Consider the following 114556-nt stretch of genomic DNA (forward strand, 5'->3'; position numbering starts at 1 on the left):
CGGAGACGGAGAGCTGCCCGGATTGCGGTCATGCCCTGCGCTTTTTGCGTGATGAAGTCAGTGAGCGACTGGAATATCGCCCCGCGACGTTTGTTGTCCGGCGTTATGTCTGTCCGCAGTACAGCTGTGCGGCCTGCCAGCGAATTCATGCCAAAGCCCAACCCGCCCGGCTGATTGAAAAGGGCCTTCCGGAGCCGGGGTTGCTGGCTCAGGTGGTGGTGGCCAAATATCGTGACCACCTGCCGCTCTACCGTCAGCAGCAAATCTATGCCCGCAGCGGCGTGACCCTGGCCCGCAGCACCCTGTCGGACTGGGTGGGGCAGGTGGCTCTGGCGTTGCAACCGTTGGCCGATGCCCTGAAGCAGACACTGCTGACGTCCCCGGTGCTGCATGCCGATGAGACGCCGTTGCCGATACTGGCCCCGGGAAAAGGCCAGACCCAGCGCGCCTATCTGTGGACGTATGTCACCGGCTCCGAGACCTCGCCGGCGGTAGTGTACTATGAGCTGCATCCCGGCCGCAGTGGCCGTTATGCACAGGGGTTCCTGGAGGAATGGGCCGGTGGCTACCTTGTCACGGATGACTACGCCGGCTACAACGCGCTGCATGCCCGGGCGGATATCACCGAAGCGGGTTGCTGGGCCCACGCCCGCCGTAAATTCTTTGACCAATATAAAGCGAGCCAAAGTTCGGTAGCGAAACAGGCGCTGGATGGCATTCGCGACCTGTACAAGCTGGAGCGAAAAATCAAACAGCGGCCGCCGGATAAACGGCGTCAGTGGCGGCAGCGTTATGCCCGGCCGTGGCTGAATGAGTTCCGGACCTGGTTGCAGACGACTCAGGCCCAAACGGCGCCCAACTCCGGGTTATGCAAAGCGATAGATTATACGCTGAAGCGCTGGCCGGCGCTGGTGTGTTATCTGGATGATGGCCGGGTGGCGATAGACAACAACCGGGCGGAGAATGCGGTCCGGGGTGTGGCGGTCGGCCGAAAGAACTGGCTTTTTGCGGGTTCACTGGCCGCGGGGCAACGGGCGGCCATGATAATGAGCCTGTTGGAAACCGCCAGAGTCAACGGACATGAGCCCTGGGTCTGGTTACGTGATGTCCTCAGCCGGCTGCCTTCCTGGCCAAACAATCGATTGAATGAGCTGCTGCCCTGGCCTGAGAATCCCTTCAGTTAACATCCTATTTTGTTGTTCTCTGACAATGCAAGGTGAGTTCACCGGAGCCTTACCCTGTTGCCGCTGGTACTGCTGATGCTGTTGTTGCGTAGCTTCACTGTCAGGAATGAGCACCAGACAGCCGTCCATCACCTTCACCGTAATCTGGCCGCCGGTATTAAATCCCGCCTGTCTCAGCCACGTGTGGGACGGCGACGTGCCGGCGGAAATCCGCGAGTATCAGCACGGCCGGCTGAAAATGATCCGCCATCTGGTGTTTGACGGCTGGGAGCTGATAGCGCAGCAGACGCAACAGTTCACGCTTAATCTGGACAACCGGGTGGAGCTGATGGCCGGGGAGGTGCAGACTCAATATGCGGTCAGCGCCCCGACAGGCAAGCGGGTGTGGCGGCGGCCGAAGCAGTCCCTGTACGGGCTGCGGCTGGGCGGACACGGCGAGAATCCGCAGCTCGATCCGGGCCTCCGATTTGCCGGGCAACTTTTTGATGAGGAAAGTGGTTTATTTTATAATCGGTTCCGCTATTATTTGCCGGAAGCGGCGTGCTACCTCAGCCCTGATCCGCTAGGGCTAAATGGGGGCCTGAATCCTTATTCGTACGTCCATAATCCGGCGAACTGGATTGATCCGCTCGGATTGACGGGATGTCCTAATAGTATTAAATATGGCGAATTAGATCATTTAGGGCGCCCTACAGGAGTTCATGCCACTTTAGATAAAGGTCATATTAATATGGGTACGCACGCTAATCCCGATATACAGCCGCCAGGATTTATTACAGGAAAAGGTTCTAACAGAGCTAGGGGCCATTTGCTCGGACGACAATTAGGTGGTTCTGGTGATGATGTTAGGAACCTGGTTACTCTTCAACAAAGACCTGCTAATACTCCTGTCATGAGTGGAGTCGAAGGTAGAATAAGAAAAGCCTTAGAACAAGGAGAAGTTGTTGAAATGAGTTCTATTCCTATTTATAAGGGACCATCCAGAATACCAGCAGGTATTACAATGAAAGCCGAAGGTTCAGGGGGCTTCTTTGAATATGTCACCGTTCTTAACCCTCTAGGAATATAAATAATGAGTATAGAGAGCTTAAAGAATCTATTGCCCTTACCTGTTCATCCTAATGAAAATGGTGAAGGTAAAACGTGGCCGTTAATAGATGAACAGTATTCTTTTCCTAAAGACTATATTGATTTTATAACCCAATATGGAACAGGTAGAATTGCTGATTTTATCACTATATTTAACCCATTTAGCGAAGATGATGATTTAAATTTTTTTAGGCAAAAAGAATGGATTATTGAAGATTTTCAGTCCCTTGTTGAATCTGATCCAGATTATTATCCGTTTATTCTTTATCCCGATATTAATGGATTGCTTCCTATGGGAGTTACAGATAACGGCGATTATATATTTTGGGTTGTATCGTCAGATAATAGTGACTTATGGAATGTTGCTATTATTGCGGCAAGGGCACCAGAAGTTGAATATAGGCAAGAAAATTTCATTGATTTTTTAGAAGGTGTTTTATCAAGAAACGTCAAATGCATGTCATTCCCTGATGGTTTTCCTTCTAAAAATATAGAATTTATTAGCATTTAAAAATAAGCCGGAAAGATCCCCGTGATCTTTCCGGCTTTATTGTTTTTACACTTAAAATAAATATTTTACAGGGTTGACCTTATATATTAAATATATAAATTAAAATCACGAAAATATAAAATAAATAAGAAGATAAAAAAAGGAATAATACAGAAAAATATAAGATTCATAGTAAATATATACATAGGCTATATTTTGGCTATTTTATTCTGTTTTTTCTCTGAAACAGCAGAAAGCCGGAATCACTTCCGGCTGACTTCTTTCTTACCGTGGCGAATACCCGTGATACGCCAGTGCTGACTGGAGCCGCCCTATCGCGGCCTTGATAACCCAGGCTTCCGTGTCATCAACCGCACAGGCCCGTATCTCTGCCCAGCTCAACCGCTTAACCAGTTGCGCCAGTGCCATTGCTTCGTCATGGCTCAGGTGCACTTCCTTTAGCTGCTCAATCCCTGCTCTGTAAATGTCCGGTCATCTCATCTTGTTCTTCCCCTCTGGCCCCTGCACGCTACCGCTTCCTTATCTTCACCTGGAGACTGACACCATGAGCCGTAGCCGATATACCCCGGAGCAAAAACAACACCATGTGACCCAATGGCGCCACAGTGGCCTGACCCGAAAACAGTATTGCGAACAGCATCAGCTGAGTTTTTCCTCTTTCCGCGACTGGATTGCCGACAGTAACAACATCCCCCAACCTCTCAGCCAGACACTGCCCGCCCTCTTGCCGGTTTCACTCCAGCCTGACGACACGCGCACCGTCACCCTGCATACCCCAGACGGCTATACCATCGCCTGTCCATTGACGCTGTTGCCTGACGTGACGCGGGTACTGGCCCGATGCTGAAACCGCAACAGCTCTTTCTGGTGCGAGAGCCCGTCGACATGCGTCGGGGCATTGATGCCCTGACTCAACACCTCGAGGGACTGAATTTGCGCTGGCAGGACGAAGCCGCTTTTGTTTTCTGCAACAAGGCCCGCTCCCGTCTCAAGGTGTTGCGCTGGGACCGACACGGCGTCTGGTTGTGTATCCGCCGTTTGCATGCCGATACCGATATCGCGGTGCTGGAGACCCAGATCTCACGCCTGCATCTCCCGGAAGCTCCCCGGCGGCCCGCCCCAAACGACAGCCTTTACCGACGACTTTATCCCGAGAAGATATCCGGCTGGAGACGGAGCCTTACTTTTATTACCAGAGAACCGTTGATATTTTTTCTATCTCCGCCCCGGAGACAGTTATGCTTATTTACTCTAGACGTGATACCTGACGGCTTCCACAAAAGCCATAAAAGCCGGTGAAGCTTGTCGCCGGTTGGGATAATAAAGATGAAATCCCTGAAAATATGGGCACCAGTCTGCTAAGACTTCTTTTAGCGTCCCGTCGGCAATGTAGGGTTTAGCTAAATATTCAGGAACATAAGCCAGCCCTATACCATCCAGTGCGCTATTCAGAAGATGAATAGTACTATTTGAGGTAAATTGCCCATTGACCCGAATATTCAGCTTTCTGCCATCTTTCTCAAATTCCCACACGTAAACACCGCCAACAACTGAATAACGGGCATTAATACAACAATGGTTTGTCAGATCATGAGGAGATTGCGGAATTGGATGCCGCTCAAAATAGGCGGGTGTCCCAACTACGGAGAGGCGCCAATCTGGACCAAGACGTACTGCTATCATGTCCTTGCTGATAGCTTCGCCAAGCCGGATTCCTGCATCAAACCGCTCATTGACAATATTCGTGAAACCGTAATCGATATTGACCTCCACGTTGATGTCAGGATATCTGGCAAGAAACTTGGCAAGCATGGGCCTCAGGATCATCTGTGCCGCATCGTCTGAGCAAGTGATCCGAATTGTACCCGCAGGTTTATCCCGAAGTTCACCCAATCTTTCAATTTCAGCGTTAATCTGCTCAAAAAGAGGACTAATAGAATGTAATAATCTTTCCCCTGCTTCTGTCGGTGCGACATTACGTGTTGTGCGGGTTAATAAACGTACCCCGAGTCTTTCCTCCAGAGCTTTAATGGTGTGGCTGAGTGCTGATGGCGTGACGCCCATTCTTGCCGCTGCCTTTGTAAAACTTTGCTCCTCTGCCACTAACAAAAATGCTTGCAGATCATCCATCCTGAAACCTCAATTGTTGAATTTTTCTCACAAGAGCATGCTAATTATAGCGTCTAATCAAAGAAACACTATGCAATTAAGATCTACATGAGTTTGATTATCGTCATAGTTGTTTGGGATGCATAAAGCACGTCATTCCGTTCTGCTATCAAATGAATGCCGGAGAAAAATGAAAACTGTTGATATTGATGTAAGACCATACACGCATTCAACACAGCCTCCTGCATGGGGAGCGGTCTTTTCGATGGCTCTCTGTGTTGTTGTATTGATTGCGTCAGAATTTATGCCCGTCAGCTTGCTAAGTCCAATCGCACAGGACTTGCAGATGAGCCAGGGGCAGGTGGGTCAGGCTATTTCAGTTTCAGGCTTTTTTGCCGTGCTGACCAGTCTGCTGAATACTCCCCTGACAGGTAAGTTCGACCGGAAAAAAGTGCTGCTGAGTTTCACGCTGCTTCTGACAATATCCGGGGTGATTGTGACACTGGCCGTTAGTAACGTGGAGTTCATGGTCGGACGGGCTTTATTGGGCATCGCCATTGGTGGTTTTTGGTCAATGGCGACGGCGACCGTGATGAGGCTGCTTCCACCTGATTCTGTTGCGAAAGGGCTGGCTCTGATAAACGGTGGCAATGCGCTGGCAGCGACCATTGCAGCTCCGTTAGGCAGCTTTTTGGGACAGTATATTGGCTGGCGAGGCGCCTTTTTTATGGTAATCCCACTTGCCATACTGGCGTTTGCCTGGCAATGGCGGGGGATTCCTGCGATGGAAGCCAGTAAAAAAAATGAAGTAGTCAATCCATTCAGGTTGTTGAAGAGAGCGCAGGTTGCTCTGGGTATGGCTGGCATCATGTTGTTATTCATGGGGCAGTTCGCTGTTTTTACCTATCTGCGGCCGTTTCTGGAAACGATTACTGGCATCAGTGTGACTGAATTATCCCTCACGTTCCTTCTGTTGGGTGCTAGCGGTCTGGTTGGAACATATTTCATCGGATTGTTATTAAAAAAACGGTTGTTTGCCTACCTGATTGCTATCCCTCTCGCGATGGCAGTGGTTGCGGTAGTCCTTACCATTTTCGGAAATTCTGGCATAGCGGTTGCGGCGTTACTGGCAACTTGGGGATTAGTCGCCACGCCGGCGCCGGTTGCCTGGGGACTCTGGTTGAGCCGCGCACTGCCGGATGATGCGGAAGTTGGTGGTGGCCTGATGGTCGCGACTATTCAGCTAGCTATTACGTTAGGAGCCAGTTCCGGCGGAGCAATGTTTGATGTCATGGGTTGGAAAAGCCCCTTCGTCTTTGGCGCGGTATTACTGTCGTTATCTGCCATTTTTACCTGGGCTGCGCAGCGTTCAGCCCATCCAGACGTTATTGCTCATGGGTAAACATGGGCAATAGCAGAGAAAAATGTACTGACTTTTATATTTCATTAAAGGCAAATATATGAACATGAAAAAGATAGTTTCAGCAATAGTTTTGAGTACGATGTTATCAACATCGGCAGTAGCATCTGCCGCGGATACGCTGGCTTGGGATAAAACATTTGCGCAAAGTGACAAGGTAATCCACCAGAAGGTGTCGTTCTATAACCGTCTGGGAATTAATCTGGTTGCCGATATGTATATTCCAAGAAACTTGGATATGTCGAAAAAGCACCCGGCCATTATTGTTGGTCATCCTTTTGGAGGCGTCAAAGAGCAGAGTTCGGGTTTATACGCCCAGACAATGGCAGAGCGTGGTTTTGTCACTCTGGCTTGGGATGCATCTTATAACGGCGAGAGCGGCGGTGAACCTCGTTCGATTGCCTCCCCAGAAGCTTTTGTGGAAGATTTCAGTGCTGCTGTTGACTTTATTGGCACCCGCTCATTTGTTGACAGAAATCGCATTGGTGTCATTGGTATCTGCGGGAGCGGAGGGTTTGCACTCAGTGCTGCGGCTGTCGATCCTCGGATGAAGGCCATAGTGACTATCAGTATGTATGATATGGGCCGGGATCGCCGTCAGGGATTGGGGGACACAATGACCAAAGAGGATAGGATCAAAGCACTTGAAGACATTGCCCAGCAACGCTACGTCGAATTTGAAGGTGGGCAAAAACGCTATGTTATCGGGACTCCGGAAGAAATTACCGCCGAGTCACCCGCTGTAGCTCGCGAGTTCTATGATTACTACCGGACGCCGAGGGGACGCCATCCTCGTTCAACAACAGCAATGTCTCTGACCAGCAACCCGGCATTAATGAATTTCTTTCCATTCTCTCAAATAGAGGCAATCTCGCCCCGTCCGATTCTGTTCATTGCGGGAGAGAAAGCTAATTCTCGTTACTTCAGCGAGGATGCTTACAAATTGGCGGCTGAGCCTAAGGAACTTTACATTGTTTCCGACGCATTGCATGTGGACTTATATGATCGGACGAAATTCATTCCATTTGACAAGATTACATCATTTTTCACTCACAACTTGAAATAAGATAATAACAAACTAAAGGCGCCTTTAGTTCCAGACCGCTGATAAATCGCGTTTAAAATAGCGAGGTTCGTCAGCGGCCTGAATACCCTTTTTATAACAGGCATCAACTATGTGGAGTATATCAGCCGTATTGCGCCTAGAGGAGGCTACTGTCTGCTTTGCCCGGTTTTAATATGGCTCAGAGCTGAATGATGATGCTCCGCTAAAATCTAAGTTATAAAGAGATCAACGTGCGGTATATCCACCGTCAACGAGGTGGTAACTACCGGTAATAAAAGAGGCATCCTGAGATAGCAGGAAGCAAACTAGTGCAGCGACTTCATCTGGCGTTCCGAGGCGGCCGACAGGATGGCGTTTGGTAGCTTTTTGGACTACATCGGCGCCGAGCCTGGACATCAATGGTGTGTCGATGTAACCAGGCCCGACAGCGTTGATCCGGATTCCTTGCGTCGCGTATTCTAGCGCGGCGGTCTTTGTCATGCCTAGCAATGCATGCTTGGCTGCTACGTATGCAATTGAGTTGGCGAGACCAACACTACTTGCGGCCGAGGCCATGTTAACAATCGCACCACCGCCGGAAGCCAACATCGCGGGAATCTCGTACTTCATCGAGTACAGGACACTATGCATGTTGATATTGATGACCTGATGCCAGTCATCCAATGGATAGTCTACAGTCCGGTGGAACGAGCCGGCGATCCCTGCGTTGTTGACTGCCAGGTGTAGCGCCCCAAAGGTCTCTATCGTTTGAGCCACTAAACGCTCTACCTCGGACGCTTGGGAGACGTCAAGTTGAATGGCGATAGCATTATCGAGGTCATTGGCAAGAGCCTGAGCTGCGTCGCCGTCGATATCGGCAACGACAACGTTTGCGCCGTTTGCAGCCAGTCTGCGACAGATTGCAGCTCCAATACCCATAGCGCCACCGGTAACAATTGCCACTCTATTGTTAAAATCTAAAGCCATATATTCTACTCCTATAAATGATGCGGAATAAGTTCATACTATCCTTGACAGTCTGTGACATATCCTAATCGATTCAGGTAATCCAGCATTTTTAATAAGTGATCACATTAGTTTTAGCTTGTATTGGTATTTTTTTCTATTTACGTTAACGATATTATTTTACTTTTGCAAAGTAATGCCTAATAAATTATTTTTCAACTTGATTTTATATTTTGTATGATTTGGAGTATTTAAATGATTTTGTAAATATTGAATAAGTCGCATTTTGAGTTAATGTTATATCTATTGTTTAGAATAGATGGCTAATTTTACTAGTGTTTGACAAAATAAAATTTTTCATAATTAAATATAAGGTTTTTATTTTGTATTTCAAAATATTTAATTATTTAAATAATGTCAGTTGGATATTAGTATGAAGAAAATAAAATATAACGTAATTTAACACTCACATATAATAAATGTAGATAACGATTCTGCTTTTAATAATGCAGTTATGTGTTTGCCAATAAAAATTGCAGGGAATTAAATGAGGTTTCTTATTTAGAGTGATAAATTGATGGTAAAGATTATATCTGTTGTTTCAATCGTAAAGCAGTACCGTATATCAATTCTTTATCAAGTTGGTAAAGTAATTAGTTTAAGTTTCTGAATAGGGAATTGGTAATCGGTTGTGATAGAGATGTTTTGTAATATTAATATATTAAGAAATAATTAATTGTTTAACGATGACGTGATCATTCGGTATGAATTGGTTATCGAGTTTTTCCTATGTAAAAGCAAGATTGAGGAAAGTGATAATCGCTATTGAATAGTTTTCACTTGAAAAGACTTTACCTGTTTCTCTAATCTAAGTAAATCATTGAGGTAAGGTACAATAAAGTCAATTTGTGAAAAATAATCTCAATGGGCAGGAGTATTGTTGTTGTCTGAAATTTAAGAGCATTTAGATATAGTCAATTTTCTTAACTGGATAGTTAATTCTACATTAAATTATTGTCAGATTGTTCACTTCTTTTGTTGTTTTGGGTTATCGGTTTACTCTGGTTTTTAAAAGTTAAATTACGTCAAATTTTATTTTGCATTTAAGTAAATAAATTTCTAGCGTTATTAATGAATAATTATTTATTTATTCGTTTCATCTATATGTAGTAGATTTAATTTATGCACTTTTTATTCGCTTTTTATTCATAAATTGTGCATAAAAATACTTTTTGGAATTTTGAACGAGATCAAAAAGTGTTTTTTTTGTATCTAACTTGTGTTGACTTTGTTAAGGGCGGGCAACAGTATCTGTCTAGTGGCTGTGCAACTATTTTTGGGAATAGTCATGGAGTTAATAAGAATAATATTAAAAATATCCTGTAATTCTATTATTTTTAAGGATTTTTAGGTTTCAGTTTGGTAAACCTTTTCCTCGGCATACATTAATAAGTTGTGTAAGTGTGAGACGAAAAATGATGCGGGGTATATTACTTTCTTTCGTCCGTGTACTCTCTATTTTAAGGGGAAATGATCTATGTTGGAAAACATTCAGAGAAGTTGGTTTGATCACTATATGGTTCCTTGTTTCTCTCCTGCCAAGTTTATACCTGTTCGGGCCAAAGGTTCGAAAGTATGGGATCAGGATGGTAAGGAATATATCGATTTTGCAGGTGGAATTGCCGTTAATTCATTGGGGCATGCACATCCTGAGTTAAAGGATGAGTTAATTTCTCAGATTGAGAAAATGTGGCATATAGGTAATGGTTACACCAATGAACCTGTCCTAAAATTAGCAAAAAAACTCGTGGAAGGTACTTTTGCTGATAAAGCATTTTTCTGTAATTCAGGAGCGGAAGCTAACGAGGCAGCATTAAAGTTAGCCAGAAAATATGCCTCTGATAAATATGGAAAAAATAAAAGTGAAATTATTTCGTTTAAAGATTCTTTTCATGGGAGAACATTATTTACCGTTACAGTAGGCGGGCAGCCAAAATATTCACAAGATTATGCTCCCCTGCCGCAAGGAATTACCCATCTTCCTTATAATGATTTATCGGCAATTAAAGAACACATTTCTGAAAATACCTGTGCGGTTATTGTCGAGCCTATTATCGGTGAGGCCGGTGTTATTCCCGCAGATCCTGCGTTCTTGCAGGAATTACGTACTTTGTGTGATCGTTTTCAGGCGTTGCTTATTTTTGATGAAGTTCAAACTGGGGTAGGTCGTACAGGGTATCTTTATGCTTATCAGGAATATGGTGTTGAGCCTGATATTCTTACCAGTGCTAAAGGTCTCGGCGGCGGCTTTCCTATCGGCGCCATGTTAACAAAACAACATATTGCAGCGGCTTTTCAACCAGGAACGCATGGTACCACATTTGGCGGTAATCCTTTGGCGGCGGCGGTTGCCAATAAGGTGCTTTCCATTGTTAATCAGCCGGAACTGCTCACCGGCGTTTTGCAACGTCATGATTACTTCATGGATAAATTGTCGAAACTGAATCAGCGTCACCAAATATTCAGTTGTTTGCGCGGTAAAGGGCTGCTTTTAGGCGCTGAATTGGATAAGGCTTGGCAGGGTAAGGCGAAGCAATTGACTAATTTGGCCGCAGAGGAGGGGTTAATTGCCTTGATCGCGGGTCCAGATGTATTGCGCTTTGCGCCGGCATTAAATATCGATTTTGCTGATATCGATGAAGGTTTGGTTCGTCTTGAAAGCGCCATCATGCGGTTTGTCGGTTAATAGTAAGGTTTATAGGTTAATAGTAAGTTGAAGGTGACGTTATGATGCTTTTCCGAGCTGTCCGGCATAGTGACTTAAATGGGGTTCAGTCTTTATCTCAACGCGCTGGTATAGGTTTGACATCTTTTCCCAATAATCTGGAGCAATTACGCTCACGTATTGCGCGTAGCGTTGATACTTTTGATGGAAAACTGTCCAGGGCTCAACAGGGATTCCTTTTTGTGCTGGAAGATACCAGTGTGAATCGGGTGGCGGGCGTCAGCGCCATCGAAGTGGCGGTTGGGCTGGAAGAGCCGTTTTATAACTTTCGGGTACAAAAAACCGTTCGCTCATCACGTGAATTGGGGATTTATAAATCTATTGAAGCGTTAACTTTGGAGCAAGATCAGACCGGTAACAGTGAGTTGTGTACCTTGTTTCTCGATCCAGAATATCAGAAGGGGAAAAATGGAACATTTCTCTCCAAAGCTCGTTTTCTTTTTATCGCTGCATTTAGGGATATTTTTTCTAAAATTATATTCGCTGAAATGCGAGGGGTTGCAGATGAGCAAGGAAATTCCCCTTTCTGGAATTCATTGGGACAACATTTTTTTGGTATTCCTTTTTCTCAGGCAGATTACTTAACCGGTATTGGATCGAAAACCTTTATTGCGGAGCTAATGCCCCTTCACCCTATTTATATCTCCTTATTATCGGCTGAGGCTCAGAAGGTGATTGGGCAGGTCCATGAAAAAACTGTACCTGCGCGGGCCATTCTTGAAAAAGAAGGTCTTGCCTATCAAGGCCATATCGATATTTTTGATGGCGGCGCTTTATTACAGGCTGAGATTGACCGGATACGCGCGGTAAAAGAGAGCCGCCTCGTTCCTGTTAGTAAAGCCGCGTCAGTGACCAGAGATGATGGTGTTTCTTGCATCGTTGCCAATCAGCAGTTTAGTGAATTCCGAGCGCTTTTATTAAATGTGGCGTGTGACAGTAATGAACTGTTTTTAACAACCGCTGAGATGGATGCGCTTCAAGTAAGCGATGGGGAGCAGGTTCGACTGGTTAGTCTCTTTCCAAAGGAAAATTAAACATGAATTATAAAGCACATTACATTGGGGGAAGATGGATTGAGGGGCAGGGTGAGTTAATAACTAAATTTTCTCCAATAGATCAACAGATTCTGTGGCAAGCTAACAGCGCTGATGTTTCTCAGGTCAGAGCCGCTTGTCATGCTGCCCGCGAGGCGTTTTATGTCTGGTCGCATTTGCCCGCCAGTGAGCGGATTAAAGTCGTTCAGACGTTTGCGGCTTTACTGAATGAGGAGAAAGAGACGCTCGCTCGTGTTATCAGTCAGGAAACCAGTAAACCGTTATGGGAAACGCGGACTGAAATACAATCTATGATAGGTAAAGCGGCTATTTCTATCGAAGCGTGGGAACAGCGTACCGGTGAGTCAGAAACGATTATGCCCGACGGCCGTGCTTTACTGCGTCATCGTCCTCACGGTGTGATGGCGATTTTTGGTCCGTATAACTTTCCCGGACATTTGCCTAATGGTCATATTATTCCTGCGCTTATTGCGGGTAATACGCTGGTGTTTAAACCGAGTGAATTGACGCCGATAACCGCGGAAGAGACGGTGAAACTGTGGGAAAAAGCGGGTTTGCCCGCCGGTGTGCTCAATCTGGTTCAGGGAGCGCGCAGTACCGGGACAGCATTGCTGGAGGATAAGCAGATTGATGGCGTGCTGTTCACGGGGAGCGCCAACACCGGCTTTCACTTTCACCGCGTGCTTGGCGGTCAGCCAGAGAAGATGTTGGCGCTTGAAATGGGGGGAAATAATGCATTGATCGTCGATGGTTGCGACGATATTGATGCCGCGGTTTACACCATTGTGCAATCAGCATTTATCTCAGCCGGTCAACGTTGCACTTGCGCTCGCAGATTGTTGGTGAAAAATGGCGTGCACGGAGACGCGGTGATTAAGCGTCTGGTGGAGGTGACAGAGCGGATCGTGCCATCTCATTGGGATGCCCAACCTCAGCCGTTTATCGGTGGAGTCATTTCTCTACAGGCTGTGCAAAATCTATTGGAAGCTCAAGATCGGTTGCAAAAACTAGGGGGGATCTCTTTGGTCTCGCTGGAGCAATGTCAGCCGCAATCAACGTTTCTGACCCCCGGAATTATTGATGTTAGCCAAATCGCTGAGGTTCCTGATGAAGAGTATTTCGGGCCGCTGCTCATGCTTATGCGTTATGACACATTTGATGAAGCGTTGGCAATCGCCAACAACACCCGATTTGGGCTGGCGGTCGGTTTAATTTCGCCGGATGCTGCTTTGTTCCAGCGCCTGTCAGAAGATGCCAGAGCGGGCATTGTGAACTGGAATAAGCCGTTAACCGGGGCTTCCAGTAAAGCGCCTTTCGGCGGCATTGGCGCGTCAGGAAACTACCGACCTAGTGCTTATTATGCTGCCGATTATTGTGCCTGGCCGATGGCATCTTTAGTTGCCGACGAACTTACTTTACCTGAAACGCTTGCGCCGGGGATCTGCTTCCCTGATTAACCGTTTAACGGAATAGGTTTTAATTTATACAATTTTTTCAGAGGGATTTATGGCTGGTTTTGAAGCGAATTTTGATGGGTTGGTCGGCCTGACCCATCATTATGCGGGGCTTTCTGTGGGTAATAAGGCTTCGATTAATAATAAGGATAGCGTATCTAACCCGCGTAAAGCCGCGCTGCAAGGTGTGATGAAAATGAAAGCGCTGGCTGATGCGGGGTTTATTCAGGGAGTGCTTCCTCCGCAACAACGCCCTAATATCCCTGCCTTACGTAATTTAGGTTTTGTCGGCAGTGATGAGCAGATACTTCATAAAGCGGCCAAATATTCTCCGGTGTTATTATCAAAACTGAGTTCTGCTTCATCAATGTGGACGGCAAATGCGGCAACCGTGTCGCCTTCGGCGGATAGCGCTGATCGGCGAGTTCATTTCACGGTAGCAAATTTAAATAACAAATTGCACCGTTCGCTGGAAGTGGAAACGACAGCCGCCGCGTTAAAAGCCACGTTTGCTGATCAAAACTATTTTGTCCATCACCAGGCTCTTCCACAACATGAAGATTTTGGTGATGAAGGGGCGGCAAACCATAATCGCTTTGGCGGCGATTATGATACGCCCGGCGTACAGGTGTTTGTTTATGGCCGTAGCGCATTTCGCGGCGGCCCGGCGCCCAAACATTATCCGGCGCGGCAAACATTGGAAGCCAGTGAAGCGATTGCCCGACTGCATCAACTTAATCCGGCGCAAACCGTTTTTGTCCAGCAAAACCCGGTCGCCATTGACAGTGGTGTTTTCCACAACGATGTGATTGCGGTCAGCAACCGAAATGTCCTTTTTCATCATCAACATGCTTATCTTCATCAATCTCAGGCGTTGGCTGAAATTAAACAGAAACTGGCGGTGTTGGGACAGGATTTTGTCTCAATTGAGGTGCCGTCTGAGCAAGTAAGCATTAAAGAGGCCGTTAATTCCTATCTTTTTAATAGTCAATTGTTGAGTAAAACTGACGGAAAGATGGTGATCGTTGTTCCTGAAGAGTGCCGTCAAAACGCTGTTGTTTGGAGCTATTTACAGTCGCTGATTGCGCAATCCTCTTCACCGATTAATGAAGTTTGTGTTTTTGATCTGCGGGAAAGCATGCGCAATGGCGGCGGACCGGCTTGTTTGCGTCTGAGGGTGGTACTCAACGAGGCTGAATTTCGTGCTGTCAATCCCGCAACATTGTTGAATACGCCGCTCTACGATCGCCTGACCGAATGGATAACGCGCCATTATCGTGACGAATTATGCGCCGGTGATTTGGTTGATCCTCAGTTACTTCGTGAAGTTTATACCGCTCTGGATGAGCTAACGCAGATCCTGAATTTAGGGTCGATCTATGAATTTCAGCGCTAAATTGGAGCAGATATGGATCTGTTAACGTTATTGCTTGAAAAAAAACTTGCCGACCACCTGACATTTCCAGAAACAATGAGCGCACATTGGTTGGCAGAAGGGGTACTACAATTGATTCCCCATGAGGGAGAAAATCGGTCTCTGGTGATTTCTGCCGGTATTCACGGTAATGAAACCGCGCCCATTGAAATATTGATTCAGTTACTCGCGCAGTTGGCGGATGGTACGTTAACACTAAAAAATAACTTGTTGATCATCTTCGGTAATTTGCCTGCGATACGGGCGAATCGACGTTATTTACAGCATGATTTGAATCGCATGTTTAGTGGCCGTTATCTGGATTTCCCGCAGGGAGATGAGCGATCGCGCGCGGCTGAACTTGAAGATGTCGTGAGTCGTTTTTTTGCTGAACCTTCGGTGTCGTCGACAAATATTCGCTGGCATATTGATCTGCATACCGCTATCCGCGCTTCTCACCATGAACAATTTGCCTTGTTGCCTGCTAAGAGCCGTCCCTTTTCCGCTGAATTTATGCAATGGTTGCATGACAGCGATATTGATGCACTGGTTTACCATCGTGAGAAAGCCGGGACTTTCAGCCATTTTCTGAGTGAAAAGTTTGGGGCGGATAGCTGTACGATGGAAATGGGTAAAGCAATGTCTTTTGGGGAAAATGATTTAACCAGATTTCAAAAAATTACCGATGCCCTTTATAATTTAATTTCTTTATTACCAATAACAGCACGTATTAAATCTGAGTTGAAACATTATCAGGTGATTGACTCTATTATTAAGAGTGATAATAGTTTTCAGCTTCATATACCCACGGATACTTTGAATTTTACTGAATTGCCAGAAGGATTTGAAATCGCCAGCCAACATGATCGTCATTGGAAAATTAAATTTCCGGCGAAGTTTATTTTATTTCCTAATTCTGAGGTAGCTAATGGATTAAGGGCGGGATTGTTACTTGCTTTAAATGAAAAAATAATTAAATAAGATATTACTCTAATTTCTTCCTGAAGCCGTGGTAACTTCTTATTTGGGAAGATTTGGCAGTCAACTGCTTCTTTAATGACGGACGGGTATTATCATGATAAAAAACAATAAAACTCAACAAAACCTTTCGGCAGAGAAATTTGCTGATACACAAACGCTTCATAGAGGGCTGAGTGCGCGTCATATTCAATTGATTTCCATTGGTGGTGCTATTGGCACAGGTTTATTTATGGGATCAGGAAAAACCATTGCCGTATCGGGTACATCGATTATTATTACCTATGCGATTGTTGGTTTTTTTGTCTATATGGTAATGCGGGCAATGGGGGAATTGCTCCTGACTAAATTGAATTATCGTTCTTTTGCTGATTTCGTCTCCGATTATTTAGGCGCCAAAGCCAGTTTTTTTCTCGGCTGGACTTATTGGATGAGTTGGATTGTCTCTTGTATTGCTGATGTTGTTGTATGCGGCGGCTACATTCAATATTGGTTTCCCGGTGTCTCTCTTTGGGTGCCCGCATTTATAACGTTAGGTTTGCTGGGTACTTGTAATCTTCTTTCTGTCCGCTTATTTGGCGAAGCTGAATTCTGGTTCGCTATGATTAAAGTCATTGCGATTTTAGCGCTGATTATTATTGGTGTTGGTATGGTGATGGTAGGTTGGCAATCACCGGATGGTATGATCGCTTCTGTGAATAATTTAACTGATCCATCGGTATTTCTGCCAAATGGTATTTTTGGTTTTTTTGCTGGTTTCCAAATAGCGATTTTTTCTTTTACCGGTGTTGAGTTAGTTGGCACGATGACGGCAGAAACCAAAGATCCGGAAAAGATATTGCCGAAAGCCATTAATAATATCCCGATAAGAATTATTATTTTCTATATTTTCTCCATGTTAAGCATCATTGCTGTCACTTCCTGGGGGAGAATTTCAGCGGAAATCAGCCCTTTTGTGACGCTATTTGCCTTGGCTGGTCTGCCTGCCGCCGCCGCAGTGGTTAATTTTGTTGTGTTAACATCGGCAATGTCCTCTGCTAATAGTGGATTATATGCTTGTACACGTATGCTTTATGGCTTATCAACAGAAAAGAATGCCCACCGGAAATTTAAAATTCTCTCCCGCAGTACCGCAATTCCTGTACATAGCCTGATGTTTTCTTGTTTCTGTATGGTGATTGGTACGTCGCTTTTATTTATTATACCGAATGTCATGCAGTTGTTTACTATTGTATCCACCGTTGCTTCGATTATGGTGATTTATAGCTGGTGTGTGATTTTGATTGCCTATTTGGTTTATCGTAAGAATTGCCCTGATGTGCATAAACGTTCAATATTTAAGATGCCTTTGGGGATGTTAATGACTTGGATAACCCTGACCTTTTTCATCTTTACCATAGTGGTAATGGTTTTTGACCCGGATACATTGGTCGCACTTTGTGTCACGCCTTTATGGTTTATTTTGTTAAGTATTTTATGGCGCGTAAAAAAGAGAAATGAGGCACAGGAAGAACAACGTTATCAGATATCAAAAGAGAGTTTTCGTTCATAGACAGAAATGAAGAAATAATGAATTGAAGCAGATAGAAAAATGGCTTCAATGGTGATCTCATATTAGCCGAAACGGCTCATTTGATTGTACGATATTCAACGGATATCAAACAATTACCTCAGGTGATAATCAAATCGTTTGCGAGCAGTGGCTTGCCTTTGCAGATATTTTAGGCAAAGTTGCGTTATTTCTTTTGACCTATTTCCAATTGAGAATTTGTTAAGTCCATTAGTTTTCATCTGCTAAGTGTTTAGTCCCTTCAATGCCAAATAGGCTTCCATGCTACGTGCATTATTAGTCGAATCTAGCATTGGATATTCATGATCTCGGTGCTTTTATTAAATTTTAAATTAAATTTATTGATGCTTTATTTTGTTTTTCGTCAAATTTTTTAATTTATTTTGAATCGTTGACCGTTTTAGTTAATGCCTTTGGTCTCTACGAGGCAAGGATATACAACATTAATCCTGGCTGTGAGTGTATATTAAATAGTACAGGGCGTGGATTTAATAATTAATATTATTAATTGTTGTATGGTAGATTATATGTAAATATATTATCAATTATCAGTCGATAATTGATAATTGTTGTGTGGGAGGATGTTCATAGTGAGTGAAATTCAGCAATCCACCAGGAAAATTAAAATGGGTTATACGGTTTCCATAACTATAATACAGCCTTTAAGTTTCTAATAAAATCAATAATATAAATATAGGCGCATATGCAGCAAATTAATATCTCAAACAGCCACCGTTTGGTTCAATCCGAGGCTGAGCTACTCGACCTTATTCTCGCCGAAGTAACTAATACTCCACATCCGGATCTCGTCATTATGGCGGGGCATTTCATGCTCTTCCTTGACGAAGAACGGGGATGCCTCGTACCGGGGGTTATCGAAGAAAATAGTTCGCCCATGCGAGAAAAAATTGAACGACGCGTAGGAATCTTTCCAGGATATACTTGGGAACTTGGTGTTCGAATCGCAGAGCAACTTGATCCCCAATTCGAAGCGATTAAATTTCTGTTGCTTATCAACGATTGGCAATATGTTTCGCGCGATAATGGGCCTGCATCCGAATTAAGACGTGCTTTCTACGAGCAATTCTCCGCGCTTCCGGCCTCATACCAATCTGTCTTAGAGCGCAGCGGGCGATTCTCTGAGCAAAACATACTTGCAAGCCGCAAGCACCCTATTGCCTACCCGGAGACTTGGCTGAAATATCGGTTCCAGAAAAGCGCCGATAAGTTGGTCAAAGCGGGGCTATTAAATCGTCGTGTTCTCGACAATGGTCCTGATGCCGGAACCGAAATTTCTCTTGTGGACGAAAACGGCGACTATCGGCCTCTTATTACCTGTGGTGTTACCGGATGTGCGGGAGAGATCACGGAGATGATCTCTGAGGTCTACAACGCGCAACATCGCCTTTTGGTGATTTTTGCCCCCGGCGAATGCTTCCAACCGGTCAAAACAGGGGTAAGTACCGCACTCTCTCTGTATGGGCTTTCGGGTATGAAAGTGATTGTGGCAGATCCCGGTGGAAGCGGAGAGATGCAGCAGCAAGAGATCTACTCGAAACTCGTTAACGTTGCCGTCTTCACTTCCTGATAGGGAGTCGCTATGAATGTCAATGAAAACCCGACTGGCACAATCTATCTGGATCATTGCGCCACGACACCATGCTTTCCAGAGGTCGTCGACATCATGCGATTCTATATGGAGCATGAATTCGGCAATGCTTCTTCCGCTCATGTGATGGGGCGTCGTGCCCGGCATGCGATTGAGAACGCTACCCAACAAGTTGCGTCTCTCATCGGCGCCCGCCCGGAAGAGATCGTTTTCACATCGGGCGCTACAGAAGCCAACAACATCGCTCTTTTTTCGAGTTTTGCCCACAACGAATGCGCTCCTGCGGGAGCGCTGCTTTGCCCCATCGACCACAAATCTGTGTTGCTCGTCGGCAAAGAGTTGGTTCGTCGGGGGCTTGCTGTCGAGTATCTGCCGGTTGCCGCCAATGGTCGGGTAAAACCGGAAGATGTCATGACTAGACTGACCGCCGACACCCGTATCGTCAGCGTTACTCATGTGAATTCTGAGCTAGGCGCCGTTCAGCCGGTGGATGAAATCGCTGCAATCACGCGTCGGTCAGGCACTTGGCTGCATGTGGATGCTGTCCAGTCTGTCGGCAAAATTCCTATGAACGTCAAGGAAAAGGGAATTGATATGCTTTCATTTTCCGCCCATAAAATGCGGGGGCCGAAAGGAATCGGAGCACTCTTTGCCGATGCGCGTATTGCGGCGCGTTTGAGGCCCTTTATCTATGGCGGCGGTCAGAATCATTTGCGTAGCGGCACTTTGCCGACGCCGTTGATTGTAGGGTTTGGCCTTGCGTGCCAGATGGTTCAGTCGACCCTCATGCAACGCCAGGCAAAAGTCACCGCATTGAGAGACTATTTCATCACTCGTCTACATCAAAGAGTGCCGAACGCAGTGTTGAATACTGATCTCTCTTGCAGTTCCCCATATGTCGTGAACGTTCAGTTCAAAGGTATTGCTTCGGAGGCGTTGATATCCGGGTTGCATCAGGTGGCTATATCGTCAGGTTCAGCCTGCAACTCCGCGGAACTACAGCCTTCGCACGTGCTCACAGGCATCGGCTTAAGCTCGGCTCAGGCTAATGCGTCGGTTCGGTTCTGTTTTGATCCGGATCTCGATAATGCGATACTGGATACCGCAATTGAACACCTTGTCTTCCGATTAAATTCTATTCGCTAGGAGCATTATCTATGACTATGCAAACTTCCTCCTCAAGCTCTGGCACTGGTTTTTACGAACGGGCTTTTGGTAGTTTCTCTGCGGAAGCGGTATCCGAGGTACGCAAAGAGACTTATGGCGAAGACCTGGGGCAAAACAACTGGTCCTCTGCTGATGAGTTTAGAAAGTTCTCCCAATGGCTTCAATTATCTGACCGCTCTCATGTGCTGGATGTATGCAGTGGGTCTGGAGGGCCGGCTCTGTTTTTGGCAAGGACCAGCGGCTGTAGGGTGACGGGGGTTGACATTAATCCTCACGGCCTCCTTACCGCCCGGCAACTTGCGGCAGATTTCGGACTGGAAGATCGAAGCAACTTCGTCGACAGTGATGTTCGTCAGCCTCTGCCATTTCCCGACGGCGCCTTTGACGCGCTATGGTGCATCGACTCGGTAATTCATATTCCCGATCGGCTGGCCTTGCTGAGTGAGTGGTGTCGGCTACTGAAGCCAGGCGGACGGTTTTTGTATACTGATCCTACCTTGGTAACCGGTATGCTCAGTAAAGAAGAGATAGTGATACGTGGCATGCCAGGTTATTTCCTCTATAGCCCAATCGGATTGAATGAGCGTCTGATCAATGAGGCGGGTCTTTGCCTTGAAATGCAAGTGGACCTGACACAAAGCGTTGTTGAACTCAGCGAACGCTGGAGTGCCGGGCGTGAGAAGCGCAAGGAGCAGTTTATCGTAATAGAGGGTGAAGAGACGTTCGAACGTATGCAGAACTTCTTGTCCACCACTCGATTAGTCTCAATCGAACGCAGGTTGTCGCGCGTGGCTTTTGTCGGTTATCGTCCGTGATATCCTTTACCTCCTGCCCATTGGGCAAGGAGGTATCCTACCTATTTGCGTGTGAATAATGATGTTAACCTACCGAAGTGCATTCAACTTTCCTGTCTCGGGTTGGATGTCTGGCTTGACCGCTTACTAAAAATTCAATGAATGATTTAAAGGAATACTAATCTATTTACTCGTAGAATAATTATGTTGTACTGACTATGCGAAATTGAATTTAAATTAATTTAAAGTAAAGGTAGCGATTGTTCAAAAATATATTTTTAATGTTATGGAAATGTGTATTTCTTTAATTATATTTTAGATTTTTGGAATTAATCTAAGTAATTATTTTGTTTTATTATCAGTATGGTGTTTTTATTGCGATTATAATATGTTTTTGACCATTGTAGTATAAATGGTTATATAATTATTTTATTATTGCTATATTTCCTTGATATACAAATTAAATATTTTTTATTTTAATCATATTGGAATTTGTTTTTGTTTTTTATGATTTAATAACATATCGTTATCTAGGTCAGGTGGTAGCAATAGAGAGTGATTTAATTGATTAATTTATTATCGGTCACCTGTAATGATATGTTTTAAAATAAGTATATTAATAACAACAATGAAATTTATTTTTATTCTATTGAATGTTAAATTTCTTAATTGAATAAAGCAAGGAGATAAGTATGATTTTAAATAAAAAAGTTTTCCTGATTTCCCCTTTTTTGCTCGCAGTGAGTAGTTTTAGTATGGCATGTAAGACAGATCCAAAGATAGAAAAAATAATCACTAAAAATGGGTTGGAAAAGACCAAAGTGATGTCTATGTATAAAAATTGCACACTTTCAGTCTCAGCAGATACACCAAATAAAGTGACATTAGTAAATAATAAAGCGGCAAAGCGTGATGCTAAAGCAGAAAAAGCGATGTACTGGTACAGAGGGATGGAAATAAAGGAATATAAAGCATTTCATCAGAATAAGTATAAAAGCCTTCCTTGTGTTAAAGGCGAAAGTTTTTGTGGAATTGCTCCAGAATATACTTATTCGCAAGGTTATCTGACAAATAAAAACCCTGGCGTTGTTGTTGAGTTTAGTACAATAGAACCCAGTTGGTTATATAATGACTTTAAAATTAAACATAAGTGTGAGTATAAAGCTGAAGGGGGAGGAACATATGGGCTTGGTGTAACAGGAACATCGGCAAGTTGTGATTCAGAATATAAGAGAGTTGGAATAGGAAATGTATTTAATAGGTGGTTGTCAGAAAAGTCAGCTAAAATAGATGTCATAATTTCTTATGTATTATTAGCAAAATAAATTTCAGCTATAAATAATTTTTTTGAAATATATTGCACCGAATGTTTATAACTTCGGTGCTTTTTATTGGTGATGTTTTTTATGTAAAAATATACTTTACAGGCAAGATATTATCATGTAGTAAAAGAAAATTATAATTAGTAGATATTCTACAATAAGTATGAATAAAGATTTTATCTTTTTGAATTATTTTGATGACTACAATTGCAATTAGATAATGTTATTTATATTGATTTTGAATGGTAAATAGGTATTCATTTTATTTGCATGATATTGTAATAAATAAAAAAGTATCTATTTTAAATGTTATTGAAATTATCTTTTTTTGTGTTTTTCCTGTTTTTTATTTAATTATTACAGGGCTTGTTTTTTTTGATTTCATAATCTACCTTTATTTAATAAGGCTAATAACAAGAGAAACTGATTAAATGATATGATTTATATTGCAAAGTTATTTTGTTGTTGGTTTCTTATTTGTGGTGGCATTGTATTTGTAGTGGAATTTTATTTATAGTGGCATTTTATTTATAGTGGCATTGTACGTTAGGTCATTATGTGTCGGTAAAGATGATGACTGGATTTATTAATAACGGCTATGAAATATATCTTCGTTCTTTTGGGTATCAATACCATCGATAAAGTAAGGAGAGGAGTATGAGTTTTAATAAAAAAGCTTTTCTGATTGCCACTTTATTAGTTGTGAGTCACTTTAGTATGGCATGTAATACTGATCCAATGGTGGAAAATATAATAAACAGCTATGGTCTACAAGAGACTAAAGTGATGTCTATGTATAAAAATTGCGAATTTCAGGTGGTGAATAGTGGCAATAGAGTGATATTAACTAATAATAAATCCGAAAATAGAAATGAACGTGCAGAAATAGCAATGTATTGGTATAGGGGAATGGGAATAGAGGAATATAAGTTATTTGATAGTAATAATTTTAAGAGTATTCCTTGTGTTAACGTGTCAAATCGCTTTTGCGGCATTTCCCCTGAATATATTTACTCCAAGAGCTATCCAATTAGAGAAGATAAAAAATTTGTTATAGAGTTTAAGACGATAGAGCCTGGCTGGCTATATAATGAATTTACTACTAAGCATGACTGCGAAATTGATGTTAAATCAAGAGGAAGATCATATGGGCTTGGTGAAATAAATGCCTCGAAAAAAGATGAATCAAATTGTAAGCCTAAAGGTTATAAGATAGGAGATGAGTTCAATAAGTGGCTATCAGGAAAACCAGCTAAAATAGAGGCGATAATTGCTTATGTACAATTACCCATACCAGACTAATCTTAATATCTGTTATATATACCCGTCATCTTTCAAGTTGCCTCTTTGTTGGCCGCGCTCGCTCACCCCGGTCACATAGTTTGCTATGCTCCCGGGGATTCACTCCCTTGCCGTCGCGATGCATCTTGAAATCCATAGGGTATAATCGTGTCATTATCAGCTTTAAACTCTCTTTTTAGCGCCGAATGTCTTATCGCTTTGGTGCTTTTTTGGGTTAAATTTCATCCTCCTTGCGGGAGGATATAACTGATAGTACTCGATAGAATGTTAAAGGAATAAGTGTACATTGCAGCAAGAATTCTATTAAGTCACAAAGAAATTTTTTATTGAGAAATGTTTTTCAAAATACGTATTTTCATATAACTATTGGTTTTTTTCTTATATACCGTTACTATATCTTTTTGTATATATTATAATGACATATTTTTTAATTTAATCATATTGGAATTTGTTTTTGTTTTTTATAGTTAAATAATCTATCTTATTTCACTCAGATAATAACAAAGAAGATTAATGCAACAGGTTAATTTATTGTATGTTGTCTGTAATAGTGTTTTTTTAATCAATATATAACAATAAAATCTATTTCAATTAAGTACCAAAACTATAAATAAAGCAAGGAGAGAAATATGAGTTTGAATAAAAAAGTTTTCCTTATTTCCCCACTTTTATTAGCTATTAGCAGTTTCAGTATGGCATGTATGAAAGATCCGGAAAACATTAGAAATCAGGTAAAAGATGCAATAACTGCAAATGGATTGGCAAAAACCAAAGTAATGTCTTTATACACAAATTGTGTTCTTAGAGTTAAAGACAACACACCAAATAAACTTACGCTAAAGAGTAGTAAAACCTCAAATAGTGATAATGAGGCAGAAAAATCGATGTACTGGTATCGAGGAATGGAGATAAAGGAATATCAAACATTTGATAAAAATAGGAACGAGAAAATTTCTTGCGTTCAAGAAAACAGTTTCTGTGGAATTGCGCCTCAATTCACTTACTCACAAAGTTATCTAACGAATAAAAAACCAGGTGTTGTTATTGAATTTAAGACGGAAAAGGCTGGTTGGTTATATAATGACTTTACAACTAAAAATGGATGTAAGACTAAAGCTGAAGGTGGAGGAACATACGGGCTTGGTGTAACAGGAACATCGGCAAGTTGTAATTCTGCATATAAGCAACGCGGAATAGGAAATATATTTAATGGGTGGTTATCAAAGAATAAAGTACAAGCCCAGGTAGCGTATGTATTATTACAGAAAAAGAAAAAATAGGCTTATCTGTGCTGAAACTATGCAATTATCAATCTTGAATACACACAGATAACTATAAAGGTGAGGTGCCGCATATATGCGGCACGATTAAATTGTTTTTTGTATTTAATTGTGTTCAGTTAGATAGCAGAAAAACTTTCATTGAAAAATATTTTACAATAGTGATAAATAATTATTTGATTTTTATGTATTTTATAATCGAGCATAATTGCAATCTTGTGAAAATTATTTAGATTATTATGATATAAAAAACCAGTGGTTATGATGTTATATATATAACATGTGAATGTTGATAAATTATTCATTTTATATATTGTTGAAATTTTTCTATATTTATTTTTATGTATTTAAGTAAGATATTTTTCTAATTTAATGATTCTGTAATTTGTGTTTTTTGATTTAATAATCTATTCTTACTTAAGAAAGGAAATAATAACTAATTGAATTAAATGATTTATATTGTAATTCCCTATTGTTGTTGATTTCTTATTTGTGTCTGAATTGTGATTTAAATTATTATTTATATCGTAAATTATATATTAGTTTGATGATAACGAAATTAATTTTTGTTCCATTTAGTGTTAAAACTATAAATCAAGTAAGGAAAGAAACATGAATTTGCATAAAAAGATTTTCTTTATTTCGCCGTTTTTATTAGCGATGAGTAGTTTCAGTATGGCATGTATGCAAGATCCAGAAAATATTAGAAATCAGGTAAAAGACGCAATAGATTATAATGGATTGAATAAGACTAAAGTGATGTCTATGTATGGAAATTGCAAACTTAGAGCGAATGTGAAAAATTTTGAAAAGAGAAATGACATTGAGTTAAATAATACTTTTACTCTTAATCAGGATGATGAGGCTGCGACAGCAAAGTATTGGTATAGAGGAATGGGAAAAGATGAATATATATTATTAGACCGCAATGGATATAATGCAATCCCTTGTGTTACAGAGGCGAGCTATTGTGGAATTACACCTCAATATACTTATGCAAAAACATATCCGACAAGTGAAAAGCCTAAAATTACTATAGAGTTCAGTACAGAAGGATCTGGTTGGTTATATAACGAATTTACAACTCAACATCAGTGTCAAATTAAAGCGGAAGGGGGAGGTTCATATGGGCTTGGCAGAACAGGAACATCGGGTGATAGGGTGAGTAGCTGTAAGCCTGCTGAATATAGGGTAGGGGTTGAATTTAACAGATGGTTATCAGGACATAAAATACAAGCTCAAGTTTCTTATGTATTGTTACCAAAAAAGCCAAAAAATAGGATTTAACGTCTATTCTGTTACCCTGTAATTATCAATCTTAAATTTTTTCAAATAAATATAAAGTGCCGCAGATATGCGGCACGATTAAATTTCTGATTTATTTTGCGAAATGTATCTCAATAGCACTTTTAGCATCTTGCCGGGCTTCTTCAAGTGTATCGCCAGCAAAATAACAGCCGGGTACATCAGAAAACCAGTATCTTTCTGGGAATAAAAAGAAAATAAAAAGGCCAAATCCAGTGAAGTACAGGATTCAGCCTTTATCAGTCATTAATCTGCTACGGATAAGAAGCGGTTACGCTTCCCCCTGTGCTGATTGAATCGCAGTCAATGCAACGGTGTAAACAATATCGTCTACCAAAGCGCCACGGGACAGGTCGTTAACCGGTTTACGCATACCTTGCAGCATTGGCCCGATAGAAACCAGATCCGCAGAACGTTGTACCGCTTTGTAGGTGGTGTTACCGGTGTTCAGATCAGGGAAGATGAACACGGTGGCTTGACCGGCAACCGGTGAGTTTGGTGCTTTGGATTTCGCTACATCTGCCATGATTGCGGCGTCATATTGCAATGGGCCGTCAATGATCAGGTCCGGGCGTTTTTCCTGTGCCAAACGCGTTGCCTCACGTACTTTCTCAACATCACTACCGGCGCCGGAGTTGCCGGTAGAGTAGGAGATCATGGCTACGCGCGGTTCAATACCAAATGCTTTAGCTGAATCCGCAGATTGGATAGCGATTTCAGACAGTTGTTCAGCCGTCGGATCTGGATTGATTGCACAGTCACCGTAAACCAGAACCTGTTCTGGCAATAGCATAAAGAATACGGATGATACCAATGAGCTACCCGGCGCGGTTTTGATTAACTGCAATGGTGGGCGGATAGTGTTGGCCGTGGTGTGTACCGCGCCGGATACCAAACCATCAACTTCGCTCTGTTCCAGCATCAACGTACCCAGAACAACGTTGTCTTCCAGTTGTTCACGTGCAACGACTTCGGTCATGCCTTTGCTTTTACGCAGTTCAACCAGACGTGGAACATAACGCTCACGTACAGCAACCGGATCAACAATTTCAATACCCGCGCCTAGTTCTACCCCCTGAGCAGCGGCGACACGACGGATCTCTTCTGGGTCACCAAGTAGAACGCATTGCGCAATACCACGGTCAGCGCAGATAGAAGCCGCTTTCACGGTACGAGGTTCGTCACCTTCCGGCAGAACAATGCGTTTGCCTGCTTTGCGCGCCAGTTCTGTTAATTGATAACGGAATGCGGGTGGAGACAGACGGTGCGGGCGCTCAGAGTTCGCTGTCAGGGAGTCGATCCACTCTTTGTTGATATGGTGTGCGACGTAGTTTTGCAGTTTTTCAATACGTTCATGGTCATCTGCCGGGACTTCCAGACTGAAACTTTGCAGGCTCAGGGAAGTCTGCCAGGTGTTGGTATCAACCATAAAGACTGGCAGGCCAGTGTTGAAAGCGCGTTCACACAATTGCTTAATCGGCTCATCGATGGCATAGCCGCCGGTCAGCAGAATTGCGCCGATTTCAACGCCATTCATCGCTGCCAGACAGGCCGAAACCAGAACGTCTGGACGATCAGCCGAAGTGACCAGCAGAGAACCGGGACGGAAGTGCTCTAACATGTGTGGAATGCTGCGTGCACAGAAAGTCACGGATTTCACACGACGAGTTTTGATCGCGCCTTCGTTGATAATACGGGCGTTCAGGTGTTTTGCCATATCAATTGCACGAGTTGCAATCAGGTCGAAACTCCACGGAATGCAACCCAGAATCGGCAATGGGCTGTTTTTAAACAGTGTGTTCGGATCGATGTTAGATGTGGTGGCTTTTGAGGATTCATCAAAGATCTCTGACAGATCAGGACGGGTACGGCCTTGATCGTCAACCGGCGCATTCAGTTTGTTAATAATAACACCGGTAATGTTCTGGTTTTTGCTGCCGCCAAATTCAGCACGCGCCAGTTCAACACGCTCTTTCAACTGTTCCGGGGAATCATTACCTAGCGCCAATACGAATACGATTTCAGCGTTCAGCGTTTTGGCAATTTCATAGTTGAGAGATTGGGCGAATGAATGCTTGCGGGTTGGAACCAGACCTTCAATCAGAATGACTTCTGCATCTTTGGTGTTTTCGTGGTAAAGGGCCACGATTTTTTCCATCAGTACATCTTTCTGATTGGTTGTCAGCAAAGATTCCACATGCGCCATGTCCAGCGGTTCAGCGGTTTTTATGCTGGAATGAGAGCGGATGATTGTCGTGGTTTGATCTTGGGCGCCACAGCAACGGGATTGGGCGATAGGTTTGAAAACACTCAGGCTAACGCCTTTTTGCTCCATTGAGCGGATTACACCTAAACTAACACTGGTCAAGCCGACGCTGGTGCTAGTAGGGATCAACATAATTGTTCGGGACACGGAAACCTCTTTACGGTTGCTCGTTGGTCAAAAAATAGTACCGCCAGCAGTGGCTGGCGGTTAGTCAAATTATTACGCGGTCAGACGTGCTGCGTCTTGAGCGATCACTAATTCTTCATTGGTTGGGATCACCAAAGCAAGACGGCTGTTGTCAGTCGTGATAGCGCCGGATTTACCGAAGCGAGCCGCCAGGTTACGGTCGTGATCGTATTCAAAGCCTAACAGAGCCAGTTTTTTCAGTACCAGCTCACGAACCAGTGCGGAGTTTTCACCAATACCACCGGTAAAGATAATGGCATCCAAACGGCCTTCCATCAGTGCGGAATAAGAGCCGACGTATTTAGCCAAACGGTGGCAGTAAACATCCATAGCGCGTTTAGCGTCGTCTTTGGTTTCATAGTTATCTTCTATGTAACGGCAATCACTGGTGACTTCGGTCAGACCGAGTAAGCCAGATTCTTTGGTCAACAGTTTGTTGATTTGTTCAACGCTCATGCCCAGTGAATCATGCAGGTGGAAAATGATAGCCGGATCGATGTCGCCGCTGCGGGTACCCATTACCAGACCTTCCAGTGGCGTCAATCCCATAGAAGTATCAACACACCGGCCATTAACAATAGCGGAGATAGAGCCGCCATTGCCCAGATGGCAGACGATAACGTTCAGCTCTTCAACCGGTTTGTTCAGTGTTTTTGCCGCTTCACGGGAAACGAAGAAGTGGCTGGTTCCATGTGCGCCATAGCGACGAATGCCGTGCTCTTTGTACAGGTTGTATGGCAGGGCATACAGGTAAGCCTCTTCCGGCATGGTCTGATGGAACGCGGTGTCGAATACGGCAACGTTTTTGTCAGTCAGGTGTGGGAACCCTTTTTTCGCTTCTTCGATACCAATCAGATGAGCCGGGTTGTGCAATGGCGCGAATGGAACCGCGTCTTTAATCCCTTGAATCACTTCATCATTGATGGTGACGGATGCTGTGAATTTTTCACCGCCGTGAACAATGCGGTGGCCGATTGCAGCGATTTGATCAGAAAGTTCTGGTTTTTCCGCCAGAATAGTATTAACAATAAAGTTCAATGCTTCACTGTGGGCTGCACCAGCACCTAAAGCGGCTTCATGTTTCGCGCCATCCATTTTCCACTTAATGCGGGCTTCGGGCAGGTTAAAACATTCAGCTAGACCAGAAAGATATTCTTCACCGTTAGCAGGATCGATGATAGCAAATTTCAGAGAAGAGCTACCGCAATTGAGGACCAGTACCAGCTTACTTGACATGGAAATACCTATATCGTGTTTGTCATTGAGTCTTACAGATAAGACATGTTGATTAATAAAACGTCAATTACTTATGAGCGTAGCGCGTAAGGTGATGACATTAAATGATTAACATCATGCTAAGTACAAAGAGCATGATGATAAGGTTTCGATTTTCAAAACCCCTTTTTTGCCAGCCATGATGTTAAGAGATAGCGTGATTTGTTAACAAAATGAACCTAAATGCAGTAAAAAAGGTAAAATGTGTCACTTTACTGCTGTGTATAACACAAAAGTGGATGTAGGATACCGATAGCCAGCAGTAAAGACAAAATATACTTAATCCTACAAAAAATATTTTATCATTTACAATGTTTTTTTAAAAAATGTGTTTTTAATTGATTGAGGTCATAATGAGCGCAATACCTCCCACCAGTAATGGATGGCTGAGAAAGATGCAACTGGGACAGCAATACATGAAGACTTGGCCGATTGAGAAACAATTGGCGCCCATGTTTCCCGAAAACCGGATTATTAAGGCAACTCGTTTTGGTATCCGGTTTATGCCGCCGTTGGCTATTTTTACTTTGACGTGGCAAATCGCACTGGGTGGTCAGCTTGGTCCGGCGGTGGCGACGGCGCTGTTTGCCTGTAGTTTACCGATGCAAGGGTTATGGTGGTTGGGGAAGCGGGCATCAACGCCACTACCGGCGGCATTGCTGAAATGGTTCCATGAAATCCGTGATAAATTTGCCGCTGCCGGTATTGCGATGGCGCCGGTGCAGCAAACGCCAACTTATCAATCTCTCGCGGAACTGTTGAAACGCGCATTTAAACAACTCGATCGTTCGTTTCTCGATGATGTTTAAGCCAGGAGAAATCCGTTGCCAGATTATTGCCGTCAATGTACTGGAAAATCAGAAATGATGGTTCATGGCGAAAAGTGGGGCATTGTTGATCGCAACCGGAGATTTTCCCCCGATAAAATGGTCTACTAGCCAAGTTTTCGATACTAATATCTTCTTCTTTGTTGATAGAGGCCATTTTGAATAGCGAACTCTTGTGGGTATTGACCCTGCTGTTGATAGCTATTGTTCTTTTTACCACCAATAAACTGCGCATGGATATTGTTGCATTATTGGTGATTATCGCGTTTGTCATGAGTGGAACGTTGACGCTCGGTGAAGCGACCAGCGGTTTCAGTGATCCCAATGTGTTGTTGATAGCTGCCCTGTTTGTTATTGGCGAAGGGTTGGTAAGGACTGGCGTTGCTTATCAAATGGGGGACTGGCTGGTAAGGGTTGCCGGAAACAGCGAAACCAAGATGTTGGCATTATTGATGATGACGGTGGCGGGGCTTGGTGCTTTTATGAGTTCCACGGGCGTGGTCGCGATTTTCATTCCTGTGGTGCTCAGTGTGGCGGCAAGAATGAAAATTTCGCCGGGGCGGTTGATGATGCCTTTGAGTTTTGCCGGGCTTATCAGCGGCATGATGACGTTGGTAGCGACGCCGCCCAATATGGTGGTTAACAGTGAGTTGATAAGGGAAGGGCTTCCCGGTTTCAAATTCTTCTCCATTACACCGATTGGTATTTTGATTCTGTTTGCCGGTATTGGCTATATGTTGATCGCTCGCCATTGGTTGGGAAATAATCAATCGGATAAAGGTCATGATAAATGGAATCGCCGCACTTTCCGTGACCTTATCCGTGACTATAAATTATCCGGTCGGGCGCGTCGTTTGGCTATCCGTTCAGGTTCCCCGCTGATTGGCCTTTCTCTTGATGAGTCAAATTTGCGCGCCCGCTATGGGGCTAATGTCGTCGGTATTGAGCGTTGGCGACGTTTTCGGCGCGTTATGGTCAGTGCGGTGGGCAATACCGAATTGAGAGCGCGGGATGTGTTGCTGGTTGATATGTCAGACAGTGAGGTGGATCTGCGTGAGTTTTGCAGTGAGCAATTATTAGAGCCGATGGTACTGCGTGGGGAGTATTTCTCTGAACAATCTCGTAATGTGGGAATGGCGGAGGTTTCTCTGATCCCGGAGTCGGATTTATTAGGAAAGTCGCTGCGGGAAATCTGTTTTCGTACCTGCTATGGCTTGAATGTTGTTGGTATTCGACGTGATGGTGAATCGTTGCCGGGTAAACTGGTCGATGAGCCGCTGCAACTGGGCGATATTTTGCTGGTTATTGGTGATTGGAAACTGATCCGTGTCCTGCAAACCAAAATGCGCGATTTTATTGTCCTTAATCTGCCGGTTGAGATCGAAGAAGTAGCCCCGGCAACGTCCCAAGCTCCACATGCGCTTTTTAGTTTGGCGCTGATGGTAGCCATGATGCTTACCGATGAAGTACCTAATGTGATTGCCGCATTGATAGCTTGCCTGTTGATGGGAAAATTCCGCTGTATTGATATGGAAAGCGCGTACCGCTCTATTCACTGGCCCAGTATTATCCTGATTGTCGGGATGATGCCGTTTGCACTGGCATTACAGAAAACCGGCGGGATTGATCTGATTGTTCGCGGCCTGATGGATATTGCCGGTGATATGGGACCGAGGGTAATGCTGGTATGTCTGTTTGTACTTTGCGCGGTAATCGGTTTGTTTATTTCTAATACGGCAACGGCGGTATTAATGGCGCCGATAGCCATTGCTGCCGCACGTGAAATGGCAGTCTCTCCGATGCCGTTTGCCATGATTATTGGCGTGGCGGCTTCCGCTGCGTTTATGACCCCGGTTTCATCCCCAGTGAATACGCTGGTCCTTGGCCCCGGTGGTTATAAGTTTTCCGATTTTGTCCGTTTGGGCGTGCCATTTACCCTGCTGGTGATGATGATAAGTGTGCTGATCATCCCTTGGTTGTTTCCATTTTAATGGGGGATATCAAGGCTAATTTCATCCAGTGATAAGCTGAACCCAGGGACAAAAACTTTCATAAAGTAATCCATCTCCTGGCTGTGACGATCAGCCAGGGTTTTTTCAAGCCGGGCTTTCGCCAGATTGAATTCATGGTTGCCTGCCGATAACTCTTCCAGACATTTCAGATAAGCACACAGGGAATCGGCCTGCTTGATAATAAAAGTTTCTTCTGCTGTATGCTGACTGTCATCCAGAATTGGGCGGAAATCCTCTTGTAGCTCCGCGGGCAGCATTTCCAATAATTTCTTCTGCGCGATTTTTTCTATCTTTTTGTATTCCCGTGCGATATGTGGATTGTGATATTTGACCGGGGTGGGTAAATCTCCGGTGATAACTTCGCTGGCGTCGTGATACATAGCCAGCAACGCAATGCGTTCAGCATTCACATTGCCGCCAAATTTGCGGTTTTTGATAATGGCTAAGGCGTGTGCGACAAAGGCTACCTGTAGGCTGTGTTCAGACACATTTTCTGTACGTACATTGCGCATCAAAGGCCAACGGTTAATCAGTTTCAAACGGGAGAGGTGGGCAAAAAAGTGGCTCATAATTATCTCTTACAGTAAACATTGCGGTTATTGTGAGCGGTGGGTGGGGTGAAGTAAACCTTAAAATCGTTTCTTATTTTTATCCTTTGGTTTTGTAAGGAAATTTGCTATTTATCTAGGCACATTAAAACGGGTATCCAGACCGTATAGCAGGGGCGATATGGTTAATTTACATTTACCATTAACTGGCAATGTTATAGTCGTGATGGATATATTTTTTAAAAGAAATTTATTTCTCCACTCCATTTTATATACAATTCATATACAAAAATTTCATATAATTTACAATAGTTTATTATTTATTCAGGTGTTCTCTTTTATCAAGTTTAATAAATGCAATGTTTAGTTCTTTTGTATCTTGCTAATGCCTTATATAATCTCTGCAAGAGTCCTCTATAAAATAAAAAAATTAGTCTGTGTTACCGGTAAAAAATGAAAATTTATTGGTCTTATTTTGCCGAGAGTTATCATTTGGCATCAATAAAGAAAGCTACAGAAATGGTTATCAAGGATTTCTCTCTGACAGGCGAGGTTTTCCTCAACGAGGGAAAAACGGGCAGGCTAGGTTTATCGGACAGGCTGGATTTGTCGGAATAGAAGAAATAGGTTTTCTTCTACACCGACAGAATGAATGGTATGAGTAATCTCCGTTATCAGTAATCTCTTTCTGTGAACGGAGATTCTTTTTACTGGTGATATTTGCCAATAAATCGAGCGAATTTTTGAATCGCCATCTCCAGTTCGTCGAGCCTTGGTAGCGTCACGATGCGGAAATGGTCAGGTTCCGGCCAGTTAAATGCGGTTCCTTGCACTAACAAAACCTTCTCTTGTAATAAAAGGTCAAGCACCATCTTTTGGTCATCATGAACATTAAAACGCTTCGTATCAATTTTGGGAAACATATATAAAGCGCCTTTAGGTTTTACGCAGGAGACGCCGGGGATTTGATTAATTAATTCCCATGCTCGGTTACGCTGCTCATACAAACGACCACCAGGTAAAATGAATTCACTGATACTTTGGTAACCACCTAAAGCAGTTTGAATAGCGTGTTGCATTGGCACATTGGCGCATAAACGCATTGATGCCAGCATCTCTAAACCTTCAATATAGCTCTTAGCGTGTTTCTTCGGGCCGTTTAATACCATCCAGCCTTGACGAAAACCGGCTACCCGATATGTTTTGGATAGCCCGTTAAATGTTACCGTTAACAGATCAGGGGCGAGTGCGGCAATTGAATGATGTTCTGCGTCGTCATATAAGATTTTGTCGTAAATCTCATCAGCAAAAATAATCAAATTGTGTTGACGGGCTATTTCAACAACTTCCAACAGCAATTCTTTACTATATACAGCACCCGTTGGATTATTAGGGTTAATAATCACGATCCCACGTGTACGAGGTGTAATTTTGTTGCGGATATCGTTTAAGTCAGGAAACCAATCTGACCCTTCATCACACATATAATGTACGGCTTTGCCGCTGGAAAGTGAAACCGCCGCAGTCCAGAGAGGATAATCAGGAGCGGGAACCAGCATTTCATCACCGGTATTCAGTAATGCTTGCATTGCCTGAACGATTAATTCAGAAACGCCATTGCCGATATAAATATCTTCAACGGTCACATCCATCATATTCCGGGCTTGATAATGTTGCATGATAGCTTTGCGTGCGGAATACAGACCTTTCGAATCTGAATAACCCTGCGCGGTTGGTAAGTTACGGATAACATCTACCAAGATTTCATCTGGCGCTTCAAAACCAAAGGGGGCTGGATTGCCAATATTTAATTTGAGGACTTTATTACCTTCTTCTTCAAGGCGTTTCGCTTCCTTGAGTACGGGGCCGCGGATGTCGTAACAAACATTATCCAATTTGCTGGATTTTTTAACTGCTAGCATAGAGAGTCTTACCTTATCTTGGCAAAAAAAGGGGCGCCAGGCACATAGCGTGTAACATTTAATGTACTCTTCCCGCTGAATGTTTTGAAGATGCCTTGATATATTTGGTTAAAATGGTTGTTTTAGTAGGGAAGTTGTTATTTGAGTATCTTTTTATGCAAATTATGTCAGCGTTAAATTCTGAATTTATTAACAAGATTAAATTTATAATCTTAATTGTGGGTGTTTTCTAGTGTGGAAATGGAGTGTTTTTAACGTGATAACGGCTTGATTGTGCCATTTTGGGCAGAAAGTGATCATGGTTCAATTTGCCAATAAAAATGGTTGTGTTTGTATAATTTATTCTTATGTATAAGATTTGCCTTGAATTGGCAATTCAGAACTATATATTTTAGAAAGATCGAACAATATTTTTGATCATTTCTGGAAACTAGTTGTAAATTTATCTGAATAGGATTATTAAACATTAGTGATATTGTAGATTTTTACTTTATATTTAGTTTTTCTGATATAACTTATGTTATTCTTTGACGTGAGTCAGAAAACAAAATAACCAAACTAGAAATCACATATAGGGTGTTGTAAATAGGGATTGTCCCCAATTTATTTAGGAATCCGAGTAACTTTTGCTAACGAAGAGGAGAAAATAAAACCCGCAATGGGTTCAATAGGTAAAAAAACAGCAGTAAATCTTTGCCCTATTTAATAGAGTAGAGTACTGTCTAAGCGATGTTAATTTAATTTGATAGTGCTTACGTAAAAACACCAGGTTAGTTAGTAATTAAAATCAAAAAAAAGTGATGAATAAACAATGATAAATGCAAATCGTCCGATAATGAATCTCGATCTCGATCTGCTAAGGACTTTTGTTGCTGTTGCTGATTTAAATACTTTTGCAGCAGCGGCAGCGGCAGTATGCAGAACGCAATCGGCTGTAAGTCAGCAAATGCAACGTTTGGAGCAGTTGGTGGGCAGAGAGCTGTTTGCCCGCCACGGCCGTAATAAGCTTCTTACAGAGCATGGTCTTCAACTTCTTGGTTATGCAAGACAAATTCTGCGCGCTAACGATGATGCCAGCGCATCATTAACCTATAGCGACGCGGAAGGCGAACTAAGAATCGGTGCATCCGACGATACGGTGGATACACTGCTCCCTTTTTTGCTAAATCGCATCGCTTCTGTTTATCCGCGGATGGCAATAGATGTCCGTATAAAGCGTACTCAATTTATTGAAAGTATGCTGGATAGCCATGAGATCGATTTGGCGCTCACAACCGCGAAGATCAGTCATCATCCAAGGACTGTTCTGCGCTCAACACCGGTATTATGGCATTGCGCCCCTGATTTCCAGCTACAACCAAATGAGCCTGTGCCACTGGTTGTGATGGATGAAACCAATCCATTCCGTCAGTTGGCGTTGGATACGTTGGATGAGGTGGGAGTATCGTGGCGTATTGCTTATGAAGCCGCTTCTCTGTCGGCGGTTCGCACGGCGGTGAATGCAGAAGTCGGTATTACTGCCCGTCCTTTGGAAATGCAAAATGCCGATCTGCGTATTTTAGGGGAGAGTGAAGGGCTTCCTCGTTTGCCTGAAACTCAATTCTCTCTTTATAGACATAGCAATGAACAAAATGAATCTGTTCTGACGGTTTTTAGCGCTATAGAGAATAAGAAAACGCCATACACGATATCGGGTGTTCCAGAAGAACTTCCTGATGATGACGATATTATTGATGAGTAATATCTGAAACACTTGTCTTTGCTAATACCTCCATTATGGACGGAAGGAGGTATTAGCTCCCTAGATATATTTATAAGCAATCATCAACTGAATTCATCTTATTTTGTTGTTATCGTAACCATTAAATATACGGTGGCATTTTTCTTAACACCTCCCTGATTTAGTTAACAAATTGTTATATTGTTAACAAAGTAATAATTCGCTGAATTGATGAAATAAGAATATCTGTAGTGAGCAGGAACTTTTCTTGTCGCTAATGGATAAAAAATATAATTTCTTAAGATTTGAATGAATTATCATCAGCAGTAAAATTTTTTTCTGTCAAATTGTGTACTTGATCAAAGAAATACTCCCTATGTAGCAGTGGAAAGGCAGGTTTTTCCTGAGATAATGATGTAGTAAAAGCGAGTTATCGGTTAGACTAGTTTCCGCCGCTATTCGCATGTCAGTTAACTGACACGTTTTAGCAGCGCGGCAGCACGATCCGTTAAGACTAAGTTTGTTGTTTGTAAATAAATGTTAGATTAATTTTGTCATAACAGACAAAATATTGTTGAGAGGAGTAAAAACCAAGAAGATTCACTCCATCAATCATTGATTAACAGTGTTTCAGATTTGGTTGTTACCCCTTCCCTTGAATCGATGTGGTGCAACACTGCCAGACAAAAGAGCAGACACTTTTGACACCACTTTTGATGAGTAAGCAATGAGTATGTCAACATCCACTGAACTCTTTGCCCATCACTGGGCATTCGCGGTATTTCTTTTAGGTGCTTTCGGTCTGTGTGCTTTGATGCTGTTAGGGGCGTTTTTCTTGGGCGGAAGAGCGAAAGCCCGGGCAAAACATGTCCCTTATGAATCCGGTATTGATTCTGTCGGTAGTGCTCGTCTCCGTATGTCGGCCAAGTTCTATCTGGTCGCTATGTTCTTTGTCATCTTCGATGTTGAAGCGCTGTTTTTATATGCATGGTCAGTCTCTATCAAAGAGAGTGGCTGGTTAGGCTTTATCGAAGCAAGCATTTTCATTTTGGTGTTACTCGCAGGCTTGTTTTATCTGGTGCGTATTGGGGCGCTGAATTGGACGCCATCTCGTTCAAGCCGCCAGGTAAGTAAACCAAGTGTTGTGATTAACATTAACAATAGTCATCCGCAGTAATAGCGAGGCATTTAAAGATGGATTATACGCTCACCCGCATAGATCCGAACGGTGAGAATGACCGTTATCCCCTGCAAAAACAGGAAATTGTCGCAGACCCACTGGAGCAGCATGTTCACCGTAGTGTTTACATGGGCAAACTGGAGCATGCTCTGCATGATATGGTGAACTGGGGACGTAAAAACTCCCTGTGGCCCTACAACTTTGGTCTTTCCTGCTGTTATGTGGAAATGGCCACATCATTTACCGCTGTTCATGATGTCGCCCGTTTTGGCGCTGAAGTTTTACGTGCATCACCCCGTCAGGCGGATTTTATGGTGGTCGCTGGCACTTGTTTTACCAAAATGGCGCCGGTTATTCAGCGCTTGTATGACCAGATGCTTGAGCCGAAGTGGGTTATCTCTATGGGAGCCTGCGCCAACTCTGGCGGTATGTACGATATTTACTCTGTAGTTCAAGGCGTCGATAAGTTTATCCCCGTTGATGTTTATATTCCTGGTTGTCCTCCTCGTCCTGAAGCTTATATGCAAGCTCTGTTGCTGTTACAGGAGTCGATCGGCAAAGAGCGTCGTCCGCTGTCTTGGGTGGTGGGAGATCAAGGGGTTTACCGTGCCAATATGCAGTCAGAAAGAGAACGTAAGCACGGGGAACGTATCGCAGTGAAAAATCTGCGTACGCCAGACGAAGTTTAAGAATCTGTCTTTTAGACAGTAGGCGTGACTCAAAGTAGCCTAATGAATGTAACCAGAGCAATGTGTTGCGATACTAATCCTGATCAAAACGAACACTGATCAAAGCGTTGTGGTGAAAAATGATGATAGATCAGATAGCGCAAGAAAGCGCCCGGCCTGCGTGGCAAACTCACGACCATCTTGATGATCCGGTTGTGAGTGAGCTGCGTAACCACTTTGGCCCGGATGCCTTTACTGTTCAGCCAACCCGTACTGGTATACCCGTTGTTTGGGTGAAGCGTGAACAATTACTGGAAATAATGACTTTCCTGAAGAAACTGCCTAAACCTTATGTCATGCTGTTCGATTTGCATGGCATGGATGAGCGCCAGCGTACTCACCGCCAGGGTCTGCCAGAGGCAGATTTTTCTGTGTTTTATCACCTGCTTTCTATTGAGCGTAACCGCGATATTATGTTGAAGGTCGCCCTCAGTGAAAAAGACCTGAATCTGCCGACTGCAACTCCTCTGTTTCCAAATGCCAACTGGTATGAGCGTGAAACATGGGAAATGTTCGGCATTGTCTTTAACGGCCACCCAAACCTGCGTCGTATTATGTTGCCGCCGACTTGGGAAGGGCATCCGCTGCGTAAGGATTATCCCGCTCGTGCGACGGAATTTGATCCTTTCGAACTGACCAGACAGAAAGAAGATCTGGAGATGGAAGCGCTGACTTTCAAACCAGAAGAGTGGGGAATGAAACGAGGTACTGAGAATGAGGACTTTATGTTCCTTAACCTTGGTCCTAACCATCCCTCTTCTCATGGTGCGTTCCGTATCATTCTGCAACTGGATGGTGAAGAGATTGTCGATTGTGTCCCGGATATTGGTTATCACCATCGTGGCGCGGAGAAAATGGGAGAGCGCCAATCTTGGCACAGTTATATTCCCTATACAGACCGTATTGAATACTTAGGCGGTTGTGTTAACGAAATGCCTTATGTGCTGGCGGTGGAGAAACTGGCGGGAATTGAAGTGCCTGACCGGGTAAAAACTATTCGCGTTATGTTGTCGGAATTGTTCCGCATTAACAGCCATCTACTCTACATTTCAACTTTCATTCAGGACGTCGGCGGGATGACGCCGGTGTTCTTCGCCTTTACTGACCGCCAGAAAGTGTATGATCTGGTGGAGGCGATTACCGGTTTCCGTATGCACCCGGCGTGGTTCCGCATTGGCGGCGTCGCTCATGACTTGCCGCGTGGTTGGGATAGATTGCTGCGCGATTTCCTGAACTGGATGCCTAAGCGCCTTGATTCCTACGTGAAAGCAGCGCTGAAAAACAGCATCCTGAAAGGCCGTTCTATTGGGGTTGCCGCTTATAATTCCAAACAAGCCCTTGAATGGGGCACCACTGGCGCTGGGTTGCGGGCGACGGGCATTGCGTTTGATGTGCGTAAATGGCGCCCATACTCCGGCTATGAAAATTTCGATTTCGACGTGCCGATTGGTAATAACGGCGACTGTTATGATCGCGTGATGTTGAAAGTGGAAGAAGTGCGTCAGAGCTTGCGAATCTTGAAACAGTGTCTGGATAATATGCCTGAAGGTCCATTCAAAGCGGATCATCCACTGACGACGCCGCCACCCAAAGAGCGTACTTTGCAGCATATTGAGACCATGATTAACCACTTTTTGCAAGTGTCATGGGGACCGGTAATGCCGGCAAATGAATCTTTCCAAATGATTGAGGCCACCAAAGGCATCAACAGCTATTACCTCACCAGCGACGGCAGTACTGTGAGTTACCGTACCCGCGTCCGTACACCGAGTTATCCGCATTTGCAGCAGATCCCATCGGTAATCCGCGGTGGCTTAGTGTCTGACCTGATCGTGTATCTGGGCAGTATCGATTTTGTTATGTCTGATGTGGATCGCTAACTATGCAAAGTGAAATTAACGCGAGTGCTCAACAAGCGCGACTTGATGTGGTTAACGTAACAGAGTCTCAGGCAAAAGCAGATTTTGTGCTGAGTATCGAAGAGCACGATGCCATTGAGCACGAAAAACACCACTACGAAGATCCGCGCGCCGCTTCGATAGAAGCATTGAAAATTGTACAGAAGCATCGTGGTTGGGTACCGGATGGCGCCATTTACGCGATCGCTGATGTGCTTGGTATTCCCGCTAGTGATGTGGAAGGTGTGGCGACATTTTACAGCCAGATTTATCGTCAACCGGTGGGCCGCCATATTATTCGTTATTGTGACAGCGTGGTTTGTCATATTACCGGTTATCAGGATGTCCAGGCTGCGATTGAAAAACATCTGAATATCTGTCCGGGGCAGACGACGAAAGATGGGCGTTTTACGCTGTTGCCAACCTGTTGTCTGGGTAACTGTGACAAAGGCCCGACCATGATGATCGATGACGATACGCACAGTTCTGTCAGACCTGAAGAGATTGAAAAGTTACTGGAGCAGTATCCATGACAGCATATTCAGGAATAAAAGAAATTATTCGTACTGAGGAAAATCATCCTCTTACTTGGCGTTTACGGGATGATAAACAACCGGTATGGCTGGATGAGTACCGTAGCAAAAGTGGTTATCGTGGCGCTGAAAAAGCACTGAAAAGCATGTCCCCAGATGAAGTGGTTTCTCTGGTAAAAGACGCCGGGCTGAAAGGCCGTGGCGGCGCAGGCTTCTCTACTGGTTTGAAGTGGAGCCTGATGCCAAAAGATGAAAGCATGAATATCCGTTATCTGCTATGCAACGCAGATGAAATGGAGCCGGGTACTTACAAAGATCGCTTGCTGATGGAGCAACTTCCTCACCTGCTGGTGGAAGGGATGTTGATCAGTGCGTTTGCCTTGAAAGCTTATCGTGGTTATATCTTCCTGCGTGGTGAATATGTGGAAGCGGCTGTGCATCTGCGTAAAGCCATTGAGGAAGCTAAGGCAGCGGGTTTGTTGGGTAAAAACATTATGGGCAGCGGCTTTGATTTTGAGTTGTTTGTTCATACCGGCGCAGGGCGTTATATCTGCGGTGAAGAAACCGCGTTGATTAACTCACTGGAAGGCCGTCGAGCAAATCCTCGCTCAAAACCGCCATTTCCAGCCACTTCCGGCGCATGGGGCAAGCCTACTTGCGTCAACAACGTTGAAACCTTGTGCAATGTTCCTTCAATTCTCGAATACGGTAAAGAGTGGTATATCGGCCTGAGCGCGGGCAAGAGTAAAGATGCCGGTACCAAACTGATGGGCTTCTCTGGTCGGGTGAAAAATCCGGGCTTGTGGGAGTTGCCATTTGGTACGACTGCCCGTGAAATTCTTGAAGATTATGCCGGCGGTATGCGTGACGGCTTGAAATTCAAAGCATGGCAGCCCGGTGGTGCAGGAACTGACTTCCTAACCGCTGAACATCTGGATCTGCCAATGGATTTCGAAAATATCGCTAAAGCGGGCAGCCGTTTGGGCACTGCCTTGGCAATGGCGGTTGATCATGAAATCAACATGGTTTCTTTAACCCGTAATCTTGAAGAGTTCTTTGCCCGTGAATCTTGCGGCTGGTGTACTCCATGTCGTGACGGGTTGCCGTGGAGCGTGAAAATCCTGCGTGCAATAGAGCGTGGGGAAGGGCAACCCGGGGATATTGAAACGTTGGAACAGCTCTGTCGCTTCCTTGGGCCAGGTAATACATTCTGTGCTCACGCACCGGGGGCCGTGGAACCACTACAGAGTGCCATCAAATATTTCCGTGATGAATTCGAAGCTGGAATTATAACCAAAGACTATGGGAACACTCATCTCATTGCGGGTATCCAGTCAAACCTGTTGAAACAGCGTTGGTAATGGGTTCTTCACGAAATTAGCAGAATTTTTGATTAACACTTGCTGAAAAGCAGGTCATTTGGAAGCATGCTGACTATGGCTACGATACATGTAGACGGCAAAAAATATGACGTAGACGGGGCTGATAACCTGTTACAAGCCTGCCTCTCTTTGGGGTTGGATATTCCTTATTTTTGCTGGCATCCAGCGCTTGGAAGCGTTGGCGCTTGCCGCCAGTGTGCGGTGAAGCAATATCAAAACGAGGATGATACGCGCGGTCGTCTGATAATGTCCTGTATGACTCCGGCAGCGGATGGCACTTTTATCTCGATTGATGATGAAGAGGCTAAAAAGTTCCGTGAGAGTGTGGTTGAGTGGTTGATGACTAACCATCCGCACGATTGCCCGGTGTGTGAAGAAGGGGGCAACTGCCACTTACAGGATATGACCGTGATGACCGGTCATACATTCCGTAAATACCGTTTCACTAAGCGTACTCACAACAATCAGGAATTGGGGCCGTTTATTTCTCATGAAATGAACCGCTGTATTGCCTGTTATCGTTGTGTGCGTTACTACAAAGATTACGCCGACGGCACTGATTTTGGTGTCTATGGCGCTCACGATAATATCTATTTTGGTCGCCCTGAAAGCGGCACGCTGGAAAGTGAGTTCTCCGGTAACTTGGTGGAAATTTGTCCAACAGGGGTATTTACTGATAAAACCCACTCTGAACGTTATAACCGTAAATGGGATATGCAGTTCGCGCCAAGTATCTGCCAACAGTGCAGCATTGGTTGCAATACCAGCCCGGGAGAGCGCTATGGTGAATTACGCCGTATCGAGAACCGTTATAACGGGACAGTAAACCACTACTTTATGTGTGACCGTGGTCGTTTCGGTTACGGTTATGTCAACAGTAAGGATCGCCCTCGTCAGCCACAGCAATTGCGTGGTGATCATTGGATCTCGCTTAACGCTGAGCAGGCTATGCAGGGCGGGGCGGATATTTTACGTCAGGCCAAAAATGCCATCGGTATCGGTTCCCCACGCGCCAGTTTGGAAAGTAACTTTGCACTGCGTGAACTGGTGGGTGCGGAAAACTTCTATAGCGGGATTGCCGCGGCTGAACAACAACGCCTTGATATGATGTTGGAAATTCTTCAACAGGGTGGCGTTTATACACCGTCGCTGCGTGAAATTGAAAGCTATGATGCGGTATTGATTTTAGGTGAAGATCTAACGCAAACCGGTGCCCGGATGGCATTATCTGTTCGTCAGGCGGTGAAAGGCAAAGCCCGCGAAATGGCGGCTGCTCAGAAAGTTGCTGATTGGCAAATTGCCGCTGTGATGAATATTGGTCAACGTGCGAAATATCCCCTGTTTGTGACCAACGTGGATGATACTCGTCTGGATGATATCGCAGCGTGGAATTATCGTGCGCCGGTTGATGATCAGGCGCGTTTTGGTTTTGCAGTCGCTCATGCATTGGATAACACTGCGCCGGCAGTCGAGAATTTGCCTGACGAGCTGAAAGCTAAAGTGGAAATGGTTGCGCAAGCATTGATTGGCGCGAAGAAACCACTGATTATCAGCGGCAGTAACGTCGGTAGTGATGCGATTATTCAAGCAGCGGCCAATGTTGCCTGGGCGCTGAAAGACCGAGGTTCAGATGTCGGTTTGTCGTTTGTTGCAATCTATGCGAATAGTATTGGATTGGGAATGATGGAGGCTCAGCCACTGGATGTTGCGTTGCAACGGATAAGCAGTGGTGAATCTGATACGGCTATTGTGATGGAAAATGATCTCTATCGGCATGCCGCAGCAGATAAGGTAGACGATGCACTGAGCAAGCTGAAAAATCTGGTTGTGGTTGATCATCAACGCACTGCCATCATGGATAAAGCCCATTTGATTCTTCCAGCTTCCAGCTTTGCAGAAAGTGACGGTACGCTGGTAAATCAGGAAGGCCGGGCGCAGCGTTATTTCCAAGTTTTTGAACCCTCTTTCTACGACAAGTCGGTGGTGATGCTGGAGAGTTGGCGTTGGTTGCACTCCTTGCACACAACTTATACTGAACGCCATTTAGATTGGACGCAGCTTGACCATGTTATTGATGCTTGTGTTGAAACAATGCCGCAGCTTAAAGGCATTGTTGATGCCGCGCCTGATTCTACATTCCGCATCCGTGGTCAGAAACTGGCCCGTTCACCGCATCGTTACAGTGGCCGTACTGCAATGTTGGCGAATCTCAGCGTACATGAGCAACGTCAGCCGCAGGATGTCGATTCGCCATTCGCTTTCTCAATGGAAGGTAACAATAGCCCAGATGCCTATCGTCAGCAGGTGCCGTTTGCATGGGCGCCGGGCTGGAACTCACCACAGGCTTGGAACAAATTCCAGGCGGAGGTAGGTGGTCATCTGCGCTTTGGCGATCCCGGTGTGCGTCTGATTGAAACCACTGACGGCGGTTTGAACTATTTTGATCAGATCCCGACAGCCTTTACTGCACAAAATAACCAGTGGACAGTGGCTCCTTACCACCATTTGTTTGGTAGTGAAGAGTTAACTCAGCGTTCTGATGTGATTCAGGAACGTATGCCGGAGCCTTATGTGATGCTCAATAGCAAAGATGCGGATCAATTGGGTGTGAAAACGGGTTCTGTTCTGGAGTTTGATTGTTTTGGTCAGCAACTGCGTCTGGCGGTTCGTCTGAGTGAAAATCTTGCTCAAGGGCAGATTGGTTTGCCAATGGGAATGCCGGGTATTCCTCCAGTATTGGCGGGTGTTTCCGTGAATAATTTACGGGAGGTTGCATAATGAGTTGGTTAACCCCCGAAATTATTGATGTGCTGATCGCTGTTCTCAAGGCCGTGGTGATCCTGGTCGTGGTGGTTGTCTGTGGGGCATTGATGAGCTTTGGCGAGCGTCGTTTGCTAGGGCTGTTTCAAAACCGTTATGGGCCAAACCGTGTAGGTTGGGGTGGGTCGTTACAGATCGTCGCTGACATGATCAAAATGTTCTTCAAAGAGGACTGGGTACCCCGGTTTGCCGACAGAATGATCTTTACCTTGGCGCCGGTGATTGGTTTCGTTTCTCTGTTGCTGGCATTTGCCATTGTGCCGATCACGCCGACTTGGATGGCCGCCGACCTGAACATCGGTATTTTGTTCTTTATGATGATGGCGGGTCTGGCTGTCTATGCGGTGCTGTTTGCTGGATGGTCAAGTAACAATAAATACTCATTACTGGGGGCGATGCGTGCTTCTGCGCAGACACTGAGTTACGAAGTGTTTATCGGCCTCTCCTTTATGGGCGTTGTGGCGCAGGCAGATTCTTTCAATATGGTGGATATCGTCAATGCACAGGAGCATATGTGGAATGTCATTCCTCAGTTCTTTGGCTTCTTGACTTTTGCTATCGCGGGTGTGGCGGTGTGTCACCGTCATCCATTTGACCAGCCGGAAGCAGAACAGGAGCTGGCTGACGGCTATCATATTGAATATTCCGGTATGAAATTCGGTCTGTTCTTCGTTGGTGAATATATCGGTATTGTCACGGTTTCTGCCCTGATTGTGACAATGTTCTTTGGTGGCTGGCATGGTCCGTTCTTGCCGCCGTTTGTCTGGTTTGCGTTGAAAACGGCATTCTTCATGGTGATGTTCATCCTGATACGCGCCTCTTTACCACGTCCGCGTTATGACCAGGTGATGGCGTTTGGCTGGAAAGTCTGTTTGCCGCTAACCTTACTTAACCTGCTGGCGACTGCGGCAGTGATTTTGTACAACGCTCAATAAGGGGGGAATGAACCATGACATTAAAAGAGTTAGTGGTTGGTTTTGCCACCCAGGTACGCAGTATTTGGATGATTGGCTTGCATGCCTTTCATAAGCGCGAAACCCAAATGTATCCAGAGGAACCGGTTTATCTGCCGCCCCGTTACCGTGGCCGTATTGTGCTGACGCGCGATCCGGACGGTGAAGAGCGTTGTGTTGCCTGTAACCTGTGTGCGGCGGTTTGCCCGGTGGGATGTATTTCACTGCAAAAAGCTGAACATAAAGATGGTCGTTGGTATCCAGAATTTTTCCGCGTTAACTTCTCACGTTGTATTTTCTGTGGCTTATGTGAAGAAGCTTGCCCGACGACTGCGATCCAATTAACGCCGGATTTCGAAATGGGGGAGTTTAAGCGCCAGGATCTGGTGTATGAAAAAGAGGACCTGACGATTTCAGGTCCGGGTAAATATCCTGATTATAACTTTTACCGTAAGACAGGTATGGCGATTGGCGGCAAATCGAAAGGTGAAGCTGACAATGAAGCGAAACCTATCGACGTTAAAAGCCTGTTGCCGTAAGGAGCGATATTCATGGAATTTACGTTTTATACTGCCGGGCTGATTGCCATATTGGCAACTATCAGGGTGATTACCCATACCAATCCGATACATGCGCTTTTGTATCTGATTGTGTCTCTGCTGGCGCTTTCAGCGGTGTTTTTTTCGCTTGGCGCTTATTTTGCCGGTGCACTAGAGATCATCGTCTACGCCGGGGCCATTATGGTGCTGTTTGTTTTCGTGGTGATGATGCTTAACCTTGGCAAATCTGTTGTTGAACAAGAGCGTGTCTGGTTGAAACCGAGGACTTGGATTGGTCCGGGGATACTGTCAGCGGTGCTGCTTGTTGTGCTGGTGTATACCATTATCAATGTTTCTCATGGCGATATTGCTGACAATATCACCGGTGAAGTTATCAGTGCTAAAGAAGTGGGTATCAGTTTGTTTGGTCCGTATGTATTGGCCGTTGAACTGGCTTCTTTGCTATTACTTGCTGGTATGGTGGTGGCGTATCACATAGGCCGTGAGCATAAACAGGGTGAAGTGCTCAGCAACCGAAATGCGGAGGAACAACCATGATACCTCTTCAACATGGACTGATTTTGGCGGCCATTCTATTTGTGTTGGGCCTGACCGGGCTCATCATTCGCCGTAATCTGTTGTTTATGTTAATTGGGCTCGAAGTGATGATTAATGCTGCGGCTTTGGCCTTTGTTGTGGTAGGCAGCTATTGGGGCCAGCCAGATGGTCAAGTGATGTTTATTTTGGCTATCAGCTTGGCGGCAGCCGAGGCGAGTATTGGCTTGGCGCTGTTATTGCAGCTCTATCGTCGTCGCCAGAATCTGAATATTGATACAGTCAGTGAGATGCGCGGATGAACTTACTCTATTTAACAATTCTGCTGCCACTGCTGGGATTTTTGCTGTTGGCATTTTCCCGTGGCCGCTGGTCTGAAAATACATCAGCCACCATCGGGATTAGTTCTGTTGGTTTGGCTGCGTTAGTTACCTTATGGGTTGCTATCGATTTCAACAGTCAGAATGGTGCGGGTGATCTGGTTTACAGTCAGAACCTGTGGAACTGGATGGAAGTTGGGAATTTCAGTATCCCGTTCACTCTGGTGCTTGATGGTTTATCGCTTACCATGTTGAGTGTGGTGACCGGTGTTGGTTTCCTGATCCATATGTATGCCTCGTGGTATATGCGTGGTGAAGAGGGTTATTCCCGTTTCTTCGCTTATACCAACCTGTTTATCGCCAGCATGGTGATACTGGTTCTGGCAGATAACATGATGCTGATGTATCTCGGTTGGGAAGGGGTAGGTCTGTGCAGTTACCTGCTGATTGGCTTCTACTATACCAACCCGGCGAATGGCGCCGCGGCAATGAAAGCCTTTGTTGTTACCCGTGTGGGTGACGTCTTCCTGGCTATCGGCATGTTCATTCTGTATGACAATCTGGGAACGTTGAACTTCCGCGAGTTGGCGATTTTAGCTCCACAGCATCTGGAAGCCGGTTCTTCGGTGATTACCTGGGCAACCCTGATGATATTGGGTGGAGCGGTAGGTAAATCAGCTCAGTTGCCGTTACAAACCTGGTTGGCCGATGCGATGGCGGGTCCAACGCCGGTTTCCGCGCTGATTCATGCGGCAACGATGGTAACCGCCGGGGTCTACTTGGTCGCGCGTAGCCACGGCCTATTCTTGATGGCGCCGGAAATCCTGCAACTGGTTGGCACTATCGGCGCTATCACGTTGGTGTTGGCAGGTTTTGCTGCGTTAGTGCAAACCGATATTAAGCGTGTATTGGCTTACTCAACCATGAGCCAGATTGGCTACATGTTCCTGGCGTTGGGGGTTCAGGCATGGGATGCGGCAATCTTCCACCTGATGACTCACGCTTTCTTTAAGGCGCTGTTGTTTCTGGCATCGGGTTCCGTCATTCTGGCCTGTCATCATGAGCAGAATATTTTCAAAATGGGAGGATTGCGTAAATCCATTCCGTTGGTTTATGTCTGTTTCTTGGTGGGTGGCGCGGCGTTATCAGCGTTGCCAATCGTCACTGCCGGTTTCTACAGTAAAGATGAAATTCTGTGGGGAGCAATGTCACATGGCCATATCAACCTAATGTTGGCGGGTTTGGCGGGGGCATTTATGACTTCCTTGTATACTTTCCGCATGATTTTCATTGTTTTCCACGGTGAGGCGAAAACAAAAGCCCATCCTGTTAAAGGTATTACCCATCACCTGCCGTTACTGGTATTGCTGGTGCTTTCCACCTTTGTGGGCGCACTGATTGCGCCGCCATTGGCGGGTGTGTTGCCGGGAAGCCATGCAACGGATCACACAGGTAAAATGACCCTGGAAGTGGTTTCTGGCGTGATCGCTGTGGCGGGTATTTTGCTGGCAATGGCACTGTATCTGGGTAAACGTCAGTTGGTGAATGGTGTGGCACAAAGTGCTCCGGGGCGTTTCTTCTCCGTATGGTGGTTTAATGCTTGGGGCTTTGATGTTCTCTATGACTGGGTATTTGTTAAGCCGTTCAAGAACATTACACATGTATTGCGAAACGATCCGCTAAATTCACTGATGAATATTCCTGCGGTGTTATCACGCTGGAGTAACAAAGGTCTTAGTCTGAGTGAAAATGGACAGGTCCGTTGGTACGTTGCCTCTATGGGGTTGGGTGCAGTGCTGGTTTTAGCTCTGCTGCTACTGGTTTAATTTAAGGGATACATTGCGCCATGCTATTACCTTGGCTAATTCTTATGCCCTTCATCGGTGGCCTGTTGAGTTGGCAGGCTGAACGCTTCGGTACCCGTGTACCGCGTTGGATCGCGTTAATTTCGATGGGGTTGACTCTGGTACTCTCTCTGCAACTGTGGTTGCAGGGGGGCTACACCTTGGCTAATCCACAAGGGATACCTCAATGGCAAGAGGAATTTCTTATGCCGTGGATCCCACGTTTTGGCATCAGTATTCACCTTGCTCTGGATGGCTTATCGCTGCTGATGGTGGTGTTGACCGCGCTACTGGGGCTGATGGCTATTCTCTGTTCATGGACGGAAAATCAGCCATATCAGGGCTTTTTCCACTTGAACTTGCTGTGGATCTTGGGTGGTGTGATGGGGGTGTTCCTCGCTATCGACATGTTCCTGTTCTTCTTCTTCTGGGAAATGATGTTGGTACCGATGTACTTCCTGATTGCACTGTGGGGACACAGAGGCTCAGGCGGTAAGACTCGTATCACTGCGGCGACCAAGTTTTTCATTTACACTCAGGCGAGTGGCTTGGTGATGTTAATTGCGATTATGGCATTGGTATTGGTTCACTATAACGGGACAGGCGAGTGGACATTCAGCTATCAAGAACTGCTGAATACACCAATGTCACATACCGTTCAATACTTACTGATGCTCGGTTTCTTCATTGCGTTTGCGGTAAAAATGCCGGTTGTGCCTTTACATGGGTGGTTGCCTGATGCGCACAGTCAGGCGCCAACAGCGGGTTCTGTTGACTTAGCCGGCATCTTGCTGAAAACCGCGGGTTATGGTCTGTTGCGTTTTGCTTTGCCGTTGTTCCCGGAAGCTTCTCATGAGTTCACACCGATTGCGATGTGGTTCGGTGTGCTTGGGATCTTCTATGGCGCATGGATGGCGTTCAGCCAGACAGATATCAAACGCTTGATTGCTTATACCAGTATCTCTCATATGGGGTTTGTGTTAATCGCGATCTATTCTGGCAGCCAGCTTGCTTACCAGGGGGCAATTATTCAGATGATTGCTCATGGTCTGTCAGCCGCAGGTATGTTTATTCTCTGTGGGCAACTTTATGAGCGCTTACATACCCGTGATATGAATCTCATGGGGGGCTTGTGGAAACGTGTGCAGTTCTTGCCTGCGTTATCGCTCTCTTTTGCTGTCGCGACACTGGGAATGCCGGGGACCGGTAACTTCGTCGGTGAATTTATGATCCTGTTTGGTAGTTTTAGTGAATTTCCGTTAATTATAACGATTTCTGTATTTGGTCTGGTCTTCGCCTCTGTTTATGCCCTGTATATGATGCAGCGTGCTTACTACGGTGAGGCAAAATCAGACGAACCACTAAGACGGATGGATATGCGAGAAATATCCATTGTAATGGTGCTGTTGATATTACTGGTGGTGATGGGTTTCTATCCACAACCTATCCTTGATACTTCAGCGGCAGCGATGGATAACATCCAGACCTGGTATTCAGCTTCAATTTCAACTACAAGGCCGTAATTCGCCATGACAATAACTCCTCAACAACTGATCGCGCTGTTACCGCTGTTGATCGTCGGATTGACGGTAGTGGTTGTGATGCTGTCCATTGCGTGGCGACGCGATCACTTTATTAACACCACTCTGACCGTGGTAGGTTTGAATCTGGCTCTGCTGTCTCTCTATTTTGTCGGACAGCAAGAAGCGATGGATGTCACCCCACTGGTTCATGTGGATCGCTATGCTATGCTCTATATCGGTCTCGTGCTGGTTGCGAGTTTAGCAACGACGACTTTCGCCTATTCTTGGTTAGAAAATTATCCAGATAACAAAGAAGAGTTCTATTTGCTGGTGCTAATTGCGACAGTGGGTGGGATTCTTCTGGCTTGTGCAAACCACCTGGCGTCATTGTTTATCGGTATTGAGTTATTAACTTTGCCGCTGTTTGGTTTGATTGGTTATGCATATCGCCAGAAACGCTCTCTGGAAGCGGCTATCAAGTATATGTTGCTGTCTGCGGCAGCCTCTTCTTTCATGCTATTTGGTATAGCGTTGTTATATGCGGAATCAGGCGATCTCTCTTTTGCCGCACTGGGGCATCGTTTGTCTGACAGCTATATCTATCAACCTTTGATACTGTCGGGCTTGGGTATGCTGGTTGTTGGCCTTGGCTTCAAATTATCACTGGTTCCTTTCCATCTCTGGACACCGGATGTTTATCAGGGAGCGCCGGCTCCGGTCTCTACCTTCCTGGCAACAGCCAGCAAGATAGCGATTTTCGCGGTAGTAGTGCGCTTGTTTGTTGAAGCGCCAATGGCGGATAGCGAAGCATTGCGCACGGTATTAACCGTTATTGCCATTGCTTCTATGCTGTTCGGTAACTTGATGGCGTTGACCCAGACAAATATCAAACGTCTGCTTGGTTACTCTTCTATTGCTCACTTGGGTTATTTGTTGGTGGCGCTGGTGGCGGTACAGAATCACCAGCTTTCAGAAGAGACGGTCGGTATCTATCTGGCAGGTTATCTGTTTAGCAGTATCGGCGCATTTGGCGTTGTTAGCCTCATGTCCAGCCCATATAAAGGACCGGATGCAGATTCCCTCTACTCATATCGTGGCTTGTTTTGGCATAAACCTATTCTGTCTGCGGTGATGACGGTGATGATGTTGTCGCTGGCGGGGATACCAATGACATTTGGTTTTATTGGTAAGTTCTACGTCATTGTGTTGGGTGTGAAAGCGGAACTGTGGTGGCTGACGGGGGCTGTGGTGGTAGGTAGTGCTATCGGTTTGTATTACTACCTGCGGGTGATGGTCAGTTTGTACCTGCCTGCGCCAAAGGCCCTTAACCGCGACACGCCAAGGAACTGGGCATCGACTGCCGGCGGGATCGTTGTTCTGGTTTCCGCATTATTGGTATTAGCGCTAGGTATCTGGCCTCAACCGCTGATTGATGTGATACAGCAAGCGAAAATTATTCTCTAAATAGCCAGTCAGTTGTTACGGATTATTTGGAGTATAAAAACCCGGTAAGGTTTGCCCCTACCGGGTTGTTTTTATCTCCTATTTTTTATCTCTTATATAGGAGAATGAGTCTTCTTAGTGCTTAGCTCAGTAGCATTGAGTGATATTGCAATGCCAGATCATCAAGGAAACCCAACTGTTTGTGTATAATCTTGGTTAGATCTTGTTGGTCAATTTTACCATCTATGGTGTTCTGTAATTGTTTGGTAAATATATTCCATGCTTGTTCTAGTTTAGCTGCCTGAAGTAGTAATGTGGTTCTCTCCTTGTCGATTTGGTGCACATCTTCTATACCGGCAATCCGTTGTTCTACTCCTTTTAATTGGATTTTCAGGTCGTCGCAATCTTTGTTTATCTGGTTGATTCGTTCATCCAATTTGGCTCTGGCATCAGCCAATTCTATATATTTCAATCCTTTGGAAATATTGCCCAGAATCTTTTTAGCAATTTCAACTCCCTGCTTAATTGCCTGTTTGATCAGTTCTTTTTTAGGATTGGCTAAATCCAGTTTATCCAGATCGCTGATATTGGGAATATAGTCTTTGAACATGTCAGCCAAATTGTATTGACGGATAACGTCCTGGCTTTCGATGATTTTGTTGCGATCTACAACTAATTTGGCTTTATTCTGCTCTTGTTGCGCAATATCAGCCTGAATCTCTGCTTTTCGTTCTTGTTCCTCTTTCAGACTACCTTCCAGGCGTTCCAAAATCACGACATTGCTCACATCGGCAATCCTACTTGCCATCTGGTTCTCTTCTTTCTGTAAGCTGCGAATAACACCTTTGACATCTTTTTTGAGATTGCGGATATGTTCTGAGCGTGCTTCCAAAAGAGTATTTCGAGTTTCATCATCTAATTCGGGATCTTCCAGTTCTGTATCGATTTCAGTGAGGGTCAGGAAGTAGTCTTGAGGGGGGAGTTGTCTCAGGACAGTTTGCAATTGAGGCACAGAGGCACGAGCTGCTTCGTCGAGGTCACGGCTGTATAAGCTTATCCGTAGTGTTTTTTCCTGAATGATTTCAATGCCTGACTTTTGCTGGTGTGACAGCTGCCAGATATTTTTCACTGCTTGACTCAAGGTTTTTACGTTAATTTCTGGGTAAACAACAGTCTGCTGTGGAAAAGTGATGATCTCACTCATTCTAATACTCCTTTTTTCTATTTCTTATGTCATACGAGAGGAAACAATTAGTTGTAGCGATTTTTGTATTCTTTTAACGCTTCATCGAAAACTCTGACTAATTGTTTAGCGGAGCCTTCTACCTCTTTCCAAGGGCTTATCACTTGCTGGAATTTAGTGATGAAAGAGGTCAGTTTTAGTGCGTCGTTAATCTGAGAGAATTTATCCCTGGAGGCATTGATTTGAGTTAGCATGGATTGCCACATGTAATCTAAATGGTTCAATGCCACTTCTGCATCCAGCAAACGGGTATCAATGTCGCTAAAATCAAGAGATAAAGTGGTAATGGATTTTTGTAGGGCGCGTTTACCTTTAATGTTATCTTCCAGGCTGCGTACTTCTGCGATCAGTTCATTTTTCAGTTTACGTACTTCTTCTGCCTTAGAACCAAAAATACCGCCAGTAATTGCGAGACCTATAATCCCTCCGGCAATACCAGAAAAAGCCAGGCCAACGAATTTATTGTAATCTTGCTTGAGTTGGTCGATTTCCGCTTTCTTTTCGATAATTTTTTCGTCCAAATCTCCGATACTGACTGACATTTTATTGTCTCTCATCAGCTTTCTTTTACTTTCAACTTGTGGTTGCAAGCCCATAGCAATACTGCCATTTGACAGCCTGCCACCGATCAGTTTTAGTTTGAAATCGGATACTTCGTTTTTGACTTTTTCAGTTTTTCGCCGCTGTTTCTCAATATCACTCTTCATGGTGTCGAGGATTTCTACCAGGGCATACGATACTTCTCTGTCTTCGTGAGTATAAGTGATCTCGGAAAGTTGTCTTTTTGAGAGATCTCCCAATCTTCTCTTGATGCGTTCAATAATTGGCATTTCATTGATGATACTGAGTATATTCTCTCCGGCTTCGGTAATTTGTTGACCAATAACTTCCAGGTCAATGCTCTGTTGTAGAACATCTTTTTCTACTTCACTCCAGCTAAGAGAATGGATGCGGATTTCTTCAAACAAGGTGTGAATATCCTCTGGTTCCAGTCCAGCGATATTGACTCTTTGGTAGCCGAGATAGCTCTTCACTTCCTCAAGATTAAAAGGTAGTGATAGGCCCTTCTTGACATACAGTTTGATATTAATCAGGTCTTCTTTGGTAAATATTCCTCCGGGGCGGGCAACACCTTCTTGTTTACCAGTCAGTAATTGCAAGGTAGCCGAGGGAATATCTGTTTCGTTCAGTGTTTTTTCCGCTGGAAGTTGAGCTAATAACATATATTTCTCCATTAATGGTTCTTGCTTTATTGAAAAATTATTAGATACATCAAGGCACAACCGAAAGTCATAATACTCATGTTGTTAAATTAATGTTGTATTTTTTATTGAATAATCTGAATTAAAAATACACATATTTTCGTGGTTGATTGTTGAAAAAATAGTTTTATTTATGAGTTTTATTAAATAATTTTTTGTCGTTTTCATTAATCTTAAATGAAATTGTTTATGATTTTTGTGTATCTAATGTATGGAATTAAATAATATGAATTTTTATTATTTTAGTCATGAAATGTGAAAACAATCTTTTGTTTTTCTTGTTTATATGATTTGAAATTTCATTTTTTAATTGATGTTAATGTAAAAAACATAAAAAATTTTAATGTTGTTTTATGAAAGTTATTTTAAAACAATTAGTTGTGTTGATTTGTGATGTGGGGATAGTGATTTTTACCTTATTAATTTAAAAAGTGGGTAATATAGTTTTTTTATAAAGAATGAGTTAAATGTTTTTTGATTTGTCATTTATGGCATGTTTAAAAAAAGATTGGGCCGTAACCTATTTTTCTGATGTTATTGAATAAAGTCTTTTGTTATTTCTAGATCTATATTTCAATTAAATTGTTAATTATTCACACAATAGGTTGTAATTAACAAATAAGGTGGATTTTTTTATAATTCTATTTTGCTATTGTGAAAATAATATATGTTTTTTTATAGCGCGATTTTTTTATAAAAATAAATATTTATTTCCTGGTTTATAATAACGGTATTTATTTAGTAAATTTTCCGTAGTAAATAAAAGAGTCGTTTTTTTATAAATTGCATCGAAAGAATTGATCATACTAATGAACTTAATATGCCTTATTTAAAGGACAAAACATCTGATGTAGCTTGTTTCAGTATGGGATAATGGCATATTGCTAACAGAATCGAACGAGCATAACTACATAAATAATCAGGGCTTTAATTATTATTAATGCCCCGTATAATCCTACTTTTTATCACGTCTTTTGGGGCGGAAGTGATGAATCAAATTGCTAATGTTGTCGCCGATGTATGCAAGACACTGAATAATAAACAAATTAGCGAAGTTGGTATCCAACAGATTTCATTTCCTCTGCCAGCCGGTTGCAGCGCTTACTGGCTGGAATGGCTGGCAGCGCAGTCTCATTATCCGCAGTTCTATTGGCATCACAGAGAGGGCCATGAAGAGGTCGCTGCTTGTGGGCAAATCTATCTTTTCAGTGATATTGTTTCAGCCGAAAATTTTTTGCACAGAAACCGTCAATTTCCACAGATACGGATCTGGGGGCTGAATGCCTGGGATCGGATTCAACCCGCTCGTATTACGCGATCCGAAGCAGGGGACGCGGGTTATCTGTTTTTACCCCGTATCGAATTACGTCGCTACCGTGACGAAAGCTGTTTGTATTTGAATATAGCTGGCCGACAGGATGTGAGAAATGCACAGGAATTCCTGCAACAGTTAGTTCCGCACCGGGAATTCTCCGCGTTACAGGCAGTGGTAGTGAATGCGGAGAATATGCCGGAACGCGCCCAGTGGTGTGACTTGATTAAGCAGGCTTTGGAAACTATCACCCATCGTAAGATGGAGAAGGTCGTGATGGCGCGTAAGACGCAACTAGTATTGAGTGAATCTTTAGCGGCTGCCCAATTTATGGCAGCGAGTCGCCAGATAAATCACCGTTGTTATCATTTTATGCTGGCGTTTAATCAGCATGAGGCATTTTTGGCGTCTTCACCGGAACGGCTTTACTACCGTAAGCAGACTCAACTTTATACAGAAGCGCTAGCGGGGACGGTCGCCAATTCTGATGATATTCAGTACGCCGAAAAATTAGGGCAATGGTTGCTGGAAGATAAAAAAAACCAACATGAAAACTTGCTCGTTGTTGATGATATTCGCCAGCGTCTTCAAGGTGCTGTGGTTTCTGTCGATGTGGCTCCGCCAGATGTGATTCGTTTGCGAAAAGTCCAGCATTTACGGCGTCGGATCAAGGGAAAATTGAAGAATGCTCGTGATAGTGATTGCTTGCATCGTTTGCAACCAACGGCGGCTGTTGCTGGATTACCTCGTGAAGCGGCGCGTGATTTTATTCGTGATAGCGAACCATTCAGCCGTGATTGGTATGCGGGTTCCGCAGGATATCTTTCCTGTGAACAGAGTGAATTTGCGGTTTCCCTGCGTTGCGCAGAAATTAACAACAATTTACTTTCTCTGTATGCCGGTGCCGGGATTGTGATGGGTTCTGAGCCACAACAGGAGTGGATAGAGATAGAGAATAAAGCTGCCGGGCTGCGCACTTTACTCAAAGGTGAATAGTTGAATGAAAATAATCTCCGATTAAGTGGCAATTCATTGAACTAGGATAAAGAAATAATTAATTGTGCCGTTAGGCTAATAGTCAGCTTTTATAGAAATTCTCTGAGTAAACTATGTCAAACAGCGCATTTAACCGCCGCTGGGCGGAGCTTTTATTGGAAGCACTTACTCGTCATGGATTACGCCATGTTTGCATTGCACCCGGTTCGCGTTCCACGCCTTTGACAATAGCCGCCGCGGCAAATAACAAACTGATTTGTCATACTCATTTTGACGAACGTGGGTTAGGGCATCTGGCACTGGGATTATCCAAAGCAAGTAGAGAGCCGGTTGCCGTTATCGTGACTTCTGGAACCGCGGTGGCAAATCTCTATCCTTCATTAATTGAAGCCAGTTTAACGGGTGAACGAGTGGTTTTCCTTACGGCTGATCGACCGCCAGAATTGATGGATTGTGGCGCGAATCAGGCTATTCGTCAGAATGATATTTTTGCTTCTCATCCATGCCAAACAATCTCTTTGCCAAGGCCGACTGTAGATATAGCGGCAAGTTGGCTGGTTTCTGTCATAGATCATGGTATGGCGAATTTGCGGCATGGGGCTTTGCATATTAATTGCCCATTTGCCGAACCGTTATATAGTAATGAAGAGCCGGCTTATGGTGAGTGGCAGCAGCAGTTAGGCGATTGGTGGAAGAGTAACGAACCTTGGTTAAGCCAGCCAGTGGCTAATGTTGTGGCGGAAGTACCGGATTGGCGCTGTTGGCAACAGAAAAAAGGCGTTGTCTTGGCTGGTCGAATGAGCGCCGAAGAGGGAGTTAGTGTTGCTAAATGGGCAAAGGCATGGGGTTGGCCGCTGATTGGCAATGCGCTTTCACAAACTGGGCAGCCATTGCCTTGTGCCGATTTATGGCTGGATAATCCTCATGCGCAGGAGATTTTAGCGCAAGCGCAACTGGTCGTGCAGTTTGGTTCCAGCTTGATAGGGAAACGCTTGTTACAGTGGCAGGCGAAATGCCAGCCGCAGGAGTTTTGGATTATTGATCCAATACCTGGCCGGCTTGATCCTGCCAATCATCGTGGCAAAAAATTAACCTGCCATATTGCTGACTGGTTACTGGCTCATCCCGCACAGCCGCGTGTGCCGTGGGCGCAATCGCATACATCGTGGGCAGAAGAGCTTGTTTTCTGGTCAGAAAAAGCGGTTAACTGCGTCAGAACAGAGTTGGCAGGGAAATTCGGTGAAGCAACTGTGGCCTATCGATTGCGTGAATTACTGCCTGAACGCGGTCAGTTGTTTGTCGGTAACAGCCTGATTATTCGTTTGATAGATGCGCTGGGGCAATTACCGGCTGGGTATCCGGTTTATAGTAATCGGGGCGCTAGCGGCATTGATGGATTAATTTCCACTGCGGCGGGTGTGCAACGGGCAACAGCAAAGCCCACTTTGGCCGTCATCGGTGATTTATCGGCGCTTTATGATCTCAATAGCTTGGCGCTGTTGCGTCATCCTTCCTCACCCATTGTGTTAATCGTGGTCAATAATAACGGCGGGCAAATTTTTTCTTTACTACCAACCCCGGAAGAAGCAAGGCAACGTTTTTACTGTATGCCCCAGCAGGTTGATTTTGATCATGCTGCGGCGATGTTCGGCTTGAAATATGCCAGCCCACAAAGTTGGATGGAGTTGCAGCAAGGTATTGAACAGGCATGGCAACAAAATGAAACCACGCTGATTGAGCTGAAAGTGCCGGAGAGAGAAGGGGCTGAATGTTTGCAACAACTGTTAAAACAGGTGGCGATGTTGTGAGTCTGGCTTGTCGCAAGTTCAATAGTCACAATGACCGCCCTTGGCTGGTGTGGTTGCATGGATTATTAGGCTGTAGTGATGAATGGCTGCCGTTAGTGAATCTGTGCGCTCAACATCCCTCATTGGTCATCGATCTGCCCGGTCACGGTGATTCTACTGACGTGCAGGTAAAAGATCTCATGGATATGAGTTGTCTTTTATCTGAAACATTGGCAGAACAGCAAATTAGTAAATATTGGCTGATGGGCTACTCCTTAGGAGGCCGTATTGCTATGTATCATGCCAGTTATGGTGATATGCGGGGATTATGTGGGTTACTGATCGAAGGAGGAAATCCCGGATTGTTTTCCCAACAGGAGCGGAATAATCGTCTCGAACATGATAGAAATTGGGCCGGACGTTTTCGTTCTCAGCCGATTGAACAGGTTTTATCTGATTGGTATCAGCAGCCGGTTTTTTCTGATCTATTACCTGAACAGCGTCAGCGATTGATCAAAGTACGCCGTCATAATAATGGCGATGGTGTGGCTAATATGCTGGAAAACACCTCGCTTGGACATCAACCTTGGTTAGTACCTGTACTACAACAATTGAGATTACCTTTTGTTTATCTGTGCGGCGAAAATGATAAGAAATTCCAGCAATTGGCAAAACATTGCGCCTTGCCGCTGCAAACCATTCCACATGTTGGGCATAATGCTCACCGAGCGAACGCGGTGGCGTTTGCTGCGGTAGTAAACCATTTTTTATCACTCTTTAATGTATAAGGAATACGAATATGATTTACCCGAGCGAAGAAGAACTTTATGCCCCAATTGTATGGCAGGACTACTCCGAAGGGTTTGAAGATATTTTTTATCACAAATCCACCGATGGTATGGCTAAAATCACCATTAATCGCCCGCAAGTACGCAACGCATTCCGGCCATTGACGGTTAAAGAGATGATGCTGGCGTTGGATGATGCCCGTTATGATGACAATATCGGTGTGATAATCCTGACGGGTAGAGGTGAAAAAGCTTTTTGTGCTGGTGGTGATCAAAAAGTCCGCGGCGATCATGGTGGTTATAAAGATGACAACGGCATGCATCACCTGAATGTCTTGGATTTCCAGCGCCAGATTCGCACTTGTCCAAAACCCGTCGTTGCTATGGTTGCTGGATATGCGATTGGTGGTGGTCATGTACTGCATTTGGTGTGTGATCTGACCATTGCGGCTGATAACGCTATTTTCGGTCAGACTGGGCCTAAAGTGGGTTCTTTTGACGGCGGTTGGGGAGCATCTTACATGGCACGGATTGTTGGTCAGAAAAAAGCCCGCGAAATTTGGTTCTTGTGTCGTCAATATGATGCTAAACAAGCGTTGGAGATGGGGCTGGTTAACACAGTTGTGCCTTATGCGGATCTGGAAAAAGAGACTGTTCGCTGGTGTCGTGAAATGCTGAAAAATAGCCCAATGGCCCTGCGCTGCTTAAAAGCGGCTCTAAATGCGGATTGTGATGGTCAGTCTGGATTGCAGGAGCTGGCAGGTAACGCCACCATGCTTTTCTATATGACAGAAGAGGGGCAGGAGGGGCGTAATGCATTCGTTGAGAAACGCCACCCTGATTTTAGTAAATTTAAACGTAATCCATAATGCGTACTGCAACTTTATATCGGTTCAGATTGCCAATGGAGGCAGGCGTTATCCTGCGATATCAGCGGCTTAAAACTCGTGATGGTTTTTTGATTCATTTACAGGAAAATGGTCAACAGGGATGGGGTGAAATTGCACCACTACCGGAATTCAGCAAAGAAACAGTTGAACAGGCAGGTGAAGCTGCGGTGGCATGGCTAAAACGGTGGCGCCTTGGCGCTGAACCTGATGAAAGTGAATTACCTTCTGTCGCATTTGGGATTAGCTGCGCATTAGCTGAATTGCAGGGTAAATTACCGCAAGATGCTGACTACCGGAAAGCGCCACTGTGTAATGGCGATCCTGATGAACTGATTGTTCGTCTCAGTAACATGAGTGGGCAAAAAGTCGCCAAAGTGAAAATCGGGCTGTATGAAGCTGTACGTGATGGCATGGTCGTTAACGTTTTGCTGGAAGCGATACCGGATTTGTCTTTGCGGCTGGATGCTAACCGTAGTTGGAGCCGTGCTAAAGCGGACAGTTTCGCTAAGTATGTCAATCCTGATTACCGCCACCGCATTGCCTTTTTGGAAGAACCTTGTCAAACCCCGGAACAATCACTCGCTTTTGCCCGTGATACAGGGATCGCCATTGCATGGGATGAAAGCGTTCGTGATGAAGGTTTTAACGTAGCGGCACAAGCAGGGGTGACAGCTATTGTGATAAAACCCACTCTGATAGGAAGCCTTGCCCGTTGCTGTCAGTTGATTTCAGCCGCGCACAATGCGGGATTGGAGGCGGTGATCAGCTCCAGTATTGAAACCAGCTTTGGTTTGACTCAGCTTGCCCGTATTGCTCATTGGCTGACGCCAGCGACTATTCCTGGACTGGATACGTTGGAATTGATTCAGTCTCAGTTAGTACGCCGTTGGTTGGGTAGCATGATGCCAGTAACAGGATTGGACGAGTTAGAAATCGCATGGCGCAGTTAAATTCATTTACCCAGTGGCCGTGGCGCTACTGGGCATCGTTTAGCCCTGAAAATATGGCTGTTAAGTTGTATGATCGTTCTCTAACCTGGCAGCAATTAGCTATCTCTTTGGATACGATAGCGGCTAATTTTCGTCAGCAGGGGGTAGTTGAAGGCAGTGGCGTCATGCTGAGAGGGAAGAATAGCGAAGAGATGCTGTTTTGTTATCTCGCGGCGTTACAGTGTGGTGCGCGGGTATTGCCGTTGAATCCTCAATTGCCTGAAATGCTCTTGGCTCAATTACTGCCGCATTTGAATATCGATTTCGTGGCTGATTTTTGTGATGACAGTTTGCCTGTGATGGATGCCAGATCCCTCGATTGGAAAAGTGAACCACTGAATTCTGGCGATAATTCAGTGGCATGGGATGCTATGCGCCCGGCCAGTATGATACTGACCTCTGGCTCTTCCGGGGTGCCTAAAGCGGCTGTTCACTCGATTCATGCTCATCTTGCCAGTGCGCAAGATGTACTTTCAGCAATCGATTTTCAGCAGCAAGATAGCTGGTTGCTTTCATTGCCGTTGTTTCATGTATCTGGTCAGGGGATCATTTGGCGCTGGTTAATCAAAGGGGCTTCTTTAGTAATAAGAAATACCAGTCTGTTAGAGCACGCTTTAGCCGATTGCACCCACGCGTCATTAGTTCCAACTCAGCTTTGGCGGTTACTGGAGCCGCCACAAAATCAGTCACTGAATTTGAAAGAAGTACTTTTGGGTGGATCAATGATCCCCATTGAATTGACTCAAAAAGCGGAGCAGCAAGGTATTCGCTGTTGGTGTAGTTATGGTTTGACCGAGCTGGCTTCAACCGTATGCATTAAACGGGCAGACTATCTTCCCGGTGTCGGCAATCCCTTACCGGGCAAAGAAATTCGGCTGATAAATGAAGAAATTCAGATTCGTTCTGGCAGCCTCGCTAACGGATATTGGCTGGATGGTAAATTACAACCATTGACTGATCATGATGGCTGGTTTCATACCCGTGATCGAGGAGTGAGACAAAATGGTGAGTTGCGAATACTTGGCCGGATGGATAATCAATTTTTCAGTGGTGGAGAAGGGATTCAGCCGGAAGATATTGAACGGGTGATTAATACTTATCCACAGGTCGCGCAAAACTTCATTGTTCCCGTACCCGACCCTGAATTTGGTTATCGCCCTGTCGCGGTGATAGACAGTAATTCATCTGAGGTCATTGATACATTGCCTGAATGGTTGATTGGTAAACTGGCTTCTTTTCAGCGCCCGGTAGCTTACTATCTGTTACCTAAACAGTTTAAAAATAACGGCATTAAAATTTCCCGTCAGCAAATTAAAAAATGGGTGATGGATTTACCCAGTTTTTCTTGAACTATGTCGCTCAAGCTATCATAATGATAGATATCTTTTTGATAGGAGATTTCATGGAAGAAAATGGATTGCCTATAATCAGAGAATTTCCTCTGAATTCTGTATCAGCAAAGAGAATTATCAGTGAGTTAGCTGAGAATCACACGGGGCGTATTAAATATACTCATCATGTTAAACAAAGAATGGTTGAGCGAGGAGTGACGACTCGGCAAATCATTAACGTATTAAAGAGCCGACATAATCATATAACAGAGCAACCACATCAAACGGCGAGTGGTGATTGGAAATTCAATCTTCAAGGCATTGCGGCGGGAGAATTGATCGAAGTCGTTATTGTTTTAAAAAGATGTGAGTATGACCCGTCTTGTTTTGTGATTACGGTAATAGTTAAATAAGGATAATATTATGTATCATTATGTTGAAAGTGGATTATCAAATATTTGGTTAGCGAATGGATTTCAACAGGAAATAACTGATGGTGAAGTTTATATCAGTATCGACAATCTTGATGAATTGCATCGTTTAATTGCTAAGGTATTAGTTTCACTGAAACGCCCACTGTCAGCAGAAGAAGTTCGTTTTTTACGTATTGAAATGAATATGTCGCAAAAGCTCTTGTCTAACTTGTTGGGCGTTGATATCCAGACAATTGCTCGTTGGGAAAAGGGGCAATCTGGTATTCCAAGGGTTGCCGATGTTGCTTTACGTTCTCTCTACACAGAATCAATTGATGAGCAAAGTTATATTGGTGACATGCTGAGAAAGTTGTCAGAAACCAGTATCCAGCAGCAAGCAGAAAAATTGGTTTTTGCTGAAAAAAATAATATGTGGCAAAAGCTGGCATGATGAAAATATTCAATTGAACACTTCGTACTGCCCATTATTTATCGTGTAATAATGGGCAGAGATGGTTAAAAAACTGTGTTGTTAGACATTATCCTTTCATTTTTTTCAGCGCGTTTTCAACACCGGCGCCATATTCTGGGTGAACTTTTCTAAATAGCTCAACCTGACGACGTTGAGTATCTTCATGTGCTTGTGATAGCTCACTGGCGATACGATCAAACATACGTTGATGCTCTTTACTGTTTATTAACATAAACAGTTTACGAGGCTGGCTGAAATAATCTTCATCTTGACGATGGTTCCAGTGGTCGGCATCTCCTTCTAAAGCTAATGATGGATGTTTGAATTCAGGTTGTTCCTGGAACAATCCTGCATTGTTTGGTTCATAAGTTACCGTGTTTCCGCTGTTGCCATCGACACGCATTGCCCCATCACGGTGGTAATTATGGAACGGACAACGAGGTGTATTGACCGGAATTTGATGGTGGTTAACGCCAAGACGGTAACGTTGAGCATCACCATAAGAGAACAGACGGCCTTGTAACATCTTATCAGGAGAGAAACTGATACCCGGCACGACATTAGCGGGGTTGAAAGCTGCCTGTTCAACGTCTGAGAAATAGTTATCAGGATTACGGTTTAGCTCGAAATAACCGACATCAATCATCGGGTAGTCGCCGTGAGGCCATACTTTGGTCAAATCAAATGGGTTGTACGGTAACAGATTAGCTTCTTTCTCTGGCATGATTTGAACTTTTAATTTCCAGCGTGGATAATCTCCTTGCTCAATTGCTGCAAACAAATCACGCTGAGAACTTTCACGATCTTTACCCACCAGCGCTTCTGCCTCTTCGTCCATCAGGTTTTTAATGCCTTGCTGACAACGGAAATGGAATTTCACCCAGAAACGTTCATTATCTGCGTTGATAAAGCTGAAAGCATGGCTACCAAAACCGTGCATATGACGGAAAGATTTAGGTACGCCACGGTCACTGAAATCAATGGTTAATTGGTGCAGTGTTTCAGGTTGATGAGAGAGAAAATCCCATTTATAGGCAGGATTGCGTAAATTAGTGTGGGGATCGCGTTTAACAACATGGTTAAGATCTGGGAACTTCAGTGGATCACGAAGATAGAATATCGGGGTGTTGTTGCCGACTAAATCCCAGTTACCTTCTTCAGTATAGAACTTAAGCGCAAAACCACGAATGTCACGTTCAGCATCTGCTGCGCCGCGCTCACCGGCGACGGTTGAGAAACGGGCAAACATCTCGGTTTTTTTGCCTATTTCAGAAAAAATCTTAGCTCGGGTGTACTTAGTAATATCGTGAGTAACCACAAAAATGCCATGAGCTCCAGAACCTTTGGCATGCATACGGCGTTCTGGGATCACTTCACGATCAAAATGGGCAAGCTTTTCTAAGAACCAAACATCTTGTAACAACATAGGACCACGTTGACCCGCGGTCATGACATTATTGTTGTCAACGACAGGGGCGCCAGCATTCGTTGTAAGTCCTCTCTTTTTCATCACACTTCTCCTGTTTTACATGAAAAAAAACAGCGGAATCGCTGATTAAGAAAAATGTTCTGGTCAATGGCGAAATGCAAATATTGTGTTTTTTTATAATTTATTTATTATTTTATTATTTACTATTTAATTTGAAATTATTTATATAGTTAATTATTAAGTACGTGAAATGAAGAATTCACACATATTTAGTAAGTATAGATGATTCATTTCTTTTTGTTGTCTATCGGTTTAGTTGTATTTACGTAAGATGTGTAACATTAAGTAAATAAAGAGGAAATGTAATGAAGATTTATCTTGCTGCGGTAGCGACCGGTTTGTTGTTCATTGCTGAATCTGCGAATGCAATTTCCGTGAATGTTCAGGCTGGTCGTCATTTCACCAATACTTCTGCGGCAATTGGTGATAACAGTGCTGGGTTATCTTTTAACGGCAACTGGGCTCGTAGTGATCATAACGGTCAGTTGGGAAGTTTGGGAACCGCATTTAGTCTGCCTGTTGGTCCATTGACGGCCAGCATTGGCGGTAAGGCCCTCTACTTATCCCCTAAAGATGGGAAAAATGGTGAGGCATTAGCGGTAGGTGTGGGTTTGAGTTGGACTGTTATGCCCTCTTTAGCTCTGTACGGTGAAGTTTACGGCGCGCCATCCCGATTAACTTCGGGTATTAATTCTTATGCTGAGGCTGCTGGTGGCTTACGTTTTACCGTATTTAAACCGTTGACAGTGGATGCAGGTTATCGGGTTATGAACATGAAAGGGAAAGAGGGAAACAGAGATAACAAATTGGCTGATGGATTTTATATCGGTGCCGGTTTGAATTTTTAATTTACTTTTTCCATGCCGTCCGCACCATTTCTGATGCGGACAGTTTCGACTTCCAATTAGCCCACTTCTGGCAATAAACCACTGACAATCCCTATTTGGATAGTAATTACCGTAATTCCGCAAAGAAATATCAGAATCAAAACGGGTTTTCCGCCTTTTACCCGATAGGCTCTTTGCTCAATTTGGCGGCTGCGCCATGCCAGCATGGAAGGCAGTAACAAGGCGAGAATAGAGAGTGCTACTGCGGCGAAAGTTAACGCCATAACAAAGTTTGGATAGTATAAGGAGCAAAGCAACGGTGGAACAAAAGTGATGATGCCGGTTTGCAGGCGGCCTGTCGCATTATTACGGCGTTTGAACAGATCTGCCATGTAATCAAACAAACCTAAGGAGACCCCAAGAAATGAGGTTGCCAGCGCCAAGTCAGCAAACAGACGGACCGCAAGCTCTACACGAGGCGTCGCGACAACTTCTCTCACCGCTTTTAGCAGCCCATTCAGCCCTGATTGCTCCGCTAAGATCCCGACAAAAGTGTGGGAAGAGATTGCGCCCAGTGTAGCTAATTGCCATAGAATGTAGGCAGTCAGTGGGATAGCACTGCCGATAACAAATATTTTGCGTAACTTTTGGGTATCGCCTCCCATATAATTCACAATACTTGGCACACTGCCGTGAAAACCAAAAGAGGTGAATACCACGGGAATAGCCGATAATACCAAACCCTGTTCCAAAGGCATTGACATCAGATTAGTGCTTTTGATGTGGGGCATCATGACGGTCAGCATAATAACCAGGAAGATGATTTTTGCAGTAAATAGCAGGCGGTTAATCATATCGACGGATTGAGTGCCGATAGTGACAACACAACCTGCGACAAGGGTGAAAATCAGTACGCCAAATGAAACAGATATGGGTTTACCCAGCCATGAAGAGAGGCTGCCTGACAACAACTCACCGGCGCCACTGATATAAGCGGTTGTCAGGGCATACATGAGGAAGAGCATACTGAAACCGGTGAGCCATTGGCCTCCTCGACCAAGATAACGTTTTGCCAGCGTTCCCAGGCCCATATCAGCCGGGCTGTATTGATAAACTTCCACCAGCAATAAAGCGGTATAGCTCATCAAAACCCAAAGAGCGACTAACATCACAAAGGTTGTTCCAAAACCGACACCGGCTGCTGCCAGCGGCATCGCCAGCATTCCTGCGCCAATTGTCGTGCCCGCTACGATAAAAATACTGCCAAGAGTACGATTCTTCACGCTTTCCCCTAGTTTATGAACTGATTGAAATCGTTATGGAAAGGCAGGCTAAAGGAATAATTTATTTATGTCAAATTAAGGTTACACTTAGTGTAAATAAATAATTACAATTGCGTTTTTGCATGATCCTAAATTATGTATTTCATTAAATATAAAAAGTTATTTATTCTATTGAGTATTTAAAAAACCAGACTTTATTCACACTTAAATAATATAATTTTTTATTTTCATCTAGATTACCAATTAAAATAAGACGTTATTCATTATTTTAACAATTAACGCATGGTGAAATAAAAATTATCAATGGAAAGAATAACTGTTTGTTTTAGGACATTAGTTGTATCTGTTCTGTTCGCTATGTCGGGGCAAGCTTATGCTTCAGAGTTTATTGGCCCGGCGGATCAAGAGGTTATCACTCAACAACAGAAAGAGTTATTGCAGCAGGCTCAACAGCAGCGGGAGGCGTTACTTAACAACATCACTTTGTCTCCAGATTTAGAACCCGAAACTGATGGCGCTAAATCTGTTTGTCATACCGTTCACCATATTCAACTTGAAGGTGTTGAAAGCCTTTCCCAATCAGTACGGGAAAAGTTAATACAGCCTTATTTGTCCCGTTGCTTAACCTTGTCAGATATTAATGAACTGGTGCGTAAAGTATCGAATGCCTATATCGAGCGAGGTTATGTCACTTCTCAGGCTGGACTCAGAGCACAGGATGATGAGCCTGATAAATGGTTTGGAAGTGTAGACTTGTATAACTCCAATTATGTTAATAAAACAAGACAAGTTTACTCTGTTAATATGTCTTCATCGTCTATTATTAGTTCAGGTGGTAATGCCTATATAAATTCGTTAATCATAAATAACAAGTGAAGTAATATTGAAGCTAAGGGTGATTTATTTTTGACTGGAGGTTCATTGAATAATGAGAGTTTAAGTTTTGGAACAATGAATGGGTATGGTGTATATGATTTAGATATTCCTGAACCTATATTTCCAAGAAGTCAAATTTTTGAAGCCAAAAAATCAAATAACTTATATACATGGATAGAAGGAACTCATAAAAGAGCTGAAATAAAGGCTGGGGGTAATCTGGTCGCTGATTTCAGAGATTTGATAAATATTCAGAGTTCGTTGCCAGTTGGGAATAAAAACCCGTCTGAAGTGACTGTAACTGCCCGACCTGACACATTATCAGCAAAAAACATTTTGCTTCACGCAGGTAAAATTAATATTACTGATAAACTAAAGGCGACTGATGGGTTAAATATTATTTCCGAGAATGATATTAATCTTAATAATGCCGCATTGGTTTCGTCAAATAGTTTATCGATGACAGCGGCTAATAACATTAATGCTTTGCAAGGTGAATTAAAAGGAAAGGATGTAACTATTATCAGTCGCAGTGGGGATATTCGATTTCAAAGTAGTAGTAAACCAGAATATTTTAATCCTGATAATACGCGTAAAATAAGCAGCTTGGAAGCTACTGGTGATTTACTCTTACATGCAGGTAAAAATATTCTTCTTCGCAATATTTTCTTAACGAAAAGTCATAATATTTCTTTAACTGCAAATCATGATAAATAAGATTTCAAAATAGTGCTACATCTTATACCACTCATAATTCTATGTATAGCAATGGGTTGAAGAAGGCTATGTGTAGCATAATTACGAAACGTTATTTATTACCATTGATAATAACAGTGAGTTATTGACACATAAACGAATGGGGGATGTGAATGCTGAAAATAAAGAACAAACGCTGTTTAATCAGATGTTATCTACAATAGGTAAACTTGATGCTAAAAGTTCTGTTGTGATTAATGCTGGCGGAAATTTATCTATTAAGGGTGTTAATGTTTCAGCGGTAAAAGATATCAACTTGACCTCTGCAAAAAACATTGATCTCACTCCCCGTGAATTATCGCCTTCACTGAATAAACTATTTTCCTCATCGCGTTCAGGAGAATTAAGTAGCCGATTAACCGCAGGAAATAATATCAATATTATCAGTGGGGCAGATATCAATGGCAAGGCGGCTCAAATTAACGCCAAAGGTAACACATTATTATCAGCAGGTCGGAATATTAACCTATCCGCACTGGGCTATTCCGCTATTGATAATAAGAACGATAACAATAAAGATGATCGCCATATCGTTGCTGTAGTTAATGGTGGAAAACAGCTTACCTTAGCTGCTAATGGAACGCTGATTACCCAAGGCGCTACATTAAGCTCAGGAGGAAATACAACGATTTCTTCCGGCGGTAATATGCGTTTTGAATCAGTGCAGAATCATTCTTACCGGGAAAAAGGCAGGGAATTCACTGAATCAGTCACACAGCAAGGTACTGTATTGACTAGTGGCGGTATACTAGCTGTTATTTCAAACGGCAGTATTCTTTTCCAAGCCACTAAACTGACTGCCAAAGGTGCAATGGACGTCGCGGCTAAAGGCGGTTATCTGTACGCTCAGGCGATGGAAGAATCTAGCCATTATGAGAAAACAGAAACCAAACGTAAGTGGTATGGCAAAAAGAAAACTATTAAACGTACCCGCCATGATGTTACTAATAAAGTCACTGAATTTACCGCAGGTGGTGATATTAACCTGTTAAGTCGGGATGATAGTACTTACGAAGCCAGTAAAATTGCGACTAATAAAAACGCCAAACTGACCAGCACTCACGGTAAAGTTAATTTTAAGGCGGTAAAAAATACCTCTTTTGAACAGACTATTACCTATTCCAAAGGCTTTTATATTAAGCAAAGGGATAAAGGTTATACCGAAACCCAATGGGTATTACCGCAGATTTTCACTGGTGGAAAACTTACAGTGGAAGCAGCCAACGGTGTTAGTGCTGATATTAAAGCTAAAAATGGTCAGTCATTGCAAAATGTATTAGCCGTATTGGGAAATACGCCAGAAACAGCTTGGTTGAAAGGGCTTCGAGAAAATAAAGATATTCAGTGGAATTTGGTCAAAGACGCTTATGACAGTTGGGATCACAAGAGCCAGCATTTGAATCCAGTAGTTTCTGCGGTAATTGCTATTGCAGCGGCGGCGGCAACCGCAGGCAGTTCTTTAGCGGCATCTGTCGCATCTTATGCGGGTAATAGCGTTGCGGGTGGAGCGTTAACCGCAGGAATGTCATCACTGGCGGCACAGGCGGCCGTTGCTATTGTGGATAATCAGGGGGACATATCCAAAGCGCTAAAAGTATTAGGTAGCAGTGATGCGGTTAAATCAACCATTACCTCAATGGCGATTGGTGGCGCATTGGCCGGATTTGATTCCTACATGGGATGGGATAAAGCGGCTGATGGTACTAAATTAGATCCCACAAAAGCGAAATTACCTCAAATCAACAATGGTGATTGGAACAAAGTCGTCCAACGGGTCGCTGGTCAATCCATTATTAGTTCCAGTCTGAATACTGCCATTAACGGCGGCAGCTTTAAAGATAATTTGACTACTGCTCTGTTGGCTAATATTGGCAGCCAGATTAATGCGGAAGGCGCCAGATTGATTGGTGACAACGGCGAGGTATTGGGCATACCGGGTAAAATGTTAAGCCACGCAGTTGTAGCAGGGGTCAGCGCTGAAATTGGCAGAGGAAATGTTAAAGGCGCAATGGCGGGAGCTTTGGTTGCGGAACTGGCAGGCGTCATGATGGGAGATAATCTCATTAAAGCCGAAGAGTGGCAGAGAACATCTGAACGGCAGGCGCAAATTGCCCGTGTTTTTGGCGGCTTTGCCGGCGCAGTGTTTACCGGTAAAGCTGATGGCGCTTACAGCGGAGCAAGCAGTGCAGAAAACACTTTCCGCTATAACTACTTGGCCCATCATCAACGGGAATTAATGGAAAAAGAGCTTGCTGCCGAGTCCAGTTACCTTAAAAAAGCGCAGATTTTTGCTAAATGGGGTTTGATTAGTAACACTCAAGATGGCTATCTGGCTGCGGGATTTGTATCCGGTATTCCATCAGAACTCTATGATAGTGTGATGGCAATTGTCGGAGCGGTATCTAATCCTTCGGAAGTCATTGAATCGCTTAGAACACTGTTGATTCAGGAGGATATGCCTGGCTTTATCTGGCAGGCAACAAAGGATAGTTATCTCAAGCAGCTTGATATTGTTAAAGCTGAATATGAAAAAGCGGGTTCTGAGGGGGCCTATAATGCGGGTCTGGAAATAGGAAAACTGGTTACTGGAATTGCCAGTATGGTCGGTGGTGGCTTTGGTGCAGTCAAAGGGTCTACATCTGCCACATCTAAATTGTCGAAAGTTATCTCAAAAGATCCGCACCCAACAGTAGACATCCGTCATGTATATCGGGTAGAAAAAGATGGTAGTAAAACCCAGATGGCATGGGGAGAAGGTAACTATAAGCAGGGGTATCCTTTTGAGGATTTTGTTGCTACACAGATGTCTAAAGGTACTCGGCTACCCACAGGATTTAAGACTTTTGATTTTTATGATATCGGAACACGTACAGCCGTTAGTGTTAAAACTATAGATACACGCACACCAGCACGGATAAAGGATCCCAAGCAGATATATACGTCAATGAAAGGGAATATTGATTCAGTGGCGGGTTTTAATAAACACAAAAAAGGAGAGTTTGAAATCACATCTTCGATGATTTCACAGCGTGAAGTTCAGGTTGCTGTGCCAAAAGCTACAACAGTAGACCAATGGGAGCAAATTAATCGCGTGATAGCTTATGGCCTAGAAAAAAATGTTAATGTCAAAATTGTGGTGGTGAAATAATGAATATGAATTTTAAACAAGGGTTAAATGCAAGCGCTATGTTCAACGGGGATTTTTATTCTGTTAAAACTTATTCAGGCAATGGTTTATTGAGAGCGGATCCCTTAGGTAGCAAACATTTACTACAGCCAATTGTATCTGATCAAGAATTAGGAAAGGCTGCACTTGATGCTTTATCAAAAAGTAGAGTAATCCCACTTGATGAATGTGAGGATTATTTTGATCATGATGCAAGTGATGAGCAGTATAAAAATTGGATAACGGAGATGATGAAATCTTATGGCTATCGTTCAAAACGCCGATTATTTAAGAAAATGTTGAGTTGTAGTATTTGCATGCTTGATGGTGAGATAACGATACAACCATCTAGCCATGAAAAATTGGAAGGTTGGTCTGGAGATGGTATTTCTGCAGCTGATTATGTCGTGATTTCGGCAGACAGTTCCCCTGAGGAAATTGGTGCGGCATTACGGCTGGCTTTTTCACGTTGCAGAAGTTATGTTTGACGATAAATGAACAGTTGTTTTTGCACTAAATTGATCATGATCTTTGATTTATAGAGTTAATTAAGGTGGACACGTAGTAGTTATTATGTGTCCGCTAATTATCTCGAAAAGATTCAAATAGTTATTAAATAAGCCTTACTGCTAAAATTACGGTGGTGAAATAATGAATGCAGATTTTAAACAAGGGTTAAATGCAAGAGTTAAATTTAATGGTGATTTCTATTCAGTACAAACCTATTCAGGCAATGGTTTATTGGGAGCAGATCCCTCAGGAAGTAACTATTTATTACAGCCAATTGTATCTGATCAAGAGTTGGGAAAGGCTGTGCTTGATGCTTTATCAAAAAGCAGAGTAATCCCGCTGGATAAGTACGGGGATTATTTTGATCATGATGTAAATGCTGAACAGTATAAAAATTGGATCACCGAGATGATGGGATCTTATAATTACCGTTCAAAACGGCAGTTATTTAAGAAAATGTTAAGCTGTGGTATCTGTATGCTTGATGGTCAAATAACGATCCGACCATCCCGCCATGAGAAATTGGCGGGTTGGTCTGAAGATGGTATTTCTGAAATTGATTATGTCATCATTCCGGCAGACAGTTCTCCTGTGGAAGTTGGTGCTGCATTACGGCTGGCTTTTTCGCGTTGTAGGAGTTATGTTTGATTAAAGAGCCTAAGTTTTATTTCGTAACTGATCATAGCGATATCCATTATATAAAATCATCAGTAAACAGAATATATGGCATTGTCCTGTTAAGAATAAATCTTATGAATAGTAAAACTGGTTTAGTTGATAAAAATGGTAATAAAAAGAAGTTAATAAAGCCTTTTAGATCATTTATTAACTTCCGATATTTTTAATGAGATCATATATATTTTAGTTTTATTTTCCTCTAAAAGCCGATTTATTCATTTTTTATATTGTAAATAATTCTTCATCCTATAATCTTTTAATACTTGGTCGATTACCCAACTGGTTCGTGAGCCTGATTCTCCTGTTGATGGGCAAAGTCCTTTTCCTTGTAATTCATTAATTATTGTATTAATCAATGGCATTTCTATATGTACTGGATTGTCAATATTAAATTGGTGTAATTTATTATTCTGGTCATAATATGAAATAGCTGAATTTCCAAAGGTAGAAAAAGATATTTTTCCTTTATTGCCAATTATTTCAACATTATCATGTCTGGAATTCGATGCAAAATTCCATATTCCTACTCCTTGAATATTGTTTTCAAACATAAATGACATGGATACGCAATCTTCCGCAGAATAAATATTTCCCTGAGAATTTGCATGCCCTTTAACAGAAATAATTCTTCCTAAAAGAAAGTCTAATATATCAAGAGTATGACATGCTAAATCAACAAATAACCCACCACCGGAAATTTCGGGCTTAACAACCCAAGGTAAATGATGAGGATCTTGGTAACATTGCTCTATCTCTCTATGAAGTATACAGTTTACTATCCTTGGTGTCCCTATCGCGCCTGACTCAATTAATTCTTTGATCTTTAAAAATCTTGGCAATGCTCTTCTGTAATAAGCTACAAATAAGGGAACATTTTGGGATTTACAAGTCTCGATCATCTCATTACATTCTTCGAATGTTAATGCCATAGGTTTTTCTACATATATTGCTTTACCAGCTTTAGCCGCTAAAATGGTATATTCTTTATGTGTAGAGGGCGGTGTTGCAATATATACTGCATCAATGTCTTTGTCATTAATCAGTGAATTAGCGTCAGAATACCATTTAGGGACATTATGTCTCTTAGCAAAATCCTCTGCTAAATTAGCGTTGCGCCGCATTACTGCAACTAATTCAGAATTATCTAATTTATAAAAGGCAGGGCCGCTTTTTACTTCAGTAACATCACCGCAACCAATAATGCCCCATTTTATTGTTTTTTTCATTTTATTTTCCCAATATGTTTATATCGAATTCTTTCTTAATAAAATCTTGGTGAAGATTATAATAATATTCTGATTTATCCCATTTTTTTCGTTCCAATACATGATTATATAACATGTTTTTTACTTCTAAATCAAGCGAGTTAATATAATCTTCATCAAATTTTTTATAATCCATTACACCGAAGTGACATGTGGGTTCACATCTATTAGTATGGTAACCCAATTGTATTGTTGCGCGATTATGTTTCAGTATGCCACCATATCCTCTATGTATTGCCAAGTTATTATAAAAGATAGCTTCTCCTGGATTTAGTATGATTTTCTCACCGATATTAATGTCAGGCGATTTCATTGGGGCTATTTTTTTTGAACCAGAAAATAATGCTTTTTCTATATTATTAAAATTACGAATATGACTACCTTTTACAAACCATAAACATTCATCTTTATATAACGGTATGTTTATTTGAATATTATTATGGAAATGCTTATCTGAATACCATGAGTCGAGAATTTCTTCATCAGGAATTTGTATTACATCACGATGCCAGCCTTGACGGTAGTCACCCCCTTTATTTGCGTAGAATAATGAAGCACCATCAAGTATGATGTCTCCACCTTTTAATAAATGGCTACAAATCTCAATAATTTTATTATTATTAATAATTGATTGAATTCCCTTAATTGCCATTTTGGGTTGAATAAATTGAATATTAAACATCTTATCATTATTTTGTTTGATATGATTATGTATTATATTTAAGTATAGATCAATTTTAGATGCTGATAAGATAGGTTTAATAATATATCCATCTTTATTAAATTGTAATAATTCATCTTTATTTAGCATATTTACTAACCTTAAGTAATTAAAATTATTTTTATATTGAGAAATAATTTTCTGGAGTATGATTATTGAGGAGTTTAATAATGATTTTTATTATTCTTTTTTTTCCGGTCTTTATATCTAAACACATTGTTTGTCTATGAATTTTTAATCTGGTTTCATAATCAAATATTTTTATAATAGAATTTATAAAAACATCATCAGAAATATCATTATGTAAACCTAATTTGAAAAAACCTACTGTATTAGAAAAATAATGCAAATTTTCTCGTTTATTTGCAGAAATTGATATAGATGGAATACCTAATGCGGCTAGTTCATATACTGTTCTTCCATTAGAACTGATTGCAATATCAGCAGCCAACATATGTTGGGACATACCGGTCTTAATATTATTTATCCATTGAATATTTTTATAATTTCCAAAATTTAAGAAAGAACTTAATTCTTGGATAAAAGGATAAGCCGGTCCTGTAATAACTTTTACTATAATATCTTGGAAGAAATTACATGTGGATAGTAACTTCAAAAATCGTAAAGTTAGATTGTTTGGATCTTCTCCTCCAAAAGATAATAATATAGATTTTACCCTTTTATTTATTTTTATTCTATTTGATGAAATAAATTCGTCTCGTAGATCAATATAATTATGTCCATAAAGGACATGAGGATATCTTCCTGAAGAATAAATAGCATTTATAGTAAGATCTGTTTTCTTTACACCACTCCCAGTATCTTCAAATGTAATGATTTTTTTGCCTAAATTTTTTATGGTATTAATATAACTTTCATCAGTGTCTAATGTGTCATTTATCACTAAGTTTGGATTTATTTTTTTGACATATTGGTAAATGGGTATATTCCTATTTTGTAGGGTAAGTTTTATATCTAAAGATTTTAAATAATTAAAAGCGTTTATACTTTCATGAGTGCATAAAACATATACATCGTTATTCTTTAAACTTTTGCTTAAATCAGCCACCCTAAAAGTATGTCCCATTCCGATTCCAGGATAGCCAGCAACTATAAATAGTATTCTTTTTCTCATTTTGTACTTTTTTTAGATATTAGAGGATTATAATCATTAATTAGTTTACGATAAACAGTGTGAAGCATAAGTTGATTTTTTTTCTGAATACAATGTTTTTATTTAAAAATAACTATTTTTAGTTATTTTATGTTTACATGGCTCCTATTAAATTCTCCTTTCCTTCAAATATGGGAGAGTATTAGGAGATCACATTTGGAAAGCTTTTCTTCTGCTGGTACTGATATTTTTCCTGCCAATACACCAATTGGTCTGAGTTTCTTTGAGGATTCGCCAAATACGACGATTGGTTTTTTCTCAGGTGAAAAATGAGTGGTTTTAGGGTGTTTAGACACAGCTTTCATATATTCTCCCATAATTAAATACCTGACTTAATTTCAATAAATTTCTTGAGAAATGTTAATTTAGATAAGTTTAATAGATATAGAAACTTTATTTATCAGGCATTTTCCTGATAGAGATTTAGGTAATAATAGCAGATTCATTTATTATTAATTTTCATCCTGAATATCATCTGTGAATTATTCAACCTACGGATAATATTGGAAATGAAATTATAGCCAAATGGGTAAATGTTAAAATTGATTAAAAAGAAGTTAATAGAGGCTTTTAGTTCATATATTAACATCCGAGGTAGATTGATATAGTCAATGCTAGCTTGATGAAATGTGATTTAGTGGGCTTTTCGGTCAGAATATTTTTTTGTCACCAGAAATTTGGTGAATTGATCATCAAATCCACAACATTTATAATCAATACATATCAACATTGAAGGTGGTGAGGATATGAAGAGACAAGTGAAAACAATGGCTCTCCCAGCGATGACAGCGGCGTTATTGGCGTCTCTGGCTCCTGTTCCGGCTAAAAGTACCGTTCTACCGATGACGGTCGTTGAAATACAAAAATCGGCAGGTTTGATATCTACATTGACATTTAACCTGAAAGATGAACAGGTTTTTCTGCCTTTGTCAGAGGCAACTGCTTACTTGCAAAGTTTGAATGAGTACACGCGAAAGTCGTTATCTGAAGCTATCGCTCATCGTGTTGCTAAGGGGAGTGGTGAATTGTTTTCAAATTCAGTACGCATAAGAAAATTAGCCAATGACAACATTGAATATTGCATGAGGATAAAAGAGGCAATACGTATCGTTCTGTCATCTGATAATCTGAGTAAGAATTTTCCAGATCCGTCTCAGCGAGAAATATTTCGGGTGAATATTGTGAAGTTCGGTCGAGCAATAGCGAACTCTGAATATACTGCGTGTGATATTCTTTCGGCTATTGAACAAAGCCTGCCTCCGACAAAGACACATCATCCTGATAATTTACCTACTTCTAGAGAAGTTAAATTGATGATATTAGCAGAACATAAAAACCTTGGTCTGTCAGAGCCGGAATTTTTATAATGGGAGTCAGTGTTACTGTTCATAAAGATGTTGAATTTCATGAGGTTGCAATAGTTTATGCAAAGTTGTTAGAGCATTGGAAAAGGACGGCGTTATTACCTTCTGTATTTGGCCGGGATGGTCAATGGGAACATAATAGCAGAACCTTAGATTCAAATATCTATAAATTGCATATTAGGATGCCAGATGAAATACCGTGGGAAAAATATAAGCCACAGATTGATCGATGTTCGGATAATTATTTAGTGTATGTGCAGCATTGGATGGATAGTAAGAGTTTTCAGGTGATAAGTATTATGAGCCCAAAGGCTCACGAATTAGCAAAGACGTCATTTCTTACAGAGCTAGAGCGTAGGGCTGAGGAGTTCCATTCCATCTAAATTACTATATAACCTGCTGTTAATAAATTAAAAGCCCTTATAAATTCGGAGATTCTTTGTCCATGCTATCAGGGTGTGGATATTCGTATTCATTATTAAGCGTTAGTTTTTAAGATAAATACTAAAGCTCAATCTCAATATCACTGAGTGGATGACAGCAGCAAGGTAAAATCTCGCCTTCATTAACAAAAGCCAAAGGTTTGCGTCGATAGCCGACTTTGCCTTTTATCAATCTGACACGGCAAGAGCCGCAATAACCTTCACGGCATTGGTATTCGGCTTGAATTTTACCTTGTTCCAGTGCTTCTAGCAGACTGTTATGCAGTTCGGGAGAGCTGTCAATATGATAACCCTGCATACCATGCAGGGTTACTTTATAGCTTGTCATCAGAGTTCAAAATCACTCAGGTCGTCAGGGTTAACCTCAGCATCAATCTGACCAACCAGATATGAGCTAACTTCAACTTCCTGCGGTGCTACTTGAACGTTGTCAGACACCAACCAAGCGTTAATCCACGGAATTGGGTTAGAGCGCGTTTCAAATGGCAGTTTCAACCCGACAGCCTGCATGCGGATGTTAGTGATGTACTCAACATATTGACACAGAATATCTTTGTTCAAACCAATCATGGAACCTTCGCTGAACAGGTAATCTGCCCACTCTTTTTCTTGTTCCGCCGCCTGAACAAACAGGTCATAACACTGTTGTTCACACTCTTTGGCGATTTCTGCCATTTCTGGATCGTCCTGACCAGAGCGCAACAGATTCAGCATATGTTGTGTGCCGGTCAGATGTAGTGCTTCGTCACGGGCGATCAATTTGATGATTTTCGCGTTACCTTCCATCAATTCGCGTTCTGCAAAGGCAAATGAACAGGCAAAACTGACGTAAAAGCGGATCGCTTCCAGCGCGTTAACGCTCATCAGGCACAGGTACAGTTGCTTTTTCAGTTCACGCAGACTAACCGTGATGGTTTTTCCGGCAATCTGATGTGTCCCTTCACCAAATAGCTGGTAGTGATTAGTCATCTCAATCAGATCATCGTAATAAGCGGAAATATCTTTCGCCCGTTTCAGAATCTCTTCATTGGTGACAATATCATCAAACACAACCGCCGGATCATTAACGATATTCCGAATGATGTGAGTGTAGGAACGTGAATGAATCGTTTCAGAAAAAGACCAAGTTTCGACCCAAGTTTCCAGCTCAGGGATGGAGATCAAGGGCAGAAAAGCCACGTTCGGGCTGCGGCCCTGAATAGAGTCCAGCAGCGTTTGATATTTTAAGTTACTGATAAAAATATGCTTTTCATGGTCAGGCAGCGCATTGTAGTCAATGCGGTCGCGAGACACGTCAACTTCTTCCGGGCGCCAGAAGAAAGAGAGCTGTTTTTCGATCAATTTCTCGAAAATCGGATACTTTTGCTGGTCATAACGGGCTACGTTTACCGGCTGACCAAAAAACATCGGTTCTTGTAACTGGTCGTTTTTTACTTGTGAAAAAGTGGTATAGGCCATAACTTCCTCAAATTAAATCTTACACGCGCCGCCTTCACAATCGGAATCAGCAGATTCCACGACTTCTTCCAGGTCATCCTGAACGTCTTCCGCGCCATCACGGGTATTGTGGTAATACAGGGTTTTCACACCGTATTTGTAAGCGAGCAGCAAATCTTTCAGCAGTTGATTCATCGGCACTTTTCCACTTGGGAAATGTGTCGGATCATAGTTGGTGTTGGCAGAGATCGACTGATCGATAAATTTCTGCATGATACCAACCAACTGCAAGTAGCCATCATTGCCGGGCATTTGCCATAAGAGTTCATAAGCCCCTTTCAAACGCTCATATTCCGGAACAACTTGGCGTAAAATGCCATCTTTTGATGCTTTAATGCTGATGTAGCCACGAGGCGGCTCAATGCCGTTGGTGGCGTTAGAGATCTGTGAAGAGGTCTCTGACGGCATCAAAGAAGATAAGGTTGAGTTGCGCAGACCATGTTGTTTGATCTCGTTGCGCAATGTTTCCCAGTCATAGCGCAGCGGTTCATTGGTCAATGCGTCCAGCGCTTTTTTATAGGTATCGATAGGTAGGATACCTTTAGAATAGGTGGTCTCTTTAAACCACGGGCAAGCGCCTTGCTCTTTCGCCAGTTCATTAGAGGCTTTCAACAGGTAATACTGGATCGCTTCAAATGTTTTGTGAGTCAGGTTGTTCGCGCTGCCATCGGAATAACGTACACCGTGTTTCGCCAGATAGTAAGCATAGTTGATAACACCAATGCCTAATGTACGGCGACCCATTGCCCCTTGTTTGGCGGCAAGGATAGGGTAGTCCTGATAATCGAGCAGGGCGTCAAGGGCACGAACCGCCAGAATAGCCAGCTCTTCCAGCTCATCAAGATTTTCAATGGCCCCCAGGTTGAATGCGGACAAGGTACACAGCGCGATTTCACCATTTTTATCATTGATATCATTCAATGGCTTGGTTGGCAGCGCAATTTCCAGACACAGATTTGATTGGCGCACCGGGGCGACCAAAGGATCAAATGGGCTGTGCGTGTTGCAGTGATCTACGTTCTGAATATAGATACGGCCGGTAGAAGCACGTTCCTGCATCATCAGGGAGAAGAGCTCAACCGCTTTCAGACGTTGCTGACGGATATTACTGTCTTGCTCATATTTGGTGTACAAGCGTTCAAATTCATCCTGATCGGCAAAGAAAGCGTCATATAGCCCTGGAACGTCGGATGGGCTGAACAGGGTGATCTCTTCACCTTTGATCAGGCGTTCGTACATTAGTTTGTTAAGTTGTACGCCATAGTCCATGTGACGAACACGGTTCCCTTCAACGCCACGGTTGTTTTTCAATACCAGCAGGCTTTCAACTTCCAGATGCCACAATGGATAGAATAGTGTAGCGGCGCCGCCACGAACGCCCCCTTGCGAGCAGGATTTTACCGCAGTCTGGAAATGTTTATAAAAAGGAATACAGCCGGTATGGAAAGCTTCACCATTACGGATTGGGCTTCCCAAGGCGCGAATACGGCCTGCATTGATTCCAATACCGGCGCGTTGAGAAACATATTTCACAATGGCGCTAGAGGTCGCATTAATGGAATCCAGGCTATCGTCACATTCAATCAACACGCAGGAGCTGAATTGACGGGTAGGGGTGCGTACGCCAGCCATGATCGGGGTTGGCAGAGAAATTTTAAATGTCGAAGCCGCATCGTAAAAACGGCGAATATAGTCCAGACGCGTCTCTTTCGGATAACCGGAGAACAGGCAAGCCGCCACCAGAATATAGAGGAATTGGGCGCTTTCATAAATTTCACCGGTAACGCGATTCTGAACCAGGTATTTACCTTCAAGCTGTTTGACCGCAGCATAGGAAAAGTTCATATCACGCCAATGGTCAATAAAATCGTCCATTTGCTCGAATTCTTCTTTCGAGTAGTCTGCGAGCAAATGCTTGTCATATTTGCCCATTTCCACCATACGGGATACATGATCATAGAGTGCTGGAGGCTCGAATTGACCATAAGCTTTTTTACGCAGGTTGAAAATTGCCAGGCGGGCGGCCAGATACTGATAGTCAGGCGCATCGCCGGAGATAAGATCAGCGGCGGCTTTGATCATCGTCTCATGAATATCTGAGGTTTTGATACCATCGTAAAATTGGATTTGGGACCGCAGTTCTACTTGTGATACCGAGACATTTTTCAGCCCATCGGCTGCCCAGTTAACAACCCGGTGGATTTTCTCAAGGTCAATTCGTTCTTTGTGGCCATCACGCTTTGTTACTAGCAGACTATGGTTCATGGACAGGCATACCTTACATTTACTTTCAGATTCGTTCCCACCTGCTTTGTGTCTTTGCTTAGACCAAAACATAACCCTCTCAGTGGCGAAGAAACCCACGAGAGAGTAGTGGTAATGGAATGTTAAGGAACACAATATGTAGGGGGTACACTAAATAATGACAACAAGATAATGTTAAAAGCGGCTTTTATCAAGTGCACAAAAATACGGATTCTTGTGGATAACTTGAGGACTAAAATTTATTAAAAAGCCGGAAGCCTGCATCATTACTAGCGGTTGCTCTGACAGAAACACCGGCGAAAATGAGTAAAAAAATTCCTGAAAATATGATTCATTTGCCGATTTATTAATCTGTCAGATGAATATGTCAGACATACCTGGTGTGTAACATATAATTGACGTCTACATTGTGACCAAGGCTAAATTTATCCGTCAGCAGGTTGTAATGCAGGCCGATAATATGCTGTTCTTGTAGAGGTGTGCTGTCAATCCAGCCTATCAACTCTGACGGGCGGATAAATTTCTTCACGTCATGAGTTCCTTTTGGCACCATTTTCAGAATGTATTCCGCGCCGATTACCGCCATAAGCCAGGCTTTTTTGTTGCGGTTAATGGTAGAAAAAAAGGCGTGCCCGCCGGGTTTCACTAACTGAGCGCAAGCACGGACGACCGATTGTGGGTCCGGGACATGTTCCAGCATTTCCATACAGGTGACGATATCATAAGCTTGTGGATATTTTTCAGCGTGGCTTTCTACGGTTTCCTGTACATAAGTCACGGGGATACCTGTTTCAAGGGCGTGCAGTCTGGCAACTTCAAGTGGTTCCGTACCCATATCCAGCCCGGTCGCTTCTGCCCCTTCACGGGCCATACTTTCTGACAAAATACCGCCGCCACAGCCCACATCCAAGACTTTTTTACCGAAAATGCCGCCAGAACGTTGCAAAATATAATTCAAGCGTAGCGGGTTAATTCGGTGCAGCGGCTGAAATTCACCCTCCAAATCCCACCAGCGAGAAGCAATCGCTTCAAATTTCTCTATTTCCTGTTGATCAACATTGTTTGGGGTGGAAGGGGTTTTGATGTTCATCAGCGGTTGTCGCTCCTTAAACTTTCTTAAAACAGGCGGATTCACTCCGTTCTGAGCAGGGTTTACTCAGTTGTGAGATAGTATACACGGCTTAATTTTTAAATACCCGTATCTGATTTTTATAAAACTGTTGGTTTGTGGTATAGTTCTAAACCTTTGAATTCGGAATGTATGAGGGATAGTGGGCTCCATGAGCGACATTGCCAGAGAAATCACCCCGGTCAATATCGAAGAAGAGCTGAAAAGCTCATATCTGGATTATGCGATGTCTGTTATTGTCGGGCGCGCGCTACCAGATGTTCGAGACGGACTAAAGCCGGTACACCGCCGCGTACTTTATGCCATGAGTGTACTGGGAAATGATTGGAATAAACCCTACAAGAAGTCTGCCCGTGTTGTCGGGGACGTCATCGGTAAATACCACCCACATGGGGATAGCGCAGTCTACGATACGATTGTTCGTATGGCTCAGCCGTTTTCCCTGCGCTATATGTTGGTTGATGGTCAGGGTAACTTTGGTTCAGTCGATGGAGACTCAGCCGCCGCTATGCGTTACACCGAAGTACGTATGGCGAAAGTCGCCCATGAGTTGCTGGCGGATCTGGAGAAAGAGACTGTCGATTTTGTGCCAAACTATGATGGTACAGAGCAGATCCCGGAAGTGATGCCGACCAGAGTGCCAAACCTGCTGATCAACGGCTCTTCTGGTATCGCGGTGGGTATGGCGACTAACATTCCTCCTCATAACTTATCCGAAGTTATTGATGGTTGTCTGGCTTATATTGAAGATGAAAACATCAGCATTGAAGGGCTGATGCAGTATATTCCCGGCCCGGATTTCCCTACTGCCGCGATTATTAATGGTCGTCGCGGTATTCAGGAGGCTTATCGGACTGGCCGCGGTAAAATTTATATCCGCGCCCGTGCGGAAATCGAAGTTGATGAGAAGAATGGCCGTGAAACGATTTTAGTGCACGAAATTCCTTATCAAGTCAACAAAGCCCGCCTGATTGAAAAAATTGCCGAATTGGTGAAAGAAAAACGCATCGAAGGGATCAGTGCGCTGCGTGACGAATCCGATAAAGACGGCATGCGGATCGTAATTGAAGTGAAGCGGGATGCGGTGGGGGAAGTGGTTCTGAATAACCTCTACTCCCTGACTCAGCTTCAAGTCTCTTTTGGCATCAACATGGTGGCCCTGCATCAGGGGCAGCCGAAGCTGCTGAATCTAAAAGATATTATTTCGGCGTTCGTATGCCACCGCCGTGAAGTGGTCACTCGTCGTACCATCTTTGAATTACGCAAAGCCCGTGAACGCGCCCATATTCTTGAGGCATTAGCTGTCGCACTGGCGAATATCGATCCTATCATCGAACTTATCCGTCTTGCTCCGACACCCGCCGAGGCAAAAGCCGCATTGGTTGCTAAGCCGTGGGAATTAGGCAGTGTTGCCGCCATGCTGGAGCGTGCCGGTGATGACGCCGCCCGTCCTGAATGGCTGGAACCACAATATGGTGTACATGACGGTAAATATTATCTGACCGAACAACAAGCTCAAGCCATTCTGGATCTGCGTTTACAGAAACTGACCGGCTTGGAGCATGAAAAACTGTTGGATGAATATCGTGAATTGCTGACATTAATCGGCGAGTTGCTATTCATTCTGGAAAATCCTGAGCGCTTGATGGAAGTGATCCGTGAAGAGTTGTTGGCGATTAAAGCGCAATATAGCGATGCCCGCCGTACTGAAATCACGGAAAATACGGCTGATATTAATATTGAAGATTTGATTAATCAGGAAGATGTTGTTGTCACGCTGTCACATCAAGGGTATGTCAAATATCAGCCGTTATCTGACTATGAAGCGCAGCGCCGTGGTGGTAAAGGTAAATCCGCAGCGCGTATTAAAGAAGAAGATTTTATTGACAAGTTGTTGGTTGCCAATACTCACGATACGATCCTCTGCTTCTCCAGCCGCGGCCGCCTGTACTGGATGAAGGTTTATCAATTACCGGAGGCTAGCCGTGGGGCCCGTGGTCGTCCGATTGTCAACCTGTTGCCGTTAGAGCAAAATGAGCGAATTACGGCGATTCTGCCGGTGCGTGAATATGAAGAAGGGTTGTATGTCTTCATGGCTACTGCCAGTGGGACCGTGAAGAAAACCGCGTTGCAAGATTTCAGCCGTCCGCGCAGTGCCGGTATTCTCGCCGTTAATCTCAATGAAGGTGATGAGCTGATCGGCGTTGACCTGACTGACGGTAATAACGAAGTTATGTTGTTCTCCGCGGAAGGGAAGGTTGTTCGTTTTGAAGAGGAAGCGGTTCGTTCAATGGGGCGTACAGCGACCGGTGTACGTGGTATCAAACTAAATGGTGAAGATAAAGTGGTTTCTCTGATTATCCCGCGTGGAGAAGGAGAAATTCTGACTGTCACTGAAAACGGTTATGGTAAGCGTACCGCTGAAAACGAGTATCCAATTAAATCCCGTGCGACACAGGGGGTTATCTCGATTAAAGTCAGCGAACGTAATGGTAATGTGATTGGTGCGATTCAGGTTGAACCGACCGATCAGATAATGATGATTACTGATGCCGGCACGTTAGTGCGTACAAGGGTATCGGAAGTCAGCGTTGTTGGCCGCAATACTCAAGGTGTAACACTTATTCGTACCGCTGAAGATGAGAAAGTTGTCGGTTTACAGCGGGTTGCTGAGCCGGAAGATGATGAAGATGGGCTGGCGGCAGAAGGGGAAGAATCGAAAAGCGATAACACCGATTTACCCGATGCTAACAGCAGCGAGTCAGTTGATCCGGTTTAAGTGAAGATATTTTTACTTAATTAAGAAACAGGTACTTCGGTGCCTGTTTTTTAAAAGGGATTTTTATTAATATTGAAATATGCGATCGATGGGTCTTTGTAATCTTTAAACTCTGGTATATCTTGTCATGAATGACGTTGAATGATGCCGGTTTTTATTAGGTAACCTTTTGAGATATCTTTCTTCTTTTCGTACATCGCTAAAAATATCCCGTTATCTTTTCCGGGTGCTTGGCTTAATGTTGTGGGCGTTAGGCGCTTTATTAACAGCTTTTTACCTGGTTAATATCTTTAATGAAGTCAAGTCGGATATTCGGCAAGAATACAATGCTAATTATGATTCCACGCTCTCTTATGTGCGTCATACAGCAAGTGTTCTGCGGGATATCCAATATATGACAGAGAAGCATTTACTGAATTCTAATGGAAAAAATGCTATTTTTGATTTTCCACATAATAACCCGGCATTTTCTTATCATCCTCTGAACCAGAACGCTGACTGTCGTACTTTTCGCGACAATACTCATAGTTATTTAAATTCGTTAAATAACCTTATCTTCTATTGGAAGGATAATCTTGCGGCGCCTCAGGGGTTGAATCAGGTTTTTCTGGTGGGTACGCAAAGTATGTGTATGGTGAATTTTTCTATCCGTAATACCTCGACTGAACCAGATACGCTGAAAAAAATAGTTTATGAAAATTCACGCAGACTTATCAGCTTGAAAGATCAAGGTAAAGAACGAAATGTTTATTGGGTTATCCCTGGCGCAAGATCTGATAGCGGTCATCTCTATGTATTGGCGCCGGTATATGTCAATGGTCAGATGGTTGCAATGATAGGCATTGAACAATTCATCAGATTGGACTCTTTTATTCAAAGACAAGACCGCCCAATTTCAATAACGTTATTGAATCGTAGTAATCAACCTGTGTTGCACTATCCGGCAAATGATGACTATAAACTTCATTATGCCGATTATCAGTTGGAAGCGCCTTATTTTGGCTATGATGATAATTTCACTGATTTACTGTTAAAGCGCCGGTTAATGCCATCTTCATTCAGTATCATTTACGCGCTGCCGCTGAAAACTATTTTTGAAGGTTTTAAGCTACAGATTATTAGCAGTATTGTGCTTAATGTGTTATCTGCCTTTGTTATCATTATTCTGGTGTATCTGTTTGAGCGGAAAATGTTTGCTCCGGCTGAAGAGAACGCGATTCGGCTAGAGGAGCATGAACAATTTAATCATAAAATTGTTGCTTCAGCGCCGGTTGGGATCAGTATATTGCGGGTCAGTGATGGCAGTAATATTCTAAGTAATGAGTTAGCTCATAACTATTTAAGAATGTTAACGCATGAAGATCGGGAACGTATTATTCATATTATTTGTGACAGAACCAGCAGTTATGTTGATGTCGTAACCAGTAATCATCATCATCTACAAATCAGTTTTGTTCATTCCCGCTACAGGAATGAAGAGGTGGCGATTTGTGTTTTGGTTGATATTAGCGTCCGTGTACGGATGGAAAAATCATTACAGGAGATGGCGCTGGCATCGGAACAGGCTAATTATTCTAAATCTATGTTTTTAGCTACCGTCAGTCACGAGTTAAGGACGCCGCTTTACGGTATTATTGGCAACCTGGAGTTATTACAGGCGCATTCGTTGCCGGCTGAATCTATTCGTTTGTTATCAACGATGAATAATTCTTCAGCGTTGTTGCTAAAAATTATCAGTGATATTCTCGACTTCTCGAAAATTGAATCTAAACAACTTAAAATTGAGTCTAGAGAATTTTCCTGCCAGGAAGTTGTCTCTCATGTGATTTCTAACTACCTGCCGTTAGTGGTGAAAAAACCGTTGACCTTGTATTGTTATATTGAACCGGATGTACCGGATTATATCTGCAATGATCCAGTTCGATTACAACAAGTTATATCTAATTTGTTAAATAACGCGATTAAATTCACTGATACAGGATGTGTGGTTATCCATGTGACGGTTGATAGAGATTATTTATACGTCAGAATAAAAGATACGGGCGTCGGTATTTCTGATAAAGCGCTGGTTCAGTTATTTGATCCATTTTTCCAGATCATGCCCAATACGGACAGCTCATCTCAGGGAACGGGGCTTGGTCTGGCGATTTGTGAAAAACTTATTAATCTGATGGATGGTGATATTGAAGTCATTTCACAACCACAGATAGGGAGTATGTTTTCTATTCGCTTACCTTTATATGGTGCGAAATATAGGCCAAACACTCAGTTAATAAATGAGTATCAGCGAAAAATTATCTTAGCTATACGTAATCTTTATCTGGAGGAGTTTTTACAACGTTTTCTGGTTCATCATGGCTTACACACTATTTTATATAGCGGGCAAAGCACCGATGGTAGTGAAATTATTATCAGTGATTTTCCTGATGCTGTGACTTCTTCGGTATATGGTTATATTGAGTTATCGACCGACTATATTGGATCACCAGAACAAATCAGAGAAAACTATTGGTTACACAACACTTACCATCTACATGATTTACCGGTAATGATTGAGCGACTGATTTCACCGGATCATAGTGTGGTATTAAATACCGCGCCACCTGTTTTTCAGGTAAATACCCGGTTTAATACTATTATGGTTCTGGTGGTGGATGATCACCCTATCAACCGCCGTTTATTGGTCGATCAATTGAAATCCATTGGTTTCCAAACAGAGATGGCAAATGATGGATTAGATGCGTTGGAATATTTGAAGCAAGGGGGGATTGATATCATTCTGACGGATGTCAATATGCCCAATATGGATGGTTATGCGTTAACAATGTACTTACGGAATGAAGGGTGTAAGCTGCCGATTATTGGTATTACGGCAAATGCGCTGGCAGAAGAAAAACAGCGCTGTATTGATGCAGGAATGAATGATTGTTTGTCTAAACCTGTTTCCCTGGTGACTCTTAGACAGGTACTGACGGAGATGATTTGAACCGATGATTCTTAAAACAATGAGTTAAGGCAATTAGTTAAAACAAGTAGTTAAAACAATGAGTTAAAATAATGCCCGGCATAAACAAGTAATTGCCGGGCATCGGGACGACTTTCATATTAAAATTAAAATAACGAACGGTATCTACTGAACATTATCGTTTGTATCGATAGTGACAGAAGCAAGGTAATTGAGTAATGCAATATCGTTATTTACCCCCAGTTTTACCATAGCTGATTTTTTCTGACTGCTGATAGTCTTGACACTGCGTTTCAGTTTTTTGGCAATGTCTGTTACCAAAAAGCCTTGGGCGAATAGACGTATAACTTCACTCTCTTTTTGTGATAACGGTTTATCTCCATAGGGGGCTTTTGTCACTTTTTTCAACAGTTCAGAAACGCTTTCTGGCATAAATCTTTCCCCTTGTTGCAGGGCCGTCAATACATCAGGTAAATCTGTTGGCGCTCCTTGTTTTAAGACAATGCCTTCAATATCAAGTTCGAGTACAGCACTTAAGATTGCTGGATTATTGTTCATGGTTAAAACAATGATTAATAGTCTGGGATAGTGGCGTTTGATGTATTTAATCAAATTGATTCCATCGCCGTATATGTCGCCAGGCATAGACAGATCAGTGATCAATACGTTTGCTTTAATACAGGACAGATTGTTGATCAATGTGGTCGAGTCTTCCGACTCAGCGACGACGTTGATCCATTCAAGCCGCTCAAGTGATTTGCGGATGCCAAACAGGACAATTGGATGATCATCAGCAATAATGACGTTAAGGTTATTCATCTATTAGTTACCCTGCTGCAATAGCCTTTTGGTTAAGGATTCAATACGGCTAATGCTATTCTTAATCTCTATTTCGTTACTGTCTGTTATGTGTTGTTCCAGTGTTTCGCAAGAAAGTTTGAGGAGTTCTAGGTCTAACATAGCAAAGACGCCTTTCAGGCGATGTGCTGTTTGCGAAAGCGATATCAGATCATATTGTTCTATATCAGTATACAGCTTATTAATATCTATCGGTACTGTCTCGACAAATAATTGTCGGTAATCGCTATCAATGAGCTGTTTTTGATAACTATTTATGACATTGCCAAAATCGTAATCACTGCTTTCATCGTTAAATGCTGGCATTTCCGAATTCGCATTAAACTCGTTAAAACTGAAACTTCTCTCAATTAATAACGAAATGGCATTGATAACCGCTTCACCCAGATTGTAGTTACACCTAATATAGTCAGGTTTTATCTGCTCAAAACCGGCCAGATTATCAACCAGTAATATAGTCGATTTTGCCGAATCGTAGGGTTTATCGGTCAACATGATATCGTATTCTCGATTCATATTTTCTTGCTTTTTATCGAAGTAAACCGCGCCATAATGATGCAGATGATTTTGCACAATCTTACGGACCTCCGTATTGCTGATATCCAACAAGGCAGTAATGTCTTCCAGTAGCGGCGGGCATTGGTCTTGGCCGATGATTAAAGGCAGATTGATAGTATAGTGCGTACCCAGGTTGGGTTTGCTGTTTATAGTAAAATGACCATTTAATTTTCTACATAATTGGTTACATAGATAGAAGGTCAGCCCTGAATTGGATTGATATTTATCACTTGTCGCTTTGCTTAGAAATGGATAATTTAAATTGGTTAAATCTGTTGAATTAAGCCCAGTCCCTGTATCTATAATTTCGATTTGAATTTGTTCTTTGTATTCCTGAGAATAATTAACGATGAGAGATATTTTGCCATAAGATGTGAGCGTGATTGCGTAATTGACTAACATCAGGATGATCTTACTGATGGTAGTGCTATCGCCAATAAATAGTGATTCAGGATTAATATTACAATGATAATAATAATTTAATCCTTTATTATTCATCTTAGGAAACACTTTTTTAATAATATCTTCTAAAATGACTGATAATGAAAATGATTCATTTTTTGCTTGCCATTCACCTGATTCTAATTCATTGAGTAATGAAATATTCTCGATCCAGTCGGATATGTATCCGGATTTAGTTAATAAATTATCAACGATACGAGCACTATTTTCTTCTGTGAGAATTTGTTTCAGTTGGTAAGCAATATGATCTAATTCATTTATTGGTTGTTTTAATTCAGAACGAATATTGGTCAACATAAAACGCCGAGCTTGTACACTCTTATCGTGTTCCAGATGAGCAAGTTGTAGACGCCTGCTAATTAATGCTTCCTGATCTTTATCTTGCAGTAAAAACAGATAAGTTTCCGGCAGCAGGCGAATGCTGGACATTTTAATTTCATAGATTGAATCGTCAATTGATGTTTGGATGACGCCATGATGTTGCTTTGCCATCATCTTAATTTTATTTAAATCAACATTCGGCAGCAGATGATCGGCAATGTTATTGCACATAATTATTTGATTTATCGAGAAATCGTAAATCAATAGGCCAATTGGGATATTAGAGATAATATCGTGACTTAACGCATCCTTGACTTGTAATTCGTGATTCATAAGAGCGTTTGGCGCGATATATTTTCTACGAATATAGATAAGCCCACCTAAAGAGAGGATAATAAATACTGAATCAGCCAGTAACAACCAGATGTTTCTGTATAACAAATCGATGAGTAAATCTTTGAGTGATATCCGATACAACAGTTTGTATTGCGTACCTTTGAGTGCTTGAGAAAACTCGAGCCAGAAACCATTTTGTGAGATATTAACTTTATTGATTTCATTAGGGGGTTGTTCGTCATGCGACAATAAACTGAAATTTGCGGCTGCCATATCAATAGGAAGAAGATGGCAAATGGGCAAATCGAAAGCGATAACTGTCGCCAATTGACCCGGTGAATTGAATGTTGCCCGGTAAGTATAAAAATAGATATTTTCGCCATTTAACTTACGGATGGATGAAATGTTTTCCCGTTCATCTAACGCGGTGGATTGCATCAGCATTTCTGAACGTTTTGATTCGGCGGTAAGTGTTAGATAACTTTCTTTAAATCTCAATTCCGGTTTAAGAATAGAGTGAGTTGTTATCAGAAACAGATTGTTATCTTTACCATTCAGATAGTACATTGAGTTGTATTCATTACGGGTGCCCCACAAAATCTCCATGTAATTGGAAAGACGTTGTGCCAACTCTACACTTGCAGCGCTGTGGTGACCAAAAATAATCGTGTCGATAGTTTGATAACTATTTTCAAGCCAGTAAACATCAGGCCGTAGTTTCATCGGTGTGACGAGTTCTTGCGGTTTAAAAGATGAGCTATTGGCTTGTTTAAAGATGGAGTTAGCGTGATAACGATAATCTTCTATCTGTAATACTACTTTGGTTGCAACACTATTTAGCGCATACTTTTTCCCCATTAGCCAAGCATTGAAGTAGTTATAACTGTATAAAAACAGGGAAACAAAAAGCAGAATAATGAACAGACCGTAGTAACGGTTTATGGCTGATGAATTAATAGAAAATTGTTTGTTATACATTCGTTGAGTAGAAGCCTTAATAATTGCTTGGCTGTTTAGCGAGCTTGTTAAATTGGTGAATCTCATGATTCGATCTATTTAGGCTAATTTTAGCAGGATCGGAGCTGGAAAGGATATTATAGATTGAGGATTGAGCGAACAGTAAAAAAATCACAGGATTTTTACGATAGAGACTAGACATATTATCATGTTAGGAGCATAATCCCGCGTCATGGAAGGATGGCCGAGCGGTCGAAGGCAGCGGTCTTGAAAACCGCCGATGGGAAACCATCCTAGAGTTCGAATCTCTATCCTTCCGCCAAATAGCGACCCTACGCACAGAAAGTGCGTGGGGTTTTTTAATTTGCGTGAAGGTTCATTACGCACGGGTATATTCAATGTTGCGGGTATGTTTATTATGGCTGGGGTCATAATGCTAATATTACTGATGGGGTACAGCACATAGCAATTATAGAAGCCTTGCCACTGAGCGAAGGGAGAACAACTCAGCAAATTAAACTATGAAGATTAGAGCCTTGTACTTCGTGACCTTTTAGAACTTTTCCTTTACCCATCTGCCTCCAAGCATCAATTTGACGATTCCATAATGTGAGAATACAATAATCGTCAAGCAAGTAAGGAGGGGCTATGAACGCGATACTGACAAACCAAAGCAAAAATGCTGATACTCTTAATGAGTACCAATCCCTTTTGCAACGGCGATTTGACAAATTGCTCACGTCATTGATGCCTGAGTTTAAAGAGAAAGCGCAGGCCACAAATGCTCTTGTGCTAAGTGATAGCGAACTACTTGAACTATTATATACGACTCAACTTGAACACAAAGTCCGAACTCCGGCGCGTGAACTTCGTAAGCTTAAACGCCGTGCTGAAAACTTAGCTCTGTTCTATCAGGAACTTGATAAAATGGGCGGAACTATCAAAGCTGGAGACGTTGCAGAAATACTCTGCATAAGTCGTCAGGCTGTTAACATGAGAGTGAAAAGTGGAAAGTTGCTTGCTTTTAGAAAAAACAGTGATTACGTTTTCCCTACATTCCAGTTCACTACCGGCGGAGTCTTGCCTTATTTTGAAGATGTGATGAAAGCGATGGGCGTGGACATTAGCTCAGTATCTAAAATGTCTTTTTTAACAACACCATTGTCCTGCAATAGAACACCTCTTGACATTATGATGAAAAACAATGCTTCAGAAAACGAACTGGCTTTGATGCTGAGGGCTGCGTCACAAGTGGGTCATCAGATCGCAAGCTAAAATAAAAAAGAACCCCTGTTTCGAGGGGGCAACTTTATATCATTCAAGTCGGATAATTTTGAAGTTAAGCACTTCTTCCAATAATTCATCTGCTGATATGTCGGGTTCATTCCATGTACTCGGCATATATTCTGAATCCCTGTAATTAACCAGGCTTTGCATCCCTGCGTCTACAAACCGATCTTCCCGCTTTTCCCACACTGCATAACAGAAGTCTGTAGGCCAGTGGCGAGATATGTAGCAAATACCATCTATTTCGTTATTTAAGAGTTCATAGAGGCAAGCCATAGCTCTTTTTGTCACTGAATAATCTTCATCAACCATAACACTTAACGGGATATGTAACATCCCAATAAGTTTAGCAATATCGATAAAAATTAATTTCCTTAATGAACGAATGTTGCATATTCTCGCAGTACGGATCTCAGATTCATCAATAAATCGTAACCCTTCCTTATGCCATAGCCTTCCATAGCTTTCTGCCAGGGCTGTAACGGCTCGGTCGGCCATATAACATACTCGGAAAGAATTATCTGGGGAATTATATCGCCCATCGCCAAAATTGAAGTTTAGAGCAGACGGCCACTCTTTCCTTTGCCAACGTTTTAAATTCCAGTCGCCGGGAGTATAAGTCGGAATGGTATGGGTTTTATAGATTTCCCGAATTTGTTTTTCTAGATCGGGATACAGAATCTCCTTGGGTAGCATTTTATACCTACATCGAAAGCTTTTACCTATCCGGTGAAAAAAAGCAGAGCGCTTGCTCGTTGGCGCTGTAAATGTCATTGATAACAAAACAATTATACAACTTTTAACTGCATTTCCAATGATAAATATGTGCTGTGGTTTCTGGAGGCGAGCTATGTCTGTAGTTTATTGTGTGTCCACGATTTATTGGTAAGAATGGTGTTCCAGGACGGATTCTTATTCAATAAAACCGTGGAAATAGTAAGAGATTAAACTTTTTTAATCGGCTTTGAACAGCATAGTCACAGCGGTTACGAACATAATGACAGCCGCACCTTTAAATAAAATCCGTTGTGCCCGTTGGCTTGATAACAGATGTCGAATACTGAGAGCGCCGAGAATAAATACCGCTCCTACGCTGAATAAGACAAGAACCGTCAATGGTACTAACATAAGCCCCCAGTTTTGCAACGAGATAGATTCCATGTTAATGACCAAAGGCAATAGAGCGAGATAGAAGGCAATGGTTTTAGGATTGCTTAACGTCAAAGTGAGACCGGATAACCACGCCGCAGCCAACTCCTTTTTCTTAATGGGTTGGTCTTCGCCAATGGATTGATGATCGGCAAACCAGAACTGCCACGCCAGATAACCCAAATATAATGCGGCGCCCCATCTCACCACAGCAAATAAGGTGTCAAAACTGTGCGCGATAATAGACAAGCCAAAAACAGCAAAAGATAAATAAGTTAGATCGCCAATAATCAGGCCAAACAACACACAAAATCCCGCTAACGCGCCACTACTCACACTTCTGGCAACCAATGCTGCCATTCCTGGGCCTGGTATCGCCGCAGCAACAGTCAGTGCCGCTGTATAGGTTACTATTTGTGACACTTCTAGCATATCTTTCCTCTCAAAATAACACTTTGAAGTAACAGAACATAAAAATGTCACTTGCGAATGCAAGTGACAAATGGATTATTTAATATAGACAATAACGACATTTTTCTAATGTTGAACGTCTTAAGTTTGGCATATTTTCATCCAAGATAGTTAAGACATTTTTATTAGTTGCCGAATGACTTCCCGAGAAAATACCATATCTTGAACGGCCAAACCAACGGATTGAAAAATAGTCACACCCTGATCGCACAAATTGGAATGAGATTGAGAAACGGCGCCAATTTCTATTCCAATGTCTGACCCGCTAAGAATACCTTTCTCTCTTGCTTTAATAACCGATTGAGAGGCGGCAAGTACTGATTCATTGGAATCAGTAAACAGAGTTGTATTGCTATACATATCTTCGCTAAGTTCCTGAAATCCCAGGGCCGAAGCGCCGATGGCATTGACATGACATTTAACCGGTAACTCTTTTCTATTGAGTATAGGGTCACGCGATGCTGTGGTTGTGCAAATGATGTCACTATTGAGTACCGCCTCAGCAGGTGAGGCTTTGATCGAAATGGGAAGATTGAGTGTTTTATCACACCATGTGACAAACTCACGGCATCTTTCTGCATTACGACCCCATAAAGTGACTTCTTTAATCGGGCGTACATATAACATGGCTTGCAAATGCGCTTTTGCTTGTAAGCCAGTGCCAAGTATCGCCAACCGACTGGCATCCTTTGCGGCAAGAAGATGGGTTGCATAGGCAGAGGCGGCGGCGGTGCGAATTTCTGTGATAGCGCCGGCATCTACCGCTGCAATCCCTGAAACACCTGGCTCGTCGTAAACCAACACACTACCGATGTGCGAAGGTTTATCGCTGTTGCTTTGAAACCTCACCACCACCGACTTTAGCCCAAACCCTTTGTATGGCCCTTCCTTAATATAAATCGGCATGGTGCCCATTAAGCCGTCTTCGCCTTTAACGATATTACGTAAAGGTTGTTCTACTTTTCTCTCTGATTGCAATTTAAATGCTATTTCACTTAGCTTAAGACTAAGTTCCATCGTCAAATAACGTGCAACGGTTTCTTTATCGACATAAAGCATATTGATGCCTTTCAATATCAGTTAAAGGTCGTCCAGCTTGAATTTATCATCAATCTCAGTTCCGGCAATACTATTGAGAATTGTCGACATATTCTTTTGAGAAACGCCTAACACAACGTCCAACATACTCTGTTTGCTGAAACCACGGCTTAAAAATAGATCAATAGCATCTCTTTTCAATTGTCCCCGGCAGTAAATAACCTCTGTGGTAAATTCACGCAGTGCCAATAATCGTGGGGAGAGATCGTCGGTTTTTTCAATCAATGCCTTAACCGTTTTTTTGTCTACACCATTATGAATTGCAATAAAAGCGTGGGCTTGAATTGTATAATTACAACCATTTTCTATGCCGGTTGTAATCCACACTACAGCTTTTTCCTCTTCATTCAATGAACTATCAATAAATAGGTCGTGTGCTCGTTGGTAAGCGGCTAATAATGAGGGAGATTCTGACATATAACCACTTTGGTTCGGTACCCAGCCGAAGTCATTAATAGAGCTTTGAAGTAATTTTTTACTTTTTTCAGGTGTGGTAGCAATAGTGTGTAGCGTAAGTAAAGACATAGTAACCTCTGTATATTAGATCTATATATTTGCCTATTTTAAAGCAGCGTTAGCTTTTATGCGGCTGTAAATACTGACCAAAGCATTTGAATTGGTCGAATGTGAGAAATAAATTTTAAATTGTGTAATTTTGCCGCCACTTCTGTCGTGAGTGCGGCATCTACCTCTGAATTAGCGACTGCTTTTGCCGCTGAACTGGTTGAGTCTTTAAAAATGATATCCGCAATTCTTAGATTATCAGGCAACAATTCTGGGATTAAAGCCTTTGGTGCCGGATGGGTTGCAATGACGATATTATCTGTAGTTAATTCATCACGAATAGCGATACCATAATTAGGCGTGTAATTTAAAAATGCGGATGACAAGTTAAACCTGTTATCCATGTAAAACTCACTGATATTGTAATAAGCATTGGCTACCACTAATGCCTGACAGTTATTTAAAATAATTTGATTGCTTGCTTCTTCGTAAGTATTACATAAAACAACTTGGTAACTCTTGGCGACGTTATTTTTAATAGCAAATTCGCCAAAACGAATAGCGGATTGTTCGCTACTTGTACCTGATGGACCTAAGGTAGCAATATTTAGAACATCAAATGTATCTTTGTAGAAACTAAAAAAAACACATTCCATGATGTCTCTCCTGGAATTACACTAATAAACTGGATTTAACCAATGTGAGAATTTATCTATTCTGCCTCTGATTATTTCTTTATAATCTTTGGTAATAACATTGGCTATAGAATCTTCTTTTTGTATATATGACACATCGTCTATTTGCGAAACAATTGATATTTCAAGACCAGTACCTGTTAAAAAGCAGGCATCTGCTTCATAGAGATCCTTTTGTTGAATTTCTGACTCAATACAGGGAATATTGCGGAATTTACAAATATCGAAAACAGATTGTCTGGTTATTCCATTGAGTATGCCAGCGTTAAGCGATGGTGTGATAACACAATTACCCTTAACAATAAAAACATTTGATGTACTTGCTTCTGCGCACATGCCTTGTTCATTCAACATAATAGCATCATCAAATCCATTCTCTTTGGCATCTTCATGAGCAAGTGCGGAATTAACATAAGTGCCGGTAATTTTGGCAGATGATGGAATTGCCGCATTTGATACACGTCGCCATTTTGAAATAAGGCATTTAAAATTTGTTTTTTTAGTGTAAGCGCCCATAGGTAAAGCGTTAATACAGAGGGTTGAATTGACACCGCTTAGCTTAACGCCAAATTTTTCACCCGGCATTAACGACTTTTTAAGTGCTAATGGCCTGATATAAATATCTTGTTTGAAACCGTTTTTGATGATGATATTTTTAGTAATGTCGGTTAGATCCTGACTAGTATAGGGCAATTCAATTTTTAATGTTTTAGCTGATTGTATTAACCGTTCATAGTGCTCACGCACTCTAAATAAGTTAAGTTGGTTATTATCTTGATCCCAATAAGCCCGGATTCCCTCAAATATACCGGTGCCATAATTTAAAGCTTGGGTATTGGCAAGAAAGGTCGCATTGCTAAAATTGAGATATTCCCCATCTAGAAATACGATCCAATCTTTGTTAACCGGGCTAACGATATTGTTTGTCATTTAGTTGCCCTCTTTTTCATGATCTCTAAAGCTGAATTTCGTTCAATATTGTTGGTATCATCTCTCAAATCATGGATTCGTGCTGCTTTCCAGCTTACCATTGCCGCGGTTCCAATAAGTCCACCGACATCTCCTACATGGATGTCGACATTCATATTGAATTTGGATTCCATTTTTTGCTTTATCTTACTAATGAGTGACGCATCATGTAATTCGTCACACGGCTCTAAAGTGATCTTAAGCTCATCGGTACCGGCTGTATTGTTGATTTCAATAAAATATTCAAAACAATATTCGAGCTCTTCAAAGATGGCGTTTTCAATATCAAAAGCATATACATTAGCATTGTTTAATACTAATACATCTTTTACTCTGCCGATGGGTTCTATTTCCCATTGATTTAAGCCTATTGCTTTACACCGAACCATATCCCCTGTTTTGTATCGAATCAGAGGCTTATTCCCTTTATATAAATGGGTAATCACTAACTCACCAGCAATGTGATTATCACCAACATTGAGTTTCTGCTGAGTAAAAGGGCAAATGAGTTCGTAATAATTATTGTACGGAATAGTAATAAGCTTATTGGTATCGTTACAAGCCGCCAGAATTGACGTTTCTTGTGAGGCATACATACAGTTGTAAATTTTAGCGCCCCAGTTCCGAGATAAATTCCTTAATCTATTTGGCGTAATAAGTTCGCCAAGGACTAAAATGATTTCGATGCCTAATTCTTTTGCATCACATGCGTTGTCCCGGCAATATTTTAGCAACTCAGCGGCGACCGCAGGTGTGCAAACTAAAGCGGTTATTTTGAGGTCTTGTATCAACCTGAGTACTCTATGCATGCCAACAACCGGCGAACGAGGCCACATTTTAATAACGGTATGCCCTAAACTGCGAAATACATCTTCAAAGGTATCTCCAGTGGAGTGCAATTCCGTTGGACCCATCACGCCAATAATGTGTTGTTTGCCTTCCTGATTAAAAATAGACTCATATTGCAGAGTCAGGAAGCTATTATTGACTAAAGAATCTATTTCATTGCGAGGACAAGGCGTTGATGGCCCAGTTGTCCCTGTGGTTTCATAATATATCCAGGCGTGACTCAAGCTATCTGAAGATATCGTATTTCCTGCCTTACTTAAGTCTAATTTTGTGGTGAAGGGCAGTTTTTCAACAAATGAGGATAAATTGTCATCATCATTTGGGTTTATTGCGTTTAGACGATCTTGATAGAAAGTTGAGCCATTCTTCGTATAGTTTATGATTTCTTTCAGTTTTTCATATTGTATTTTTTCCAATACGGGGATATCTATCTCGCCAGATAGATATCTTTTTAATTCGGTAAGGTACTTCAGCCCTAACTCATGAAGATCGGTTCTAAAAATGGAATACATATATGCTACCTGGTTATTTATAAAGTGGTAAGTTGCCAGTGAGTTTATTGATATCTTTCTTTGGTCCAACTATGCCAATACCGGATAACTTCAATTCATCCGAATGCTCAGCAGATAATTTTCCTTCGTATTCCTCATAGGTTCTGCATGATTGCGCTAAACAGGAAAAAGGGCTTAATTTAAAATTATCGTTAGATTTTAATTCATTATGAATAGCATCCAGTACATCATGGCTTGCTTTCAAAATAGGCAAAGGCGTTTTAATGACACCGGGATAACAAATGCTATCTTTACTAAAGACATCATGCCCTACAATGCCGTTAATGTTTCTGCCAATTGAAACGCTAATGACGCTCAGTGCATTCATGGCTAACCCAAGTGGCAGACTATCAGCGATAACGACGACGCTTTTATGTAGGTTTTCGTCAAACTCCATACGACTTTCCTATTAACTGAGTGAAATTTATCAACTTATTTACATCGACAATAATATCAGAAACTGTCCATGTACTTATTTCTTTCCATAACACCACGCCTTTTATATGATCGGGATGATGCATATATATATTCAGGTCTTCGTAACTTTCAAAGTAACCAATTAAACTAAAGTCAACAGATTGCTTTCTGTCTACCGTACTGCGGCCACAAAACCATCCTTTTATTTCACTTATCTCATTTATATGATTTAAAGTCACCTTCTCTGCTAATATGGCTTTTTCACTATCCCAGCTTATTCCATCCTTGAAGGTAAATAAGACTTGATGTGCAATCAAGTTATTTTTGCCCAGCATGATTTACCTCATAACTAATGATTTTGAGTTATAATAACCTATAGAAATAATTTAATTTACACTTAATATTAGCGCATGCCTGATTTAGTTTTTTTGATTTGCGTCTAATTTAAATATCATATTGCATTTATAGCAGTCAACTATTTCCCAGTGGTAATAATTTAAAGGAAAGTGGAAAAATTGTGATTTTGACAATGATAAGAAAGCTGTTATTGCTTGCCTCTTAAATGTCTTAATCTTCCACTGCTGCTGAACGATAAGGTTGCTTTATGGCCAGTGGTTATTTTCTAATAGGTAGCAGTGGTCATAAAACATGTTTGTTGTTATTTCTGATTTGTCAGTAAATGAGCTGTTTTTTCGATGTTGAAAATAACCAGATCATCGGTTGCATCATAATCAGGAGTTAAAGTGATTCTGAGGATTTGTGGTAGTAGCCTTGTGTTAGTGGGCGTGCAAGTCATGGTATGCTATTGAGTATGTCGCAAATGATAGGTGTTTTGGTAATATTTTTAAATAATCTATTATTTATGCTTGATTGTTTGCATTTGGTTGTAATATACTGCGCTCGCTTTCAGGGGCTACCTCTGAAATATGCCGGCTTAGCTCAGTTGGTAGAGCAACTGACTTGTAATCAGTAGGTCACCAGTTCGATTCCGGTAGCCGGCACCAAATCAAATAAGAAGCCGTTATCTTTTCAGAAGGTAACGGCTTTTTTCTTGCTTCATCTCAGATGGTGCTGTTCATATATCCAGTGAATTTTACTATTTCCTGTTATAATTTCCCGCTTAAATGGGGTACCTGAATTTATCGTATAGTTAAACTCACTGTCAGGTCGCTCGGAATAGAACAGAGTGACCAAAAATAAAGGATATCAGACGTTCAGATAATGCGGATTTATTTTCGCGGGTAAAAACTAACAGAGAAAAATATTGGCATTTGAGGTATTAGTTTTCCAGTATGAAAAAATGTTTGCTATCGATGTGTATCCATCTATTCGTCTGGTGAAAGCCGAAAATAAGATGGGGTAGGATAGAGAATGGCAGAAGATATTGATTTTGCAAAAGAGTATCAGATAAAAGCAATTTCAGATCAGAAGAATATTTTTGCTAACTATCTACCCAATAGCATGCTGACTGTGTTAAAACTTTTCATATAAATATTTACCTGATAATCGGTAATTTATCACTGGCGACATTAATATTGTTGATGTCTTAAATATCTGGTCTAATCTGGTGGATATATTTGGAATAGGGTTGTTGAGATCTCACATTTGCACCGGTTGGTTGTCTATCACCATGTAAACAAGCTGATTTCTGTGACTGCGGCATAGGTGTGACAATCACTCTTAATCGGCGCTTTATGACGGATTTCAAAGTCGATTCAAAATATTTTTTACATTTAAATATCCATGAGGTAAAAAATCTGTGCTATTTTTTATTTAATGCATTTTTCATCTCATAATAAAAAAGGAGGTGTCATGTTGCTTGAAAATTTTTGATAAATAATAAAGAGCCTGTGTGTTGCTTTAGGCGCTAAGCGTTTTAAAGGAAGGTACATTAGAGGATTAAATGAAGATTATAAATTTGTATAATAAATACGTAGATGAGGAAGATAAACACTTTATGTCCATACGTATTAACAACGATATTATGTGTTTTCCTCTGAGATTAAGCTTGGTCCAGAATAGGGGTTGTTTACGATTTATATTTAATAGACTAAGTAAACAGATTTATTTAAACGACGTAGTTACATAGCAGAGAAACACAAAAATAGAGAATGAGAAATTTGTTATAATGCCGAATGCATGGATGCATGAGACCATCGTGAAAATAATTTTTACTACTATTTGTTACTAAAAGTTAAGGTCAAAATGTATGCGCAATATTCAACAAGTTTTAGAGCGTTGGGGCGGTTGGGTTGATGATGCCACAGGTGTTAATTGGCCCCCGATCGCAGCTGGATTTAAAGGTTTGATTGCGTCAACTCGTTCATTACGTCCTTCCTGTTGTGATAATGATGGCTTGATCATTGATGCTTGTATCGCAAGGTTGCAGACGGTAGATAAATCTGAAGAAATTGAAGTTTTATTCATGTACTACGCTTTAGGACTTTCCAAACGGTCCATCGCGCGTTTAATTAAAGTGCCTGATATTGAAGTACGTTCCCGGTTGCAAAAGGGAGAAAGTTTTGTTCAGGGATGTTTGGCTATGCTTGATATCAAGTTAGAAATGGATGATGAAGTACAAAAACACAAAAAGCTTGTGCGTACGCAAAAAACTATGGTAGTGTACTAATCAGTTAAAGTTGCGAATAAGCCCTGATAGAAATATCGGGGCTTTTTTCATTTGGGTATTGCGGAAAATAGGGCTTAACCTATCAAATTCGGTTTACAAAACTCCTGTTATGCAATTAACTCTGTTTGGTACGAGTGAACTTTAAATATTTTCATATTGTACTCTGATAAATAAGTGAAAATTTAAATCATAATTGTCAAGGTCGCACTGTGTTGCGGCCTTTTTCGTATTTGCCGTCGCGAATCACTTGCGCGTATTTTTTACCTTTTTCGCGATCGGCATCCCTATTAAATCAATCATAACTCGGTGTTGAGAGCTAAGTTTCCATAAGAACCAGTCCTCAATATAGGGCTTGGTTTACCCAGACACAGGGTGAGTTATTGCTGTTTGATGGAGGTATTTTTGATGAGCAACGGTAGTGATAAAGCGGGTTGGTTAACGCCTGTCACTCCTGACCCTGAGTACGATGATGGGTTGGAACACATACTGAGTTGTTGGGTGTGTGGTGTTTCTGGTTTGCCTGACGATAAAGTGCGTTCTCGATGGACATCAGCACAACTGCCTCAGTTACCGGTAGATGATGACTGGTGTGATTTTGTTATCACGGATTTTATTTCGGATGCTTCGCCTGCTTTTGAGAACCAGACTGATGAGGGAACCAAGTTATGGCGTCATGAAGAAATTGTGTGCTTGATTTCCTTTTATGGCCCGAACAGCCAGCGGTACGGCGCTCGTTTTCGTGATGGGCTGGCAGTCAGTCAGAACAATGACGAGTTGGAGCGTTCCGGTCTTTCAGTAGACAAGCTCAGTCGGCTGACTTCTTTACCGGAACTTATCAATAACCAGAGGGGGCGTCGTTATGACATGACGATCACCTTGCGGCGAAAAGTGGTGCGTGAATACGGTGTTAAATCACTGGTGGAAGCGCCTGTCAAATTCTTTGGAGATTAAATTATGCAGGGTTTACCTGTTTCAAACATTATCAATGTCACGTTGAATATGGCTCCTCATGCGGCTCAGTCCCGGAACTTTGGTGCGTTACTGATCATCGGCGCAAGCAACGTGATCAATCCTCATGAGCGTTTACGCCGATACTCGGATATCGAGGGTGTCGGCGCTGATTTTGGACTGACTTCACCAGAGTGTCAGGCCGCAGCGCTTTATTATTCCCAGTCGCCACGCCCGGTTGATTTATATATTGGTCGATGGGCTAAGGATAATGTGGTCTCCTCTTTACAAGGAGCGGCATTGACCAAACAGCAGCAAATCATCAACAAATTTACGACTGTCACGGATGGCTCTTTTAAGTTAACGATTAACGGCAAAGAAGCGGTGTACAGTGGCATTGATTTGAGTAAAGAGACGAATCTTAACGGCGTGGCCCAACGGATAGCGGATAAGTTGAAAGATTGTTCGGTCACATATGATAGTACCTCTTCACGTTTCACCGTCACACCGAATTCTGCGAATACCGTTAGCCATGTTTCACCGGCAACGACGGGAACTTATATTGGTGATTTGTTAAGGCTGGACGAAATATCGGGTGCTACCGCTATCGAATCTACCAAAGCAGAAACCATTGCTGAGGCAGTAGCGGCGCTGGGTTCGGTATCCAGCGGCTGGTATGGGTTAGTTATTGCCGATGATTCTCTGGCGGATGAAGATATTCTCTCTGTTGCCGACTACATCGAATCTGCGTCTGTTTCCCGTATCTACGGACATACAGTACAAAAAACAGACGTGTTGGATGCTAATGTTAAAACTGATATCGGCTCAAAATTAAAAGAGAGAAACTATCAACGCACCCTTTGGCAATATTCAACCGGTAAATCCTACACCGTTGCTTCGCTGTTGGGCCGCATGTTTACCGTCAATTTCAACGGTAATAACACCACGATAACTTTGAAATTTAAACAGGAACCCGCAGTAACCGCAGAAAACCTCACCGCAACGCAAGCCAATGTTTTGAAAGAGATAAACGGCAACGTTTTTGTTAAATACAACAATGATACGGCCATCATTCAGGAAGGCGTCATGGCGAATGGGGATTTCATCGATGAGCGCCACGGCTTGGATTGGTTGCAGAACTACGTTCAGAACAATCTTTATAACTTGCTTTATACCAGCACCAGCAAGATCCCACAGACTGATGAAGGTGTCACCCGGCTAATTACCAATGTTGAGCAGTCACTGGCTCAAGCGGCGACAAACGGATTAATCGCTCATGGCGTATGGGGAGGCGATCCGATTGGCGCATTGGACACTGGCGCAACATTAACCAAAGGTTACTACGTTTACGCCCCGCCAATTGCAACGCAGGCACAGGCTGATCGGGAAGCCCGAAAAGCGCCGGTTATTCAGTGCGCTATCAAATTAGCAGGCGCTGTTCACTACGCTGATGTCATTATTAATGTAAACAGATAAGGGTTGAAAATGGCTACGTATTCTTTTCTTGATGTTTCCGCTTCTATTACCGGAGTTGGCGGCTCTTTTGATCTTGGCAACGGCGCCGCGCTCTCGGATGAGGGGATTACAGTCACCATGTCGGAGAGTAAAAACACCATGACTACAGGAGCAGATGGGGAAGTCATGCATTCATTGCATGCAACCAAGTCAGGAACCATCACAGTTAATTTACTTAAGACCAGTTCAGTAAACGCCAAATTGAACGCGATGCTCAGTGCGCAATCACTTTCGTCGGCGGCATGGGGTAATAATGTGATTGTTATTCGCAATAAGCAAAGTAACGACATTGCTGTTGCACGTTCCGTCGCCTTTCAGAAACAACCGGATTTGCAGAATAACAAAGTGGGCGGTACCGTTTCTTGGGTATTTGATTGCGGCAAAATCGACATCATGTTAGGCACATTCTAACCCGCTTCCTTCACAAACAATTAAATCACCTTCAAATCTGCCGCAGCATTTGTCTCTATTTTTAACATAGGACTTATGCTGTGGCAATTTGAGCGAGCTTGAGGATAAGTGATTATGGAATTTGAAATTGATGGTAAAAAATATCGTGGTGGTAAATTAAACGCTTTTCAGCAACAGGACTTAGCAGTGGCTTTGGCACCGGCTATTCCGGCACTTGGACCACTGATGAAAAAGATTGTGACAGCTAAAAATGATGAGGGAGTCACGGGCTTTGAAGAAGTGCTCCCTTATCTGGTGGAATCCATCAACGCGTTAGGAAAATCCAACCGACATGAAATTAATGATATTTGCTTATCAGTGGTTTCTCGTGAACAGAATGGAATATGGAGCAAGATTTATGAGCCTGATGGTCAGGTATTGATGTTCGATGACATTAACGGCTTCGAACTGCTGAAAATTGTCGGTTTTATTATTCGAGACTCATTGGGAAATTTTTTTCTCGCCCCATTAGAGAGCGCAGTGTAATCCCAGGACAACCCAATTTAAATTTTGAAACCCTCCCGAAAGGGCGTGATTACCTGTTACGCCCGGTCATTGCGGGCATGTGCCGTTATGAATCATTAAAAAACGGTGTTCTTGGCTTAGCTGATATTGCATTGATGAATGATGCCCTTGATGTTAAATCGGAAAATGAGGCCATGATAGAGAGGTGGCGAAATGAGCAATAATGTTGAAACAACTAAGGATTTCTTGGGATCGCTTAAGTTTGATGTTGATGAAGTGGAACAGCGTAAATTTATGGCTGTTATCACCGAAGTCACGTCTGGCATTCTCAAAATGAGGGCGGAAATTGAAAACGCAACATCAGTTGTGGCCAGTTTTATCACCCAAATAGCTGACGGATTGGATAAGTTATACGGGAAGTTGCAAGAAACAGACGCAGTGGTTGAAAAAATTAAATCTATCAATGAGGAAAGCGTCTGTCGAGCTGTGGGAGGTGTAGAGAGATTTCTGCCGAGCATTAATGCTCAATCCCATGATACAAATGGTCGCCATTTTAATACTGCCTCCTTGGTCGCATCGATGGGTGAGCAGATATTAAAAGCAACAACGGATTGTGCTAATCAAAATACCAGCATACTTGATAATGATGACATATTTAATGCTATTGAGGAGTTAGTCAAATGGTTAGACAAAGGAGAAATTTCTGCGAAAGGTTTATTGGCGACATTGAATGAATTGTGGAAATTTACAGGTAGAAAAATTGTTTTGGGTGTATTATTTGATTTTAATAGTCGGTTGAATGCATTACAGGAAGAAGCAAAGAAAAATCACGAAACAATGGCTGAAACATTATCACGGCGGCAAAGAGAATATGATATAAATAAAAAACCACTTATAACGTATGATCAACTCAATAATTGGATGTCAACACATGGGATTTATATTGCTTCTGACTTGACTCCATTTTTCAGCAAAGATAAATATGAAAAATACCAAGAGAAAATTGATGGTAAAAAAACGATAATCCACAAAGAGTACAGCCAGAAAATTGCTGATATTTCCAATAAAGTGTCAGTACGATCAAGTAAAACGAAAATAAAACGAAAGAATAAAAAATTAAATAAAGATCATCTTAAGGCTGGCATTGTTGAACATCACGATGCGCCTAAGGAATTAAATGCTCCAGTTAATCAACCAACGAATATTTTTAATAGTGAGCTTACAGCAGCAAAGCTAAAAAAATTAAAATCTTCGCGAGGAGTACGGAATAACAATCCATTAAATATGAACTTTGTACATCAGACCGGGGCGGTGCTTGAAGATAATCCAAAGCCCAGATTTGCTCAGTATCCAGATGCTTATACTGGATTAAGAGCTACTGTTCATCAGTTGATGCGTTATTTTCGTGGTAAAACCACAGGAAAAAAGCTACAGACTATTGCAAGTATTGTCCCGACATGGGCGCCAAAGAAAGATCATAATAAAACCAAACAGTACATTGCCGACGTGTCTAAAATGATGGGAGTTTCTAAGGATACGTTCCTTGATCTCACTGATCCTGATGTGATGCAACGGCTGATTGATAGCATGATGATAAAGGAAAGTGGTGGTAATCCCTATTCACCAGAATTTATCAGGAAGGCGATTATGGCAGAGCTACAGCCAGCGAATAAAGCGCCAAAGCAGGCTGGACATTTAAATCATGTAGCTCACTCTTTGCAGAATATTTCCATTGATCACCGAATGATCAACGGCGCGGTAACCAATATCAACGGTATGATGAATCATCAGGGATTGACTCCCTTTTTATTACATCGTGCGCCAATATCTGCCGGCAATAATATACCGGGAATAGGAGAGGTCAATTATCATATTGAAGTCAACGGTGTTGAATCCCCCAGAGAAGCAGCAAGACTGACTGGAGAAACGGTAGAACGTACTCACAGTATGCTGCTTCGAAATATGCAAACACAGGTGAGATAACAATGGATATATTATCAGTCATGTTTTCTCAGCAAAAGAGAAAAATAGGTGTTATTGTACCGAGTGTCGTTATTTCAGAAACACATACCGATGTATCGAATATCACCGATCATCCGGTCCAGCAGGGGGTGACATTCAGTGATCATGCTTATGACAGCCCATCAGAAGTGAGAATGGACTTAGGTTTCGCGGGAGGTGGTTCTTTGCTTGATATTATTGATACAACAAAGGTATTTGATATTTCTACCGGGTTGAGCCTTGGAACCAGTCCGCGTGATATATATCAACAACTACTTGACCTGAGAGCATCACATAAACCGTTTGATGTCGTAACGGGAAAGCGATTATATAAAAACATGTTGATTAAAGATATCAGTGTCACAACGGATAAAACCAGTGAAAATGTTTTATCGGTGGTTTTAAACCTGCGTGAAATTGTTATTGTTGAAACATCACCGAATAAGGCCGCGCCGGCGGAAAATATGAAAAATCCTGAAGATACAGCACCTGTCGTTAATATGGGAGCTAAAGTCACGGTGAAGCCATCAATGCCAAAAATTATTCTTGATTTTATTATAGAGAGAGGTAAGAAATGGCTAGGGTTGTAGAAATTCCTTTATCACCTCAAAATCAACAATTCGATATTCAGCTCAATGGCATCAATTATAAAATGAGATTGATGTGGCGTGGTATTGCGGGTTGGATTTTGGATATTATGACGCCGGACAGTGAATTTATTGTCACAGGTTTGCCGTTGGTTTTTGGGATTGACTTACTGGAACAGTATCGTCATCTTGGTTTTAAAGGCTCATTAATTTTTTATGGTGATATAAATCAGGAGAAACCTTTCAGGAATAATCTTGGTAAAGAGGACAGGTTATATTTTGTAGTAAGTTAACTTGATGAGAGTAAGGTAATATATTTCGTAATAATTTATTACATACGCCGCTTAATTGCGGTTTTTCTATTTCTATATAATTAGGTGAATTATGTCAAAACAATGGATAAGAGAATGCCACCTTATCGTTGTAGACAAAGATGGCGAAAAAGTAAATTTATCAAACCTGAAAATCACATTTAACATTAGCAGAACGGAATCTTCCAATCCTGCTACCGGTATTTTTACTATATATAACCTCAATAACGAAACTAGTAATAAATTACGTAAAAATGAATTTAAAAAGATTAAATTTGTGGCGGGTTACAAGGAGAACTCAGGACAAATATTCTCGGGTCAAATTCAATACACGTATGTAAAAAGAGACAACGCAACGGATACTTGTGTTGTGATTCATGCAGCGGACGGGGATGAAGCGCACAATTACGCGACCGTGAATACCACTATTGCAGCGGGATATTCGCAAGCAGATTTAGATCATTTGCTAATGCGTGATATTGCCAAATATGGCATTACAGCAGGTCTACGCCCTGAATTCAGTAAATCAGCATCCCCCAGGGGAAAAGTGCTTTTTGGCATGCACCGCAATGAAGTTTCTAATCTGGCAAAGCAATGTGACGCTAATTGGCGCTATGAAGATAACCAATTACATATTGTACCCAAAAATAAATACTTAACTGAAGCCATTGTCCTTACTTCAAAAACAGGTCTTATTGGTATGCCTGAACAAACTATTGGCTCAGGTATTAACGTTACATGCTTAATTAATCCGAATATCCGTCCCGGTACATTAATCCGACTGGATAACCGCTCAATCAAACCGGTTGATCCGGCGACTAAACAAGCAGCTCAGTCTGGCGATCATAAAGATGCAAAAACACAACCGGCAATGTTGGACGCTGACGGTGATTATATTGTCTTCAATGTGGAGTACTCCGGCGATACCCGTGAAACAGAGTGGTACATGACAATAATGTGTATCGCCAAGAGCGATCATACTTTGCTGAATCAATCAACTCACAATAAGGATAAGGCAGAGAGCGAATGATAAATACTGACGAACGACTAAATAGACCCGAAGCGGTCTTTTTTGCTATGCAAGAAGTCATTAGCGCCGGATTGTATGTCTCCTTGCCTTGCATTATTCAATCATTTAATGCTGATGCGGTAACTGTTACAGCACAACCGGCCATCAGATGGAAAATCAGGAAAAAAGACGGGGAACTGGAATCGGTATCCTTGCCGCTATTAGTGGATGTGCCGGTTATATTTCCGAGGGGCGGCGGCGTGACATTAACCTTCCCGGTAAGAGCCGGTGATGAATGTCTGGTCGTATTTGCTGATCGCTGCATCGATTATTGGTGGCAATCTGGCGGTGTACAAGAGCCGGTAGATCCTCGGCAACACAACCTGTCTGATGGATTTGCGATTGTTGGCCCACAATCTCAGCAGAAAAAAATAACTAATATCAGCACTCACACCGCGCAACTGAGAAGTGATGATGGTGCTGCGTACATCGAACTCGATCCCAACAGCCATAACATCACGGTTATCACACCGACGAAGCTTACCGCTACTGCCAATGGCAGTACTGAAATCACTTCACCTGAAATCATCCTAAACGGCAACGTCACCATTAACGGCAACTTATCACAAGGCATGGGGGCTGGCGGTGGCGCCGCAACCATGCAAGGTCCTGTCACGGTGAGTAATGATGTGACAGCGGCAGGGATTAGCCTTAAAAACCATATACATAGTGGCGTGCAATCAGGTGGCGGTAAGACGGGGAAACCTCAATGAGATACAGAAGAGAAATTGACAACGACTATGTATTTGGTCGTGGAGAGGCGGGTTTTCTTATCAACTCACCGGAAGCGGTTGCACAAGCAGTGAAAACTCGCCTGATGTTGCGCAGTGGAGAATGGTTTCTTGATGACCGAGAGGGAACCGATTACGACAACGTATTGGGTAAAGGCACATCGGGTTTTTATGATTTGGTTATTAGACAGCGAATACTACAAACGCCAGGTGTAGAGAACATCACCCACTACCGCAGTGAAAGAAACCCTGCAACAAGAAAAATCACCATTACAGCCACGATTGACACGATTTATGGCCAGACAGGAGTAACTGCTGATGTATGAAAGTATTATCAACACAATGTTACCTGCTATTGATAAAAATGGGATCAATGCTCCTGATTATCAAACCATCTTGAATAGCTGGAAGACGATATTCAGGGATATTTATGGGGACGATATTTACATTGAATCTGACAGTAAAGACGGGGTTTTTTTATCGCTGATAGCATACGTTATTCACGGTTGTAACAACGCAACTGTTGCTTCCTATAACTCATTTAGCCCGACAACTGCGGTGGGTGAAGGGCTTTCTCGTAATGTCAAAATCAACGGCATTACCAGAAAAAGCTCCAGTAACTCAACGGTGGATGTTTTGGTCACTGGCCGAACGGGCACGGTTATTCGCAACGCTTCCGTCCGGGATGATGCGGGAAACGCTTGGTCACTACCGGATGAAGTCATTATAGATACACACGGACAGGCTATTGTGACCGCGATTTGTCAAAAATCGGGCGCTATTGGCGCATTGCCCCACACGGTTAACCAAATTGCTACGCCGACATTGGGCTGGCAAACCGTGACGAACCCGGTTGCGGCGACACTTGGTCGGGGAATTGAAACCGATATAGAACTGCGAATACGGCAAGCGGTTTCCGTTGCGCTGCCTTCGAGAACCATTATGGATGGACTGATGGGGGCAATTGCCAATCTGCATGGGGTTTCACGTTACCGGGGATATGACAACGACTCGGACAAAACGGATGAAAATGGCATCCCTGCACACAGCATTGCACTTGTCATTGATGGTGGAGACTCGAAAGAGATTGCCCGAACCATTCTGATAAAGAAAACGCCGGGTATACCGACATTTGGCGCCACCGCTGAAACTATTACCGATGACTATGGCAATAAAAAAACGATTAACTTCTATCGCCCTACACTAGTGCCAATTTACGTTGAAATACACATTAAACCTTTTATCGGATATACATCAGATATCGGTAATAATATTCGTAATGAAATATCTAACTATATAAAATCCCTTTATATAGGTGATGGAATATATGTTACGCGCTTATTTGTACCGGCAAACTTATGCAATAAAAACGGTGGACAGACATATGAAGTATTATCTGTGGCAGTGGGTAAATCAGCATCGACGACGGGAACGGCGAACATTGACATAGCATTTAATCAAGCGCCGACGTGTTCACCTGAAAATATTAAAATAGTAACGGTGCTCGAATGAACAAATATATGAAGTTGATTCCTGCATATCACATGGAAGGTAACAAATATGTCAGGATGCTTGAAGCTGTGACTGATATTTTCAACCAGAATGCGCTGACAACAAATTTACTGATTAGCAGTTTTGACCTTGATAAAGCAGTGGGCAAACAGCTTGATATTATTGGAGAATGGGTAGGAAGAAATCGAATGATTCAGACTCCAATTGAATCCTATTACTTCTCCTTTGATATTGCTGACTTGGGGTTTGATAGTGGCATATGGAAAGGGAGATTTGACAGTGATAAAAGTTATATCAAACTGGATGACGATAATTATCGGGTTGTCATTAAAGCTAAAATAGGCGCAAATAACTGGGATGGAACGGCTGAGTCATTTAATAACATCCTAAGTTTTATTCATTCAAATAATGGATTATCTGTATCTTTCGAAGATAACTTAGATATGTCATTCACAGTGACTATCAAAGGTAAGTCAATCAGTACTATTACTAAAGAAATCATCCATCAGGGTTATCTCTCGCTTAAACCTATGGGGATAACGGTTAATTACCATATAGTGGAGGGTTAGAAGTGGCTAAAAATGATTTTAAAGCGTTTGCCATTGGTGAAAACGCGAATACTTTGTCACAAGAAGAATATGAAAGCTCAGATTTTATTGAAGAGGGTTTTAAATCAGGAATAGCAAGGAGTGAGCGATTAAATAAAGTTTGGCGCCAATCTTCGGTTATTGCCGCGGTGATAGGGAAATATATTGCGGAAAAAACCGGTGAAGACGTTATGGATGATGGTGACCTGGAAAAACTCGTAGCGCAATTAGATTTAGCATTAAAACATAAAATTACCACGGAAATTCCTGATGCTTCACTGGCGCAGAAAGGTATATCGCAACTCAACAGCGCGACAAATTCTGACAGAGAAGACCAAGCAGCGACGCCAAAGGCGGTTCATGACGTTAGAAAAATCGCTGAAAGCAAATTAAGTGGTGTTTCTGATGCCTCATTGACGCAGAAGGGGATTGTACAGCTAAGTAGTGCGACAAATAGCACAAGTGAAACCCTGGCGGCGACGCCAAAAGCGGTTAAAGAGGCATATGATTTTGCCAATACAGCAAATGTAGCAGCTAAAAATGCTCATGATGAAGCGAACAGGGCTATAGATAATGCCAACAGCAGATTGGCAAAAAACCAAAATGGCGCAGATATCCCTAATAAAAGTGAGTTTATAAAAAACCTTGGTTTGATGGAAACGGTGAGTTTGGCGAGGAATGCTGTGTCAACGGTCAGCGGAGGGACAATCAAAGCTGGACTAAATGTGCAAAGCGTACTAATTGTCGGAATAAATCAAAATAAAAG

Annotated in this window: 101 protein-coding genes, 2 tRNA genes and 3 pseudogenes; 74 read left to right on the top strand and 32 right to left on the bottom strand. The window is 42.6% G+C overall.

Going from position 1 to position 114556, the window contains the following annotated elements:
- Nucleotides 1–1184, top strand: a 1184-nt coding sequence (gene tnpC, locus EAE92_RS12055; RefSeq protein ID WP_214068261.1) for an IS66 family transposase, incomplete at its 5' end; no start/stop codon positions are given.
- Here tnpC and EAE92_RS24595 read toward each other — a convergent pair.
- Nucleotides 1098–1394, bottom strand: a complete 297-nt coding sequence (locus tag EAE92_RS24595) for a SymE family type I addiction module toxin (RefSeq protein ID WP_339959377.1) — start codon at nt 1392–1394, stop codon at nt 1098–1100. The genes tnpC and EAE92_RS24595 overlap by 87 nt on opposite strands.
- Nucleotides 1395–1422: 28 nt before the next feature.
- Here EAE92_RS24595 and EAE92_RS12065 point away from each other — a divergent pair, with 28 nt between their 5' ends.
- Together EAE92_RS12065 and EAE92_RS12070 are read left to right on the top strand one after the other, a co-directional pair.
- The gene (locus EAE92_RS12065; protein ID WP_281422778.1) at nt 1423–2253 is read left to right on the top strand and encodes an RHS repeat-associated core domain-containing protein; all 831 of its coding nucleotides are present in this window, start codon (nt 1423–1425) and stop codon (nt 2251–2253) included.
- 3 nt (nt 2254–2256) lie between these two features.
- Nucleotides 2257–2784, top strand: coding sequence for an SMI1/KNR4 family protein (locus EAE92_RS12070; protein ID WP_214068262.1), 528 nt, complete (start codon nt 2257–2259; stop codon nt 2782–2784).
- A gap of 264 nt (nt 2785–3048) precedes the next feature.
- Here the strand turns inward: EAE92_RS12070 and EAE92_RS12075 are convergent, their stop codons facing one another.
- Nucleotides 3049–3216, bottom strand: coding sequence for a DUF7706 family protein (locus EAE92_RS12075; RefSeq protein ID WP_214068326.1), 168 nt, complete (start codon nt 3214–3216; stop codon nt 3049–3051).
- A gap of 112 nt (nt 3217–3328) precedes the next feature.
- Here EAE92_RS12075 and tnpA point away from each other — a divergent pair, with 112 nt between their 5' ends.
- The gene (gene tnpA, locus EAE92_RS12080; protein WP_246545159.1) at nt 3329–3631 is read left to right on the top strand and encodes an IS66 family insertion sequence element accessory protein TnpA; all 303 of its coding nucleotides are present in this window, start codon (nt 3329–3331) and stop codon (nt 3629–3631) included.
- Nucleotides 3625–3828, top strand: a pseudogene (gene tnpB / locus EAE92_RS12085) (IS66 family insertion sequence element accessory protein TnpB); the annotation flags it as partial. The gene tnpA and the pseudogene tnpB, both read left to right, overlap by 7 nt.
- Nucleotides 3829–4035: 207 nt before the next feature.
- Here tnpB and EAE92_RS12090 read toward each other — a convergent pair.
- The gene (locus EAE92_RS12090) at nt 4036–4914 is read right to left on the bottom strand and encodes a LysR family transcriptional regulator (protein ID WP_214068263.1); all 879 of its coding nucleotides are present in this window, start codon (nt 4912–4914) and stop codon (nt 4036–4038) included.
- Nucleotides 4915–5083: 169 nt separating this feature from the next.
- Here EAE92_RS12090 and EAE92_RS12095 point away from each other — a divergent pair, with 169 nt between their 5' ends.
- A complete protein-coding gene (locus tag EAE92_RS12095; RefSeq protein WP_214068264.1) occupies nt 5084–6295 on the top strand; it encodes an MFS transporter in 1212 nt (403 codons plus the stop codon).
- Between the two features lie 64 nt (nt 6296–6359).
- The gene (locus tag EAE92_RS12100) at nt 6360–7379 is read left to right on the top strand and encodes an alpha/beta hydrolase (protein ID WP_214068265.1); all 1020 of its coding nucleotides are present in this window, start codon (nt 6360–6362) and stop codon (nt 7377–7379) included.
- A 225-nt stretch (nt 7380–7604) separates the two neighbouring features.
- On the opposite strand, the gene EAE92_RS12105 is transcribed toward EAE92_RS12100, so the two are convergent.
- A complete protein-coding gene (locus EAE92_RS12105; protein ID WP_214068266.1) occupies nt 7605–8345 on the bottom strand; it encodes an SDR family NAD(P)-dependent oxidoreductase in 741 nt (246 codons plus the stop codon).
- 1516 nt (nt 8346–9861) lie between these two features.
- Between EAE92_RS12105 and astC the strand changes: the two genes are divergently transcribed.
- The 15 genes and pseudogenes from astC to EAE92_RS12170 all read left to right on the top strand — a co-directional run bounded on the left by astC (nt 9862) and on the right by EAE92_RS12170 (nt 26341).
- A complete protein-coding gene (gene astC / locus EAE92_RS12110; RefSeq protein WP_214068267.1) occupies nt 9862–11070 on the top strand; it encodes an aspartate aminotransferase family protein in 1209 nt (402 codons plus the stop codon).
- Nucleotides 11071–11111: 41 nt separating this feature from the next.
- Nucleotides 11112–12143, top strand: a complete 1032-nt coding sequence (astA, locus tag EAE92_RS12115; RefSeq protein ID WP_036811963.1) for an arginine N-succinyltransferase — start codon at nt 11112–11114, stop codon at nt 12141–12143.
- Between the two features lie 2 nt (nt 12144–12145).
- A complete protein-coding gene (astD, locus tag EAE92_RS12120; RefSeq protein WP_214068268.1) occupies nt 12146–13621 on the top strand; it encodes a succinylglutamate-semialdehyde dehydrogenase in 1476 nt (491 codons plus the stop codon).
- A 49-nt stretch (nt 13622–13670) separates the two neighbouring features.
- A complete protein-coding gene (gene astB / locus EAE92_RS12125; RefSeq protein WP_214068269.1) occupies nt 13671–15014 on the top strand; it encodes an N-succinylarginine dihydrolase in 1344 nt (447 codons plus the stop codon).
- Between the two features lie 12 nt (nt 15015–15026).
- On the top strand, nt 15027–16013 hold the full coding sequence (gene astE, locus EAE92_RS12130; RefSeq protein ID WP_214068270.1) for a succinylglutamate desuccinylase: 987 nt from the start codon (nt 15027–15029) through the stop codon (nt 16011–16013).
- A 94-nt stretch (nt 16014–16107) separates the two neighbouring features.
- Nucleotides 16108–17562, top strand: coding sequence for an amino acid permease (locus EAE92_RS12135; RefSeq protein ID WP_214068271.1), 1455 nt, complete (start codon nt 16108–16110; stop codon nt 17560–17562).
- Between the two features lie 721 nt (nt 17563–18283).
- Entirely contained in the window at nt 18284–19168 is an 885-nt protein-coding gene (locus tag EAE92_RS12140) for an LPD16 domain-containing protein (RefSeq protein ID WP_046395973.1), read from the top strand.
- Nucleotides 19169–19180: 12 nt separating this feature from the next.
- Nucleotides 19181–20335 (top strand): cysteine desulfurase family protein, encoded by a 1155-nt coding sequence (locus EAE92_RS12145; protein ID WP_214068272.1) that lies wholly within the window; start codon nt 19181–19183, stop codon nt 20333–20335.
- A 114-nt stretch (nt 20336–20449) separates the two neighbouring features.
- The gene (locus EAE92_RS24600; RefSeq protein WP_246545167.1) at nt 20450–20608 is read left to right on the top strand and encodes a hypothetical protein; all 159 of its coding nucleotides are present in this window, start codon (nt 20450–20452) and stop codon (nt 20606–20608) included.
- Nucleotides 20539–20793: pseudogene (locus tag EAE92_RS24605) on the top strand (SAM-dependent methyltransferase); the annotation flags it as partial. The gene EAE92_RS24600 and the pseudogene EAE92_RS24605, both read left to right, overlap by 70 nt.
- Before the next feature lie 42 nt (nt 20794–20835).
- On the top strand, nt 20836–21171 hold the full coding sequence (locus EAE92_RS24610; protein ID WP_246545168.1) for a hypothetical protein: 336 nt from the start codon (nt 20836–20838) through the stop codon (nt 21169–21171).
- A gap of 671 nt (nt 21172–21842) precedes the next feature.
- Nucleotides 21843–22475 carry a hypothetical protein gene (locus EAE92_RS12155; protein WP_214068274.1) on the top strand — a complete coding sequence of 211 codons (633 nt, stop codon included), beginning with the start codon at nt 21843–21845 and terminating at the stop codon, nt 22473–22475.
- Nucleotides 22476–23129: 654 nt separating this feature from the next.
- Nucleotides 23130–23774 carry a hypothetical protein gene (locus tag EAE92_RS12160; protein WP_214068275.1) on the top strand — a complete coding sequence of 215 codons (645 nt, stop codon included), beginning with the start codon at nt 23130–23132 and terminating at the stop codon, nt 23772–23774.
- A 629-nt stretch (nt 23775–24403) separates the two neighbouring features.
- Nucleotides 24404–25054: a hypothetical protein gene (locus EAE92_RS12165; RefSeq protein ID WP_036781393.1), complete on the top strand. Its 651-nt coding sequence runs from the start codon at nt 24404–24406 to the stop codon at nt 25052–25054.
- A 612-nt stretch (nt 25055–25666) separates the two neighbouring features.
- Complete coding sequence (locus EAE92_RS12170) at nt 25667–26341, top strand: hypothetical protein (RefSeq protein ID WP_214068276.1); 675 nt, start codon at nt 25667–25669, stop codon at nt 26339–26341.
- A 100-nt stretch (nt 26342–26441) separates the two neighbouring features.
- Here EAE92_RS12170 and EAE92_RS12175 read toward each other — a convergent pair.
- From EAE92_RS12175 to ackA, 3 genes and pseudogenes are all read right to left on the bottom strand, one after another.
- Nucleotides 26442–26558, bottom strand: a pseudogene (locus EAE92_RS12175) (type II toxin-antitoxin system HicB family antitoxin); the annotation flags it as partial.
- A gap of 72 nt (nt 26559–26630) precedes the next feature.
- Entirely contained in the window at nt 26631–28757 is a 2127-nt protein-coding gene (pta, locus tag EAE92_RS12180; protein WP_214068322.1) for a phosphate acetyltransferase, read from the bottom strand.
- Nucleotides 28758–28844: 87 nt separating this feature from the next.
- On the bottom strand, nt 28845–30047 hold the full coding sequence (gene ackA, locus EAE92_RS12185; protein WP_214068277.1) for an acetate kinase: 1203 nt from the start codon (nt 30045–30047) through the stop codon (nt 28845–28847).
- Nucleotides 30048–30439: 392 nt separating this feature from the next.
- Between ackA and yfbV the strand changes: the two genes are divergently transcribed.
- Together yfbV and EAE92_RS12195 are read left to right on the top strand one after the other, a co-directional pair.
- Nucleotides 30440–30895, top strand: a complete 456-nt coding sequence (yfbV, locus tag EAE92_RS12190; protein WP_036811929.1) for a terminus macrodomain insulation protein YfbV — start codon at nt 30440–30442, stop codon at nt 30893–30895.
- Nucleotides 30896–31071: 176 nt separating this feature from the next.
- Complete coding sequence (locus EAE92_RS12195; RefSeq protein ID WP_214068278.1) at nt 31072–32904, top strand: SLC13 family permease; 1833 nt, start codon at nt 31072–31074, stop codon at nt 32902–32904.
- Here the strand turns inward: EAE92_RS12195 and yfbR are convergent.
- Both yfbR and EAE92_RS12205 read right to left on the bottom strand, forming a co-directional pair.
- Entirely contained in the window at nt 32901–33494 is a 594-nt protein-coding gene (gene yfbR, locus EAE92_RS12200; RefSeq protein WP_036781381.1) for a 5'-deoxynucleotidase, read from the bottom strand. The genes EAE92_RS12195 and yfbR overlap by 4 nt on opposite strands.
- A gap of 686 nt (nt 33495–34180) precedes the next feature.
- Nucleotides 34181–35395 carry a pyridoxal phosphate-dependent aminotransferase gene (locus EAE92_RS12205; protein WP_105398092.1) on the bottom strand — a complete coding sequence of 405 codons (1215 nt, stop codon included), beginning with the start codon at nt 35393–35395 and terminating at the stop codon, nt 34181–34183.
- 811 nt (nt 35396–36206) lie between these two features.
- Here EAE92_RS12205 and hexA point away from each other — a divergent pair.
- From hexA to nuoN, 14 genes are all read left to right on the top strand, one after another.
- Nucleotides 36207–37136 (top strand): transcriptional regulator HexA, encoded by a 930-nt coding sequence (gene hexA / locus EAE92_RS12210; protein ID WP_036781377.1) that lies wholly within the window; start codon nt 36207–36209, stop codon nt 37134–37136.
- 706 nt (nt 37137–37842) lie between these two features.
- Nucleotides 37843–38292 carry an NADH-quinone oxidoreductase subunit A gene (locus EAE92_RS12215; RefSeq protein WP_011147306.1) on the top strand — a complete coding sequence of 150 codons (450 nt, stop codon included), beginning with the start codon at nt 37843–37845 and terminating at the stop codon, nt 38290–38292.
- 17 nt (nt 38293–38309) lie between these two features.
- Complete coding sequence (locus EAE92_RS12220; protein ID WP_011147305.1) at nt 38310–38984, top strand: NuoB/complex I 20 kDa subunit family protein; 675 nt, start codon at nt 38310–38312, stop codon at nt 38982–38984.
- 119 nt (nt 38985–39103) lie between these two features.
- Nucleotides 39104–40903 (top strand): NADH-quinone oxidoreductase subunit C/D, encoded by a 1800-nt coding sequence (gene nuoC / locus EAE92_RS12225; protein WP_105398090.1) that lies wholly within the window; start codon nt 39104–39106, stop codon nt 40901–40903.
- 2 nt (nt 40904–40905) lie between these two features.
- Nucleotides 40906–41454: an NADH-quinone oxidoreductase subunit NuoE gene (gene nuoE, locus EAE92_RS12230; protein ID WP_036781371.1), complete on the top strand. Its 549-nt coding sequence runs from the start codon at nt 40906–40908 to the stop codon at nt 41452–41454.
- Nucleotides 41451–42815 carry an NADH-quinone oxidoreductase subunit NuoF gene (gene nuoF / locus EAE92_RS12235; RefSeq protein ID WP_214068279.1) on the top strand — a complete coding sequence of 455 codons (1365 nt, stop codon included), beginning with the start codon at nt 41451–41453 and terminating at the stop codon, nt 42813–42815. The genes nuoE and nuoF overlap by 4 nt, the downstream gene beginning before the upstream one ends.
- A gap of 75 nt (nt 42816–42890) precedes the next feature.
- Entirely contained in the window at nt 42891–45614 is a 2724-nt protein-coding gene (gene nuoG / locus EAE92_RS12240; RefSeq protein ID WP_214068280.1) for an NADH-quinone oxidoreductase subunit NuoG, read from the top strand.
- Nucleotides 45614–46591, top strand: a complete 978-nt coding sequence (gene nuoH / locus EAE92_RS12245; RefSeq protein WP_040152056.1) for an NADH-quinone oxidoreductase subunit NuoH — start codon at nt 45614–45616, stop codon at nt 46589–46591. Before nuoG ends, nuoH begins: the two co-directional genes overlap by 1 nt.
- Before the next feature lie 14 nt (nt 46592–46605).
- A complete protein-coding gene (nuoI, locus tag EAE92_RS12250) occupies nt 46606–47148 on the top strand; it encodes an NADH-quinone oxidoreductase subunit NuoI (RefSeq protein ID WP_036811918.1) in 543 nt (180 codons plus the stop codon).
- 12 nt (nt 47149–47160) lie between these two features.
- Nucleotides 47161–47706 (top strand): NADH-quinone oxidoreductase subunit J, encoded by a 546-nt coding sequence (gene nuoJ / locus EAE92_RS12255; RefSeq protein WP_036781359.1) that lies wholly within the window; start codon nt 47161–47163, stop codon nt 47704–47706.
- Nucleotides 47703–48005 (top strand): NADH-quinone oxidoreductase subunit NuoK, encoded by a 303-nt coding sequence (nuoK, locus tag EAE92_RS12260; RefSeq protein WP_011147297.1) that lies wholly within the window; start codon nt 47703–47705, stop codon nt 48003–48005. Before nuoJ ends, nuoK begins: the two co-directional genes overlap by 4 nt.
- Nucleotides 48002–49849 carry an NADH-quinone oxidoreductase subunit L gene (gene nuoL / locus EAE92_RS12265; RefSeq protein ID WP_040152050.1) on the top strand — a complete coding sequence of 616 codons (1848 nt, stop codon included), beginning with the start codon at nt 48002–48004 and terminating at the stop codon, nt 49847–49849. Before nuoK ends, nuoL begins: the two co-directional genes overlap by 4 nt.
- Nucleotides 49850–49869: 20 nt before the next feature.
- Complete coding sequence (gene nuoM / locus EAE92_RS12270) at nt 49870–51390, top strand: NADH-quinone oxidoreductase subunit M (RefSeq protein ID WP_214068281.1); 1521 nt, start codon at nt 49870–49872, stop codon at nt 51388–51390.
- Between the two features lie 6 nt (nt 51391–51396).
- Nucleotides 51397–52854, top strand: a complete 1458-nt coding sequence (gene nuoN / locus EAE92_RS12275; RefSeq protein WP_036811909.1) for an NADH-quinone oxidoreductase subunit NuoN — start codon at nt 51397–51399, stop codon at nt 52852–52854.
- 121 nt (nt 52855–52975) lie between these two features.
- On the opposite strand, the gene EAE92_RS12280 is transcribed toward nuoN, so the two are convergent.
- Nucleotides 52976–54037 carry an alpha-xenorhabdolysin family binary toxin subunit B gene (locus tag EAE92_RS12280; RefSeq protein WP_214068282.1) on the bottom strand — a complete coding sequence of 354 codons (1062 nt, stop codon included), beginning with the start codon at nt 54035–54037 and terminating at the stop codon, nt 52976–52978.
- Nucleotides 54038–54084: 47 nt separating this feature from the next.
- A complete protein-coding gene (locus EAE92_RS12285) occupies nt 54085–55311 on the bottom strand; it encodes an alpha-xenorhabdolysin family binary toxin subunit A (RefSeq protein WP_214068283.1) in 1227 nt (408 codons plus the stop codon).
- Nucleotides 55312–56326: 1015 nt separating this feature from the next.
- On the opposite strand from EAE92_RS12285, the gene menF reads away from it, so the two are divergent.
- The 8 genes from menF (at nt 56327) to EAE92_RS12325 (ending at nt 64295) form a co-directional block, all read left to right on the top strand.
- On the top strand, nt 56327–57646 hold the full coding sequence (gene menF / locus EAE92_RS12290; protein ID WP_214068284.1) for an isochorismate synthase MenF: 1320 nt from the start codon (nt 56327–56329) through the stop codon (nt 57644–57646).
- A 113-nt stretch (nt 57647–57759) separates the two neighbouring features.
- Nucleotides 57760–59454 carry a 2-succinyl-5-enolpyruvyl-6-hydroxy-3-cyclohexene-1-carboxylic-acid synthase gene (gene menD / locus EAE92_RS12295; protein WP_214068285.1) on the top strand — a complete coding sequence of 565 codons (1695 nt, stop codon included), beginning with the start codon at nt 57760–57762 and terminating at the stop codon, nt 59452–59454.
- Nucleotides 59415–60221 carry a 2-succinyl-6-hydroxy-2,4-cyclohexadiene-1-carboxylate synthase gene (menH, locus tag EAE92_RS12300; RefSeq protein WP_246545160.1) on the top strand — a complete coding sequence of 269 codons (807 nt, stop codon included), beginning with the start codon at nt 59415–59417 and terminating at the stop codon, nt 60219–60221. The genes menD and menH overlap by 40 nt, the downstream gene beginning before the upstream one ends.
- 11 nt (nt 60222–60232) lie before the next feature.
- The gene (menB, locus tag EAE92_RS12305) at nt 60233–61090 is read left to right on the top strand and encodes a 1,4-dihydroxy-2-naphthoyl-CoA synthase (RefSeq protein WP_214068286.1); all 858 of its coding nucleotides are present in this window, start codon (nt 60233–60235) and stop codon (nt 61088–61090) included.
- Nucleotides 61090–62061, top strand: coding sequence for an o-succinylbenzoate synthase (gene menC / locus EAE92_RS12310; protein WP_214068287.1), 972 nt, complete (start codon nt 61090–61092; stop codon nt 62059–62061). Before menB ends, menC begins: the two co-directional genes overlap by 1 nt.
- A complete protein-coding gene (gene menE / locus EAE92_RS12315; RefSeq protein ID WP_214068288.1) occupies nt 62049–63449 on the top strand; it encodes an o-succinylbenzoate--CoA ligase in 1401 nt (466 codons plus the stop codon). Before menC ends, menE begins: the two co-directional genes overlap by 13 nt.
- Before the next feature lie 53 nt (nt 63450–63502).
- A complete protein-coding gene (locus EAE92_RS12320; protein WP_036812032.1) occupies nt 63503–63844 on the top strand; it encodes a DUF4258 domain-containing protein in 342 nt (113 codons plus the stop codon).
- A 10-nt stretch (nt 63845–63854) separates the two neighbouring features.
- Complete coding sequence (locus EAE92_RS12325) at nt 63855–64295, top strand: helix-turn-helix domain-containing protein (protein WP_036811885.1); 441 nt, start codon at nt 63855–63857, stop codon at nt 64293–64295.
- Nucleotides 64296–64383: 88 nt separating this feature from the next.
- On the opposite strand, the gene EAE92_RS12330 is transcribed toward EAE92_RS12325, so the two are convergent.
- Nucleotides 64384–65826, bottom strand: coding sequence for a catalase (locus EAE92_RS12330; protein WP_040152034.1), 1443 nt, complete (start codon nt 65824–65826; stop codon nt 64384–64386).
- Between the two features lie 284 nt (nt 65827–66110).
- Here EAE92_RS12330 and EAE92_RS12335 point away from each other — a divergent pair, with 284 nt between their 5' ends.
- On the top strand, nt 66111–66653 hold the full coding sequence (locus EAE92_RS12335; protein WP_214068290.1) for a YfaZ family outer membrane protein: 543 nt from the start codon (nt 66111–66113) through the stop codon (nt 66651–66653).
- Between the two features lie 56 nt (nt 66654–66709).
- Here the strand turns inward: EAE92_RS12335 and tyrP are convergent, their stop codons facing one another.
- A complete protein-coding gene (gene tyrP / locus EAE92_RS12340; protein WP_246545165.1) occupies nt 66710–67855 on the bottom strand; it encodes a tyrosine transporter TyrP in 1146 nt (381 codons plus the stop codon).
- Between the two features lie 363 nt (nt 67856–68218).
- Between tyrP and EAE92_RS12345 the strand changes: the two genes are divergently transcribed.
- The 5 genes from EAE92_RS12345 to EAE92_RS12365 all read left to right on the top strand — a co-directional run bounded on the left by EAE92_RS12345 (nt 68219) and on the right by EAE92_RS12365 (nt 73871).
- A complete protein-coding gene (locus EAE92_RS12345; RefSeq protein WP_246545161.1) occupies nt 68219–68791 on the top strand; it encodes a POTRA domain-containing protein in 573 nt (190 codons plus the stop codon).
- Nucleotides 68792–68836: 45 nt separating this feature from the next.
- Nucleotides 68837–69508 (top strand): hypothetical protein, encoded by a 672-nt coding sequence (locus EAE92_RS12350; protein WP_214068292.1) that lies wholly within the window; start codon nt 68837–68839, stop codon nt 69506–69508.
- A gap of 124 nt (nt 69509–69632) precedes the next feature.
- On the top strand, nt 69633–72695 hold the full coding sequence (locus tag EAE92_RS12355; protein ID WP_246545162.1) for a DUF637 domain-containing protein: 3063 nt from the start codon (nt 69633–69635) through the stop codon (nt 72693–72695).
- A complete protein-coding gene (locus EAE92_RS12360) occupies nt 72695–73201 on the top strand; it encodes a contact-dependent growth inhibition system immunity protein (protein ID WP_214068293.1) in 507 nt (168 codons plus the stop codon). Before EAE92_RS12355 ends, EAE92_RS12360 begins: the two co-directional genes overlap by 1 nt.
- A 163-nt stretch (nt 73202–73364) precedes the next feature.
- The gene (locus EAE92_RS12365; RefSeq protein WP_214068294.1) at nt 73365–73871 is read left to right on the top strand and encodes a contact-dependent growth inhibition system immunity protein; all 507 of its coding nucleotides are present in this window, start codon (nt 73365–73367) and stop codon (nt 73869–73871) included.
- 245 nt (nt 73872–74116) lie between these two features.
- Here EAE92_RS12365 and EAE92_RS12370 read toward each other — a convergent pair whose 3' ends face one another.
- From EAE92_RS12370 to EAE92_RS12385, 4 genes are all read right to left on the bottom strand, one after another.
- Nucleotides 74117–75127 carry a Gfo/Idh/MocA family protein gene (locus EAE92_RS12370; RefSeq protein WP_214068295.1) on the bottom strand — a complete coding sequence of 337 codons (1011 nt, stop codon included), beginning with the start codon at nt 75125–75127 and terminating at the stop codon, nt 74117–74119.
- 1 nt (nt 75128) lies between these two features.
- Nucleotides 75129–75977: a phytanoyl-CoA dioxygenase family protein gene (locus tag EAE92_RS12375; RefSeq protein WP_214068296.1), complete on the bottom strand. Its 849-nt coding sequence runs from the start codon at nt 75975–75977 to the stop codon at nt 75129–75131.
- 31 nt (nt 75978–76008) lie between these two features.
- Complete coding sequence (locus EAE92_RS12380) at nt 76009–77022, bottom strand: PseG/SpsG family protein (RefSeq protein WP_214068297.1); 1014 nt, start codon at nt 77020–77022, stop codon at nt 76009–76011.
- A gap of 164 nt (nt 77023–77186) precedes the next feature.
- Nucleotides 77187–77366 carry a hypothetical protein gene (locus tag EAE92_RS12385; RefSeq protein ID WP_214068298.1) on the bottom strand — a complete coding sequence of 60 codons (180 nt, stop codon included), beginning with the start codon at nt 77364–77366 and terminating at the stop codon, nt 77187–77189.
- 441 nt (nt 77367–77807) lie between these two features.
- Between EAE92_RS12385 and EAE92_RS12390 the strand changes: the two genes are divergently transcribed.
- The gene (locus EAE92_RS12390; protein ID WP_065389823.1) at nt 77808–78428 is read left to right on the top strand and encodes a hypothetical protein; all 621 of its coding nucleotides are present in this window, start codon (nt 77808–77810) and stop codon (nt 78426–78428) included.
- Entirely contained in the window at nt 78428–78808 is a 381-nt protein-coding gene (locus EAE92_RS12395) for a type II toxin-antitoxin system YafO family toxin (protein WP_110087293.1), read from the top strand. The genes EAE92_RS12390 and EAE92_RS12395 overlap by 1 nt, the downstream gene beginning before the upstream one ends.
- Nucleotides 78809–78929: 121 nt before the next feature.
- Here EAE92_RS12395 and yfaE read toward each other — a convergent pair whose 3' ends face one another.
- From yfaE to ubiG, 4 genes are all read right to left on the bottom strand, one after another.
- A complete protein-coding gene (yfaE, locus tag EAE92_RS12400; protein WP_065389825.1) occupies nt 78930–79196 on the bottom strand; it encodes a class I ribonucleotide reductase maintenance protein YfaE in 267 nt (88 codons plus the stop codon).
- Nucleotides 79196–80326: a class Ia ribonucleoside-diphosphate reductase subunit beta gene (gene nrdB / locus EAE92_RS12405; RefSeq protein WP_036781046.1), complete on the bottom strand. Its 1131-nt coding sequence runs from the start codon at nt 80324–80326 to the stop codon at nt 79196–79198. Before nrdB ends, yfaE begins: the two co-directional genes overlap by 1 nt.
- Nucleotides 80327–80338: 12 nt before the next feature.
- On the bottom strand, nt 80339–82630 hold the full coding sequence (gene nrdA / locus EAE92_RS12410) for a class 1a ribonucleoside-diphosphate reductase subunit alpha (protein WP_214068299.1): 2292 nt from the start codon (nt 82628–82630) through the stop codon (nt 80339–80341).
- Between the two features lie 367 nt (nt 82631–82997).
- The gene (gene ubiG, locus EAE92_RS12415; protein WP_214068300.1) at nt 82998–83720 is read right to left on the bottom strand and encodes a bifunctional 2-polyprenyl-6-hydroxyphenol methylase/3-demethylubiquinol 3-O-methyltransferase UbiG; all 723 of its coding nucleotides are present in this window, start codon (nt 83718–83720) and stop codon (nt 82998–83000) included.
- 190 nt (nt 83721–83910) lie between these two features.
- Here ubiG and gyrA point away from each other — a divergent pair, with 190 nt between their 5' ends.
- Nucleotides 83911–86538, top strand: a complete 2628-nt coding sequence (gene gyrA, locus EAE92_RS12420) for a DNA topoisomerase (ATP-hydrolyzing) subunit A (protein WP_214068301.1) — start codon at nt 83911–83913, stop codon at nt 86536–86538.
- 169 nt (nt 86539–86707) lie between these two features.
- Nucleotides 86708–89524: a two-component system sensor histidine kinase RcsC gene (rcsC, locus tag EAE92_RS12425; protein WP_214068302.1), complete on the top strand. Its 2817-nt coding sequence runs from the start codon at nt 86708–86710 to the stop codon at nt 89522–89524.
- A gap of 144 nt (nt 89525–89668) precedes the next feature.
- Here rcsC and rcsB read toward each other — a convergent pair whose 3' ends face one another.
- Together rcsB and rcsD are read right to left on the bottom strand one after the other, a co-directional pair.
- Nucleotides 89669–90322: a response regulator transcription factor RcsB gene (rcsB, locus tag EAE92_RS12430; protein WP_214068303.1), complete on the bottom strand. Its 654-nt coding sequence runs from the start codon at nt 90320–90322 to the stop codon at nt 89669–89671.
- A 3-nt stretch (nt 90323–90325) separates the two neighbouring features.
- Complete coding sequence (rcsD, locus tag EAE92_RS12435; RefSeq protein ID WP_214068304.1) at nt 90326–93016, bottom strand: phosphotransferase RcsD; 2691 nt, start codon at nt 93014–93016, stop codon at nt 90326–90328.
- A 213-nt stretch (nt 93017–93229) separates the two neighbouring features.
- Between rcsD and EAE92_RS12440 the strand changes: the two genes are divergently transcribed.
- Both EAE92_RS12440 and EAE92_RS12445 read left to right on the top strand, forming a co-directional pair.
- A tRNA-Ser gene (locus EAE92_RS12440) sits at nt 93230–93317 on the top strand.
- 326 nt (nt 93318–93643) lie between these two features.
- A complete protein-coding gene (locus tag EAE92_RS12445) occupies nt 93644–94270 on the top strand; it encodes a DNA-binding protein (protein ID WP_214068305.1) in 627 nt (208 codons plus the stop codon).
- Nucleotides 94271–94309: 39 nt separating this feature from the next.
- Here EAE92_RS12445 and EAE92_RS12450 read toward each other — a convergent pair whose 3' ends face one another.
- The 9 genes from EAE92_RS12450 to EAE92_RS12490 all read right to left on the bottom strand — a co-directional run bounded on the left by EAE92_RS12450 (nt 94310) and on the right by EAE92_RS12490 (nt 101320).
- The gene (locus EAE92_RS12450) at nt 94310–94978 is read right to left on the bottom strand and encodes an RES family NAD+ phosphorylase (RefSeq protein ID WP_214068306.1); all 669 of its coding nucleotides are present in this window, start codon (nt 94976–94978) and stop codon (nt 94310–94312) included.
- A gap of 258 nt (nt 94979–95236) precedes the next feature.
- Entirely contained in the window at nt 95237–95863 is a 627-nt protein-coding gene (locus tag EAE92_RS12455) for a LysE family translocator (protein ID WP_214068307.1), read from the bottom strand.
- A gap of 150 nt (nt 95864–96013) precedes the next feature.
- Nucleotides 96014–96961, bottom strand: a complete 948-nt coding sequence (locus EAE92_RS12460; RefSeq protein ID WP_228998146.1) for an ornithine cyclodeaminase family protein — start codon at nt 96959–96961, stop codon at nt 96014–96016.
- Between the two features lie 21 nt (nt 96962–96982).
- Complete coding sequence (locus tag EAE92_RS12465) at nt 96983–97525, bottom strand: carboxymuconolactone decarboxylase family protein (RefSeq protein WP_036814960.1); 543 nt, start codon at nt 97523–97525, stop codon at nt 96983–96985.
- Between the two features lie 56 nt (nt 97526–97581).
- Nucleotides 97582–98160, bottom strand: a complete 579-nt coding sequence (locus EAE92_RS12470; protein ID WP_011147260.1) for a prephenate decarboxylase — start codon at nt 98158–98160, stop codon at nt 97582–97584.
- A gap of 21 nt (nt 98161–98181) precedes the next feature.
- Nucleotides 98182–99129: a branched-chain amino acid transaminase gene (locus EAE92_RS12475; RefSeq protein ID WP_214068308.1), complete on the bottom strand. Its 948-nt coding sequence runs from the start codon at nt 99127–99129 to the stop codon at nt 98182–98184.
- On the bottom strand, nt 99126–100529 hold the full coding sequence (locus tag EAE92_RS12480) for a phenylacetate--CoA ligase family protein (RefSeq protein ID WP_214068309.1): 1404 nt from the start codon (nt 100527–100529) through the stop codon (nt 99126–99128). Before EAE92_RS12480 ends, EAE92_RS12475 begins: the two co-directional genes overlap by 4 nt.
- A gap of 13 nt (nt 100530–100542) precedes the next feature.
- On the bottom strand, nt 100543–100965 hold the full coding sequence (locus EAE92_RS12485; protein WP_036814954.1) for a DUF2000 domain-containing protein: 423 nt from the start codon (nt 100963–100965) through the stop codon (nt 100543–100545).
- Nucleotides 100955–101320 carry a Dabb family protein gene (locus tag EAE92_RS12490; RefSeq protein WP_214068310.1) on the bottom strand — a complete coding sequence of 122 codons (366 nt, stop codon included), beginning with the start codon at nt 101318–101320 and terminating at the stop codon, nt 100955–100957. Before EAE92_RS12490 ends, EAE92_RS12485 begins: the two co-directional genes overlap by 11 nt.
- Nucleotides 101321–101913: 593 nt before the next feature.
- On the opposite strand from EAE92_RS12490, the gene EAE92_RS12495 reads away from it, so the two are divergent.
- From EAE92_RS12495 to EAE92_RS12565, 16 genes are all read left to right on the top strand, one after another.
- A tRNA-Thr gene (locus tag EAE92_RS12495) sits at nt 101914–101989 on the top strand.
- Nucleotides 101990–103194: 1205 nt separating this feature from the next.
- On the top strand, nt 103195–103614 hold the full coding sequence (locus EAE92_RS12500) for an antiterminator Q family protein (protein ID WP_214068311.1): 420 nt from the start codon (nt 103195–103197) through the stop codon (nt 103612–103614).
- Between the two features lie 402 nt (nt 103615–104016).
- Entirely contained in the window at nt 104017–104565 is a 549-nt protein-coding gene (locus EAE92_RS12505; protein WP_422615601.1) for a phage neck terminator protein, read from the top strand.
- A 3-nt stretch (nt 104566–104568) separates the two neighbouring features.
- Nucleotides 104569–106038, top strand: coding sequence for a DUF3383 domain-containing protein (locus EAE92_RS12510; protein ID WP_214068312.1), 1470 nt, complete (start codon nt 104569–104571; stop codon nt 106036–106038).
- Nucleotides 106039–106047: 9 nt separating this feature from the next.
- A complete protein-coding gene (locus tag EAE92_RS12515; protein WP_214068313.1) occupies nt 106048–106488 on the top strand; it encodes a DUF3277 family protein in 441 nt (146 codons plus the stop codon).
- Nucleotides 106489–106602: 114 nt separating this feature from the next.
- A complete protein-coding gene (locus EAE92_RS12520; RefSeq protein WP_040153955.1) occupies nt 106603–107013 on the top strand; it encodes a phage tail assembly chaperone in 411 nt (136 codons plus the stop codon).
- 134 nt (nt 107014–107147) lie between these two features.
- A complete protein-coding gene (locus EAE92_RS25395) occupies nt 107148–107216 on the top strand; it encodes a DUF6889 family protein (RefSeq protein WP_411179146.1) in 69 nt (22 codons plus the stop codon).
- Entirely contained in the window at nt 107206–108975 is a 1770-nt protein-coding gene (locus EAE92_RS12525) for a hypothetical protein (protein WP_214068314.1), read from the top strand. The genes EAE92_RS25395 and EAE92_RS12525 overlap by 11 nt, the downstream gene beginning before the upstream one ends.
- 2 nt (nt 108976–108977) lie before the next feature.
- Complete coding sequence (locus EAE92_RS12530; protein ID WP_046395661.1) at nt 108978–109583, top strand: phage baseplate protein; 606 nt, start codon at nt 108978–108980, stop codon at nt 109581–109583.
- Nucleotides 109568–109873: a phage baseplate plug family protein gene (locus tag EAE92_RS12535; protein ID WP_214068315.1), complete on the top strand. Its 306-nt coding sequence runs from the start codon at nt 109568–109570 to the stop codon at nt 109871–109873. The genes EAE92_RS12530 and EAE92_RS12535 overlap by 16 nt, the downstream gene beginning before the upstream one ends.
- A 91-nt stretch (nt 109874–109964) precedes the next feature.
- Nucleotides 109965–110921: a phage protein gene (locus tag EAE92_RS12540; protein WP_214068316.1), complete on the top strand. Its 957-nt coding sequence runs from the start codon at nt 109965–109967 to the stop codon at nt 110919–110921.
- On the top strand, nt 110918–111673 hold the full coding sequence (locus EAE92_RS12545) for a phage baseplate assembly protein V (protein WP_214068317.1): 756 nt from the start codon (nt 110918–110920) through the stop codon (nt 111671–111673). Before EAE92_RS12540 ends, EAE92_RS12545 begins: the two co-directional genes overlap by 4 nt.
- Nucleotides 111670–112017 carry a contractile injection system sheath initiator gene (locus tag EAE92_RS12550; RefSeq protein WP_214068318.1) on the top strand — a complete coding sequence of 116 codons (348 nt, stop codon included), beginning with the start codon at nt 111670–111672 and terminating at the stop codon, nt 112015–112017. Before EAE92_RS12545 ends, EAE92_RS12550 begins: the two co-directional genes overlap by 4 nt.
- Complete coding sequence (locus tag EAE92_RS12555; RefSeq protein WP_214068319.1) at nt 112010–113203, top strand: baseplate J/gp47 family protein; 1194 nt, start codon at nt 112010–112012, stop codon at nt 113201–113203. The genes EAE92_RS12550 and EAE92_RS12555 overlap by 8 nt, the downstream gene beginning before the upstream one ends.
- Nucleotides 113200–113772, top strand: a complete 573-nt coding sequence (locus EAE92_RS12560; protein ID WP_214068320.1) for a DUF2612 domain-containing protein — start codon at nt 113200–113202, stop codon at nt 113770–113772. Before EAE92_RS12555 ends, EAE92_RS12560 begins: the two co-directional genes overlap by 4 nt.
- Before the next feature lie 2 nt (nt 113773–113774).
- On the top strand, nt 113775–114556 hold a 782-nt coding region (locus tag EAE92_RS12565), incomplete at its 3' end, for a tail fiber protein (RefSeq protein ID WP_339959376.1).

The sequence above is a fragment of the Photorhabdus hainanensis genome, from assembly GCF_018448965.1.
In the GTDB taxonomy this organism is placed as follows: Bacteria; Pseudomonadota; Gammaproteobacteria; order Enterobacterales; family Enterobacteriaceae; genus Photorhabdus; species Photorhabdus akhurstii.

Excerpts from the sequence above, each read along its gene's own strand:
- EAE92_RS12540 (WP_214068316.1), top strand. The coding sequence starts at position 109,965 with ATGTCAAAACAATGGATAAGAGAATGCCACCTTATCGTTGTAGACAAA.
- EAE92_RS12510 (WP_214068312.1), top strand. The coding sequence starts at position 104,569 with ATGCAGGGTTTACCTGTTTCAAACATTATCAATGTCACGTTGAATATG.
- tnpA (WP_246545159.1), top strand. The coding sequence starts at position 3,329 with ATGAGCCGTAGCCGATATACCCCGGAGCAAAAACAACACCATGTGACC.
- ubiG (WP_214068300.1), bottom strand. The coding sequence starts at position 83,720 with ATGAACATCAAAACCCCTTCCACCCCAAACAATGTTGATCAACAGGAA.
- EAE92_RS12280 (WP_214068282.1), bottom strand. The coding sequence starts at position 54,037 with ATGAGTGAGATCATCACTTTTCCACAGCAGACTGTTGTTTACCCAGAA.
- menD (WP_214068285.1), top strand. The coding sequence starts at position 57,760 with ATGTCAAACAGCGCATTTAACCGCCGCTGGGCGGAGCTTTTATTGGAA.
- astE (WP_214068270.1), top strand. The coding sequence starts at position 15,027 with ATGGATCTGTTAACGTTATTGCTTGAAAAAAAACTTGCCGACCACCTG.
- EAE92_RS12385 (WP_214068298.1), bottom strand. The coding sequence starts at position 77,366 with ATGAAAGCTGTGTCTAAACACCCTAAAACCACTCATTTTTCACCTGAG.
- pta (WP_214068322.1), bottom strand. The coding sequence starts at position 28,757 with ATGTTGATCCCTACTAGCACCAGCGTCGGCTTGACCAGTGTTAGTTTA.
- EAE92_RS12475 (WP_214068308.1), bottom strand. The coding sequence starts at position 99,129 with ATGACAAACAATATCGTTAGCCCGGTTAACAAAGATTGGATCGTATTT.
- nuoG (WP_214068280.1), top strand. The coding sequence starts at position 42,891 with ATGGCTACGATACATGTAGACGGCAAAAAATATGACGTAGACGGGGCT.
- nrdA (WP_214068299.1), bottom strand. The coding sequence starts at position 82,630 with ATGAACCATAGTCTGCTAGTAACAAAGCGTGATGGCCACAAAGAACGA.
- astA (WP_036811963.1), top strand. The coding sequence starts at position 11,112 with ATGATGCTTTTCCGAGCTGTCCGGCATAGTGACTTAAATGGGGTTCAG.
- EAE92_RS12515 (WP_214068313.1), top strand. The coding sequence starts at position 106,048 with ATGGCTACGTATTCTTTTCTTGATGTTTCCGCTTCTATTACCGGAGTT.
- EAE92_RS12465 (WP_036814960.1), bottom strand. The coding sequence starts at position 97,525 with ATGTCTTTACTTACGCTACACACTATTGCTACCACACCTGAAAAAAGT.
- EAE92_RS12160 (WP_214068275.1), top strand. The coding sequence starts at position 23,130 with ATGAGTTTTAATAAAAAAGCTTTTCTGATTGCCACTTTATTAGTTGTG.
- EAE92_RS12370 (WP_214068295.1), bottom strand. The coding sequence starts at position 75,127 with ATGAAAAAAACAATAAAATGGGGCATTATTGGTTGCGGTGATGTTACT.
- menB (WP_214068286.1), top strand. The coding sequence starts at position 60,233 with ATGATTTACCCGAGCGAAGAAGAACTTTATGCCCCAATTGTATGGCAG.
- yfbV (WP_036811929.1), top strand. The coding sequence starts at position 30,440 with ATGAGCGCAATACCTCCCACCAGTAATGGATGGCTGAGAAAGATGCAA.
- EAE92_RS12535 (WP_214068315.1), top strand. The coding sequence starts at position 109,568 with ATGGCTAGGGTTGTAGAAATTCCTTTATCACCTCAAAATCAACAATTC.
- EAE92_RS12105 (WP_214068266.1), bottom strand. The coding sequence starts at position 8,345 with ATGGCTTTAGATTTTAACAATAGAGTGGCAATTGTTACCGGTGGCGCT.
- nuoE (WP_036781371.1), top strand. The coding sequence starts at position 40,906 with ATGCAAAGTGAAATTAACGCGAGTGCTCAACAAGCGCGACTTGATGTG.
- EAE92_RS12480 (WP_214068309.1), bottom strand. The coding sequence starts at position 100,529 with ATGTATTCCATTTTTAGAACCGATCTTCATGAGTTAGGGCTGAAGTAC.
- EAE92_RS12455 (WP_214068307.1), bottom strand. The coding sequence starts at position 95,863 with ATGCTAGAAGTGTCACAAATAGTAACCTATACAGCGGCACTGACTGTT.
- nuoC (WP_105398090.1), top strand. The coding sequence starts at position 39,104 with ATGATGATAGATCAGATAGCGCAAGAAAGCGCCCGGCCTGCGTGGCAA.
- hexA (WP_036781377.1), top strand. The coding sequence starts at position 36,207 with ATGATAAATGCAAATCGTCCGATAATGAATCTCGATCTCGATCTGCTA.
- EAE92_RS12485 (WP_036814954.1), bottom strand. The coding sequence starts at position 100,965 with ATGGAGTTTGACGAAAACCTACATAAAAGCGTCGTCGTTATCGCTGAT.
- EAE92_RS12545 (WP_214068317.1), top strand. The coding sequence starts at position 110,918 with ATGATAAATACTGACGAACGACTAAATAGACCCGAAGCGGTCTTTTTT.
- astC (WP_214068267.1), top strand. The coding sequence starts at position 9,862 with ATGTTGGAAAACATTCAGAGAAGTTGGTTTGATCACTATATGGTTCCT.
- EAE92_RS12345 (WP_246545161.1), top strand. The coding sequence starts at position 68,219 with ATGGAAAGAATAACTGTTTGTTTTAGGACATTAGTTGTATCTGTTCTG.
- menH (WP_246545160.1), top strand. The coding sequence starts at position 59,415 with ATGTTTGCAACAACTGTTAAAACAGGTGGCGATGTTGTGAGTCTGGCT.
- EAE92_RS12070 (WP_214068262.1), top strand. The coding sequence starts at position 2,257 with ATGAGTATAGAGAGCTTAAAGAATCTATTGCCCTTACCTGTTCATCCT.
- EAE92_RS12155 (WP_214068274.1), top strand. The coding sequence starts at position 21,843 with ATGATTTTAAATAAAAAAGTTTTCCTGATTTCCCCTTTTTTGCTCGCA.
- EAE92_RS12360 (WP_214068293.1), top strand. The coding sequence starts at position 72,695 with ATGAATATGAATTTTAAACAAGGGTTAAATGCAAGCGCTATGTTCAAC.
- EAE92_RS12390 (WP_065389823.1), top strand. The coding sequence starts at position 77,808 with ATGAAGAGACAAGTGAAAACAATGGCTCTCCCAGCGATGACAGCGGCG.
- yfbR (WP_036781381.1), bottom strand. The coding sequence starts at position 33,494 with ATGAGCCACTTTTTTGCCCACCTCTCCCGTTTGAAACTGATTAACCGT.
- rcsD (WP_214068304.1), bottom strand. The coding sequence starts at position 93,016 with ATGTATAACAAACAATTTTCTATTAATTCATCAGCCATAAACCGTTAC.
- nuoN (WP_036811909.1), top strand. The coding sequence starts at position 51,397 with ATGACAATAACTCCTCAACAACTGATCGCGCTGTTACCGCTGTTGATC.
- EAE92_RS24600 (WP_246545167.1), top strand. The coding sequence starts at position 20,450 with ATGGCGAAGACCTGGGGCAAAACAACTGGTCCTCTGCTGATGAGTTTA.
- EAE92_RS12065 (WP_281422778.1), top strand. The coding sequence starts at position 1,423 with ATGATCCGCCATCTGGTGTTTGACGGCTGGGAGCTGATAGCGCAGCAG.
- ackA (WP_214068277.1), bottom strand. The coding sequence starts at position 30,047 with ATGTCAAGTAAGCTGGTACTGGTCCTCAATTGCGGTAGCTCTTCTCTG.
- nuoF (WP_214068279.1), top strand. The coding sequence starts at position 41,451 with ATGACAGCATATTCAGGAATAAAAGAAATTATTCGTACTGAGGAAAAT.
- EAE92_RS12375 (WP_214068296.1), bottom strand. The coding sequence starts at position 75,977 with ATGCTAAATAAAGATGAATTATTACAATTTAATAAAGATGGATATATT.
- EAE92_RS12555 (WP_214068319.1), top strand. The coding sequence starts at position 112,010 with ATGTATGAAAGTATTATCAACACAATGTTACCTGCTATTGATAAAAAT.
- nuoK (WP_011147297.1), top strand. The coding sequence starts at position 47,703 with ATGATACCTCTTCAACATGGACTGATTTTGGCGGCCATTCTATTTGTG.
- EAE92_RS12205 (WP_105398092.1), bottom strand. The coding sequence starts at position 35,395 with ATGCTAGCAGTTAAAAAATCCAGCAAATTGGATAATGTTTGTTACGAC.
- yfaE (WP_065389825.1), bottom strand. The coding sequence starts at position 79,196 with ATGACAAGCTATAAAGTAACCCTGCATGGTATGCAGGGTTATCATATT.
- EAE92_RS12145 (WP_214068272.1), top strand. The coding sequence starts at position 19,181 with ATGAATGTCAATGAAAACCCGACTGGCACAATCTATCTGGATCATTGC.
- EAE92_RS12530 (WP_046395661.1), top strand. The coding sequence starts at position 108,978 with ATGGATATATTATCAGTCATGTTTTCTCAGCAAAAGAGAAAAATAGGT.
- EAE92_RS12445 (WP_214068305.1), top strand. The coding sequence starts at position 93,644 with ATGAACGCGATACTGACAAACCAAAGCAAAAATGCTGATACTCTTAAT.
- EAE92_RS12135 (WP_214068271.1), top strand. The coding sequence starts at position 16,108 with ATGATAAAAAACAATAAAACTCAACAAAACCTTTCGGCAGAGAAATTT.
- EAE92_RS12490 (WP_214068310.1), bottom strand. The coding sequence starts at position 101,320 with ATGCTGGGCAAAAATAACTTGATTGCACATCAAGTCTTATTTACCTTC.
- astB (WP_214068269.1), top strand. The coding sequence starts at position 13,671 with ATGGCTGGTTTTGAAGCGAATTTTGATGGGTTGGTCGGCCTGACCCAT.
- EAE92_RS12395 (WP_110087293.1), top strand. The coding sequence starts at position 78,428 with ATGGGAGTCAGTGTTACTGTTCATAAAGATGTTGAATTTCATGAGGTT.
- EAE92_RS12325 (WP_036811885.1), top strand. The coding sequence starts at position 63,855 with ATGTATCATTATGTTGAAAGTGGATTATCAAATATTTGGTTAGCGAAT.
- EAE92_RS12140 (WP_046395973.1), top strand. The coding sequence starts at position 18,284 with ATGCAGCAAATTAATATCTCAAACAGCCACCGTTTGGTTCAATCCGAG.
- EAE92_RS12220 (WP_011147305.1), top strand. The coding sequence starts at position 38,310 with ATGGATTATACGCTCACCCGCATAGATCCGAACGGTGAGAATGACCGT.
- EAE92_RS12330 (WP_040152034.1), bottom strand. The coding sequence starts at position 65,826 with ATGAAAAAGAGAGGACTTACAACGAATGCTGGCGCCCCTGTCGTTGAC.
- gyrA (WP_214068301.1), top strand. The coding sequence starts at position 83,911 with ATGAGCGACATTGCCAGAGAAATCACCCCGGTCAATATCGAAGAAGAG.
- menE (WP_214068288.1), top strand. The coding sequence starts at position 62,049 with ATGGCGCAGTTAAATTCATTTACCCAGTGGCCGTGGCGCTACTGGGCA.
- EAE92_RS12090 (WP_214068263.1), bottom strand. The coding sequence starts at position 4,914 with ATGGATGATCTGCAAGCATTTTTGTTAGTGGCAGAGGAGCAAAGTTTT.
- EAE92_RS12525 (WP_214068314.1), top strand. The coding sequence starts at position 107,206 with ATGAGCAATAATGTTGAAACAACTAAGGATTTCTTGGGATCGCTTAAG.
- EAE92_RS12365 (WP_214068294.1), top strand. The coding sequence starts at position 73,365 with ATGAATGCAGATTTTAAACAAGGGTTAAATGCAAGAGTTAAATTTAAT.
- EAE92_RS12520 (WP_040153955.1), top strand. The coding sequence starts at position 106,603 with ATGGAATTTGAAATTGATGGTAAAAAATATCGTGGTGGTAAATTAAAC.
- EAE92_RS12170 (WP_214068276.1), top strand. The coding sequence starts at position 25,667 with ATGAATTTGCATAAAAAGATTTTCTTTATTTCGCCGTTTTTATTAGCG.
- astD (WP_214068268.1), top strand. The coding sequence starts at position 12,146 with ATGAATTATAAAGCACATTACATTGGGGGAAGATGGATTGAGGGGCAG.
- menF (WP_214068284.1), top strand. The coding sequence starts at position 56,327 with ATGAATCAAATTGCTAATGTTGTCGCCGATGTATGCAAGACACTGAAT.
- EAE92_RS12285 (WP_214068283.1), bottom strand. The coding sequence starts at position 55,311 with ATGGAGAAATATATGTTATTAGCTCAACTTCCAGCGGAAAAAACACTG.
- tyrP (WP_246545165.1), bottom strand. The coding sequence starts at position 67,855 with ATGCTGGCGATGCCGCTGGCAGCAGCCGGTGTCGGTTTTGGAACAACC.
- EAE92_RS12320 (WP_036812032.1), top strand. The coding sequence starts at position 63,503 with ATGGAAGAAAATGGATTGCCTATAATCAGAGAATTTCCTCTGAATTCT.
- nrdB (WP_036781046.1), bottom strand. The coding sequence starts at position 80,326 with ATGGCCTATACCACTTTTTCACAAGTAAAAAACGACCAGTTACAAGAA.
- EAE92_RS12335 (WP_214068290.1), top strand. The coding sequence starts at position 66,111 with ATGAAGATTTATCTTGCTGCGGTAGCGACCGGTTTGTTGTTCATTGCT.
- nuoJ (WP_036781359.1), top strand. The coding sequence starts at position 47,161 with ATGGAATTTACGTTTTATACTGCCGGGCTGATTGCCATATTGGCAACT.
- EAE92_RS12500 (WP_214068311.1), top strand. The coding sequence starts at position 103,195 with ATGCGCAATATTCAACAAGTTTTAGAGCGTTGGGGCGGTTGGGTTGAT.
- EAE92_RS12100 (WP_214068265.1), top strand. The coding sequence starts at position 6,360 with ATGAAAAAGATAGTTTCAGCAATAGTTTTGAGTACGATGTTATCAACA.
- EAE92_RS12560 (WP_214068320.1), top strand. The coding sequence starts at position 113,200 with ATGAACAAATATATGAAGTTGATTCCTGCATATCACATGGAAGGTAAC.
- nuoL (WP_040152050.1), top strand. The coding sequence starts at position 48,002 with ATGAACTTACTCTATTTAACAATTCTGCTGCCACTGCTGGGATTTTTG.
- EAE92_RS12165 (WP_036781393.1), top strand. The coding sequence starts at position 24,404 with ATGAGTTTGAATAAAAAAGTTTTCCTTATTTCCCCACTTTTATTAGCT.
- menC (WP_214068287.1), top strand. The coding sequence starts at position 61,090 with ATGCGTACTGCAACTTTATATCGGTTCAGATTGCCAATGGAGGCAGGC.
- nuoH (WP_040152056.1), top strand. The coding sequence starts at position 45,614 with ATGAGTTGGTTAACCCCCGAAATTATTGATGTGCTGATCGCTGTTCTC.
- nuoI (WP_036811918.1), top strand. The coding sequence starts at position 46,606 with ATGACATTAAAAGAGTTAGTGGTTGGTTTTGCCACCCAGGTACGCAGT.
- EAE92_RS12215 (WP_011147306.1), top strand. The coding sequence starts at position 37,843 with ATGAGTATGTCAACATCCACTGAACTCTTTGCCCATCACTGGGCATTC.
- EAE92_RS12450 (WP_214068306.1), bottom strand. The coding sequence starts at position 94,978 with ATGCTACCCAAGGAGATTCTGTATCCCGATCTAGAAAAACAAATTCGG.
- EAE92_RS12470 (WP_011147260.1), bottom strand. The coding sequence starts at position 98,160 with ATGGAATGTGTTTTTTTTAGTTTCTACAAAGATACATTTGATGTTCTA.
- rcsB (WP_214068303.1), bottom strand. The coding sequence starts at position 90,322 with ATGAATAACCTTAACGTCATTATTGCTGATGATCATCCAATTGTCCTG.
- EAE92_RS12380 (WP_214068297.1), bottom strand. The coding sequence starts at position 77,022 with ATGAGAAAAAGAATACTATTTATAGTTGCTGGCTATCCTGGAATCGGA.
- EAE92_RS12460 (WP_228998146.1), bottom strand. The coding sequence starts at position 96,961 with ATGCTTTATGTCGATAAAGAAACCGTTGCACGTTATTTGACGATGGAA.
- nuoM (WP_214068281.1), top strand. The coding sequence starts at position 49,870 with ATGCTATTACCTTGGCTAATTCTTATGCCCTTCATCGGTGGCCTGTTG.
- EAE92_RS12095 (WP_214068264.1), top strand. The coding sequence starts at position 5,084 with ATGAAAACTGTTGATATTGATGTAAGACCATACACGCATTCAACACAG.
- EAE92_RS12550 (WP_214068318.1), top strand. The coding sequence starts at position 111,670 with ATGAGATACAGAAGAGAAATTGACAACGACTATGTATTTGGTCGTGGA.